The sequence below is a fragment of the Nocardia sp. bgisy118 genome (assembly GCF_057708605.1).
Genome location: NZ_JBYISM010000005.1, coordinates 115344 through 230097, shown reverse-complemented (window position 1 = coordinate 230097; position 114754 = coordinate 115344). Strand labels below are relative to the sequence as shown.

Below are 114754 nucleotides of genomic sequence, written 5' to 3'. Positions count from 1 at the left end.
CACCGTGGCCCGCCGAGCACGGCGACGCGATCAAGACGATGCGCCGCCGCCACGACCGGATCTTCCGCAGGGTCGTCGACGAAGGCGTCGACTCCGGCGAATTCGACTGCCCCGACCCGTCGGTGGCGCTGCACTGCCTGCACGGCATCCTCAACCACGCCTCCATCTGGCTGCGCCCGGACGCCGATCCCGACGGCCGCACTCGCGACGCCGTCGTCGACGAAGCCATCCGCCTGTTCGCGCGAGCCTGACCGGCTCCCGCGCCGTTTCGCTGCGCGCTCGCGGCTTTCGCTGCGGCGGCGCGCAATAGCTTCTCACGCCTTCGCGACGTCCTCCTTCTCGCGCTTTCGCAACGCCCTCTTCTCACGCCTTCGCGACGCGCTCCTTCTCGCGCCTTCGCGACGGTCTCTTTCTCGCGCTTTCTCGACGCTTGCCTCCGTGCACGTTCCGCGGCCATCCGCCGCTCTTCCCATGACCGTGCGCGACGACAGAGGCCCCGCGCAGGAAGCGCCGAGCCCGCCCTTCTGGTCACCGCCTGACGCCGAACCGCCGTTCGATCCCCACGCTCAATCAACCCATCGGGGCATTTCTCGACCCAAGGGTTGAAAAATAGATCGCTAGGTCGGTACCGTGTCGAACGAGACGAGACCGGCGAGAGGAAGAGCATGGATCTCAACGACAAGGTCACGGTGGTCACCGGGGCGGCATCCGGCATCGGCCGCGCCATCGCCCTCCGCATGGCCGAAGCGGGCGCGGTGGTCGCGGCGGTCGATCGCGACAGCGCGAGACTCGCCGCCACGACCGAAGCGACCGCGGGCCGTGCCACCGCTCACCGCGCCGATCTGTCCGATCCGCAAGCCATTCGCGCCGTGCGCGACGACATCGTGGCCGCGCACGGCGCTCCGGACGTGCTCGTCAACGCGGCCGGGTTCGACCGGGTCGAGCCGTTCATGGACAACGACGACGACCTGTGGAGATCGCTGGTCGCCGTGAACTTCCTCGGACCCGTGCGGCTCACGCACGCCTTCCTGGAAACGATCCTCGCCGGGCGACGAACGGCGAAGATCGTCAACATCGCCAGCGACGCGGGACGGGTCGGCAGCCTCGGTGAGACCGTGTACGCGGGCACCAAGGGCGGCCTCATCGCATTCACCAAATCGCTCGCCAGGGAAATGGCCCGGCACCGGATCAACGTCAACTGCGTCTGCCCTGGCCCCACCGACACGCCGCTGTTCGCCACTCTTCCCGAGAAGGTCCGGGACGGGCTGATCCGCGCGATACCGTTCCGCCGACTCGCCACGCCCGAGGAGATCGCCGACGCGGTGCTGTTCTTCGCGAGCGACTACTCCGCGTTCGTCACCGGCCAGGTGCTCAGCGTCAGCGGCGGCTTGACCATGGCCGACTGAATTCCCCCGCGTCCCTTACCCATACCGACACGAATCAGAAGCGAGGTAGCACCGGTGTCCGAAATTCTGCACGACCGAGCGAGCTGGACGGTGACCGCCCGGATCGCCCGAATCACCCCGATCCGCGGCGCGGGCAACGCCCTCGACATGGCCGCGGCCAAGGGCCTCCGCGAGGCGGCCGATCGGGTGACGCACGGCGCGGTCGACGGGTCCGTCCGCGTCGCGGTGATCGCCGCCGAGGGACCGACCTTCTGCGTCGGCGGCGACCTGCGGGAATTCGCCACCGCCCCCGACCGCGGACCCCATGTCGCCACCGTCGCCGCCGAACTGCACCAGGCGATCCTGACTTTCACCCGAGCCCCGATTCCGGTTGTCAGCGTCGTGCACGGAACCGTGGCGGGCGGCGGCATCGGGCTCGCCCTCGCCGCCGACATCGTCCTGATGGCGACGACGCGGCCATGCGCCTGGCCTACACCGCCGTCGGCCTCACTCCGGACTGCGGCTCGACATGGGCGCTCGCCCACCGCCTCGGCCCCGCCCGCGCGCTGGACCTGGCGCTCACCAACCGCACCCTCACCGGAACCGAAGCCGCGGCATGGGGATTGATCAGCCGCGCGGTGCCGGCCGCCGAGCTCGCCGACGTCGCCGCACAGGTCGTGGCCATCCTGCGGTCGGGATCGCCCATCGCCTTCGCGGAGACGAAACGACTCGTCACCGCGGCCGCCGGTCGCGACCTTCCGGCGCAGCTCGACGACGAGGCGGCCACCATCGCACAGGTGATCGACAGGCCCGACGGCCTCGCGGGCATCCAAGCCTTCCTCGACAAGCGCACACCGTCGTTCGGGTGATCGGGTACTGAATCAGACCCGAGCGGCGACCGCTCAGTCCCCGGCGGAATCTGTGACGGCGCGGACGACCGATTCGAGGGCGTCCGCGGTCTGATCGAGCGCGTCGGTGCTGCGCTGGGCCCGGCACATCGCGACGGTTCCCTCCAGCGCGGCGACGATCAGGGTGGCGGTCTGCTGGGCGGCGCTCTCGGTCGCGCCGTGCGCGCGCAGCGAATCCGACAGCAACCCGGTCCACCGATCGAAGGCCTCGGCGGCCGCGCGGCGGGGTGCGTCGTCCTCGTCGGGCTGGTCCTCCACCGAGACCGCCACGACCGGGCACCCGGCCCGGAAGTCGCTGTCCAGCACAACCTTTCGCCACATGTCCACGAATGCCCGCAGGCCGGCGACCGGCCCCGCGGGCAGTTCCTTGGCCAGTTTGCGCGCGGTGAGGGCATCGGCGAAGCGGACCGCCTCGGCGGCCAGCTGCGCCTTGCCGCCGGGGAAATAGTGATAGGTCGAGCCGAGCGGGGCGCCGGAGTGCTTGGCGAGCTCCCGCACGCTGGTCGCGTTCAGGCCACGCCGCCGAAGCATGTCGGCCGCACCCGCCACCATCCGATCCCGCGCCTCCGACTGCGCCATCACACACCTCTCTTGCCCATAACGACTGTCATAGCGTACCGTCCCCGCTTATAACAGTCGTTATAACGGAGGTGTTGTCATGCCGATGATCCAGCTCACCCTGCCCAGCGGCGTCCTGTCCGCCGAGGCCCGCAGCGGGTTGCCGAAGACCCTCGCCGCCACGCTGCTGCACTGGGAAGGCGCGCCCGACACGGCGTTCTTCCGCGCGCAGGCCTGGTGCCGGATCGACGAGACGCCCGAGGGCGCGTTCGTCAACGCGGAGGACGACTTGCCGCGCTTCCGGGTGGACGTCACCGTGCCCGAAGGCGCGTTGTCCGATCGCCGCAAACAGGGCCTGATCGAGCAGGTGACCGCGGAGGTGCTCGCCGCCGCCGGACTCGACCAGAGCGCGGCATTGCGGGTGTGGGTGCTCATCCACGAGCAGCCCGAAGGCACCTGGGGCGCAGCGGGAAACATCGTGCGCTTCGCCGAACTGAAGGCCATGGCGCAGGGGCAGCGCGGCTGATGCGGGAGCTGCAATTCATCCGTGCTCACCACCTCGAATGGCGGGAACGGCCCGACCCAGTGCTGCAAGGGCCGCGGGACGCGATCGTTCGCCCGTTCGTCGCGGGCCGCTGCGACGGGGACACCATGCCCATCCACCGGCACGTCTCCCGCGCCATGCAGCTCGGCATTCGCGTCGGCATGGTCGACCCGGTGGTCGCGACCATCTGCGGATCGGTCCCGTTCCAGGGACCGTTCGGCATCGGCCACGAATGCATCGCCGAGGTACTCGAGGTCGGCCCGGACGTCACCGGCCTCACACGCGGCGATTTCGTCGTCGTGCCGTGGGCCGTGTCGTGCGGCGACTGCCTCGAATGCCGCCGCGGACTCACCGCCAAGTGCGCCACCACCCGCACCAGCACCCTCGCCGCGTTCGGATTCGGACCGGCGAGCGGCCCGTGGGGCGGTATGGTCGCCGACCGCTTGCGCATCCCCTACGCCGACCACATGCTCGTGCGCCTGCCCGACAGCCTCGATCCGCTGCGGGTGGCCGCCGCCAGCGACAATCTCGCCGACGCGTGGCGCTGCGTCGTCCCAGCACTGGCCGCACGGCAAGGAGGCTCGGTGCTCATCCTCGGCGGCGCGGCGCAGAGCATCGGGCTCTACGCCGCCGGACTGGCCGTCGCGCACGGCGCTGAGGTCGTCGACTACGTCGACCACCGCCCCGAGCGCCTGTCGATCGCCGAAAAGCTCGGCGCCCGAGCACATCCGGTCGCCAAGGGCAAACTCCGCCGAGCGGACCTGCCCGCGCGCCGCTACGACATCGTCGTGGAAGGCACCTCCACCGGCGCCGGTGTCGACCTCGCGCTACGCGCCCTGCAGCCCGGCGGAATCTGCGCACCGGTCGGCTACTACCTGCCGCCCGGGACGAAGGTGCCGCTGATGCACATGTACGCGAACGACGCGACGCTCAGAATCGGTATCTCGCACGTACGTCCGGTCCTGCCCGACCTGCTCGACTTCGTCGCCCGCACGGACTTCGCCGCCGAGGAGGTCACCACCCTGCTCGCCGACTGGGAAGACGCGCCCGAGGCGTATCGAGCGCACACCACCAAACTCGTGCTGCACAGGCCACCGCTCGGCGCCTGACCTTCTCGGCTTCCCGGCTCTCGGCGATGTGCGCGCCGAGAGCCGGGATGCTCCCGCACGTATTCGCCCTCCGCTGGCGGCATCGACGACGTATCCTCTGAATGCTCGGAACACATTGTGCCACTACACCTTTCATGATCAAGTCGGTTCCGCGTGCGCGCTGCGGCGCGGACCCGGCGGTACGAAACCAGCCGTGGAGTTCTCATGCATCCCGCCCCCACCCCCATTCAGAATCTGATCGTTCTCGGCGACAGCCTGTCCGACATCGGCATCAAGCGGACAGCGCCGGCCGGCCGGTTCGCCCGCGCCGCAGGACTGATGCGCACCAACGAGATCGGCCGCTACAGCGACGGCAGGAACTGGACCGACTTTCTAGTCGAATGGATGGGCGGAACGTCGCTCATCGGCGCGGACAAGGACGAGACCGAATCGCTGACCAAGGTCCATCGCACCCTGACCGCCGTGCAGTCGAACGTCCTCGGCAGCAATGCGGGGAACCTCACGCCGGTGCGGTACGCCAACTACGCCGAAGGCGGCGCCGTCGCGGCCTCCGACTGGAGCCCAGCCGGCCTCGGCTACCTGAAAACGCAAGTGGACGCGTACATCAAGGCGCGCCGCGCACTGTTGGCAGGCGACACCCAGGCGGTGCTGGACGGCACGGCGCACGATCAGTACACCGGCCACACCCTGCACATCCTCTGGATCGGCCTCAACGACCTCATCACCGCCGAACGCCCCTGCCCCGAGAACCCGAAGAAGGCGAAGGCGGGGACCGGAATCGAACCGATGGTGGACGAGATTCGTCGTCTGGTGAACCGCATCCCCAGCTCGTTTCCGACCAATCCCGCCCACGAGCACTTCGTCCTCATCGATCTACCCAGTCCGCTCGTCTCCGTGCGCTATCAGGACAAGGTCGCCGACAAAGGTGCGGACGCGGCGGCCGAGGTGGTGCGCAATGTCGCCGAATTCAATGCCGCCCTGCGCAATCTGGCCACGCGCTGGCCGCCGCCCGGCGAGAACGAAGGGCCCGGTGCGAATCCGGCCAACATCTCGTTCGTACCCATGTCCGACTGGATGGATTTCGTCTCCCAGCACGCGGAGAACTTCGACCTGACCCCGATCGCCCAGGAGCATGGGCCGGTCGTCTACCAGGGCAGGCAAGACATATTGGTGCCGAAGCTCCGCCGCGCCCTCACCACCAGCGATCTCGCCCATCCCACGGAGGCGGTGTATCAGCTCATCGCCCGCAGGATCGTCGATGTCGTGCTGAACGGGTACACGTTGGGCAGATTGAATCCTGCTTCCTGGCAGAATATTCGGCCGTTCCGCACGATCGGGTGAGAGCCGTCGCGTAGCCGGATCGCCTGCGACGCCGCGCATCCCGGCGTCGCAGGCGTCCCGCGGAGGGGGAGGAGTCATGAATGTCCTGGGCAATGCGATTTCCGCGGCCGGTGTCCTGGCAGGCGTCCTGATCGGTGGATGGCTGACGCTGCGCAACCAGAAGCACATGGTGGGGACGGGATTACGAGCGCCACTGGCTCGACATTCGGCTGACGACCTACAACGACTTCGTGGTGGCCTACCGCCAGTTCGTCGCCTACGCCCTCAGCGAGACCGTGAAGGTCGTAGCGATTCCGCATCCACGAATTCCAGGGGAGATGACTCCGCTTTTCGACGAACGCGGCTTGCGCCACAAGGTCCGGCTCGACTCAGCGTGGATGGCGACGAGACTGGTCTGCACGTCCGTCGAGGTCTCCAACGCTTGCCTGGAGGTGGTCACGATCGCCCGGCAGATCGCCGCGGCCCGGGCCGACTGCGCAGCCGACGAAGTACCGCCCGAATTGCTGAATCGTCTCTGGAGTACGCAGTACAAGTTCTTGTCCGCTGTGCGGGAGGAGCTGGGGCTGGACACCATGCCCCCACTGGCGGGCCGGGAGTGATCACGGGGCGAGCCCCTTCCGGCCGACCGCCGCAACGGCTGTCGGCCGAAAGTCGCACCGTTCCGCCTCCACGGTTCGGCCGGACCACGTGACGATAATGGTGTACGTGACGAACGAGGATGCGGTGAGCGGCGGCGACCCCGCAGACCTGGGCGACATCCAGCGTCAGCACTGGCAGTCGACCTATCGAGCCAACCCCGAAATGTACGGCGACGAACCCTCGGCACCCGCGATACAGGCCGCGCAGATCTTCGGCGCGGCCGACGTGCGCGCGATTCTCGAACTGGGCGCAGGCCACGGGCGGGACGCCCTGCATTTCGCCCGTGTTGGATTCAGCGTGCACGCAACCGATTTCAGCGACGTCGGACTCCACCAGTTGCGCGAGCGCGCCGACAGCGAAGCCGTCGAGGGGCTGACCACCGGGATCATCGACGTCCGTGCGCCACTGCCACTCCCCGACGCGTCGTTCGACGCGGTGTACGCCCACATGCTGCTGTGCATGGCACTGTCGAGCGAGGAGATCGTCGCCCTCGTCCGCGAGATTCACCGTGTGCTACGTCCGCGGGGTACCTTCTTCTACACGGTGCGCCACACCGGCGACCCGCACTACGGCGCCGGCATCGATCACGGTGACGACATCTTCGAACACGGCGGGTTCGCGGTGCACTTCTTTTCACGCGCTTTCGTCGACGAACTCGCCGAAGGCTGGGACCTGCGGCAGATCGATGAGTTCGAAGAAGGAGCCTTGCCGCGGAGGTTGTGGAGCGTGGTTCAGACCCGACGCTGAGCCTTTTCGCCACCGAGGCCAGCTCGATCACCGATGCGCCCGACCGGACGTCTTACACCACAGGATGCTCGTCCGGCCGGGTCGGCGACGCGCCGAACGCCAGGTCGCTCCCCCGGCTCGCGATGGTGATATTGCCGCCGACGCTCGCCTGATTGATCAGGACGTCGGCGGTAGTGTTCGGCGCCTCGTCGGCCCGGGTGAGGAAGGCTGCCAGCACGCGCCCGACCGGGTACAGGTGCGGGATGGTCAGAAGCAGAAGCACCAACCGCACCAGGGCGCTGATGGATTCACCCAGCTCGTAGAAGGGCAAGGTGGGCACCAGAACACTGAGCAGGACATACGTCAGCAATGGGCGAACGTGGGATACGTCTTCGCGATCAGCGGTCCTACCCTTCGGATTCAGTTCGACATCGCCCTCGTCGTTGTGGCCGAAGAGCTGCGGCGCCGACGCCGTCGGACCCGCGACGAGGAAACCGAAGCTCACCGACTGGCGACGCTCCAGATGCGCCACAACCCAACGCTGATCACCGACCGTCTGACCGGCGAGCGGCGCCTCTTCGATCCCGTACTCCAGCGGCGGATCACCGAGTACGTAAGCCTCCAGAATCTGGCAGCGCGCGGGATAGCTGAACCTCAGGTACTCGTCTTTCACGACCAGATGGCCGGTGTTCTCGACCCGGCACGTGACCTCGTAGACCTGGCCTTCCACCGGCAAGCCGCCGAACTGTACGGATACCTTCTGCGCCAGCTTCTGCGGGACGTCGGCCATCGTCGAACCGACGTTCATGCTGTAGGTCAGGCGCTTGACCTTCTTGCGATCGCGAAGCTGATCCGCGACTTCCTTGAGTACGAATCCGACGATCACAGCCACCACGGCGATGATGGCGCGCCACCAATTGTCGCTCAGGACAACCTCATCGGCTGCGATTATCACTGTGTCTCCCCGGTGCAGATGTTCCCGATCGATGTGGTGACGATCTCAGGTGTACATCATTGCCAGTCGGAGCGCCGTTCGAGCACGTTTCCGAATTCGAATTGCCCCCTGCCGCAAACCTCCTGGCAGCGTTGCCTGGTTCGACCGGTCCACCGCCGCCACCCGACGGTCCCGCGACGGTGGTCGTGATGACGTAGTCACGGACGTGGCCGGTAGGGTTCCCACAGGAACGGCGAGAGGGGAGTCGACATATGAGCTATCCATATGGGCCGCATCGGTGTGCTGTGGTCGATCGGCGGCTTGCTACTGATGTCTCGCAAATCCGCGGGCCGCATCATGCTCATCTTGCTGGCCTGCATCGGCGGCGTCAGCAGCCTGTACTCCGGCATTGCCAGTCTCGATTCCCAAGTGCCCGCGGCCGCGATCGGCAGTTTCATCGGTCTGGGGGTGGCGGCCCTCGTCCTCGGACTCACGATGGCCAGTTCCACCACCCGCTGGCTGGCGACAGCACCTGGACGTCTCAGGCCGTACGGTCCGCCCGCTCCATATGGCCAACCCCCGTACGGTCAACCGGGTCCACCGCCGGTGTACCCCGGCCCGCCCCACGGTCAGCCGCAATACCCGCCGCATTACTGATCTCGCCGTAGCGGGTTGAAAGTGCCGGTAATTCGGTGGCCTGCCGCACCGATGCCGCCGGTAATTGCCTGAAATCACCACACCCGTTTTCGGCCGGACGCTGGCCGCGCAATGTCAACGGATCACGCGGGCACGTCCAGCGAGGGGCAGGCGGCCTTGTATTCGATTGTCGGCGATACCCACTCGTCCCATTCGGCTCGGCTCATGTTGGTGGTGAGCCTGTTGCACAGTTCGTCGCGCCATCTGCTTGGGCCGGGCCAAAGCCTCCACCCGTCGTCTCCGCGGGACACGATATGGTTGCCGTCAGCGGTGAACTCCAAACTGGTTACCAGACCCGTGTGGCCGAACATTGGGCTGCCGACGGGCCGGCCGGTCTTGGCTTCGCGCAGCTGTATTGCTGATGTACGCCTGCCTGCCGAAACGACGTAGGTGCCGTCGGGGCTGAACGCGACGCGACTTTCATTTCCACTGCCTGCGATGTCGATCCACGGTTCGCCGACCGGCCGCCCGGTGGCCACATCGTGCAGGCGCAGCTCTCCAGTCGTACGGACCAGGATGCGTTGGCCGTCCGAGCTGATCGCGGCGGCGGAGATCGGCAGTTCGTCTTCGCCTTCCATTAGGTCCACCAAGCGGCCGCCGCGTCCGGTAACGGGTGGGCCGGCAGGCGCGCCGGTGTCGGTGTCCCATACCCGGACAGCGGACGATGTCAATTCGTATGAGCTGGCGAAGATATTGCCTGTCTCCATTATCGTGCTGTCGTCGCCGGAGGCGGTATGCACTGGCGCCACGGTGATCAGCCGGTGCTCGTCGGCGCTGAATCCCACGGCGGCCACGAAGTCTTCTTCGCCGTGCAGCGCTTTGCCGTGTGGTGAGCTCGTTGCGACATCCCAGAGCCAGGGATCGAAGCCAATGGAAGCGATGTGCTGCCCGTCCGGGCTGAAGAACAGACCTGGGATGGTGTCGGTGGGGCCGGTGAGGGGCGGGCCATATGGCTCACCGGTCTGCGCATCCCAGATCCGGACCGTATTGACCTTACCGTCGGCGGACGCGATCGCCCGCCCATCCGGTCTCCATGCCAGGGCGGAGACAGGTCCGACGTGGCCGGTCGAAATCGTTCGGATGAGCGCGCGGGTGTCAATCCGCCACAACGCGATGTCGGATTCGTTGTCCGCGTCACGTGTCGCGGCGATGCGCCCGTCGGGACTGACCACCGCGGGCACGGACCGGACAAAGGCGAGGCCTGGCAATCGCTTTCCGATGGGTTGATCGGGCTCGGCTGCCCACACGTGGATCGCATTGCCGCCGCCGCTGATGATCCGCGTGCCATCGCCGCTGTAGACCACCTTCACGGCGTCGGTGTCACCGCTCAATGGTGGCCCGACCGCCGCCCCGGTGTCGGCGTCGCGCACGACGATTTTGCCATCGGAGGTCCCGATGGCGACGCGTCGCCCGTCGGGGCTGAACGCCAAGTCGCGTCCCGCATAGCCGAATTCGGTCAGCCCGTCGACGACCGGCCTGCCCGTGGCCGCGTCGGTGATGCGCAGCTGCGACGCGTCCACAGGTGTGCCGGTGCCCTTGGCTGAGGGCTCCGAATCCGCCGGGTTGCTCGCGACCAAAGAGCTCATCGAGGCGACGCGCCGGCCGTCGGGGCTGAAGTCCACAAAGACGGCCGGGCCCTTGTGCGAAGGCAGCGGCGGGTCCGCCGACTGGTGGCTGTCGACATGCCACAGTCGGACCACACCGTCTGCCCCGCCCGTGGCCAGCTGGGATCCGTCCGGGCTGAAGGCGACCGCAGATACCCAGCCGTCGTGTCCGCGGATCGGCTCGCCCATCCGCTCGCCGGTCGCCACGTTCCACAGCCGGGCTGTGCCATCACGGTTCCCCGTGGCGAGCAGGGCACCATCGCGGCTGAAGGCCACACTCAAGGCGTCGTCGAGTCGACCGGTTAGCACGTGCACGGCTGCACCGGTATTCGCGTCCCAAATGCGCACGGTCTTGTCCTCCCCGGCCGAAACGATCCAGCGCCCGTCCCTGCTGTACTGGGCGGCCCAAACCTTCCCCGTGTGCCCGGCCGGCGGATCTCCGACCGGCTTGCCGGATTCGAGGTCCCACCTGCGGATGAGGCCGTCATCCCCGGCCGAAAGGATTTGTCGGCCATCGGGACTGATCGCGATACTGGTGACGTCCGACGGTGTCGCAATGATCTTCTCCAAACGTCGGGCATCGATCAGCGTGTTCAGCAGGGCATCCGGGTCTGATCGGGGAGTCAGCGCCTCGGCGGCGAGCATCTGCTGGATCGCGCGCCGATCGCCGCCGAGCCGGGTTCCATCGAGCATCGCCCGCGACTCCACGACGAGCTTGGCCGCGATCGCCCGCTGGGCTTCCTGGCGGGCACCCTGCTCGGCGTCCCTCGCTTGTTCGAAGCTGATGCCGGCAACGACCGCGACGAGGACGATCACGGCCAGCAGCGCCGCCAGCACTTGCGAGCGGCGCCGCAGCGAGCGCGCGTGCGCTTCCGCCGCCGACTTCGCGTCTTCCAGCTTGCGATTCGCGCGCCGCCGCGAGTTGAGCAGGAACTCACCGGCGGAGTTGAGGCGCGCCCCGAATCCTGGACGCGCACTGAGCGTTTCGGCCCCATCCAAGCGCGCGCCGTCGAGCAGCCAGTCGTCGTGGCGGCCGCTTCGCACCCACGCGACGACGGCCCGCTCGACCGCGTCGGCGTCGCGGAGGTCCGACGCTTCGGTCCGTAACCAGTTCTCCAGCTCCTCCCACTGATGCAGCAGACTCTCCAACGCCACTTCGACGACGACCTGGCCGTCACGCTCGCCCTTGACCATGAGCCGCCGACCGACGAAAGCGTTCAGCAGCGCATGACTGTCCTCCGGTAGATCGGCCCAGCGCGCGATACGGCGCATCGGTTGATCGGTGTCCGAATTCACCGTCGCCAGCCAGGGAACGAAGGCATCGTGCAACCGGTCCAGCTGCTCGCGGCGCTCCGATGGATCCGCCGACAGCAGGTTGTCGATTTCGTTCTGCACTACTCGCCGCATGCCGCCGGTCGCCTCGTAGCGGTCGACGGTGACGGCATCACCGCTGCCGGCGTAGTCCTCGTAGAGCCGCGACAGGATCAACGCCAACAGCGGCAACGTGTCGGCGCCGCCGGAGGATTCCTGGGCTAGCCGGTCGACGAGCTCCGGGGAAAGCGTGAAGCTGGATCCCGACTCGGCAGCACGCCGGGCGGGCCCACAAATGATCTCGGTGAACTGAGCCTGCGGCATCGCTTTCAACCGGTCGAACAGGTGACTCTGGACGGTCGACAGCTGCGGTGCGGTCTGCAGCAGCTCGTATTGATCCGAGCGAATCGTGGCGACCACGATCATGTCCAAATCGGAGTCGCTCAGCAGTCGGCCGAGCAGCGCCAGAAACGTCGGCCCCTCTTCTCCCGCGTCGACTCCGAACAACTCCTCGGCCTGGTCGACCGGGAGTACGAGTGTCGGGGACCGTTCCGACGCCGGCATTTCGAGCAATCGGTCGTGCGCGGCCGCAACGGCTTCGACCAGCCACCCCCGCACCCTTTCCGAATCCGATATCGCGTTCTTGACGTCGCCGAAGCTCGGCACCTGCAGACCGACGTCGACTCGCAGGCGGTGAATCGCGCGAGCCAGACCGGTGTCGCCGGTCAGTGCGCGACGTTCCGGGCGCACCACGCCCAATGTCAGGAAACGTCGGTCGTCGCGTCGCATACGGGGCAACAGTCCCGCCCGCAGAAAGGATGATTTCCCGACCCCGGACGGGCCCAGGATGACAAACATCTGTTCCTGACCGGCGCCGCGCATATCACGAAGTTCATCGAGAGCATGCGCGATCTGCGCGTCACGTCCGAAATAGACCGCCGCATCGACTGACTCCAGCGGCTGCCAACCCCGGTACGGTGAGCGGTCCGCATCCCCCGGCGGCGGCCAGGCGAAGCTGAATGCACCGACTCCGACATCTCTCAGCCCGGCCAGCAGCCGACGCAGGCCGTCACTGGCCAACCGCACCGGCGGTTCCTCGTCGACCGGTATCTCTGTCCACGGACCCGCCCCGAAGAGGTCACAGCTTTGCCAGGCGCGGGTCACATCCCTTTCGTCGAGTTCCTCGAGTCGGGCGCAGAAGACGGGTTTGCCCATGCCTTCGGCCTGACGGAACTCGGCGTGGCATTCCTTCGACGCCACCCAACCTTTCGACACCAGGCAGATCACCGCCTCGCAGCGCGCGTTCACCTGCCACAGCGCTTCCGTCCAGCGCCTCCCCGTACGGATACCGGTTTCGGGATCCAGATCGAGATAAATCTCGCCGGCCAACCCCGGCTCGGCTTGCTCGAGCCAACGCTTCAACGCGATCGCATGGCGATTGTCCCGGCTCGAATGACTTAGAAAGACGCGCGACATCTGGTCACACAACGTTCAGACCCGATGAGCCCACGAGCCACTATCGCCAACCCCGCGGTCGCATCTGGCTTCCGACACACCGTCGGTGTGGCCATATCGCCTCCTTGCGGAACGAAGGAACCTGGTGCCGGGCAGTAACTTCCATTTTGGGCCGACACACCACTCGATGAACGAGTAGTCCCATACTCGTTTCTGCGAGCGGCCATCCGGGCTGGCACTTCTACCTGGTAGATATGGCGCTGCCCAGCAGCAACGTGCGCTGAGGCGCACTGCTCGTAGGATGACCTGACCGCATCCGCGACCGGCCGCTGCTCTCAACTTCGTCGGTCGACCCGATACGGCGTCCCTGGGCGTGCAGCTCGAGGCGCATCGCCACACGCCTTGTCGTCGGGGGTAGGCGGCGAACGCCGCCGCGCATACCCTTACCGCTTGGAAGAGCGCTGTTCTAGATCGAAACTCTCGTGAAAAACAAAAACCTGCTGGTCAGCGGGGGTTTGTGGGGCGGGCGGGGCTCGAACCCGCGACCAATGGATTATGAGTCCACGGCTCTAACCGACTGAGCTACCGCCCCGCATGCGCGGTGGAACCGCGACTGTCAGGGATGCTACCGGGCGTGGCGGGGCGGGCACCAGTTGACTCCCCGGCGGCTGGGCAGGTAGACGCTCACACGCGGGGTTTCGTGCGGCGTTCCGCTGCCGGCGTCCACTAGTGTGGGCCGAAACCGAAACTTACTGGAGGGTCAGATATGGCCAGTGTGTTCGCGAATGTGCTGCGGGTTCATCAGTGGGTGTACGAGAACAGCGGTGGGCTGGTCGGCCACAAGCTGCTGTTCGGCAATCCGACCCTGCTGTTGCGGACGGTGGGGCGGAAGTCCGGTCAGGAACGGATCTCGGCGTTGACCTACGGGCGGGACGGCGAGGCGTACTTGGTGACCGCATCGAACGGCGGCTCGCCGCGCCCGCCGGGGTGGCTGGCGAATGTGAAGGCGACGCCCGAGTGTGAGATTCAAGTCGGGCGGCGCCGGGTGAAAGTGGTTGCACAAGCGACGTATCCGGATGATGCGGACTACGCACGACGGTGGGCGATCGTCGACAAAGTGAACAAGGGCCGCTACAGCGCCTATCAAAAGATGACCAAACGGCCCATCGCAGTGGTGGTTTTGACGCAGACCAAGTGAACCGTCAGTCGCCGCCGTCTCCCCACTGACCCTTGTCCACCGGCACGCGGTCGTCCCATCGGCTCTCCATTGTCGGTGGGCGACTTGCGAATTGGACAACGGCGAAAACGAGGAAGAGGACGACGGCGACAACACCGATAACGATCAGAGTTTGCACGGCAGGCACATTAGCGCTGTCTCAGACCGATCGCACACAATGCCGGACAAGTCACAATGTGAGCAGCGTTCGTCCGAGAGATTTCCTGGATTCGATTGCGGCATGGGCGCTGTCGGCGTCTTCGAGGGAGAAGGTCTGACCGATCACGACCTCGATGTCACCGGCGACGACGGCCGCCTGGATGCGGCGCGAGAGCGCGTTCCAGTCGATGTCGGCGCCGGTGAGGTCGAACAGGCCGAGCACGGCGATATCGCGCGCGGCCAGCGCGTCGCGGTCCAGTGCGGCGAAATCGCCTGCCGCGGCGCCATATCCGAGGAATCGGCCGTGATCGGCGATGGTCTCGGCGGCCGCCGCGCCGAGCTCACCGCCCGCGCCGTCGAGCACGATGTTCACCCCGGCTCCGTCGGTCGCGGCGCGCGCCTTGGCGGTCCAGTCCGGTTCGGAATAGTCGACGGCGGCGTGCGCGCCCAGCCGCTCGGCGAGCTCGAGTTTGGCGTGCCCGCAGGCCGCCGCGACGACGTATGCGCCTGCGGCGCGGGCCAATTGGATGAGCAGCGTGCCGAGGCCGCCGCCCGCCGCGGTGACGAGGACCCACTCCCCCGGCTGGATGGCGGCGCGGTCGAACACGGCGAGCGCGGTCCGGCCGTCGTGGGTGAGCGCGACGGCCTGCGTCAGCGAAAGCCCTTCCGGCACTTCGATGAGAGTCTCCGCCTTGGCGAGCGCCTTCTCGGCATAGCCGCCGATGGGCTGTCCGCCGCCGATTCCGCTCGCGGCGGTGCTGGTGGCGACGCGCTTGCCGAGCCACGACGGATCGACGTCCGCGCCCACCTCCACGACCACGCCGGAGATCGCCCCGCCCGGCACGTAAGGGGTTTCGATCTCGAAGTACTCGCTTCCCCAACCCGAGCGCAGCCGGGTGTCGAGGAACATCACGTCGGCCGCCGCGACTCGGACGACCACCTGCCCGGAACCTGGGGTGGGATCGGGTACTTCGCGCACCGCGAGTACCTCCGGTCCACCGAATTCCCTTGCCTGCACAGCTCGCATCACTGACCTCCTGATCACATCTGGTCGAACAGCGCCAAGCATGAAACCTGAAGTCCAGTCGAGGTCAAGAGCCGGGGAGTCAGATCACTCGCGCGGCCGGTAGTGCATGACGCGTGGTTCAGGAGCCACCGCCGCAACTGCTGCCACCGCCGCAGCTGCTGCTACTCCCTCCGCCGCAGCTGCTGCTTCCCCCACCACAGCTGCTGCTTCCCCCGCCGCAACTGCCCCCGCCGCACCCGCTGTCGCCGCCGCTGCCGCCCGAACAGCTACTCCCCGAGTCGCCGCCACCGCACCCGCTCCCGTGCCTGCGGTGTCCCATCCCGGCGCCGCCCGCGAACCAGGGCCCCTGGCTGCGGTTCGGCGGCCACCCCGGCTGCCGCGGGGGCGTGCTGACCGCCTTGACCAGCGCCACCACGAACACCACGACGGCACACACAATCAGCAGGGTCAGGATGAGACTCAGGACAATGAGCGCAGCCGTCATGACGGAATGGTAGCGGCGCGCGGCCGTACAGTGAATCGTGCAGTTTTTCCGTTCCCGACAGCGCCTCCGCCGCCAGGTCGACCTGCGCGACGTCGAGCAGGCCGTGGCCGAGCTGGAACTCTCCGAGGCCGTCTTCAAGACGTGCCCGTGGCAGCCGCGCGAGCTGGTGGAGACCGGTCTGCGTCAGTGGCTGCGCTGCTGCGGCGCGGCGATGCGCGACGGCCAGGTCATCGGCATGCCCTCGCACGCGGTGGACGAGGCCTGGCACGGCCTGATTCTGTGCACGGAGCGCTACGCCGCGTTCTGCACGGCCGCTTACGGCCGCTTCCTGCACCACTATCCGGACGGTGACGCGCCGCCGCGCAAGCTCGTGGCGCACGGCTCGATGGCCGAACAGCTGGGCCGCACGGTGGTGGCCTGGTCGATGGTCGCGCGACCGGACGAGACCTGCGTGCTGTGGGATCTCGACAGCAAGGTCGGGGTCGCCCACCCGTGGGGCATCGACGCCCGGCGCGTCGCGGCGATCGAGGCCGAACTGCACCGGGCGTCGACGGACCCTAGGTGAGCTTCACCCGCGCCGCGAGGAACCGCACCACCGCGGGCGCGAAGCGGTTGAACTGGTACTGCAACCGCGCCTCCAGGGTGACCGGCACGATGCTGCGGTCGCGCCGGACGGCACGCACGATCTGATCGGCGACCTTGTCCGGCGTGTAGCGGCGCATCCGGTACAGGTTGTCGTACTTGGCCTGCTTGCGCTTCTCCTCCTCGGCGCTGAGGCCTGAAAAGGTGGTGGTGGCAACGATATTGGTGTGCACGATGCCCGGGCAGATGGTGTGCACCGAGATACCGCGGCCCGCCAGCTCGGCGCGCAGGCAGTCGGAGAACATGAACACCGCCGACTTGCTGGTCGAGTACGCGCTGAACCCCTGCTGCGGGCTGTAGGCGGCCATGCTGGACAGATTGACGATGTGTCCGCCGAGGCCGCGCTCGGCCATGGCGGCGCCGAAGGCGCGACAGCCGTTCACCACGCCGCCGAGGTTGATCCGCAGCACACGATCGAACTCCGCCGAGGGCGTGTCGAAGAACCCGCCCGCCTGGCCGATGCCCGCGTTGTTGATCAAGATGTCGGGCACGCCGTGCGCGGCGATCACCTCGGCCGCGTGCGAGGTCACCGCGGCCTCGTCGGAGACGTCGAGCCGATAGGCGTGCGCCACAACGTTTTCCGCGGCGATCAGCTCGGCGGTCTGCTTCGCCGCGTCCAGATTGATGTCCGACAGCACGATCTCGGCGCCGAGCCGGGCGAACGCCAGCGCCGTCTCCCGGCCGATCCCGCTGCCGCCGCCGGTGATCACCACCAGCTGGTCATCGAACTCTTTTCGGGTCCGGTCGGTTTCGGCGCGGCGCAGACCGCGCGGCGCCGCGCCGCCGTCGAGGGTGTCGATCAGCTCGGTGGTGGCGGTGGCCAGCAATTCGGGGTGCGAGAACGGCATCCAGTGCCCGGCGGGCACGTCCCGTCGCCACAGTCGCGAGACCCACTTGCGTTCGTCGTCGTAACCCGCGGGGCGCACCGCCACATCGCGGCCCGCCACGATCAGCTGAACCGGCACCTCGGTGCGCCGCTCGCGCGGGGCGAGCATCCGCTGCACGATATTCGCGCGATAGATGAGCAGACCGTCGACGATGTCGCGCCGGAAGGTCGGGGCGAGGGTGACGGTCGACGTGGGCGTGTCGTTCATCAGGGAAACCGCACGCTGCCAACGCTCTTCGGTACCGAATGCGCCGAAGGCGGCCCGCGGCAATCCCGGAGTCATGAAGAAGGCCGTGTACGCCGAGGAAAGCAGCTGGGTGAACGGCTGCCACACGTTGCGCGGGGTGGGCCGGGAGAGCCTGGCACGCACCCACTTTCCGATGTGGTCGAGATTCGGGCCGGACACGGAGGTGAACGACGCGATCCGGGCGGTGGCGCGCGGTTCGCACACCGCCTCCCACACCTGGACCGAACCCCAGTCGTGGGCGAGCACGTGCACCGGCGCGTCCGGGCTCACCGCGTCGGCGACGGCGAAGAAGTCGGCTGCGAGCGCGTCCAGCCGGAAGTCGGCGGTCCGCCGGGTACGGGTGGACCGGCCGTGCCCGCGGGTGTCGTAGGTGACGACGTGGAACCGCCGCGCCAGCAGCGGCACCACGGCGCTCCAGAGGTGGTGGGTGTCCGGCCAGCCGTGCACGAGCACCACGGTCGGGGCCGCGGGATCGCCGTATTCGTAGACGGCGAGCTCGAATTCACCGTTGCGCACGATCCGTTCGGTCACTTCCGAGTCGATATCCGTAGTCATCGACGTCTCCTGTTCTGGTCGGAGGGGTCTTCACTACAGGTCGAGCACGAGACGCCCTCGATCGCAGCGCGATACGCAGGCCAGCATCTCGCCGTCCGCGCGCTCGTCCTCGGTGAGCACGGTGTCGCGATGGTCCGGCTCACCGGCCAGTACGCGCACCTTGCAGGTTCGGCAGAAACCCTGCCGACACGAATACGGTTGATCAGGACGGGATTTCAGGAGGGTGGCCAGCGCCGACTCGTCGGCGGGCACCTGGAGCACCTCCCCGGTGGAGGCGAGCTGGATCTCGAACGGCCGCCCGTTCACCACGGGCGGCGGCGAGAAACGCTCGGAATGCAGTTCCACGCCGCGCATCCAGCGCACCGCGTCGGCGACGGTGTCGGTCATCGGCACCGGGCCGCAGCAGTAGACCGCGGTGCCCGTGGTGACGCCGGGCAGCAGCGCGGCCGCGTCCGGCAGTCCGTGTTCGTCGTCGGTGCGCACGGTGACGCGGTCGCCGAACGTCTCGATCTCGTCGAGGAACGGGATGGTCTCGCGACTGCGGCCGACGTACACCATGGACCAGTCGAGTCCGAGCCGCACGGCCAGCCGCGCCATCGGCAGGATCGGGGTGATTCCGATGCCGCCGGCGACGAAGTGCAGATGCACCGCGGGCGAACCGTAGCCGGGCACCGCGAACGGGAAGGCGTTGCGCGGACCGCGCACCACGATCGGGCTACCGACAGGCAAGGCGTCGTGCACCTCGACCGAACCGCCGCCACCATCCGGGATGCGGCGCACCGCGACCCGATAGGCACGAGTGTCCGCCGGGTCGCCGCACAGCGAGTACTGCCGCAGCTTGCCGGAGGGCAACTCGAGATCCAGGTGCGCGCCAGGCCGCCACGCGGGCAGTTCGCGCCCGTCCGGCGCCTCGAGCCGCAGGCTCACCACGTCCTGGTCGTGCGCCTCGACCCGGCGCTCGGTGACGACCAGCGCGAGCCTGCGGTCGTCGACCTTCGGGCTCAGATCCCGCCGGTTGACCAGCGTGGCCCAGCGCAACCGGGCCGTCGCCAGCGCGTCGAACACCCGCACCGCGCGGTCCCGATCACGCTTGCCGAACAGATCGGCGGGTAGCCGCTCCGGGATGACCCGCGGGCTCACGAGGCGACCGCGCGCGCCGCGGGCGACGTGGCCAGGTACGCCACCGCCTGGGCGGTGGAGCCGACCGTCTCCGGGTTGTAGCCGGGCTTGAACGTGGACAGCGCACTCCACAGCAGCGAGGGTACGCCGGGCAGTGAGCCGCGCCACATGGCGCCGAAAACGCGCTTGATCAGCCGCGGGTATCCGAGATCGGGCAGCGCGGGGTCCTGCTGGACCATGAACTTGGTGCCGCGGACGACCAGCGAGACGAAGATCGGGAACACCAGCACCATCAGTGCCGACCTGCGGACGTATCCCGCGCCGAAGTACACCGCCACGTCGTGGGCGACATGCCGGTGCTCCACTTCCTCCGCGCCGTGCCACCGGAACAGGTCGGCCACCCGCGGGTCCGCGCCGAACTTCTCCAGGTCGGCGTTGAGCACCCAGTCGCCGAGGAAGGCGAAGAAGTGCTCGAGGCAGGCGATGAAGGCCAGCCGCTCGACCATGATCTGGCGCTGCGCGATGCCCTCGACGTCCGTGGGCCCGAGCGTCTTGCGGAACAGGTATTCGGCCTGGCGCACATAGGGCTCCGGGTCGATGCCGTTCGCCGAGAGCACTTCGTGCAGCACCTTGTCGTGAGTCTCGGCGTGCATCGATTCCTGGCCGATGAAGCCGAGCATCGCCTCGCGGAGCTTCTCGTCCTTGACGTAGGGCAAGGCCTCGGCGTAGGCGGCGCAGAACATGCGCTCGCCCTCGGGGAGCAGCAGGTTCAGCGAATTGATCAGGTGCGAGGCGATCGGCTCCTCCGGCATCCAGTGCAGCGGAGTGTCGGCCCAATCGAACTGGACATTGCGCGCGTTGAGCGCCACCTCGCCCGGATCGGTGTCCGGCCGCCGGTGAGCCCTGCGAAGTAGCTTCATCGGTACTCCCTCGATCCTCATACGTGCACCTCGGCAGCGAATCGGCATGGGTCGGCGCCGGTTCCTGCGCGGGTGTAGCAACGATCATACACGTATATGGAACTAGCGGTAACACACATAGGGAGCGTCAATCGAGCCCGAAATTAGAACACGTTCTAGTAGACTTCGGCTATGGAACGATTGACCGGATTGGATGCCAGTTTCCTCTATCTCGAGACCGGGACCCAGCATCTACACGTCTGCGCGCTGCTCATCCTGGACCCGACGGCCGACGGCGCGCGCTACTCCTTCGACTCCTTCAAGGCCGAGCTGGGCCGCCGAGTACCCCTGATCCCGCAGATGCGGCGGCGACTACACGAAGTGCCGTTCAACCTGGACCATCCGGTCTGGGTGGAGGACCCCGACTTCGATCTCGACTACCACATCCGGCGCATCGGCATCCCGAGTCCGGGCGGCAGGAGCGAGCTGGCCGAACTGGTCGGCGACATCGCCAGCAGGCCGATGGACCGCGACCGGCCGCTGTGGCAGATGAACGTGGTCGAAGGCGTCGACGGCGACAAGGTCGCGGTGATCTGCAAGTACCACCACGCCGCCGTGGACGGCATCACCGGCACGAACATGATGATGCACCTGTGCGACATGGAACCGGGCGTGACCCGACCGGAGCCGACGGAGGAATGGCGGCCCGAGTCCGCGCCGAACGACTTGAAGCTGTTCGCGGAGGCGGCTGTTCGACTGCCGGGCAAGATGGGCATCGTCGGCATGGTGCCCAAGACCGTCGGCATGCTCGCCGGTTTCGCGCAACGGCGGCGAAACAACCAGGCGGGCATGGCGATTCCGCTCACCGCGCCGCGCACCCCGTTCAACAAGGCGATCACCCCGCACCGCGCGGTGGCCTTCGCCGAAGCGGATCTGGCCGACATCAAGGAGATCAAGACCGCCTTCGACGTGAAGGTCAACGACGTTGTGCTGACCGTCGTCGGCGGCGTGCTGCGCGCCTATCTGGACAAGCACGACGAGCTGCCCGATCGCTCGCTCATCGCCTCGGTGCCGGTCTCGGTGCACGAATCCTCGCGGCACACCGAGGGAATCAACAAAGTCTCCTCGCTCTTCTCCGAGCTCGGCACCGACATCGCCGACCCGGTCGAGCGGCTGCACGCGGTGGCCGCGGCGAATCGGAACGCCAAGGACGAACACGATCTGATCGGCGCCGACTTCCTCCAGGATTGGTCGAAGTACGCCCCGCCCAACACCTTCCAGCTCGCCGCGCGGGTGTACTCGTCGCTGAAGCTGGCCGAGCATCATCCGGTGGTGCACAACCTCGTGGTGTCGAACGTGCCGGGCCCGCCGATGCCGCTGTACTTCTTGGGCATCAAGGTGGACGCGATGTATCCGTTCGGGCCGGTCTTCCACGGGGCAGGGCTCACCGTCACGGTGCTGTCCAACAACGGCGATCTCGACATCGGGTTCATCGCTTGCAAGGAGCTCGTGCCCGATCTCGCCACGATGGCCGACGCGGTGCCGGGCATCATCGACGAATTGCGCACCGCGGCACGCGAAGTGGTGTAATCCCCATGCCGCCCTGTTCGCCACCGACGCCGAACAGGGTCTCCCGCAGCGATTTTCGCCGGGTCACTGCCGCGCGGCAACGGCAGCGCAGCCGTCGAGCAGCGCGGGAACGAAACGCTCCGCGCCGAAGACACAGCCCGTATGTCCCGTCCCGGCCAGGTGAATGGTCGCGCCGGGAATCATCGTCGCCATCTCCAGCTGCCGATACACCGGAATCGCCCGGTCGCGGGTCGTGATGACCACCGCCGTCGGCGCCGAAATCGCGCCGAGCCAGGCCGACGCGTCGAACCGTCCCACCTCCGCGATCACCTGAGCCAGCGCCCAGCCGCTCGTGCTGCGGAATTCCTCCAGCGCCCAGCGCTCGAAACCGCCTGGCGGCCAGGTATGTTCCGGCAGTTCGGACAACCTGCTCGCGAATGCGTCGAGGCGCCGCAGCGAATACGGGCCGATGGCATCGGCGAAAGCGCCGAACACCTGATGGAACGCCCGCTCGCGCCACTTCTCCCGGAATCGATACGGCGTCGCGCACAGCACCAGCCCGCCCACGCGGTCCGGATGACGGTGGGCCGCCGTCAACGCGACCACGCCGCCGAGCGAATAGCCTGCGCAGAGGGGCCGCTCGACGTTCATGGCGTCGGCGACCGCCAGCACGTCGTCGGCGCAGTCGCGCACCGAGAAGTGCGGGGACTTGATGCCGCGCCCGTGCCAGCGCTGGTCGAACAGGATCACCCGGTAGCGCTCGGCTAGCGCAGCCAGCGCGGGAAACCAGGTGAGGTAGGCGGTGCTCGCGGTGCCGTGCAGCAGGATCACGGTCGGCGCGCCCTCTGGCCCCGGGATGTCGACCACGTAGGTGCGTCCCCTGCCCGCCAACTCGACCACGCGGCCGCCGGGCACCTCGGCGATGTCGGGAACGCCCGCGCGGCGGATCCACCGTCGGATCCGGTCGGGATTCGCCATCCTCGGACCTCCTCCGGGCGACAATACTGGAACACGTTCCATTCGATGATGCCACAGCGTTACGGACCGGTCTGTGCTGCGCGGCGGATTCTTCGCCTCGCGGACCCGCTGAACTATGCGGATGTTATGTAACGTGTTCACGTCGGCTACCGCCGACGCTGTTTCCGCGACGGACGGAGGTACCGCAATGGGGCGGCTGACCGGCAAGGTGGCCTTGATCAGCGGTGGAGCCCGCGGCATGGGCGCCGCGCACGCCAAGAAGTTCGTGGCCGAGGACGCGCGCGTCGTGCTCGGAGACATCCTCGACGACGAGGGCAAGGCGCTGGCCGAGGAACTCGGCGACCACGCCGTCTATGTGCACCTCGACGTCCGGGAGAAGGCGGACTGGCAGGCCGCCGCCGCCGAAGCCGTGCAGCGGTTCGGCGCGCTGAACGTCCTGGTGAACAATGCCGGGATCGTCAACGGGAACCTGCTGGTGGACTTCGCGCTGGAGGAATGGCAGCGCATTATCGACATCAACCTGACCGGCACCTTCCTCGGCATGCAGGCGGCGACTCCCGCGATGATCGAGGCGGGCGGCGGCTCCATCGTCAACATCTCCTCCGTGGAGGGCATGCGCGGCAGCCCCGGCCTGCACGGTTACACCGCGACCAAGTTCGCCGTCCGGGGTCTGACGAAATCGACCGCGCTGGAGTTGGCGCAGCACGGGATTCGGGTGAACTCGGTGCATCCAGGCTTGATCAGCACGCCGATGACCGAGGGCATTCCGGCGGATTTCCTCCAGATCCCACTGGGGCGGGCGGCGGATCCGGAGGAGGTGTCGAATTTGGTGACATATCTGGCGAGTGATGAATCGTCGTATTCGACGGGGGCCGAGTTCGTCATCGATGGGGGGTTGACGGTGGGGGTTCCGCACAAGACGTTCTAGTCGAAGCGCCTGGTCGGGTCCTCAGCGGGACCGGTCGGGTGGCCGCGTTCCCGTTGTCGCCCGTTGGCACCTCGGCAGCGGTCATACCGGCCATCACCTATCAGCGGCGCCCTCGGGCGGCACGCGACGACGTGGCACCGGGCACCGGGCACACACCGGCAATCACCCCTCGGCCGCGTCCGCCAGCGGCCCCGGCGACCCACACCCGGGACAGTTACGCCTCAGCGGGGGCGATGATCTCGAGCAGGATCCGTTGGCGGCCACGCACCCGCAGTCACCCAGCGACGGCAACCGCCAACGGCCCGCACCCGGAGGTAGTCACGAGATCTCCTGTCCTGTCGCGCTTCCCACGCACCTCAGCTGGAGAGCAGCAGTCCCGCAGCTAGGGCGAACATCACCAGCGCGATCGCCGCATCCAGTACTCGCCAAGCCGTCGGGCGGGTGAACAGCGGTCCCAGGAGGCGGGCGCCGAAGCCGAGTGTGACGAACCACAGGATGCTGGCGAGCATCGCGCCAGCGCCGAGGAACCAGCGGTCGGGCGGTGCGTAGGTGTTGGCGAAGGAGCCGAGCAGCAGGACCGTGTCCAGGTAGACGTGCGGATTCAGCCAGGTCAGCGCCAGGCAGGTGAGGCGCGATCACCGATCGAGACAGTACCCACCGCTGTGGTGCACGCAAACCTGTGTCTTTCGGCGCTCGAACGCGGCGGCTGCGCGACGGTCGCCTGGTAGCCGCGTCCACTCAGACGATCTTGTCGGCCACCAGGATGACCTTGCCCGCCGCCTTGCCGTCGCGCAGGTGGTTCATCGCATCCGGTGTCGCGGTGAGCGGCAGCATGCGGTCGAGCAGGATATGGGCGCCGTCATCGATCTTCCGCACCACCGCCGCGAGACGTCCCGCAGCCGAAGTATGGAAAACGAACTCCGCACGCAGACCACGTGCCACGGCGCGTTCGACATCGGGCGGTACCGGCAGCGCCACAAGCAATCCACCGGGTCGCAGCGCCTCGAGCGATCGCGCTTCGTTCTCGCCGCCCACGGTATCCAGCACGACGTCCACCCCGGAGATCGACTCGGTGAAATCGGCAACCTTGTAGTCGACAACCTCGTGCGCCCCGAGCTTCAGTGCGATATCGACACCGGCACCCGACGCGGTGGCGATCACGCGGGCACCGATATCCCGGGCGAACTGAACCGCGAAGCTGCCGACACCGCCCGCCCCGCCGTGCACGAGCACGGTCTGGCCCGTCCGCAGGCTCGCCACCTCGGTAAGTGCCTGCCACGCGGTACCCGCGGCGGTCACAATGCCAGCCGAAAGCGGAAGGGATACCGACGCGGGAGCCTTGGCCAGTTGGTCGGCCGGAACCGTAGTGAATTCGGCGGCGGCGCCGCCCTGGGTGGGATCGAGCCTGGCGACCACCCGATCCTCCACCGACCATCCGGCGACCTCGGCGCCTACCTCGGCGATGGTCCCCGACACATCGGTGCCCAGCGTGTACGGGAACTGCACCGGGAAGAATCCTTGGACGGAGCCCGAGGCGATCTTCAGGTCGAGCGGATTCAGTGCGACACCTGATACGCGGACGAGAACCTCGCGCGGTCCGACCGCCGGATCGTCGATGTCCACCGCCTCGGCCTGCCCGCCATAAGCTCGAATCTGTACTGCCTTCATGACCTACGCTTCTTCCTTTTCCTTCTCGGCCGACCATGCGCCGACCTGCTGGAACCAGCCGAACCAGTCCTCGAGGTGCCAGGTCCGGACGATGCGCCCCGCAGCGATCTCGTGGAATTCGTGGATAGGGATGTGGACTTCCCGTCCGGATCCCGGGACGCCGAACCATTCGCCGCGATGCGTGCCGCAGATCTCGCCCCGGACACCGACGAGCCCGTCGCCGTTGTCGTCCCGCCCGTCGACGATGGCGTGGATGACGACCTTCACCTCCGCAAAGGCCTGGGAGAATGCCGCGATGAGGGGTTTGATCCCGTCGCGCCCCGGCGCCTGCCCGGGTGCGAGCGGAATATCCTCCCAGTCGGGCGTCAGAACGGTGTCGAGCAGATCCACCTCGCCGCTGAAGGCCCGATAGAAGGTCGCCAGCAGTTCATCCGGCGGGCTGGCCATCATGTTGTCTCCGTTCATCATTGGTAGCCGGGATCGCGACTTTCGCCGATACCCCGGTTCGAACTCCTCTGAGTGTCGTCGGCTCGAGGAACGGCATCCAGGTGGCGCCTGCACCGGGGTCGGCAGCCCCACCGTCAGGCAAACCGGCCAGATTCTCTTCGGTCACGCGCCATTCGGCAGCCGCGACATTCGCCCTCAGCAGGGCGAAACTGATTCGGCCGCCGCAGCTTTCGTTGCGGATCTGATCGCCCGCAGCGGCAGCCAGGGAATCGTGTTGGCAGACCGGGGATCCCGCCCCACGGGAGAACACCACCTGGTTGGCATGGCGGCACCGAGCGACGGTGGAGATCGCGCAGTCGATCACATCCACCGAACCCATAGGTCGTTCGGCCGATGCGGCCGAGACAGCGCTTTCTAGATCATCTTGGGCACACGAGGTCGGGGATCACCCCGTCGATGGAAGGAGAATTCATGGTCAGCGCGGCTGCGACGGTCGGCGTGGGGTGCATCGAGCCCGCCGAGGTACATCTGGACGATCTCGACTTCATGGGGAACCTGCACAACGGCCGGTATGCGCTGCTGATCGAGCGGGCACTGGTCGCGGTGTGGGCACGCGCGGGATACTCCATCATCGACGGGGTACCAACACATCCCGATGTCGTACATGTCGTGTTGGAGCAGACGATCAGGTACCGCAGTCCCGTTCGCGGTGTCGGGCGGATTGCGGTTCGGTTCTGGCTGAAGCACCTGGGCAAGAGCAGCATGGTCTTCGATTTCCAGGTGGCTTCCACCGACGGGCACACCGTGCACGCCGAAGGCACGCGCACCGAGGTGAACATCGATCTCGCCTCGCTGCGTTCGGCGCCGTGGGCCGATGCGACTCGCGAGCTGGCCGATTCGCTCTTCGAGCGTTCACCGATCGCGGAGCAGCCCGCCGCTTCCGAGATCAACGACCGGTGAGGCGAAATCCGCTGTGCCGCAGCATAACAACGATAGCCGTACTGGAGAATATATGACTCGCACGACCGAACCGAATCCCGCTCCCGCGGCGGACACCGGACCGCGGCAGCGGGCCGACGCCTGGCTCCGCGATTTCGAATCGGCGCTCGCCGCAGGCGACGCGCACACCGCGGCCGCGATGTTCACCGTCGATGGCCTCTGGCGCGATCTGGTGGCATTCACCTGGAACATCAAGACGCTCGAGGGCCGTGTCGAAATCGCCGATATGGTGCGGACCCAGGTCGCCGACATCCGCCCGCGCGGCTTCCACACGACCGATGCGGCAACCGAATCCGAAGGCGTGATCACGGCGTCGATCGGATTCGACACCGCCGTCGGCAGCGGGATCGGACTGCTCCGCCTCACCGACGCCGGGGCCTTCACATTACTCACGACATTGCACGAACTTCACGGCCGCCCAGAGCCGGTCGGCGCGCAGCGGCCGAAAGGTGTAACGCACGAGGCGATTCGACACCGGATCGGCGCCGAAGATCGCGAACAGGAGGACCTGGAACTCGGCCGCAGCCGCCAGCCCTATGTGGTGGTGGTCGGCGGCGGGCAGGCCGGTATCGTGCTCGGCGCGCGGCTGCGTCAGCTGGGCGTGCCCGCCCTCGTCATCGACGAGAACGACCGCCCAGGCGATCGATGGCGCGCCCGCTACAAGTCACTGGCCCTGCACGATCCGGTGTGGTACGACCACCTGCCCTATCTGCCGTTCCCCGACAACTGGCCGGTATTCACCCCGAAGGACAAACTCGCCGACTGGCTGGAGTTCTACACCCGCGTCATGGAGGTGCCGTACTGGTCGAAGACCACCTGCGTACGCGCCTCCTATGACGAACGGCATCGGCAATGGGGCGTGCACGTGCGGCGCGACGGGGAATCGCTGGTACTCACACCGCGACACCTGGTGCTGGCCACCGGCATGTCCGGCAAGCCGAATGTGCCGAATATTCCTGGTGCGAATCGGTTTCGCGGCGAGCAACAGCATTCGAGCCGCCACCCCGGACCGGACGCCTACGCGGGCAAGCGCGCGGTGGTGATCGGCTCGGGCAACTCCGCCCACGACATCGGCGCCGCACTGTGGGAGGCCGGGGCCCGGGTCACCATGGTGCAGCGCTCCTCGACGCATGTCGTGAGATCGGAGTCGGCCATGGAGCTCGCGCTCGGCGAGCTGTACTCCGAACAGGCCGTCGCGAACGGGATCACCACCGAGAAGGCGGACTTGATCTTCGCCTCGCTTCCCTATCGACTGCTGCCGAGCCTCCAGGTTCCGATCTACTCCGCCATCCGGGAACGCGATGCCGAGTTCTATGCCCGGCTGAAGCGGGCCGGATTCCAATTGGATTGGGGTGACGACGATTCCGGGCTGTTCATGAAGTATCTGCGTGGCGGGTCCGGCTACTATATCGACACCGGCGCCTCGGAACTGATCACCAACGGCGACATCCGACTCGCCCACGGGGAGGTGCGTGAACTCACCGAGGACGCCGTCGTCCTCGGTGACGGCACCGCGCTACTCGCCGATCTCGTCGTCTACGCCACCGGCTACGCACCGATGCACCATTGGGTCACCGACCTCATCGGCCCGGGGACGGCCGAGACCGTCGGCAGATGCTGGGGCTACGGTTCGGGCACGACCAAGGACCCCGGCCCCTGGGAAGGCGAGCTGCGCAATATGTGGAAGCCCACCGCGCAGGATGGACTCTGGTTCCATGGAGGCAACCTGCACCAAACGCGCTTCTACTCGCGATATCTCGCAGTGCAGCTCGCCGCGCACTACGCGAACATTCCCACCCCGGTGTACGGGCTGCAGCAGGTCCATCACCGAACCTGACCGACAGGAGCACTGACAGGATGCGGTGGCAAGTATCGGTACTGGGACCGGTCGAGGCGCGTGCCGGTTCGACCGTGATCGCAATTCCCCAACCGAAGAGTCAGGCACTACTGGCAATGATCGCGATGTCCGGACGAACCGTATCGATCCCCGAGCTGATCGACGGGATCTGGGGCGCGAACAGTCCGGATTCGGCGATCGGCGCGGTCCGCAATCTCGTGTGGTCGGTGCGGCGGCACCTCGCCGTCCGCACCGACTCCACCGATATCGTGGCGTCGGTGCCCGGTGGATATCACCTGGCCATTCCCGTCGGCACCGATGCGGTGATCGCGGAGGGGCATCGTGATGCCGCCGAGTCTGCCTGCACCGCTGGTAGATACACCGAGGCAAAAGCGGAAGTCGATGCGGCGCTGCGACTGTGGCGCGGTGACCCACTGACGGGAGTGCCCGGGCCGTGGGCGGAGAGCCAGCGATCCCGGCTCCGCAGGCTGCATCGGGCACTGCGGGAGCAGTCGATCGAGGTCGCCCTCGCACTCCGCGATCATGACCGCGCCATTGCCGAGGCCGAATCGCTACGGGCATCCGATCCGCACTGCGAGCGGCTCTGCGCGCTACAGATGACCGCGCTTCACTTCGCGGGCCGTCGTGCCGAGGCGCTGACCGTCTACCAGCACACCAGGCAGCGGCTCGTCGACGATCTCGGCCTCGAACCGGGACCGGCGCTGACCGAACTGCATCGACGGATCCTCACCGAGAGCAAGGTGACGCTGCCGGCCGCGAGCACGAGGGATGTGCCGGCAGTACAGCGGTTGCCAGCCCAATTACCCACGGACACCGCCGATTTCACCGGCCGCACCGACGAGGCGGCGGCACTGGAAGCCGATCTCACCCCCGCCGGGACGGTGGTCGTCGCCGGTGTGACGGGCATGCCAGGAGTGGGCAAGTCGGCTTTGGCCGTGCACATCTCGCACCGAGTCCGTGATCGTTTTCCCGACGGTCAGTTTCACTTCGACCTGCGGGGTAGTCGTCCCGATCCGGTTCAGCCGGGCGATGCGCTCGCCGCGTTCCTGCGCGCGCTCGGCGTACCCGATACCGGCATCCCGCCGGAGTCGAATCAACGCGGCGCCCTGTGGCGGTCGATGATCGACGGTCGCCGAATGCTGGTCGTGCTGGACGACGCGTACGACGCCGAGCAGGTGGCGCCCCTGCTGCCGGGCGGCCCGGGTAGCGCCGTCCTGATCACCGGTCGCCGCCCGATCGTCCTGCCTGGCATCCGATCCCGGCGTCTCGCCGTGCTCGATACGGTCGCCGGTGTGACGCTGCTCGGCCGGATCGTGGGACACGACCGCGTCGCCGCCGAGCCACGGGCCGCTCGCGACCTCGTACACCTGTGCGGGCATCTGCCGCTGGCGATCCGGCTCGCCGGAGGACGGATCGCCATGCGGCCCGAATGGACCCTCCACTCGGCGGCCGATCGGATCACCGCACGGCACGCAGGGCCCGACGCATTCGAATTCGGCGGTGTCACCGTGGAGTCGGCCTTCCAGTCGGGTTATGCACGGCTGGATTCCGCAGCCGCACAGGCCTTCCGGCTGCTCGCCCGGGTCGACACCTCGGTACTCACACTGCCGGTGATCGCGGGCGTGCTGGAGCGCGACGATCGTGCTGCCGAACGATTGTGCGAGGACCTGGTCGACCACGGCATGCTGGAGCCGATCAGACATGGCCAGTACCGATTTCACGAGCTGCTGCGCAGCTTCGCGCGCGCGGAGCTAAGGCAACAGGCCGTGCTCCATGGCAAAGACCGCGACACCGGCCCGGGTTCGCCGTCCGGTCTTGTTGTAGATGTGCGCAAGGTGGTGGCCCACGGTCCGGTCCGAAATCCGCAGCCGCTCAGCGATTTCCCGATTGCGTAGGCCGCGGGCGGCCAGACAGAGCACCTCCACTTCCCGTTCGGTCAGGCCTGCGGGCAGCCCCTGACGCGGCCGGGGCTGGCCCGCGGCCTCGATGACCAGCGCGCAGGACTGCCGGTCGAGCGTACCGTCGTCGGCCTCCTTCATCAGCAGCTCGGCCGCGGCCTGCGGATCGAACGCCGCACGGTGCGCACGGGGTTCGGTGAGCGCGGCGAAGGTGTCGGCGGCGGCCAAGATGCGGGCGGCCAACGGCAACTGCGTGGACGAATCGCCGCGGTGGTAGCCGGTGCCGTCGGCCCGCTCGTGATGGGCAGACGCGATCGGCGCGAGATGCGCCAGCGCGGGCACCCGATCGAGCACCCGCTGCGTCCAGTAGGTGTGCATCCGGACCCGTTCCATCTCGGCGATCCCCAGCGGACCGGGCCGATCCCAGATACTGCTCGGCACGCCGACCCGGCCGAGATCGTGCAGCAGAGCGGCGCACCGCAATTCGACGACCGCGGCAGCATCCAGACCGGCCAGCCTGCCCGCACCCGCGGCCAAGGCGGCGACATGCTCGCTGTGGCCGAGCAACCACTGGCTCTACAGATCCACCAGCCGGGCCAGCACCGCACACAGCCGCGGCAGCGCGTCGAAGGCGACCGTGATGTGCGGTACCGGTTCCGCCGCGAGCACGGCCGCGATCGCGTCCGGGTGCTCCAGCGGGGCCAACGCCGCACCCGGATCGGCGCAGAACACCTCGACCAGATGCGGATCGAGATGCCGGCCGCCCCGGCGTCGGATCTCGGACACCGCGCCGGTCACTCCACCCACCGCATGGGCGAGGACCGCCTGCTCGGCGAGGTGGATCACCCGCGTGGCCAGCGAAAGATCGTCGCCCGCACGACCGTCCGGAATGCCGCGGCCGTCCCAGCGCTCGTACACATCGTCGAGGGCACGGATCGAATCCGGCCGCAGGCCGAGCCCGCCACCGAGTGCCCGGCCTGCCTCGCACCCGCTGCGCATCGCTTCGACACCGACCGTCGGGAGCACTTCGACAAGAGTCCGTGCGAGCCGCGGGGCATCGGCTCCGGCCCAGTGGCCGAAGTCGCGCAGCTGCGCGGCGAACATCGCCTCGTCACCGGGATCCAGGGTTTTGAGCGCCGCCTGGAACGCAACATCGTCACCGAAGATCGCCGCCAGCTCCGGCGCGAACGACGTACAGCCGATCGAGCGCAACAGCGCGGTCTCGAATACCACCCGAAGGGTCACCGGATCGGCGCCGAGCATGGACTCTGCGAATACCGTGGCGACCACACATGTGCGCAGCCCCTTCTCGAACGGCACACCCGCCGCGAGATCGGTCGTGAGCGACAGCGCCGCAAGCATTTCCGCTATTCGTACCGATCGCATCCGCCCGACACTAACATCGCGTGACCCCGGCGGCGGACTTCGGCCGCAGGGCAGACCGGCCCCGATCCGGGACCGGTCTGGTCGTCGCACCCGCGCGGGGTCACGACATCGCGGCAACCATGGTGTGAGTATCCGCGATCGTCTCGAACTCCACCGGTACCCGGCCCTCCATCCGCCACACGTGCACGAACCGGGCGCGCATCGCCTTACCCGTCTCCCGGCGCTGCCCGACGTAGTGGCCGAGCGCGAGCACCACGTCCCGCACACCGAACAGTTCGTCCGGGATCACCGCGAAGTCCACCCACTCGGTGGTGAATCGGGCGAACACATTGCCCGCCACCGCGTCGGGGCCGACGTAGGTGCCGCCGTAGGGCAGACCAGCGGTGACGGTCCACCTGATCTGCGGGCTCAGCGTCGCCAGCACAGCCTCGCCGTTCCCCTCGGCGAGATCGCTGTACATTCCGGCCACCACGGCCTCGTTGGCCGTCTGCCGCAGTTCCGCAATCCGACTGTCGCTCATGATGTTCGCCTTTCTTTTCGGACACTGGCGCCCATCCTCTCGACATCCGCCCCCGGCACGCATCGGCCGAACGACCTACGAGATCTCCGCAGCCAGGGGTCCGCAGCCCCTGGCCTCCGTCGGCCGTGCCCGACAAGAATGGCCAGGTGGACCTGCCTGAACTCGGAGCTTTCCTGCAATCGCGCCGCGCGCGGATCACGCCCACCGAGGTCGGTCTGCCCACGGGTTCGCGCCGCCGCGTCCCCGGCCTGCGGCGCGACGAGGTCGCGCAGCTGGCGGGCGCGTCCGTGGACTACTACATCGAACTCGAACGCGCCCGTGGCGCGCAGCCGTCGCCCCAGATGCTCGCCGCCCTTGCCCGCGCCCTGCGGCTGGACTCCGACGAACGCGACCACCTGTTCCGGCTCGCCGGACGCGAGCCCGCAACGGAGAGCGGCACCGCCGCACACGTCCAACCGGCCCTGCTGGCACTGCTCGACGAGCTGCACGGCACCCCCGCGCAGATCATCACCGACCTGCACGAAACCGTGGTGCAGAACCGGCTGGCCGTGGCGCTGCTCGGCTCGCCGGTCCCGGCCGAAGGTCACGCGACGAGCTTCGTCTACCGCTGGTTCACCGACCCGGCCAGCCGAACCGTGTATCCGGAGGCCGACCATCCGCACCATGCCAAGGTGATGGTGTCCGACCTGCGCGCCGCTGTCGCCCGCCGCGACCAGGACGCGCGCTCCAGAGCTATGGTCGCGCGCCTGCGCCGGGCCAGCGCCGAGTTCGCCGAACTCTGGGATACCGGCGACGTGGCTGTCCGTCGCGGCGACCGCAAACGCATCAACCACCCCACGCTCGGCGTGCTGGATGTCAACTGCCAGAACCTGTTCAGCGAGGACGGGCGTCAACGGCTCCAATTCTTCACGGCTCCGCCGGGGAGTCCCGCGGTCGAACAATTGCGACTGCTCGCCGTCATCGGTACCCAGGACCTCACCGACGAGAGCCTCGATACCACGAATCGGACAACCCACGCTCCCTGATCCGCAAGCGAAATGTCCTCAACTGCCGCGTTGCGCGGCAGGAATCCCGGACCGGCCGTAGAACTCGCCCCACTATGCTGGGCGCCGTGACACCGAAAGCCGAGCAGGAGCCAGTGCTGCGGGCCGACGCCGCGCGAAATCGTTCCCGGGTGTTACAGGTCGCCCGCGAGCAACTGGCCGCCGGTGACGACTCGCTCCAGCTGAACGTCATCGCCAGGCTCGCCGGAGTGGGCGTGGGAACCGTATACCGGCACTTTCCCACCCGCCATGCGTTGCGGGAGGCGCTGTTGGCGGAGCGCTTCCAAGAGCTCGTCGGCGAGGCGCAAGCCGCGGCCGCCGACGCGGATGCACTGGTGGGTCTGCACCGCTTGCTGCGGTTCGCTCTCGAACGCGCATTGGACGACGCCGGGTTCGCGGCCGTGCTCGAGTCGCCGAACGACGCCGAGACTCGGACCTCAGCGATGAAGGCCGAACTCGACAGCGCCGTCGCGACTCTTCTCGACCGTGCGCGGGTGACCGGCGCCATCCGACGCGACATCGAGGCGGACGATGTGCGCCGCCTGCTGTGCGGCATCGAGCATGCCCTGCGCTCCGGCGACAGCGACTCGACACGCACCCAGACCTACCTCGACGTCCTCCTCGAGGGCCTGCGGCCCGCGCGCTGACCGACCGTCTCATCCCGAACTCAAATAAGCGGATATCTATCCGTTCTGCTAAGTTGCCGAAGGAACCGGATAGCTATCCGATTTGATGGAAGCGTAGCGAGGGCGGGCCTGTGGAACAACGAGCAGTGGTAACGGCGGGGACCGGCGGAATCGGTCTCGAGACGGCGATAGGTCTAGCGGCGCGCGGCTTCGCCGTCACCGTGGTCGGCCGCAACGTCGAGCGCGGCGCCCGCGCGGTCGAGCGGATCGCAGCGGCCGCCACCGGAGCCGAGCCACGTTTTGTGGCAACCGATCTCGCATCGCTCGGCAACGTGCGCGCGCTCGCCACACAGCTGGCGGCCGAGGGACCGCTGAAGGTTCTGGTCAACAATGTCGGCGCGATGTTCGCAGACCGGCAGCAGACCGTCGACGACATCGAGGCGACGTTCGCCGTCAACCACCTCTCGCCGTACCTCCTGACCGAACTGCTGCTCGATCAGCTCCGAGCCGGCGCACCGAGCAGAATCGTGAATGTCAGCTCCGGTGCGATCCGGGTGGCCAAGCACACCTTCGACGCCGTCGAACCACCGGGCGGCTACTACGGCTTCCACTGGTATGGCCGAGCCAAGCTCGCCAACCTTGCCTATGCACTGGACTTGGCCGAGCGCCTACGTGACTCAGGTGTCTCGGTATTCGCGGCCGACCCCGGCGGCGCCGCGACGGACATGACCGACGGCACCATGCGATCACCGAAGATCGTCTCTCCGGGACTGCGCCTGATGTGGCCGTTGGTTCGTCGAACCTTCGAACACGCCACCGCAGGCCCCGCGTCGGTAGCCGCCCGGCCGTCGATCTTCGCCGCGACCGACTCCTCTCTGGACGGGCAGACCGGCCTGCTCATCGGCCCCAAGGCCCACCCCGTCCCCGCCTTCCGTGGAAGCACCGATACCCGGACGGTCGAAAACGTCCTCAGGCTCAGTCGGCAGCTGGCGCCCCTCACCGAGCGTCAGTGAGTCCTGCGAAGTCCACCAATCGGAGGTTTCCGCCCCGCTTCCGGGAGCGAGGTCCGGAACTCAGCCGAAGTGGCAGACGTAATGCACGGTGTCGAGAACCTCGATCTGGAACGAGCTGTCGCCGGGCACGTTGAACGACTCGCCGCCCTTGTAGGTGACGGCCTCGGTCGCACCGGCGAGGGTGACCTTGCACTCCCCCTCGATGAGTTCCATGATCTCCGGCGCGCCCGTGGTGAAGGTCAGGGTCGAGGGCAGGATGACGCCCACCGACTTGGCGGTGCCGTCGGCCAGCTCGATGCTGTGGCTGACGCACTTCCCGTCGAAGTAGACGTTGGCCTTCTTCGTGACACTGACATTCTCGAACTGCGACATGGTCTCTTTCCCGTGGTCGAGTGGAGTTGTCAGCCTACTGCAATGACGCCGCGGCGCCCGCGCCTACCTGGGAGAACCCGAGCCGCGCGGTCGCCGTCGACGCGGGTCGAGCCGCCGGTGTGGTTTCGGCGTCTGCGCGGCGCTACATCACCCGGTCGGTCAGTCGATCGCCTCCGGGAACAACTCCGCCCACCGCGCCGACCACTCCCACACCGGACGCAGCGACTCCCCGAGTTCCCTTCCGGCCGTGGTCAATTCGTACGACTTGTCGGACTTCTTGACGATCAACCCCGCAACCTGAAGGTGCTGCAATCGCACCGACAGCATGCTCGACGAGCACTGCCCCATCCGTCGCCGCAGCTCGAGAAAGCCCAGCGTGCCAGGCTCCAGCTCCCACACGATGCGCAGCATCCACCGCTGGCCGAGCAGTTCCATGGTGGCCAGCATCGGTTCGTTCGCGGGGTCGGCCTCACCCCGCGACGGCTTGGCACCGCTTGCGCTTCTCATTTCGAACCACCATAGTGATTCTAATTTAGAAGCATTGGAGCGGGCGGCGGTCCGCGGAAGAAGGGAACGTGGTGCACGAACGGGACAGCTCGACCGACCGGCGAATCGCCCTCATCACCGGCGCCTCCCGCGGCATCGGCGCCGACACCGCCCGCATCCTCGCGGCCCGCGGTGACCACGTGATCGTCAACTACCGCGAGAAGCGCCGCCGCGCCCAGACCATCGCCGACGAGATCGCGGCGAGCGGCGGAAGCGCATCGATCGCGGGCGCGGACGTCTCCGACGAAACCGCCGCACGGACCATGATCGCCGACATCGGCGCCGGTTTCGGCCGCCTGGATGTCTTGGTACTCAACGCATCCGGCGGCCTCGAACGCGACGCGTCACCGGACTACGCCATGTCCATCAACCGCGACGCCCAATTGCGCCTGACCCGGCTTGCCTTGCCGCTCATGCCATCCGGAGCCCGCATCGTCTTCGTCACCAGCCACCAGGCCCATTTCCACGGCCGCAAGCCCGTTCCCGCCGACTACGAACCCATCGCCGCCAGCAAACGCGCGGGCGAGGATGCCCTGCGCGCGCTCATCCCCGAACTCGCCACTCGCGGCATCACTCTCACCGTCGTCTCCGGCGACATGATCGACGGCACCATCATCGTCCGCCTCCTCGAACGCCGAGACCCCGACGCAGTCACCACCCGACGCGACCACGGCCCGCTCCCCACCATCGAAGAATTCGCCACCGCCATCGCCGACGCCACCACGACCCCCACCGAATCCGGCCACACCGTCTACATCGGCGGCAACGACTACCTCGCGGGGACGTCGATCAGCTAGCGGCATACCGCTGACGGTGTTCGAACTTTGTTGGATGGGAGGTGATGCGCGCCCGGCCTGGACTGTGATTTATCCCGTATCTCCGGTTCGATGACGCGTTCCGCGTCGATACCGCTTAACGTCGCGACGGCACAACAGTTGGTTTGGAAGGTGGCAGCGAGCGTGGCAGATACCCGGGCGAAGATCGATGAACTGGTCAAGATCCTGACGATCGCTACGGAACCCGCAGGTGAGGCCGGTGTCGCCAAGCGGGAGAAGAAGGGTATTCCGAGCGTTCGCCAGCGTGTGGACATGCTGCTCGACCGCGGGACGTTCATCGAGACCGGTGCGTTGGCTCGTCAGCCCGGCCAACCGGATGCTCTCTACGGTGACGGGCTGGTCACCGGTCGCGGGCTGATCGGGGGCCGTCCGGTGGTGGTGATCGCCCACGACCAGACCGTGTACGGCGGGTCGGTCGGTATCACGTCCGCCCGCAAGTTCATGCGGGCGCTGCAACTCGCGTTCGACACCGCGTGCCCGGTGGTGACGATCAATGATTCCGGCGGTGCGCGCATCCAGGACGCGGTGGGTTCGATCGCTTCGTTCGGTGATATCTCCCGGGTGCTGGAGAAACTGTCCGGGTATGTGCCGCAGGTGTCGATCATTCTCGGCAAGTGCGCCGCGGGTTCGGTGTACGGGCCGATCAACACCGACGTGCTCATCGGCACCAAGGATTCCTACATGTTCGTCACCGGGCCGGAGGTGATCAAAGCCGTCAACGGTGAGGACATCAGCGCCGAGGACCTCGGTGGCGCCAAAGTACAGGCCGAACGCGGCACCCTGCATCACGTGGCCGACACCGAGCAGGAAGCCTACGACTGGGCCCGCAACTACCTGAGCTACATGCCGACGAGCTGCCTCGAGCAACCGCCGATCGTCAACCCCGGCCTGGAGCCGGAGATCACCGCTTCCGATCGGGAGCTCGACAAGATCATCCCGGATTCCGATCGCTCCGGTTATGACATGCACGAGATCCTGCTACGAATTTTCGACGACGGTGAATTCCACGAAGTCCGCGCCGCGTTCGCCCCGAATCTGATCACCGGGTTTGCCCGGGTCGACGGATATCCGGTCGGCGTGATCGCCAACCAGCCGTTGGTATTGGGTGGTTCCATCGACGCCGCCTGCTCGGACAAGTCGACCTATTTCATCCGGCTCTGCGACGCGTTCAATATCCCGCTGGTGTTCGTCGCCGACACCCCGGGCGTGCTGCCGGGGCTCGAGCAGGAAGCCAATGGTGTGATCATCCGCGGCGGCCGGGTCCCGCGGGCGATCATCGAAGCGACGGTCCCGATCATCAACCTGGTCGTGCGCAAGTCCTACGGTGGCGCCTACGGCATGATGGCGGCCCGGCAGGTGGGTGCCGATATCAGTTTCGCCTGGCCGACGGCCCGGATCGCTGTCATCGGCGCCGACAGCGCGGTCGACCTCATCGGCAGGCGGCAATTGGCGGCGGTGCCGGAGGAGCACCGGGCAGCGGCGCGCGAGTTCATGGTCAACCAGTACAACGAGACGATCGCCACCCCGTGGATCGCCGCCGAACGCGGCTACATCGACGCGGTCATCGAGCCGGCGCGCACCCGTCTGGAGATCCGGAGCGCGCTGCGCTTGTTGCGCGACAAGCCGCCGGTCAAGCCGGAGTTCAACCCGCGCAAGCACCCGGTGTACCCGATGTGATCTTCCCGAACCACTGATCCGCCCGGTCAGTGACAGGATGATCCATCGTGCGGCCATGACGTCCGCCGTTCGCGTTCAACAGGTTTCGGGCCCAGCGCAGCGCACATCCGCTGGCGGGCATGGGCATGGTGCCCGCCGCCGAACAGCACAGTTCGGTGGCGGGCAGCCGAATTCCCCGGCAGGGGTCAGAGCGTGGCGCCGATGCGGGCGCGCAGCCCTTCGGCGAATGTGCGCGCTGCCGCGAGATCGGCCGCGTTCGGTCGTCCCTTCCGGATACCGCCGACGAGCTTGAACGGGAGGTAGGTGTCGAACGCGCGACACGAGAAGGTGTCGACCACCTCGAAGCCCTTCTGCTCGAGAAGCCGCACGAGGGGGCGGGAGAAGCGCTGGAATCCCGCTTCGGGAAATCCACTGGTGGCGAACACGAATGCCTTGCCTCGCCGCCCCACCGGAAGCGACTGAACGAACTCGCGCAAGTCAGCGTGGAACGATCCCAGGAAGATCCCCGAGCCGAACCCCACCAGGTCATAGGTGGCGAGCTCGGCCGCATCGACCTGGCCGGGTTCGACAACACGGGCCTCCAGGGCCTGCCCCATGACGTCGGCGACCCGCTTGGTGTTGCCGTGCGACACCGAGGTGCACACGATGATGGCCTTCATAACTATGTCCCCCTTCACTTTCCGCATTCGAGTCCGGCGCTCGCTGGACCGAGTCACCGGCTCCCATCTGTCCTGCCTCGACCCTAACGGTTGCGGCGGGGCGCGCTGAGCCCAGCAGATCCCATGCATCGCTGAGAATTCGAGCGCGGGCGGCTGAGTCTTCTCGTTCGGCGGAACAGCGCGCTCACGGTTCCGAAATCTCGTCCCGCGATCCCGCGATCCACGCCGCGATCTGTGCCCGCGAGGTGAAATCCAGCTTGGTCAGCAGGTGCTCCACATGCCCCTGGGCGGTTCGCGGTGAGATGACGAGGCGAGTGGCGATCTCCCGATTGGTGAGCCCTTCGGCGACCAGTTCGGCGACTTCCCGTTCCCGTTTCGTCAGCTTGCGACCGGTAACGTCGGCCGGTGCCTGCGCGGTGTGTTCACCCAAGGCATAGGCGATCGCGGCGTCGAAACTGAGCGCAGCGCCTTCCCGCTGGGCGGCGGAGTACCTCCGATTGCTCAGTGCCTGTCGCGTCCGGCGCTCGTACTCTTCTTGGTGGACGCTCAGGTCCGAAAACATCACCGGCACCGTGCCCACCGACCGGCCGATCCGCTCGGCGGCCGCGGTCAACACGACAGCACGCTCCGCATCCTGTCCTTCGGCGGCGATCCACGCCAGCGCTTGCAGGCAAATACCCGCGTTCGCACGATCTTTCAGCATCCGGCTCAGCCGCAGTGCCTCCGCGAGCAACTGAGTCGCCCGCTCGGGATGGCCCTGCCGCCACAGCGCGAAAGCCAGCGACCACAGCACGTAGGACTGGAAAATCGTACCGCCGTGCTCTTCGGTGAGCGCGATCGCGTGCTCGTAGTACTCGACTGCCCTGTCGGTGTCGTCGTGAAACTCGTGGGTGAGACCGAGGAACATCACAGCATCGACCCGGAACGGGACTTCAGCTCGTTCCTCGTACACCCGGATGGCTTTCTCGAAATACGGGCGCGCGGTGGATGGGTCCCCACCGAACAGTGCGAGGACTCCGTCGGCGAAGTCGATGTGTGCGCGAGCCAGTGGATCGGGCGCCTGCTCGACGCGCGCTCGCCCATCACGCACCAGACGCGCCACCGCGGGAAGGTCGCCCTGCACCGCGGCCATCAGCGAGGCGACGTAGATCGCGGCGGCCTGGTCGACGGTGGCTGCTCCGGTGCACCGGGCAAGCAGGCGCTCGAGCCAGCGCCGCCCCTCACCGAGCAAGCCCTGAAAGAACCAGGAGCTGGAAAGAGCTACGGCGAGCCGAATCCCGGCTTCGGGGTTGTCGGACACGCAGAATTCCAGCGCCTGCCGCAGATTCGGTTGCTCCCTGTTCAACCGGGAAATCCATTCGAGCGCTCGGGAACTGGTCATGCCGGCGTTCGCATCGAAAGCAAGCCGTTGATACCAGTCGCGGTGGCGGCGGCAAACCTCGAGATATTCGCCCGACTGGCGCGCCTTTTCCTGGCCGTAGTCGCGCACGGTGTCGAGCATGTGGAACCGCATCGAGCTACCCGACTCCTCCCGGATGAGGATCGACTTGTCGACGAGGAAGGCGATCGTATCCCAAAGGGTCTCTGCCGCAGAATCATTCCCGCAGACGAACTGTGCGGCCTCCAGGTCGAAGCTTCCGGCGAACACCGACAGCTGGGACCACACTCGTTGCTCGGACGGTGTGCAGAGGTCGTAGCTCCAGTCGATACACAGTCGCAAGGTCTGTTGCCGCGCCGGGGCGCCTCTCCTACCACGCGTGAGCAATGCGAACCGATCGGTCAACCGCTGCAAGATCTGCTCGGGTGACATCGCCCGCAACCAGGCCGTCGCCAACTCGATCGGCAACGGCAAGCCGTCCAGCTGACGGCAGATCCGGGCGATGGTGACCGTGTTGTCGTCGGTCAGCTCGAAGCCCGCGACAGCCGCGGCGGCCCGCTCGGCGAACAATCGCATCGCGTCGTTGCGGGACAGGCTCCTCGGTAGCCGATCGGGATCGGGGACCGCAAGCGGGTGTACCGGCAATACCGCTTCTCCGTCGAGGCCGATCGGCTCGCGACTCGTCGCGAGAATCCGCAACCCCGGGCACGCACGAAGCAGCGACTCGGCGAGCTTGGCCACCCCGGCCACCATCTGCTCGCAATTGTCCAGCACGAGAAGCAATTCCCGATCGGCCAGGAACTCGGCGAGCACGTCGAGCAAGGGCCGCACCGACCGGTCCTGCAACCCCAGCGCGGCCGCCACGATGCTCGCCAGCAGCGACTCGTCACGCACCTCGCCGATCTCCACGAAAACCACGCCGTCGGCGAAGTCACGCTGCGCGTCAGTGGCCACCCGCACCGCCAGCCGCGTCTTGCCCACCCCACCCATCCCGGTCAACGTCACCAACCGCGCGGCCGACAACGAGTTCTTCGCTTCGGTCAACTCCGTGCGCCGGCCGACGAAACTGGTCAGCTCCAACGGAACCCTGCCCGGTCGGCCCGAACCCGAAGAAGACTCCGGCGGTCGAGGCTCGCGCGATCCGCGCGAGGGGGACGTTCCCTTTCCGCCTGGCTCGGCCCCATGCTCGGCCGAGGACGGGGTGTGCAAGGCCATCTCGTCGACGGGGAAACCATGGTGGCGTTGCGATGCCTGGAGTTGCTCACCCAGTTCGGCCGCGGAAGGGCGGCTGCGCGGGTCGCTGCCCATGGCTCGTTCGACGATGGCGCTGACATCCGCGGCAATGCCCTGCTCCCGCAGATCCGGGACCGGCTCGGAGGTGATCCGAACGAACTGCGCCACCACCTGCTCACCGCTGCGACGTTCGAAAGCGGCATGACCGGTGATCGCGGCGAACAGCGTCGCGCCCAAGCCATAGACGTCGGTGGCGGGACTCGGTGACTGGCCGGCGACCACTTCCGGCGCGGTGAAAGCCGGCGTACCCGTCACGATGCCGGTGCCGGTGACGAAACCGCCCGCGAAATGGGCGATTCCGAAGTCCACCAGCGTCGGCTCGTCGTAATCGGTGAAAAGGATGTTCGCGGGCTTCACATCGCGATGCAGAACCCCGAAGCGATGCGCCGTCTCCAGCGCTCCAGCCAGCTTCACCCCGAGCCGCAGCACCTCCTGCAACTCCAGCGGCCCGTCGCTGCGGATCCGCGCGTCGAGAGAGCTGCGCGGGTAGTACGGCATCACGAGAAAAGGCCGACCATTGCCGGTCACATCAGCGTGGAGGACATGCACGATATTGGGATGCCCGGTCAATCGACCCGCGGCCCGCTGCTCGCGGAAGAACCGCTCCCGATTGTCCTCGTCGAGATCGGCGGTGAGCACCTTGACCGCCACCACACGATCGAGCTCTGCCTGCGTGCACCGGTAGACGGCACCGAACCCGCCGCGGCCGATCTCCATGGCGTCGTCGAACCCGGCCGCCGCCAGCTCCGCCGCGACCGAACCGGACGCGTCACGTTGCGTCGCGAAGGGATCGGCGTCGGTCATCGACTACACCGATACGTCCGAACCACGCCATGGCAACAGCATCATTGTCCTGCTCGCCTCTCGATGACTACCTCGAGAATATCGCCGGGTGAGGGACCACGGGTCTCGTTGCCGCTCGCGTGCGGGGAACCGGTTCCGCCGGGTCGCCGCCGTGTTGCCGGCGCGGTGCCGCAACGCGACGGCCGAGTCGCAGGCCGGGGGCGGAAAGGAGCCGTGACCAGGATGGACTGCGCGATATCCTGAGCACGGCACGAAGCAGGACCGGCGCATGGGCGAAAACGATTCGTTGAAGACACAGCGCGCCGTGATCCCCGAGATCACGGCGGAGCTGGCGGCGGTCGGATTCGCAGACGCGCACGAGATCGGGCGCGGCGGATTCGGGGTGGTGTATCGGTGCACCCAGGTCGCTTTGGACCGGACGGTGGCGATCAAGGTGCTCACCGCCGACCTGGACGAGGGGAATCAGGAGCGGTTCGTCCGGGAACAGCGGGCGATGGGCAGGCTGACCGGGCACCCCAATATCGCGGAGGTGCTCGAGGTCGGCACCACCGCCACGTCCGGGCTGCCCTATCTGGTGATGCCCTACTACCCGCAGCATTCTCTCGACGCCCGTGTCCGCAGTCACGGTCCCCTGTCGGTCGAGGAGGTGCTTCGTCTGGGGGTCAAGCTCGCCGGGGCTCTCGAGACCGCACATCGGCTCGGCATCCTGCACCGCGACGTCAAACCCGGCAACATCTTGATCACCGATTACGGTGAGCCGGCGCTGACCGATTTCGGCATCGCGCGAATTCCCGACGGGTTCCACACCGCGACCGGCACGGTCGCCGGTTCACCCGCGTTCACCGCACCGGAGGTACTGGGCGGTGCGGCACCCACCCCCGCCGCCGACGTGTACGGACTCGGCGCGACATTGTTCGCCACGCTGACCGGGCACGCGGCGTTCGAGCGACGCAGCGGCGAGCAGGTGGTGGCGCAATTCGTGCGGATCACCACTCAGCCGCTGCCCAACCTGCGCGAGCACGGCATCGATGACGACCTCGCGCAGGTGATCGAACATGCCATGGCCCGCACCTCCGAACAACGGCCCTCCGCGGCGGCATTGGGTGAGCAACTGCAACGACTGCAGGCCGGACGCGGGTTGCCGGTCGACGAGATAGCCGTGCGGGCCGAAGCAGATGGGGGGCGGCCCGAGAGCGCTCCGGTTTCCTTGATTCCGCCGACCACCGGTCGCTCGCCGGTTCTGGGTCCTGTGCCGTCCGCTTCGTCGGTCAGCGCAAAAGCGCCTCATCCACTCGAGCTGACGAGCTTTGTCGGCCGCCGAGTCGAACTGGCCGAGGTCAAGAGTCTGCTGGCACGCTCCCGGCTGGTGACGTTGACCGGGATCGGTGGGGTCGGCAAGACCCGACTGGCGACGCGGGTCGCCACCGGGGCGCAACGGGATTTCGCCGACGGGGTGTGGCTGGTCGAGCTCGCCGAGCTGCACGACGGCGGCCTGCTGCCGGAGGTGATCGCCACGGCTCTGGAATTGCGACCACGCCGACGGCTGGTTCTCGAGGTGCTGGTCGACCACCTGGCGTCACGGCGGCTGCTGCTGGTGCTGGACAACTGCGAACAAATCGTCGATGCCGCGGCGAAGGTTGCCGAGACCTTGCTGCGGGCGTGCCCGGCACTGCGGATCCTCACCACCAGCCGCGAGCCCCTTGGCATCGGCGGGGAGTCCGTCCTACGCGTGCGACCGCTGACCGTTCCCGATCCGGATCGGCGGCCGACACTGCGCGGTGCGCCTCGCTACGACGCGGTCACCCTGTTCGTCGCGCGGGCCGCCGCGGCCGTGCCAGGCTTCGCCCTCACCGAGGACAACCTCGCGACGGTGACCGAGATCTGCCGCCGCCTCGACGGGCTGCCCTTGGCGATCGAGCTGGCCGCAGCCCGGCTGCGAGCGTTGTCACCCGAGCAGATCCGGCAACGCCTCACCGATCGATATGCGCTGTTGACCCGCGGCAGCCGCACCGCGCCGAGCCGTCAGCAGACCCTGCGGTGGTGCATCGACTGGAGTTACTCGCTGTGCACCAAGGCCGAACAAGCGGTGTGGGCCCAGCTCTCGGTGTTCGCAGGCAGCTTCGAACTCGACGCGGCCGAACAGGTCTGCCGAGACGACCTCGGCGACGAGAACCTGCTCGACGTGCTGACCGCCCTGGTCGACAAATCCATCCTGATCAGGGAGGAGTCGGGTCCGGCGGTGCGGTTCCGGCTGCTCGAGACGGTACGCGAATACGGCCGCGACAAACTCGACGAAACTGGTGAATACACGAAACTCCGACGCCGACATACGGATTGGTACCGGCAACTGGCCGAAGACGCCGAGGCAGATTGGATCAGCCCCCGCCAGCTCGACTGGATCGCCCGCCTCGACCGCGAGCAACCCAACCTGCGCGAGGCGTTGGCCTTCTGCCTCGACGACACCGAAGCGAAATCCGAGGCCGCGCTGTCGTTCGCGGCGGCCCTGCAGCTGTTCTGGCTCCCCCGCGGCCAGCTCGGTGAGGAGCGGCGCTGGCTCGACCGCGCCCTTGCCACCGGTCCCGCTGCCGCCACTCCGCTACGCGCCAAGGCACTGTGGCGCGCTGCGCTGGTCACTGCGGCCCAAGACGATTCCCGTGCGCTGTCCGCCCTGCTCGTGCAGGCGCAGAGGCTCGCCGAACAGACCGAGCACCCGATCGTGCACGCCTTCGCGGAGCTCACCCAAGCCATCCGCGCGGTCAGCAGCGGCGGCCCTCCGCCCGTACGCGCCCCTCTCGAAGCCGCCCTCGGATCGTTCACCGCGCAGGGTGACGTCTACGGACAGATATGGACCCTCATCGCGCTCTGCTGGACGCAGGAACTGCAGAGAGATGGCGCGGCACCTCGTCCGTACCACGAGAAGGCGCTGGCGATCGCCGAATCTCACGGCGATTCCCTCCATCGTTCCTATGTCCTGTGGGGCGCGGCCGTGGCCGCGTGGCGCCAGGCCGACCGCGATCGTGCGCTGGCGCTGCTACGGCAGGAATTGCAGCTGACCAGGCAGCAAAAAGATCAATTGATGGGCGGCATAGCCCTGGAGATACTCGCGTGGGTTGTGGGAAGCCAGGGCAGTGTGCGGCGCGCCGCCGTGCTGCTGGGCGCTGCGACAGCACAGTCTCGGTCGACCGGCATCGCCACCGTGCCGTTTGCGACCCTGATGGTCCACCACGACGAGTGCGAACGAGTGGCGCGTCACGAGCTCGGTCGGCGAGCATTCGAGACCGCCTTCCGTGAAGGGGCCGCGCTGGACCTCGACGCCGCGATCGGCTACGCCCTGGGAGAGCAACCGCAGGCAACGGCTGCCGGCCCCTCGGCGGAGCTGACCGCCCGGGAACAGGAGGTGGCAGGCCTGATCGCCGACGGCCTCACCAACAAGGCCATCGCCACCCGCCTGAGCATCTCCCTGCGCACCGCGCAGGGACACGTCGAACACATCCTGACCAAACTCGGATTCACCTCACGCGCCCAGATCGCCGCCTGGGTCGCCGAGCGGAGCTAGCCGGTCATCGGCGAACCGTCTACGTCCAGGTCTGCGCGATCGGCTCATTCCATCGCGGCCTTGGCCTTCGGCCAGATGCGGACCAGATCGATCAGGTGCGCGAGTTCGGCGTCGAAATCGTGCGCGACCACCGGCAATGACGATGGCGCCCCGGTGCCGGCGGGCGGTAGGCCCGCCTTTCTGGCCTGCGCCGCCCGTATCAGCCGATGGGCGTAATCGGTGAGCTCTCGGTCCGATTCGGGCTCTCGCACGGTATTGCGTTGCGTTTCACCGGTTTCGGCCGGGAGGTAAGCGCCTAGGTGGAGCATTGCGTCGCGGATCTCCACGGTCATCCGCAGTAGGCGGGTGGCTGGATCCGAGCCGTGCCGCGCATCGACGGGCATGACGATCTCCGGGACCGCCGCGGTGAGATCACGCCACAGCGGCAACAGTCGACGGCAGGTTCTGGTGGCGCGATCCATACCCGCGCGCAGCACCAGCTCCGCGATCAGCGGTATCGCGTGCAGTGTCGCATTGATCGCGACCCACAGGGCGAACGCGGCATGGACCAGCGACAGTTGCGGTCCGCCGGGCCATCCGGTGGCCAGCTGGGAAAGCGAGAGTGCCAGCGCGCCCCAGAGAACGACATTGCTGGCGATCAGGACGCCACACACGATCCGCGCCGCGCGCGGGGTATCGACATCGCGGAGTACGCCGAGACACGCGCGAGTGAGCACGACCGTGTTGTACGTGACGGCGAAGGCGCAACCGATGACCAGTCCAACCCCCGCGAGGCGCAGGTCGACCGATCGTCCCGAGTATCTCGCCGATGCCACGGCAAGGACTGTCGAGGCCGTCACGGCCGAGGCGAGCAGAGCGGCGTTGCGCTGGTGGCGCCATACGGCATCCGGCTCGGCATCGGCGCTGACGATCCGACCGATGCTGTACTGGTATGTGGTGATCATGAGAACGCCGCCCAGGGCAAGCTGATTCGCCGGGTCGTCGATGGTCGGCGTCGATGCGCACCGGTATACCAGCAGGGTCGCGATGCTCCACAGGCCCGTGTGGTTCACGAGCCGATCCATAACAGCGCCGCCGCCGCCGAGCCATAACCGAACCGACAGGAGAACCGTGACGTAGCCGATCACCGCCCAGGCCAGGACTCCCGGTATCGGTGACGACATCGACGCATCCTCTTGGTCCGGCGGAACTCGTGCCCGGTCGGAGGATACTGCCGCCTCGGGTGCACAACCACGCGGCGCCGGATCACCTATACCCGGCAACCATTGACCTGTCTTGGATTTCATCCGATCGACGGTGCTCGGCGGTTGCGATCGCTCGGATACTTGCGGGCAGTGCGCCACTCGGTGGCCTTCGACACGGCAGCCGAGGTCGAAGCGGAGGTGCGGACGCATGTTGCGGCACGCCGATCCGGCGATGACTCAGCGCAAGTACATGGCTCGCGGGCGGGTGCACCATGACGCTGCGGTGGTGATCCACAGTGCGGTCATGGGCGGGCTCGGTCACCGTGAGCAGGACAGCGACGGTGCAGGACAGATTTCGACTTTTGAGAGACTTTCCGGCGCTATTCGCGGTCTGGAAACGAATTCGGCCCCCGACCGTGTACGCTAAGCGCTGGTCAGGGGCCGTTCTCGGCTCCCCCATCTGGACTCGAACCAGAAACCTGCCGATTAACAGTCGGCTGCTCTGCCAATTGAGCTATAGGGGACTATTCTGGGCGGCTCTCCCGTACTGGGCGGGCCGAGGTGAAACTTTAGCGTATTGCCGGGCGGGTTCCCAAATCGCGCGCCTACCTGGGGTGATGCCGGGGTGCGTGTGGGGCGGGTGGGGTATCAGGTGTCTCGTGGGTAACTCGGTGCCGGATCGACAGGCGGACCGGGCGTCGGGCAGGATGGTAGCCGCGCACAGGCGATTGGGAGGAGCTCGAGGAATGCTGCGGTTGATCATCGGCGTCGCGGCCGGTTACGTGCTCGGCAGTAAGGCCGGGCGGGCTCGCTACGAACAGATCAGCGCGGCCACACGCGCGGTCACCTCGAGTCCGGTGACCCGAAAGCTGGTGCAGGTGGGGCGGCAGCGACTGTCGGACAAGTTGAGCACCCGTCCGCAGCTGGAGCCGATGGTGCCGTTGGACGAGCGCACCACCGTGCTCGTGCCGCACGATCAGCTGCGGCGCCGCTGAGCGACGCGAGCGTAGAGCGAACAGACGCCGCCGACCACGACTGCGATCGGGTCGGCGGTCATCGTCCCGAGCCCAGCCATACTCATCAGCGCCCCGAGCCGCGCTCGTCGATCAGCGGGCAACAGTAGGGCCGCCACCTCGGGAGCGTCTAGCTCTGAGTGACAGACCCGCGATCACCCAGCGGCGAAATCGTCGGAGTTACCCATCGCCTGAGCTTCCAGGCTCTTTCGGTACTGCTCCAGCGCGACAAGATCACCGAACAGCGCCATGTAGGCGTCGGTCTGTTCGGTGGCGGACAGCCGTTGCAGCTTGGATTTCAGCGTCGCGATCTGACGGCCGACCCACGCCTCCTGGGCGCGGGCGAGCACGCCGGTGATGAAGCGCGGGATGTCGTCGACGGTCTTCACCGGCAGCGGCTCGTTGGCGAGTTCGGAGACCAGGGCGCGCAGGGTGAGGTCGTCGGTGGCGTCGGTGACGGCGTTGACCCATTCCGCGCCGCTCAGTCCGGCGGACGCGCCACCCGCTTCGGCGACCATGGTGCGGACCGCGACGTAGGCGGGGTGGGTGAACGCCTCGGTCTCCAGCGCGTCGAACACCGTGCCCGCGATCGCCGGGTATTGCAAAGCGGCGCAGAGGACTTGGCGTTGCGGCAGCAGCACCGGGTCGTTCGGGTTGGGGCGGGCGGCAGGGTGCTCGGTGACCTTGGCGGTCGGCGCGGGGGCTTCAGCGCGGCGCGGCCCACCGAGACGATTGCGCTTGGCTTCCTCGCCGACGCGGCGCACCACGGTCTGGATGTCGTCCCAGCCGACCCAGCCCGCGAGGCGGGTGGCGTAGGCCTTGCGGGTGGCGTTGTCCTTGATCTGCGCGACCACGGGGACGGCGCGGCGTAGCGCTTCCACCTGGCCTTCGACCGCGTCCAGGTTGTGTTCGGCGAGCAGGCCGCGAATCACGAACTCGTACAGCGGGGTTCGCCGCGCGATCAGGTCGCGGACCGCGCCGTCGCCGGAGCGCTGGCGTAGCTCGCACGGGTCCTGCCCGTCGGGCGCGACGGCGATGTAGGTCTGGCCCGCCAGCTTCTGATCGCCCGCGAAGGCCTTCAGCGCGGCCGCCTGACCCGCCGCGTCGCCGTCGAAGGTGTAGATGATCTCGCCGCGCCAGAAGTTGTCGTCCATCAGCAGGCGGCGCAGGATCGCCATGTGCTCGTCGCCGAAGGCGGTGCCGCAGGAGGCGACGGCGGTTTTCACGCCGGCGAGGTGCATGGCCATCACGTCGGTGTAGCCCTCGACCACGACGGCCTGGCGGCCCTTGGCGATCTCGCGCTTGGCGTGATCGAGGCCGAACAGCACCTGAGACTTCTTGTACAGCAACGTTTCCGGCGTGTTCACGTACTTGCCGGGCATGGTGTCGTCGTCGAAGAGCTTGCGGGCGCCGAAGCCGATGACCTCGCCGCCGAGATTGCGGATCGGCCACAGCAGGCGGCGGTGGAAGCGGTCGATGGGGCCGCGTTTGCCCTGCTTGGACAGGCCCGCGGCCTCCAACTCCTTGAAATCGAAGCCCTTGCGGAGCAGGTACTTGGTGAGCGCGTCCCAGCCGTCCGGGGCGTAGCCGCAGCCGAACTGGAGGGCCGCGTTGCCGTCGAAGTTGCGGTCGGTGAGGTATTTGCGCGCCGCCTCGGCCTCCGGCTCGCGCAGCCGGGCCATGTAGAACTCGTGCGCGGCGGCGTTGGCGGCGACCAGGCGGGCACGGGTGCCTCGATCGCGCTGCACCGAGGTGCCGCCGCCCTCGTAGTTGATCTGGTAGCCGATCCGGTCGGCCATCTGCTCGACGGCCTCGACGAAGCCGATGTGCTCGATCTTCTGCAGGAACTTGTAGACGTCCCCGCCCTCGCCGCACCCGAAGCAGTGGAAAAGGCCGTGATTGGGCCGCACGTGGAACGACGGCGACTTCTCGTCGTGGAACGGACAAAGCCCCTTCATGGAGTCCGCGCCCGCACGCTTCAACGCGACGTACTCCCCCACCACGTCTTCGATCCGGACGCGTTCGCGTATTGCCGCGATATCGCGATCAGGGAGTCGTCCGGCCACGCGACGAGTCTAGCCAGTCCGGCGACTACCGAGGCAGCGGCACCGGTTCTCCGGAACGGCGCGCTTCAGGGGTCGATCACACGGACGTCGAACTGCGACCGAACCCCGGCGCGGACCAGCGAGGCAATGACGTAATGACGCAATGATTACGTCAACAGCCGAAATAGTCGGCGAGGCGTTCGAAGCGGCTTTCGGTGTAGGAGGCGATCTGGTCGACGATGACGCGGATCTCGGCGGTCGGGGTGGTGGCGGCGTGCCACCACGGGAGGAGTTGGGGGTCGAGGTGGCGGGGGGCTTCGGTGTGCAGGCGGGCGGCTACGGCGAGGATGCGTTCACGCTGGGCGGCTTGGCGGCGCCGGTGGTCGGGGTCGGACATGACGTAGCGAAGGGCGACGGTTTTGAGCATGGCCACTTCGGCGGCGGCGACCGGCGGGATCTCGAGGTCGGCGGCGTAGCGGGACAGCGGTTGGGGGCCCGCGACGGCGCGGGTGGCCATGATGGCGGCCGTGGCGAAACGGCCGACGAGCTCGCTGGTGAGTCGTTTCAGGGCGACCGAGGCGGTGAGGGTGCCGTCGTAGCGGAAGACCGCGGCGACCACCGGCAGTTCCGACAGACGCTGGGCGGCCTGGATCAGCTCGTCGGTGGTGAGGCTGCCGTGCTGGGCGTGGCCCATGCGGGCGAGCTCGCACTGTTCGGACGGGTCGGCGAGGGCGCGCAGGTCGATACGGCCCGCGATGATGCCGTCCTCGACGTCGTGCACCGAGTAGGCGACGTCGTCGGACCAGTCCATGATCTGGCATTCCAGGCTGCGCCTGCGATCCGGCGCGCCCTTGCGTATCCACGCCAGCCGGTCCAGGTCGATATCGTAGGCGCCGAACTTCGTGCCGGATCCCGTTCTGCCCCACGGGTATTTGATCGCCGCGTCGAGGGCGGCGCGGGTCAGGTTGAGCCCGGCGCTCGCGCCGTCGGAGGTGAGCACCTTGGGTTCGAGGCGGGTCAGGATGCGCAGGTTCTGCGCGTTGCCCTCGAATCCGCCGTGCGCGTCGGCGAATTGATCGAGGGCCATCTCGCCGTTGTGGCCGTAGGGCGGGTGGCCGATGTCGTGTGCGAGCCCGGCCAGGTCGACCAGGTCGGGATCGCAGCGCAGACCGTCGGCGATGCTGCGGCCGATCTGGGCGACCTCCAGCGAGTGGGTGAGCCTGGTGCGCGGGGTGTCGCCGTCGCGCGGGCCCATCACCTGGGTCTTGTCCGCGAGCCTGCGCAGCGCCGCGGAGTGCAGGACACGGGCGCGATCGCGGGCGAACTCGGTGCGGTGGCCGTTCTCGAACTCGCTGCGGGGCGGGGCGAGGCCGGCGGTCTTGGCGCCCTCGGCGGCCATCCGTTCCCGGTCGTGGTCGGTGTAGCTGTCCATCGAGTCACTGACCCGCGGTGTAGGGGAAGTCGGCGGAGAAATGCGTCAGCTGGTACCACAGCAGCGCGAAGGTCTCCCTGGCGATGCCGTGCGCCTGGGATTCGCGGGTGTAGACGGCGGGACCGGTGCGGGTGGGCGCGGTCCACGCGTGCAGCCCGGCATCGCGCGCCATGGTGCGGGTGCGCAGCGAATGCCACGGGTCGCTGACCAGCACGGCGGAGGACATGTCGCGCGCCTTCATGGCCAGGGCGACGGCCTCGACGCTGCGCAGCGTGTCCGAGCCGGTCTCGACGGCGAGGATGCGGTCGGCCGGTACGCCGCGCCGCTGGAGATAGTTCTTGCCGGAGGCGGCCTCGGTGTAGAGATCGCCCTCCTGCTTACCGCCGACGGTGATCACCCATGGCGCGATACCCGCCTCGAACAGTTGATACGCCTGGTCCAGGCGAGCCTCGAACACCGAGGACGGTGTGCCCGAATACTGTGCGGCGCCGAGTACGACGATCGCGTCGGCCTTGGTGTAGTCGTCGATCCGCGCGACCTGCCAGACCCGAAAAGCGGTGCCGCCGACCAACACCAGGCTCATCAGCACCGCGGCGATCAGGATCCGCCGGGTCCAGCGCACCACCCCGGCTCCGGCCCCGCGCACGAGGCCGGATTCGTGCGCCGAGGCCGGCGTGCTGCGCTGAGGTGCCGAAATCACTTCACCAAGTCTGCCAGGTCACCCCGACTCCTCGCCGACCTGCGCACGGGGTGTGGCCGCATCGATACGCGAAGGAATCCGCCCGGCGGCCCGCATCCGGCGCGGCTGCGCCGACCGGGAAACGAAGCCGCCCGACCAGGCCACCGCGAATCGCGCTGCCGCCCGGACGAATCCGCACTCACCTGCCGACACGAGGCGAACGACAGCGTCGTCCCGCAGGTGACAGTCCTCACTTCGTCCGGTCGACGAGATCGATGAGAGCGGGCCGTTCGGCCGGCTCGAGCAGTTCGCCGATGGCGTGCAGCGTGCGCCGCGCCGCCGGCGTGGTCGCCTGGTCGAGCAGCGCGCCGACCACGGAGCCGTCGCCCTTGCTCAACCGGTCGGCGATCGAGCGTAAGTGACGCTCGTCCACCTCGGACAACACGGTGAGCAGCTCGACCACCGCTTCGTCCCGGGTCCCCACGGTGAGCAACCGGTCCAGGCCCGCCTCGTCGAGATCGTCGAGGAACTCGGCGCCGAGCTCGCGGCGCAGCTCCGGCTCCAGCCGGGACAGCACCGAGATCCCGGCGATCAGAGTCTCGTCCGAGCCGGCCGACGCGGCCCGGACGATGGCGCCGCGACGCGCCGGGGGCAGCACCCGGACGACGTCCTCGAGCCGATCGGCCGACGGTGTCAGCGCGGCGGTGCGCAGCAACCCTTCGTCGTCGGCGATGCCGCGCTCGAAGCCGCGGATCAGTTCGTCGGTGGCGTGCTCGAGGAACCGCGACGCGGTGACGTAGTCGCGCCTGCGCAGCAGCTCGTTGGCGGTGGGCACCAGCACCGCCGCGGGCACCCGAGGGGCGAGCACCGGAATGACCCGCGGATCCAGATAGGGCGCCGCGTCGGCGAGGTACTCCGGTGTGAGTTCGCCGAGCATCCCCGCCGCCCGGTCGGGATGGTCGAGCCCGAGCGCTCCCCCGGCCCTGCCGCCGACCTCGGCGGGCACCGCTTGGAGCGCCACCTTGGCGGCCAGCGCGTTGGGCATCAGCGGTGCGAGCTTGCTCACCCTGGCGAAGGTGGCCGCGTGCGCGTCGAAGAGCCGGTCGGAGATGCGCTCCCGCAGTTCGCGCAGGTTCTGTGCGCCGAGGCGGGTCAGCGCGGCGAGGTCGGCGGCGTCGGCGTTCAGCGTCTGGGCCAGCATGTCCAGCTGGCCACGCGTCAGCAGATCGGTCATCGTCGCCTACCTTCCGAACAGAATCTTGCGCGCCGGGATGCGCACGAGCCGGGGCAGCACGTCGAAGGCCGCGTCGATGGCCGCGTCGAGGCTGTGCCGCTGCTGTTGTTCGGCGCGGCGCAACAGGGTCAGCAGGGTCGTCGCCTCCTCGTCGGTGAGCTGGTCGAGAATTTCGCGCGGCTCGGCCAGTTCGGCGAGCAACTCGCTTTTCGGGTCGGTCATCCCGGTACGGGCTCCTGAGTGTCGGAAAAGAGTTGGCTGATCGGGTATTCGGAGTCAGGCGCTGCGGCGTTCGGTCCGCTGCCACAGCGTGCGATCGAGAAACCCGCCGATCTCCGCGACGGCGTGGGCGGCTTCCGGCACGATCGAGGCGGCCGCCTGGAAAACGTGCACCTGTCCAGGCCAGATGTGCAGTTCGCAGGGCACGCCGTGCTCGGCGAGGCGAGCGGCCATGAGTTCTGCGTCGGGGTAGACGAATTCGCTGGAACTGGCCTGAATCAGGGTGGGCGGCAGCCCGGCCAGATCGGCGTGCGCGGGCGACACCAAAGGCGTTGCGCCACGGGTGCGCTCGGCGAGTATGCCGAGCATCGGCACCGCGCGGACCGGGAAGACCGCGCAGACGCCACCGGTGGGCGCCGCGAGCTTGGCGGTGTGGTCCCAGTCGGTCATCGGGGACATGGCGACGATCGCGGCGGGCATCGGCAGACCCTGGTCGCGAATCTCCAGCGCGGTCACGAAAACGAGGTAGCCGCCTGCGGAATCGCCCATCAACGTGATGTTCTCCGGCGCGACGCCCATCTCGAGTGCGTGCCGGTATCCGTCGACGCAATCCGAAACCGCCTCGGCAATCCCGTATTTGGGCATCTTGCGATAACCGACCGCGAGGATTCGAGCCGAGAGCAGGTCGGCGAAGCGGCCGATCATCTGATGGTGCAGCGCCCGGTTCCCGATGAGGAACGCACCGCCGTGCAGGTAGAGCACGAAGCGGGAGTCGTCGACGACGCGCGGAGTGGTGAGTTCGGCCGCGCAGTGCGGCAGGGCGATACGCTGCCGGACCAGTCCGGGCGTGGTGCGCAACACGCGCCCGAGGTGGTCGACCGCATCGTACGGCCACGGCAGATCGGGGTAGCGCGACCAGAGCGCGAGGAAAGGGCGCACGGAGTACCGGATGACCGCGTCGAGCAGCCGGGAGCGGCGACTACCGCCCGGAAAATCGGTGCGCAGCGGATTCGGTTGGGGGCGTTGGGCGGAACGGTCCACGTCGACCGAGTTCATGGTGACAGCCCTTCTCGTACGTTGTGATCGTGTCACAAGTATCGGCAACCGTCTGAGTCGGTGTCACTGCATTGATACGAGAATACGACCCGCCGCATTAGTCACGCGGAACGAACCGCCGTCAATTCGAGTCGATGGTCGCACTCGCGGCGGGCGGGTAGAGCCGGTAGACCATCAACGCCGCGGACAACAGCCTGGATTCGCTGGGATCGGAGGGATCGAAGCCGGTCAGCTCGGCGACGCGGCGCAGGCGATAACTGAAGCTGTTGGGGTGCAGATGCACGTCGGCCGCCGCCGCCTTGCGATCGGAACCGTGCCGGATGTGCGCGTCGAGCGCCTCGAGCAGGTGGGGATACGGCTCGAGCGGAACGATGCGTTGCGCCAGTCGATCTCGCGACCGTCCCGGACGGGTCAGCTGGTATTCCAGCATCAGGTCGTCGAGCACGTAGCTGCCCGTCGGGAGACCGAGGGCCCTGGCGAGATCGCCGAGTTCGGCGGCCTCGCCCGCTGCGGCCGCCAGCTCGCTGCGCGGCACCGATCCGGCGTCGATCACGACGACGGCGTCGCCGAGGCGGGTCGCCAGCCCCGCGCCCAGCTCCGCGTACGGAGCGTTGATCGAAGGGTCGGCGGCCGTCGGGAGCAGCGCGATACCGGTCGTGCCGTCGAAGGTGTTCAGCGCGGTGGTTCCGGCGAGCGTGTCGAGTGTCTGCTGCACCAGCCGGATTCGGCGGCGGGCCATCACGGCGTCCACCATCGGACCCGCCTGACTGAACGCGACGACCTGGATCGCGAGGATGTCGTAGCGATCGGCCAGGGTGATGTCGGCGCGCGCGGCCAGTTCGGCCGTCTCGACACCGCGCAGCAAGGCGGCGCACAGCAGCCTGCGGGCCTCCCGTTCGCTGCCGTAGATGGACTGCTCCACGTCGCTGTGCGTCTCGGTGATCGACACGGTCAGATTGGCCAGCAGGTCCAGCAGCAGGTCGGAGAAGGCCAACAGATCGGACAGGTCGTCCGGCTCGGCGAGCGACCCTGCCTTCGCCCAGAGGTGCCGCATACCTCCGAACAACGCCAAGAGCAAGGCCCGCAACGGAATTCGGTCTTCGGCGTGCCTCCGCACCACCGGAACGACAAGCTCGGCGACTTCCTCGGGAGTGCAGGACCGTCCCTCGTCGAGCGCTTCGAGGAACAGCCCGGCGCCCGCGACGATCGCGGGAATCACCTCGTCGGTGAAATGCCCGTCGGGCAACCCCTCGGCGCCCGGGATCGCCGCGATCCCGGCATCGAGCAACTCGGTGAACAGATCGGTGAGACGCGGGAGAAGCCGGTTGATGATCGGAGCATCGACCGACAGGCGGGGCTGCACGGCGGACATGGCGGCATTGTGACCGCGCGGGCTGGCTGCGGCAAGATATGTCGCCGCGCCGGAAGCCCTGGGCCGCGGTGCTAGAGCGCCGCGTAGACCGCGGCGATCAGGTCGTAGGCGCGGCGGTCGCCCGCGAGGCCTTCGCGGCGCAGGTTCGGGATGAACGCCAGTGCGAGGTCGTGTTCCAGGTCGCCGAAGCCGACCGAGCCGCCCGCGCCGGGATGGCCGAACGCGGTCGCCCGTGCGCTCTTCGGGAGCAGGAAGTTCAGCGACGGACGCATGTAGCCGAGCCCGAAAGCGCTGTCCAGGGACAGGACTTCGTCCGCGCCGCGCACCCGTTCGCGCACGGCGTCGCGCAGCGTCTCGGCGCGCAGCAGGTCGCCGCGGATCAGGTCGCGGTAGAAACGGGCCAGCGCGCGCGGTGTGGTCACCATGCCGGATCCGGGCCAGCCGCCCGCGAGCACGGTCGGATCGTTGTAGGAGCCGGTGGGGTTCGTCGACCCGCGCATCAGCAGCGAGTCGGGATCCCGATACGACTCGGCCAGTCGCCGGACCGCGGTGTTGTCGGGCAGATCCTCTGTCCGCCACTCCATTTCAGTGGCAGGTGGAAAGCCGAGGCGGGCGGCGTTCGCGATCTCGCCCTGGCCCGCCCAGAGTTCCGCGCCGAAATGCTCCCTCACGAACTCCGGGACGGTCCGGCCGGTGCGCCTGCGCACCAACTCGCCGACCAGCCAGCCGAAGGTGAGCGCGTGATAGCCGTGCTTGGCGCCGGGCTCCCACACCGGGATCTGCCCCGCGAGTTCGGCGGCCATGGCGGCGGGATCGGCCGCATCGAACTTCGTCAGCGGCCGTTCGAAGGCGGGCAGGCCCGCGCGATGGGTCAGCAGGTCCTCGACGGTGACCGCGTGCTTGCCGTGCGCGGCGAATTCCGGCCACCAGCGGCGCACCGGCTGCTCCGGTCCGGTCCCCTCGCGCTCCATGACCAGCAGCGCGGCCGTGGCGGTGACCGCTTTGGTGCAGGAGAAAGCGACGCACGGCGTGTCCGCCAGCCAAGGGCGCCCGCTGCGCTCGTCGGCCACCCCGCCCCACAGATCCACCACCGGCCGTCCGCCCGCGAACACCGCCACCGCCGCGCCCCGGTTCTGCCCGTCGGCGAAGCTCGCCGCGAACACCTCCCCCACCTCGCGAAAGGCGGGGTCGCAGGTCCCGGCGATGGAATCCGTCACTCAGGAATTAGAACATGTTTCAGTTCGACTGTCACCAGCCGCGTTCGCGCCACTCCCCTAGATGCGGGCGCTCCGCGCCGAGGGTGGTGTCGTCGCCGTGGCCGGGGTAGACGACGGTGTCGTCGTCGTAGCGGTCGAAGAGCTTGGTGGTGACGTCGGTGTAGAGGGAGGTGAAAGCTTCGGGGCTGTTGGTCTTTCCGACGCCGCCGGGGAAGAGGCTGTCGCCGGTGAAGAGGTGGATGCGGCCGGGTTCCTCGGGGAGGGCGAGGGCGATGGAGCCCGGGGTGTGGCCGCTGAGGTGGATGGCGGCGAGGATGAGGTCGCCGATCTCGACGATGTCGCCATCGGCGAGGAGGCGGTCGGGGGTGACGGGCAGCGGGTCGGCGTCGAGCCGATGAGCTGCGGTGGGGACGTCGAGTTCGGCGGCGACCTCCTTCAGCGCCCACCAGTGATCGGGATGCTGGTGGGTGGTGACGATCAGGCGGACCTTGCCGGGCGCTTCCTGGGCGATGAGCTCCAGGATGCGGTCGGGTTCGTTGGCGGCGTCGATGAGGAGCGCGGCGCCGGTGGCGGCACACTGCACGAGGTAGACGTTGTTGTCCATCGCACCGACGGACATTTTGATGACGCGCGCGCCGTCGAGGTCGCGCTGCTGCGGGTTCGATCCCGCGGACACGTGTCCGGTGTAGGGGCGGTCGATCGTGATCACGCCACGATGCTATCCACTGATTCGGCGGTAACCGGGGATAGATTCGTGGAATGCCGTCGCAGCCGAATCGTCGCGCCCGCCGGACCGCCCCGGTGGTGGCCTGCCTCCTGCTGCTGGTCACGGCGCTGCTCGGCGCGCCGACCGCGGCGGCGGAGCCGCCGAGCCGCATGGACACCTACGTCGTCGACAGCGCGGGCGCGTTGGACAGTGCTCAGCTGGACAGCGTGCGGGCCGCGGTGGACCGTCTCTACGACGACCGGCAGATCCGGCTGTGGATCGCCTACGCCCGCGATTTCGACGGGCTCGGCCCGGAGGCGTGGGCCGAAAGGACCGCCGCCGCATCGGGATTCGGCACCCGAGATCTGCTGCTGGCAGTCGCCACCGCCTCGCGCGACTACTGGTTCTACGGCGAGCTGCCGGTCGGGGTCAGCGACAGCGAGCTCGAGGAACTGCTGACTCGCAGGGTCGAGCCCGCACTGCGCGACAGCGACTGGGCCGCCGCGGGGATCGCGACCGCCGACGGCCTGAACTCGGCGATGAGCGCGGGCGGGGTCGGCTTCCGCACGCTGCTGATCCTGGCGCTCGTCGTCGCGGTCGCGGTGGGCGCGCTGCTGCTGTACACGCGCACACGCCGCCGCGATCGGCAGCGGGCCGAGCTGGACACCGCGCGGCGGGTGGACCCCGGCGACAGCACCGCCCTCGCCGCGCTTCCGCTGGAGGCGCTGCACGCGCGTTCCCGTGAGGTGCTCGTCGAGATCGACAACGCGGTACGTACCAGCGGCGAGGAATTGGAGTTGGCCGTCGGCGAATTCGGCGCGACGGCCGCGGCGCCGTTCACCACCGCGCTGAACGACGCGAAGGCCGCGGCCGCCAGGGCGTTCACCCTCCGTCAGCGGCTCGACGACGACATTCCGGAGACCGCCGACGAGCAGCGCCGTCTGCTGATCGAGCTGATCGGCGCCGTGGGCCGCGCGGATCGCGAACTCGACGGGCGAGTCGCCGAATTCGACGCGATGCGCGACCTGCTGATCGACGCGCCGGGCCGGTTGGACGCGCTGACCAGGGGCCTGGTCGACCTCACCGGCCGGGTGCCCGCGTCGGAGGCGGAACTGGCCCGGCTGAGCGCCGCGCATCCGGCGAGCGTGCTCGCCCCCATTCGGGACAACACGGCGATGGCGCGCGAACGTATCTCGTTCGCCGAACAGAACATCGACGCCGGACGCGAAGCCATGGCGCTGCCGGTCGGCAAGCAGGGCGGCGCGGTCGGCGCGATCAGGGCCGCCGAGGGGGCCATCGGTCAGGCGCGCACGCTGCTGGACGCGGTCGACAACGCGGCGACCGACATCCAGCAGGCCCGCGACGGCCTGCCCGCGGTGCTGGACGAACTGCGCAAGGACATCGCCACCGCCACCGAACTCGCCGCGTTCGGCGGCCCGGAACTGGCCACCGCGACCGCCTCGGCGCGGCAGGCTCTCGACAAGGCATCCGCCATGGCCGACGCCGATCCGCTGGACGCCTTTCACGGCGCGGTGGCCGCAGACGGCGATCTGGATCGGGCCATCGCCGCCGCCACCGATCGCAAGCTTGCCGCCGAGGATCTGCGCCGCCGCCTCGACCAGGCGCTCACCGATGCGGGCGCCAGGGTGCGCGCGGCGGGTGAGTTCGTCACCACGCGCCGCGGCGGCATCGACGCCACCGCACGCACCCGGCTCTCCGAGGCGCAGCGGAATCTCGATGCGGCGCAACGGCTCGCGGCCACCGACCCCGGTCAGGCGCTGCGGCACGCGCAGGCGGCGGCCGAGCTGGCGGGTCGCGCGCTCCAAGAGGCGCAGGCCAGCGTGCGCGCCTGGGAGTCGAACAGGCCGCCCTCGGGCGGTGCGCAGGCGGGCGCGGTGCTCGGCGGCATCCTGCTGGAGGGCTTGCTGCGCGGCGCGGCGGGCGGGATGCGGCACGGCTCGGGCGGCGGGTATCGGCCCGGCTCCTACGGTGGGTCCAGCGGGTCGCGGCGGGTCAGCCGGGGCGGGCGGTTCTGAATACCGCGCGCGGCGCTTGACCCTGACACCGTGTGAGGCCGTAAACCGGAGGCGTCATGTTCAGTATCGGAGATTTCGCCAGACACGGACGGGTGTCGGTGCGCATGCTGCGCCACTACGACGGCATCGGGCTGCTGCGGCCCGACGTGGTCGACCCGGCAACCGGCTATCGGTCCTACGCGGCGGGCCAGCTCGCCCGGCTCAACCGGATCGTCGCGCTGAAGGAGCTCGGCTTCACCTTGGAACAGGTGCGCCGGATCCTCGACGACGAGGTGGGCGGCGCGGAACTGCGCGGCATGCTCACGCTGCGCCGCGCGGAACTGGAGCAGCGCATCGCGACGGACCGGGACCGGCTCGTCCAGGTCGAGGCGAGACTCCGCGTCATCGAGAAGGAGGGCGCCATGCCCGTGCACGATGTGGTCGTCAAGTCCGTCCCTGCCGTCCGGGTCGCCGAATTGACCGGCGAGGCGGGCGATTTCGAGCCGCGGTCGATCGGTCCCGTGGTGGGCCCACTGTTCGAGGAGTTGTGCGCACGGCTGGAGCGCGCGGGGGTCGAACCCGTCGGGCCCGGCATCGCCTATTACGACGAGCGCCCCGACGGTTCGGTGCTGGTGCACGCCGCGCTGCCGGTCGCCACGGAACCCGGTGCGGGACACGACTTCTCGATCGTCGATCTGCCCGCGATCGATCGGGCCGCGACCGTGGTGCACCGCGGCAGCATGAACGAAGTGCTGGAACCCTGGCAGGCGCTCGGCCGGTGGATCGACGCCAACGGTTACCGTTCGCACGGCCCTGCGCGCGAGGTGACCCTGGAGTTCACCGAGGACCCGAGCGGGTGGGTCACGGAGTTGCAGGAGCCGATCGCGCGCCGGTGAAGCGCACCCGGAGCCGCTGCGGTGCAAGCGCTTTCGAGCCGAATCCAGCGGCGTGAACAGCTTGGGCGCCTGTCGACAGGACCCGTCCCCGCTCCGCGCGACCCTCAGATCTGCATCGCGCGGCGCTGGGACCGGTCGGCCGGCTAGCAGCGGAAGCCACCCCCGCTCGGCGTGACGCTCGCTCAGACCTGCACGGTGACGGTGTGAATGCCGGTGGGTCCCGCGGGGAACGGCGCGCGGGTGGCGCTTTCCTGTACCTGTCCGGAGCGGCTGATGGTGCGGGCGCGCAGCGTGTGCGTGCCGGGTGGGAGCTCGAGGGTGGTGCGCCAGCGGCGCCAGGCGGCGGGGGCCAGTTCGGTGCCGAGATCGACCGGGCGCCATGTGCTGTCGTCGACGCTGAGCTCCACCGCCGCCACGCCGTGCGGCGGGGCCCAGGCGACGCCCGCGACGGTGAGCGTGCCCGAGATCGTGCGTCCCGGGGCGGCGGTGTCGATGCGGGCGTGTGGCTCGACCCACAGCAGATCGGTCGGCCAACCGCGCCGTACCCAGTAATCGGTGTGGCTGTCGTCGGCGAGCTCCAGCTCGGACAGCCATTTCGCGCCGGTGTACTGGCCGTAGAGTCCGGGCACGAAGACGCGGGCCGGGAAGCCGTGCTCGGGCGGCAGCGGCGCACCGTTCATGCCGATCACCAGGTAGCCGGGCAGCTCTCCGGTGCGCAACGGCTCGACCGGCAGCGAGATGGTGTAGCCGTCCACGGCGCGGGTCACCAGGCGGGTGGCGGCGGGCTCCGGAATGGCGTGCTTCAGCAGGTGCGCCAGCGGCACGCCGAACCAGCGCGCGTTGCCCGCCCTGCCCTGCCCGGCCCGGTTGTGCACGCAGACCATGACCGCGTCGAATTCCACCGCGTCGGCGGCCAATTCGGCCAGCGAAAGCCGCAGCGGGTGGGCGACCATGCCGGTCACGGCCAGCCGCCACCGGTCCGGATCGATGCGCGGCGGGCGCAGGTTCACGTCGGCGACGTAGAACCGGCCCGCCGTGGTGATCAGCGAGGAGAGACCTGGCTCGTCGAGGCCGTCGTCCGGCACCAAGCCGATGCCGCCCAGCGGGCCGACGTTTCGAATCGCGCTGTCGCGCACGCGATCACGATCGCGGTGCAGGGTCCGCGCGGCGGCGAGCAATCCCGCGCCCGCCGCCGTCCACGCCAGCGCGCCGAACAACCCGCCCGGCCGCTTGCCCAACCCGGCCGCCAGCACCGCGCCCGCCGCCGACGCGCCTGCGGCCGTGGACGGGGACCGGGTCGATCTGCGCAGCGCCAGCGCCGCCGCACCCGCCCCGAACGCCGCCGCGGCCGGTGTCCGAAGCCGGGGCGGCAGCGCGCCGAGCACAGTGGTCGCGGCGATCGCACCCGCGCCGACTCCGAGCCGGGTGATCTCTTTGTCGTGCCGACCCGACAGCGCGACGGTGGCCTCTACAACCGGCACGGGCGCGGTGTCGATCAGGCCCCGGCCGACGGTGTCGATCAGCGACCCGCCCCCGGCGGCCGCGATCGCCTCCCCCAGCCCCAGCGCGGCCACCCCGACCGCGGCCGCCCCGAGGCCGCTCTTTCCGTTCGTCCGCACTGTCCGAAACACCCGCTTCCGCCGCATCGTCATCGATGTTCTCCCCCAGCATTGTCCACGAAATCGCGGACACGGCCAGCCCGTCGGCCCGCTCGGATCACGCGTCGATCGACACCGCGGCCAACTGGGCGAGTTCGCGGCCGACGGCGTCCGGTAGTCGCGCCGCGAGCTGACCGCCGCCGAGCACGCCGACGCAGAGCCGGTCGGCGAAGGTGTAGACGAGGAACGTGACGGCCGCCGACGGTCCGGCCGACGGGCGCGGGTGGGCGGAGAGGTAGACGATCTCGTAATCGGTGAGTGTGAGTTCCTGCGGGGTGCGGAAGCGGGGCACCCTGCCGGTGTTGGTCACCGCGATGTGCCCGGCGAGCGAGTGAATCGCGGTGGGCCCGAAGAACTCCGGGAAGTGCAGCACCGACTGCTGCACGATGCCCTCGGCCAGGTCGTGGCTCAGCCGCGCCGAAATGCGTTGCGCCAGTTCGACGACGTCCGTGGCGGACGTGATGTCGGCGGCGAACGCGGCCAGGCCCGCCATGTTGGTGCCGTCGGCGGCAGCCACCGGCGGAGTCAGTCGCGAGCGCATGTCGACGGGATACACGCAGCGCAGCGGCAGGGCGTCGCCCGGCCCCGCAACGCGCGCATCCGAATCTCCGGGCACCGAATCGACTGGCCCCGAGGCAGTTTCGGCATACGCCCGCAGCAGTGCGGCCGTGACCAACCCGTTGACGGTGACGCCGTGGCGACGGCTCAGCTCCACGATCCGCGCGGTCGCCTCCGGCCCGAGGATCGTCCGCTCCGGCCGGGCCAGCGAAGCGGGAGCGGGAGTCGCCGGATCGGGCGGCAGGATCGGCGCGTGCGGCAGCGGCCGGGACGCGGCTTCCAGACCCGACACCGCCGACCTGGGAATACCATGCCGTGCGGCGTACCACTCCAGCGGACGCGGAAAGTCTTGCGGCACACTGTCATTCGCCGCGCCGGACACCTCGTCGGTGTAGCGGTCCCACAGCGCGACGAGCAGCGCCACGCAGTGGCCCGCGTCCGCGACGGCGTGGTGCGCGTACAGCGTCACGCGCGCGCGGGCGTCCTCGATCACCACGTCGAGATAGGCGAGCTGAACCGACGGATCGAGCGTCCCGTCCGGCAGCCGGACGGTCGCGGTGTCACCGGCGCGGACCCACACCCCCACCGCGTCGCCCGCCGGGCGCAGCAGATGACCGGTCCCGTCGGCGTCCTCACCGATGCGGCAGGCGAGGATCGGATGGGTGCGCAGCAGTGCGCCGAATGCGCTTCGCAACACGGCGATGTCGAGCTTTCCCTCGACCAGAACGGAGCGACCGGTGTAGGTCGCGTGCCGCACGAAACGCTGCTCGGACGGCGCGAGCACTCGCACCGTGTCGTCCACTGTCCACCACACACGCCCAGCGTGCGGCACCGCCGGGTCCCGCGCAAACCGAACAGTACGGAAGACTGAGAGACATGAGTCTCGCGGCACATCTGGAGGACATCGGTGGCCCGCTGGTCGCGGCGCAGCGCGCGCACCCGACGGTGGCGGGCATCGCCGCGGGCGACCTGCCCGAGCCGGTGTTCCGGTCGTGGCTCGAGCAGGACTACCTGTTCCTGCTCGACTACGTGCGGGTGTTCAGCAGGCTGGCCTGGCAGGCGCCCGCCGCGCATCTCGGCGACTTGGTCGACCTGGCGCACGCCACCTTCCACAACGAACTCGCCCTGCACCGCTCGCTGGCCGCCGAGTTCGGCGCCGATCTCGACGGCGCGGTCAAGGGCGGCCCGTGCGCGAACTACGCCGCTTTTCTGTTGGACTCGGCCGCGAACTACGGCGAAGGTCTGGCCGCGCTCTACCCGTGCATGTGGGGTTACTCCACGCTCGGCGCGCAGCTGGCCGTCGACCCGCCCGCCGAGCCACGTTATCGGCGCTGGGTGGATACCTACGCCGATCCCGGCTTCGCCGCGCTGACCCGCCGCTGCGCCGAGATGCTCGACGAGTCCGGCGTCGATCCCGGGCGCGCCGAGCTCCTCTTCCGCGAAGGCATGCGCCACGAGCTGGCATTCTGGGACGTGCCGCTCGACTGACGGGATCGACCGGGACCGACCAGACCCCTTGCCGCTGAACGCGATTCGAGCGTCGCGGAAACGCGACGACCCGCGACCGGTACACCGGTCGCGGGTCGTCGCGCGGGGAACTCAGACGCCGATGAGGTGCTGGGCCAGGTAGCCCTCGACCTTGTCCAGCGCGATCCGCTCCTGCGCCATCGAGTCGCGCTCGCGGATGGTCACCGCCTGGTCCTCGAGGGTGTCGAAGTCGACGGTGATGCAGAACGGGGTGCCGATCTCGTCCTGGCGACGGTAGCGGCGGCCGATCGCGCCCGCGTCGTCGAACTCCACGTTCCAGTGCTTGCGCAGCTGGGCGGCGAGGTCCTTGGCCTTCGGGGTCAGGTCGGCGTTGCGGGACAGCGGCAGCACGGCGGCCTTCACCGGCGCGAGCCTGCGGTCCAGGCGAAGCACGGTGCGAACGTCCACGCCGCCCTTTGCGTTCGGGGCCTCGTCCTCGGCGTAGGCGTCCACCAGGAACGCCATCAGCGAACGGGTCAGACCCGCGGCCGGCTCGATGACGTACGGGATGTAGCGCTCGTTGCCTGCCTGGTCGTAGTAGCTGAGCTCGGTGCCGGAGTGCTCCGAATGCGTCTTGAGGTCGAAGTCGGTGCGGTTGGCGACGCCCTCCAGCTCACCCCACTCGCTGCCCTGGAAGCGGAAGCGGTACTCGATGTCGACGGTGCGCGTCGAGTAGTGCGACAGCTTGTCCTTCGGGTGCTCGTAGAGCCGCAGGTTCTCCGGGTCGATGCCGAGGTCGGTGTACCAGGCCATGCGGGTGTCGATCCAGTACTGGTGCCACTGCTCGTCTTCGCCCGGCTTGACGAAGAACTCCATCTCCATCTGCTCGAACTCGCGGGTGCGGAAGATGAAGTTGCCCGGCGTGATCTCGTTGCGGAAGCTCTTGCCGATCTGGGCGATGCCGAACGGCGGCTTCTTGCGCGCGGTGGTCTCGACGTTCTTGTAGTTGACGAAGATGCCCTGCGCGGTTTCCGGGCGTAGGTAGTGCAGGCCCTCCTCGTCGTCCACCGGGCCGAGGAAGGTCTTGAGCAGGCCGGAGAAGTTACGCGGCTCGGTCCACTGGCCCGGGTCGCCGGTCTCGGGGTCGCGGATGTCGGCGAGGCCGTTGGCGGGCGGGTGGCCGTGCTTCTCCTCGTAGGCCTCCAGCAGGTGGTCGGCCCGGTAGCGCTTGTGCGTGATGAGCGACTCGACCAGCGGGTCGGTGAAGGTCTCGACGTGGCCGGAGGCCTGCCACACCTGGCGCGGCAGGATCACCGACGAGTCGAGGCCGACGACGTCCTCGCGGCTGGTGACCATGGCCCGCCACCACTGGCGCTTGATGTTCTCCTTCAGCTCGACACCGAGCGGACCGTAGTCCCATGCCGACTTGGTGCCTCCGTAGATCTCACCGCACGGGTACACCAGACCCCGGCGCTTGGCGAGGTTGGCAACGGTGTCCACCTTCGACTTGGGTGCCACGCGAGATTTCTCCATCCACTGCGAGTCGGATTTGCATTCACTGCATCGAATTTTTTTTCATTTGATGCGATCGATGACCTCCAGCCTATCGGCATCACGCAACCGGGTTTGCACCGCCAGCCACCTGTGCCGTATCGCGTGCGAGGCGTCTGCTCGCCCCGAGCGTCCGCCGCGGCGGCCACGGCCCCGGGACGCACGCCCGTCCGACGGGTGCGATCATGTTCCGACGGACCGCCGGGAATGCCCCGGCGCCAACGTTTTTGCCGAAGACGGCCGGGGCGGGGTGGGGCGCTGAGCCTTGAACGAGTCGGCATGTAGCACTAGGGGTGGGCCCGTGGCCGATCTGCCACCGGATCTGTTCGATGCCGACTGGGCGCGCGAGGCCGAGCGCCGCGCGCTGCGCGACCACCGGCGCGCGACCAGGGCGCGCAAGGCTCGCGGGCTGACCGGGCCGAGCCGCGGCGCGCTGCTCACGGCGCTCTCGTTCAGCGCCGTGGTGGCGCTGGCGTGGGCGGGCTTCGCCTTCCTGGACGGGACCGCGCCGACGGCGAGCGCACCGCCGACGAGCGCCGCGAGCACCTCGACCGCGCCGCTGCGCGCGCACGCGGAGGTCGATCTGACCCGGCCGTTCGCCGACACCCCCGCCGCCATGTGGCGCGAGGGCGCGGGCGGCATCGAACCGCCGCCCGCGCATCCCGTCGGCCCGTACTCGACCGAGCAGGTCGGGCAGTTCATGGAGCGCGTGCGACGGCTGATCAGCACCGCGCGGCTGGATCGCACGGTGCTGGAGACCCGCGATCCGAGCCTGGTGCTCGACCAGCTGGCGCCCGCGCTGGTCGAGAAACTCCGGCCGGAGCTGGCGCCCGGCAAAGAGAAGGAATCGTGGTACGTGGCCGAGCGCATCGCGGCGGGGGCCCGGCTGCTTCCCGTGCAGCCGCGCGTCACCGGGTGGATGACGCCGACCGTCAACGAACACGGCGAGCTGACGATCCGGACCAACTATCTGGTCGCCTACGCCTTCGACGTCCCCGATCCGACGAAGATCGACGGCCCGATGGACATCGTGGCGGTGGTCAGGCACGAGATCGAGTACCGCTGGATCGATGATTCGAAGTACGCTGCCGACGCACGGGGCGTCTGGTTCGGCGAGGCGCGCGGCTTCAGCTACTCGGTCGACTGCGCGCAATCCGAACACGGCTTCCTCGCGCCGGACTACAACAGCCCTCGGGAGACCGCCGCTGCCGCCGGGCACCACCGGCGCAGCGAGGAATACTTCGACCCCAACATCCCGATGCCGACCGAGGACGGTTGCCGGTGATCAGCGGTCTGCCCGCTCACCCGGCGCGCCGCGTTTGACATGCGCAACTATGCATATCAAAATGGGATCGCTTTCCAATAAGGAGTTGGTTCCGATGACCGCCGAGACGGCCGCCGCGCACTCGCACACACCCTATCGATCCCCCGGGCCCGCGCCGGTGCCCGCGCGCACCGTCTTGGAGGACGCGGGTGAGCTGCTGCGCGCGCTCGCCGCTCCCGTGCGCATCGCCATCGTGCTCCAGCTACGCGAATCGCCGCGCTGCGTGCACGAGCTGGTCGACGCGCTCGGCGTGACCCAGCCGTTGGTGAGCCAGCACCTGCGCATCTTGAAGTCCGCGGGCGTCGTGCACGGCGAGCGATCCGGCCGCGAGGTGCTCTACGAATTGGTCGACGACCACCTGGCGCACATCGTCGTCGACGCCGTCGCGCACGCCGAGGAAGGGTGATCGTGCAGGAGAAGACGTTGGATCCACAGAAGCCGGTCGGGATACGCAGCACGCGCCAGCGCAGTGCGATCGCCGCGCTGCTCGGTGACATCGACGAATTCCGCTCCGCGCAGGAACTGCACGACGAACTGCGCAAGCGCGGCGAGGGCATCGGGCTCACCACGGTCTACCGGACACTCCAGTCGCTGGCCGACGCGGGCTTCGTCGACGTGCTGCGCACCGACTCCGGCGAGTCGGTCTATCGGCAGTGCTCCACCGGCCACCATCACCATCTGGTCTGCAGGCGCTGCGGCCGCACCGTCGAGGTCGAGGGCCCGACGGTGGAGGCGTGGGCCGAGGCGATCGCGAGCCAACACGGCTTCACCGAGGTGAGCCACACCATCGAGGTCTTCGGCACCTGCCGGACCTGCGCCAAGACTCCCCGCGACTGACCGATTCACGACCGAAGGCCACCCACTCCCCCAGGAAGCGGGTGGCCTTCGGCATTGCCGGATCAGACCGCCGGAGCGGGTTCGACTGTCGGCGCGGCAACCTGCTCGGCGTCGGCCCCGCGTCCGCGCAGTGCGGCCACGCCGAGCAGAACGAGCGCCGTCGCGGCCCACACCGCAAGCACCACAAGAGGTTTCGTGGCTCCGGCACCGTCGAAGAAGGCGACCGAGCGGAGCAGCGAAGCCGCCGCGCCCGGGGGCAGCAGCTGGCCGATGGCCCCCCACGGCTGCGGCAGCAGCTCCGGCGCGGAGGTGGCAGCCGAGAACGGATTGCCGATCAGCAGCAAGGTCAGCGCCGCCACACCAATGCCCGCGCGGCCGATCACCGCGGCCAGCCCGGTCACGGCGCCCGCGACCGTGAAGGACACCAGCCCGGCGACGGCCGCCAGCGTGAGGTAGTTGCCGGGCAGCACCGACAGCCAGCCCTGCACGATCGCGATGCTCAGCAGCCCGCCGAACAGGCCGAAGCTCACCAGGCCTGCCACCTTCGCGCCTGCCGTCGGGATCACCAGGCTCAGCAGGACGCCCGCCGCGAGACCCGCCATCACCAGCGGCAGGACCATCGCGCCGAAGGCGGCGCCGCGCGGGTCGTCCGGATCGGCGGCGACCACGTCCTCGACCGCGGCCGCCGGCGCGCCGGACAGCTGCTGGGCGATGGCGGTGAGCTGCTGGGCCACCGCCGGGCTCGCGCCGGAGGCGACGAGCACCGCGGGCGCTCCCCCTCCGGTGACGATCGCGCCGTAGACCTCGCGGTTCTCGATGGCGGCGCGCGCGGCCGCGGCGTCGGACGCGGTGGTGATCTCGAAGGCCTCGGGGTCGTGCTGCCCGAGTCGTTCGGCGACGACGGCCGCCTGCGGGCCCGCGACGGCGATGGGCAGGTCACGCGGCGCGATATTGGCCGCGGGCCATGCGAAGGCGATCAGCATCAGCGCCTGGAGCAGGGCCGCGCCCAGGCCGAGGGCGACCGCTCGCTGCATGGTTTTCATGACGTACTCCCACTAAATCGAATGCTCGTTCTCTTTCGATGTCACCACAGTCGCACGAGGCAAGTAGGTTGTCAAGAACGGATATTCGTTTTACTTTGGGCTCATGCCACGAGTCAGCGAAGAGCACCTGGAACGCCGCAGACAGCAGATCCTCGACGCCGCGCAGCTGTGCTTCGCTCGCAAGGGTTTCTTCGAGACCTCGATGCAGGACGTGTTCACCGAATCGGGGCTCTCGGCCGGTGCGGTCTACCGCTACTTCAAGAGCAAGAACGAGATCATCGCGGCGTTGGCGACCCAGACCACCGTGAGCTTGCGGATGGCGATGGCCGAGGCGGTGCGCTCCGACCCGCTGCCGACGCCGGCGGAACTGGTGCGCGGCATCGCCGAGGAAGTCGTCCGCCGCAGCGGGCCCGACGGACCGGTCCGCTTGGCTCCGCAGGCGTGGGCGCTGGCACTGGTGCACGACGGAGCTGCTCAACCCGTGCGCGAAACCATGCACGCGATGCGCGACCTCTGGCGCGACTACGCCGTGCGCATGCGCGAGGAAGGCTGGCTACCGCCCGACGCCGACACCGACGCGGTGGCCAAGGCGATCATCGGTTTCCTGCCCGGCTTCATCCTGCAGCACCTGATCTTGGGCGACCTCGACCCCGAGACCCTCGCCCGCGGCGTCGACCTGCTCATCCCGACGGGCAAGCCCGCCGCACGCTGAGGGCGGTCGGTCAGGGCAGCAAGCCCTGGCGTGCTCGGCCCGCGCCGGAGAGGACGAGCAGCAGCATGGTGGTGAGCGCCTGGTCGTCCAGCCCCGCGGCCGGGAAGGTGTAGCGCAGGATGACGTCGGCCAGCTTGCCGTGACCGATCACGGTGAGCGAGCCGAACTGCAAGTTGTTGTTGCGCTCCGCTACTCGCTTGTGCAGCTGCGGTTTCAGCGGACGGTCCCAGGCCAGCACGCAGGTCATGGACACCACGTCGAGGCCCGGCGCCAGATTCACCGCACGCAGCGAGCACAGCGCGCCCTCGTACTGAAAGCCGAGCGAACCCTCCGGGTCGACGCGCACGTCGACGTCGTACTGGGACAAGCAGGCCCCCGCCCGCGCCTGGAGTTCCTGGTCGGGGGTGACCGCTGCGTCCATGTTCGTGCCGCCGTTCACTTCGTGCCGCCGAAGCGGCGGTCACGCGAAGCGTACTGGAGGCAGGCCTCCCACAGGTTGCGCCTGTCGAAATCAGGGAACAGCGTGTCCTGGTACACGTATTCGGCGTAGGCCGACTGCCAGATGAGGAAGTTCGAGCTGCGGAATTCGCCCGAGGGCCGCAGGAACAGGTCGACGTCCGGCATGTCCGGCTCGTCGAGGAACCGCGCGACGGTGGCCTCGGTGACCTTCTCCGGATCGATCTCGCCCGCCGCCACCCGCCGCGCGATTTCCCGTGCCGCGTCGGCGATTTCGGCGCGACCGCCGTAGTTGACGCACATGGTCAGCGTCATCACCGTGTTGTCCCTGGTCAGCTCCTCGGCGATCTCCAGCTCGTTGATCACGCTGCGCCACAGGCGCGGTCGCCGTCCGGCCCAGCGCACCCGCACACCCATCTCGTGCATCTCGTCACGGCGGCGGCGGATCACGTCGCGGTTGAAGCCCATCAGGAAGCGCACCTCGTCCGGGCTGCGCCGCCAGTTCTCGGTGGAGAACGCGTAGGCCGAGAGCCACTTCACGCCGATCTCGATGCAGCCTTCGACGGTGTCCATCAGCACCGCCTCGCCGCGCTCGTGTCCCGCGGTGCGCGGCAACCCGCGCTCCTGGGCCCACCGGCCGTTGCCGTCCATGACCAGCGCCACGTGGTTGGGCACCAGTTCCGGCGGCAGCTGCGGCGGCCGCGCGCCCGAGGGATGCGGCGACGGCGGGCGAACGGCGCGGCCCGCGCTGCTCGCCTTGGTCGCGGTGGAGGAGTCTCGACGGAGGATCACGGCTTCCATCCTGCCTGATCGGGCTCGCGGGGTGGGACGACCTCCGCAGATCGACCCACCGACCGAACGGTCGCGCCGTCGCTGTGCCCGCGATCAGGCCGCCGACCAGCGGGAATTCTCAGCCGACGCGGCCCGCGGGCGTCGGCGTCCTGCTGCGCTCGACCAAGGGCAACGTCCGCAGCTGACGTTCCAGATGCCATTGCAGATGGGCGGCGACCAGTCCGCTGGCCTGGCGGCGGACCGAATCGGGCACCGTCGCGATGTAGTCCCACTCCCCCTTCAGCAGGGCGACGAGCAGATCCAGGACGCCCGGCGCGGGAGTGGCCGCGCCCGGCGGGCGGCAGTGCACGCACACCGCTCCGCCCGCCGCCACGTGGAAGGCGCGGTGCGGACCGGGAGTCGCGCACTTGGCGCATTCGTCCAGCGCGGGCGCCCACCCCGCGAAACCCATGGCGCGCAACAGGAATGCGTCCAGGATGAGTTCGTGCGGGCGCTGCTTGGCGGCGATGGCCCGCAGCGCGCTCGCGGTCAGCGCGTGCAGTCGCGGCGCGGGCGCGCGTTCCTCGCCCGCGAGGCGTTCGGCGGTCTCCAGCACCGCGCAGGCGGTGGTGTAGCGGCCGTAGTCGTCGATGATGTCGGCGGCGAAGGATTCGACGGTGTGCACCTGGGTGACGACGTCCAGCGTGCGGCCGGGATGCAGTTGCACGTCGATGTAGGAGAACGGCTCCAATCGGGCGCCGAACCGGGACTTGGTCCGCCGCACCCCCTTGGCCACCGCACGGACCAGGCCGTGCCGGCGCGTCAGCAGCGTGACGATGCGGTCCGCCTCACCCAGCTTGTGCTGGCGCACCACGACCGCCTCATCCCGATACAAACGCACACGGTCATCCTCCCACGAACCGGCGACAGGCCACGGGCGCCTCGCGTGTGCGAATCCGCACGTCCGCTCGGGCCCTGCGCGATCGTCGTCGAGCTGCGCCGGTTCTGCGTACCTCCGCTTCCGCTCCGGTCGTGCGCGTCTTCCGGAGTACTTCGTCGGGCCGCGCGCCTACGTGCGCAGCAGACCCGCGACCAGCAGCAGCAGTGATTGCTGCGTCTGGGCTCGCGCGGCGTCCTTGTCGGTGGCGTGCGCGACGATCAGCCCCGCCTCGGCCACGGCGCTGAGCAGCAGCCGGGCCAGGATCTCGACAGGCGCGTCGGCGATCAGCTCGGCGGCGCGTGCGCGTTCGAGCTCGGTGATGATCAAGCCGAGCCCGTGCCTGGCTTCGAAGGCGCGCCATTCCTCCCAGCCGAGCACAGCGGGCGCGTCGTAGAGCGCGATTTGGATCATCTCGGGGCGCTGGCAGATGTCGAGGAAGGCGTTCAGGCCGACCGCCATCGAGGCGATGATGTCGCCGGGATCGACGGCGGCGATGGCTCTTCCGATCTCCGCGGTGATGTCCGACTCGAGCTGTTCGAGCACCGCCAGGAACAGCCCGCGCTTGTCGCCGTAGTGGTGATGCAGGGCGCCGCGGGTGACCCCCGCCTCGGTCACCAACTGCTCGGCGGAGGTGCCCGCGAAGCCGCGCTCGGCGAACAGGCGGCGCCCTGCCTCTTCCAGGGCGGCCCTTGTCGTACGGGAACGGTCCTCCTGGCTACGGCGTGGCATGCAGCCGAGTGAACTCCAGAATCCGCTGCGCGAGCAACTCGGGCTGATCCTCGGGCAGGAAAGTGTAGGAGTCGTCGATCAGCTCCAGGGTCGTGTCGGGGAACTCGCGCGCCAGCCGCTCGGCGTAGGCGACGGGGAACAGCTTGTCCTCGCGCGCCCAGACGATCAGCACCGGAAGGCGGACGTCACCGAACCGGGTCGAGGCGTCCAGCGTGTAGCGGCGGTGCGCGGATTTCAGGAAGCGCCGCAGGTCTTTTCGGATGGCGCCGGACCGGCGGCTCGGCAGCAGGTACGAGTCGACGTACTCGTCCGGCACCGGCCGCTTGCTCACCCAGCCGAACGCCAGCGGCAGCCGGTGCAGCGCGCGCAGGCGCAGCGTCTCGGCGAGCGGACGTATCGATCCGGGAATGCGCGCGAGCAGCGGCAGCAGCGTGAACGGCTGGGGCAGGAACTTCTCGTGGCTGTCGACGGAGGCGAGCACCACGCGGCCGATGCGGTCGGTGTTGCGGGCCAGCAGTACCTGGGTGATGGCGCCGCCGGTGTCGTTGGCGACCAGCGTGACGTCGGTCAGGCCGAGCCGCTCCAGGAAGGCGGCGATGAGGTCCGCGACCCCGGTCGGCGTCAGGTCCGCCTCCGGCACCGGGATCGAGTGCGAGCCGAGCGGCCAGTCCGGCGTCAGGCAGCGGTACCCCGCGGCGGCGACGGCGGGAACCACCCCGCGCCAGAGATCGGCGTTGACGAGCAGGCCGTGCACGAAGACGACCGGCGCGCCGGTCCCCGTCTCGTGGTAGCGGATGCGGCCGCCGGGCAGGGCGATCTCGTGCGCGGGACCGAGTGACGGGCTGATTCCCATGGCTTCCTCCAGATGTCGGGCGTCCCGTACACCTTTACATACATACCGTATGTATGTCTAGAGTTCGTGGCGCGACAGCGGAGTTCGCGACGGACGGGCATAACGAACGGCCATCGAAAACCCGGTACTGATGCACTTGGGCGCAGCTCGGCGATAACCCACGTGGACGGTCGTCCAGGACAGCGCTACGGTTCACACCGGACGATCGAAGAGAGGGAGCTCACATGACCGTGCCGAACCCAGCGCTCAGGCCTGCCGCCGAACCGGACCCCGCCGACGGCGCGCTGCCGACGGGCGATCACGGCCTCGCCGGCCTGGCCGACGCGCTCGCGGCGGGCACCGTCAGCTCCGCCGCGGCCGTTGCGGCGGCGCTCGACCGGATCGAGGCGAGCCAGCCGACGCTCAACGCCTTCCGGGTGGTCCGCAGGGACCGGGCACTGGCCGAGGCCGCCGACGCCGACCGGCGACTTGCGGCGGGCGAGCGCCTGCCGCTGCTCGGCGTGCCGATCGCCGTCAAGGACGACACCGACATCGCGGGCGAGCTGACGGCCTTCGGCTGCGGCGGCGACTTCACGCCGAAAACCGAAGATGCCGAGGCGGTTCGGCGGCTACGCGCGGCGGGCGCGGTGATCGTCGGCAAGACCAACACCTGCGAGCTCGGCCAGTTGCCGTTCACCAGCGGCGCGGCCTTCGGCCACACCCGCAATCCGTGGCACCGCGAGCACACGCCGGGTGGTTCCTCCGGCGGCTCCTCGGCCGCCGTCGCCGCCGGATTGGTGCCCGCCGCACTGGGTTCCGACGGCGCGGGCTCGGTCCGGATCCCCGCCGCGTGGACCAACCTCGTCGGCATCAAGCCGCAGCGCGGACGCATCTCGACCTGGCCGGAAGCCGAGGCGTTCCAGGGACTCACGGTGAACGGGCCGCTGGCGCGCACCGTCGCCGACGCGGCGCTGCTGCTGGACGCGGCGGCGGGCCCGCACCCCGGCGACCGGCACACCCCCGAGCCGATTCGTGCCTCCGACGCCGTCGGGCGCGACCCGGGACGCCTGAAGATCGCACTCTCCCTGCGCATTCCGTTCACCGCGACCAAGACGACGCTGCACCCCGAGGTCAGGGCCGCGGTGCGCGGGATCGCCTCGACGCTGCGCAAGCTCGGCCACTCGGTCACCGTCGCCGACCTGCACTACGGATTGCTGATGGGCGCCTCGTTCCTGCCGCGCTCGATGGCGGGCATCCGCGCCGTGCACGACCGGATGCCCGGCGCCGAGGTGGACCCGCGCACCCGCGCCAACGTTCGCTTCGGCCGGGTGCTCGGCGGACCGGCGCTCTTCGCCGCGCGCCAGGCGGAACCGTTGCTGCACAAGCGCATCGGCACCTTCTTCACCGACTACGATCTGGTGCTCGCGCCCACCACCGCCACTCCACCGCCGCGCGCCGAGGAGATCGACGGCATCGGCGTCAACGCCACCAACAACCTCATCACCGCCGCCTGCCCGTACACCTGGCCGTGGAACGTGCTCGGCTGGCCCAGCGTGAACGTCCCCGCCGGCTTCACCAAGGCGGGCTTGCCGGTCGGCGCCCAGCTGATGGGCAGCGCATCCTCCGAGTCGGTGCTGGTTTCCGTTGCGGCGCAACTGGAGTCGGAGCTGCGCTGGGATCGGCACCGCCCCGAACCGTGGTGGTGATTCAGCGCCGCGGCGACGACCAGTCCTCCAGCGCGCTCTTGGTGCCCGAGGGACAGCCGTCCCCCGCGTCGGGACGCGGCGACATCACCAGACACTCCTGCGGGCCCGGCTGGCCGACGCCCGCCGTGACCAGCACCGCGATCGACGAGCCGTCGGCGACCCTGCTGGTCGAGAAGCCCAGGGTGCCGGTGACGCCCCGGTAGTCCGTCTCGCGCAACTGCATCGCGATGGCGGTGCGGTTCAGCGAGCCGTCGGCCTGCTGCGGGCCGGTACGCACCGCGCGCAGGAACAGGCCGACCACGTCGTAGGCCAATCCGGTCCGGTCGCCGGGCCAGGACGGCTGATAGTCGGCCATCTGCGGGTAGACGCGCAGATCGCCGATCAGGGCCGCCAGTTCCGCGCACAACTGCTGGTAGTCGAACGCGACCGGTTCGTCGCCGAGTTCGCCGTTGCCGCGGACGCATTCGGCGCCGCCGAGCATCACCGGCGCGCCCTTGGCGACGTAGCGCACCGACAGATTGGCGGGCAACGCCGCCATCGCCTTCTGATCGGTGATCAGCCGGGTCACCGTGTCGTTGCCCAGGATGGCGGGCGACTCCCCGGTCAAGCAGCCGCGACTTACCGACTTGGCGAAGGTCGCGAAATCGTCGTTGCGGCCCGCGAAGAACAACAGGGTGCCGCGGTCGAAACCCGTTGTCTCGCAAGGGGCGGCAAAGCGATTGAGCTCCTGCTGTTCGGTCCACTCCATGCGGCGGTACGGCACGCCGCGGCCTTCCAGTTCGGTGCGCAGATCCTCGACCAGGGTCTCGACGTAGATGTCGCCGTCGGCCTTCGGGTGGTAGATGGCGACCTGGTTGTAGCGCGGCTGTCCGGCGCGCGGCGAGCCGGCCGGATGGCGGGCGCCCTGCACGTAGTCCGCGATCAACTTCGCTTGCGTCGCATTGCTCGGCGCCGCTTGGAAGTACAGCGGCGATGCCTTCTCCAGGCCGTCGGCCGAGAGCGTCGTCGCGACCACCGGCACGCCGAGTTCGCCGAGTCTTCCTATGGCGCGCCGGGTTTCGGCGTTGCTGCGGTCCATACCGACCACCCCGAGGATGCCCGGCTCGTCGGCAAGCAGGCCGCGCAGCTGATGGTCCACCACCCAGGTCGCGTGCTGCATACTGGAGCCGCCGTTGGCGACGACGACGCGCAACAGCGGTTCGGACTCGTCGGAAGCGAGCAGCGCGCGGCGCTGCTGCACCGCGAGCCCCGCGAGCTCCTCCACCTGGGCATGCGGGTAGCGCACATTGGCGTCCACGTAGCTGAGCCCGGAGAAGTAGATCAGTGTGACGACCGGGCGGCGCGGGTTGCCGCGGCGCGCGTCCGCGGCGGAGACGTTGAGCCGGAAGACTTCCCGCTGGATCGCCGACAGCTCCGGATCATCGGTGAAGACCTGGTCGGCGTTGTCGCTGTACCCGACGCACTCGCCGTCGCGCTGCTGCACCGAGATGCCCGCGGTCCACGGCCAGTGCGCGCAGGGCGCGCCGCGCAATGGCGGGATATACACGAGCGCGGCGGCCACCAGCAGCGCGACCGGAACCAGCACGCACAATGCGACGAACCACTTGCGGGCTGCCAGCGGGGGCGCGGGCGGCACCGCGAGGTGGGCCAGGGCGGGGTCGCGGACGCGGCCGTTCAGCGGATCGGGCAGCCGCACGCGCAACGGCAGGAACCACGCGTCGCTCGCCCGGTTGGTGCGCATGTTGTCGATATCGCGCAGCCAGCGTTGCAGCGGGTCCGGTTGCTGCCCGGAATACGGGCGGTCGACCAGGCTTTCCAAGGTGTCGAGGTGCTGGAGGTCGCCGATCCGGGCCAGCTTGTCCGTCGACGACACGGCGGTCTCGTCGGCAAGGCCGGGGTCGTAGTCCAGGCAGGCGAATATCACCAGTGGATCGGAATGCCCTGTCTCGTTGCGGATGTCGTTGATCCAGCCGATCAGGCGCTTCGCCGCGCCGTCGCGCTCGACACCGCCGAGCAACGCCACCGGATACGCGGTGCGCCGCCAGCTCGACGGCCGCCACAGCCGCTTGCGGTAGGCGTCGCGCAGATCCTCGAGGAAGGCGTGCACCAGCAGCTTGGCGACCTGCTCCTCGTTCTCGTCGCCGCGCCGCGAGGCGGTCAGCCGGGTCGCGAAACCCAGAAAACTGTCGGAGTATTCGGGCGCCAGGTAACGCTGGTGCATGAACCAGCGGGTGACCTTGGACATGCCGGGGATGCGACCGCTGATCCACAGCCACAGCCGCAGTACCGGCCACAGTGCGAGCACACCGAACACCAGCCGGGAGATGGTGTCGCCGCTGACGCCCTCGGCGGTGTCGGAACGGTCGGCGGGCGAACCGCTGCGCAGCAGGCGCGGCAGCCGCGACCGCAGCTCCACCGTGGCCTCGGTCTCGTCGCTCGTGACGCGCTGGCGGGTCAGCCAATCGGCGGTGCGGTAGCGCGGGAACTTGATCGGCCCCATCGCCGTGTCGTCGGTGGAGAAACCCTCGACCAGCCGCTGCACGATGGGCAGGCAGTGGCCCTGGATCTCCTCGCCCGTCGCGTTCGGATCGGGCGTCAGCGCGTCGGGCGGCAGGTCCGCCGCCTGCAGATCCACCCGCGCCCGCGGCGTCGCCCGCCTGCCGCCGGATTCGCCGAGCCAGCGGTAGATCTCGACGAGCAATGCACCGCCCGTGCCCGCGCCGACCAAGCCGACGATCGGGCGCGGCAGCGGGCGCCTGCGCCGCAGCAGCGTGCGGAACACGCGTGGCTTCGTGTCCGGCACCTCGAGCGCGCGTAGCAGTTCCAGCAGTTTGGGGACATCGTTGGCGGTATCGGGCAATTCGACGGCCTCCCCAGTGCGATGCATGGCTGCGACGCACACCCCGGGCGTCATCGGGGACTGTACCGGTACAAATCCGGCTCAGGCACCTTGTTCGCTCGAGTTCGCGACCCGCGAACGGGCCGATCGCTCAGAAGCCCAGCTTGCCAAGCTGTTTCGGATCGCGCTGCCAGTCCTTGGCGACCTTGACGTGCAGGTGCAGATAGATCCGCACGCCGAGAATGTGCTCGATCTGCTTGCGCGCGTTGGTGCCGACCTCCTTGAGGCGGCTGCCGCCCTTGCCGATGACAATGGCCTTCTGGCTGGGGCGTTCGACGTAGAGCAGCGCGTGCACGTCGAGCATCTCTTCGTTCTCCTCGCGCGGGAGAACCTCCTCGATCACCACGGCCAGCGAGTGCGGCAGCTCGTCGCGCACGCCCTCCAGCGCGGCCTCGCGGATGAGCTCGGCCATGAGGGTTTCCTCGGGCTCGTCGGTGAGCTCGCCGTCGGGGTAGAAGGCCGGGCCCTCCGGCATTTTCGAAGCGATCACGTCGACGAGCACCTCGACCTGCTCGCCCTTGACCGCCGACACCGGCACCACCTCGGCCTCGGGGCCGAGCAGTTCGGAGACGGCGAGCAACTGCGCGGCGATCTGCTCGCGACCCACCTTGTCGATCTTGGTGACCACGCCGAGCAGGGTGGTCTTGGGCGCCATCTGCTTGATCTGCTGCACGATCCAGCGGTCGCCCGGCCCGATCTTCTCGTCGGCCGGGATGCAGATCGCGATGACATCGACCTCGGAATAGGTGTCGCGCACCAGATCGTTGAGCCGCTGGCCGAGCAGGGTCCGCGGGCGGTGCAGACCCGGCGTGTCGACCAGGATCAGCTGCGCGTGCTCGCGGTGCACGATGCCGCGAATGGTGTGGCGGGTGGTCTGCGGTCGCGAGGAGGTGATGGCGATCTTCGCGCCGACCAACGCGTTGGTCAGCGTCGACTTGCCGGTGTTCGGCCTGCCGACGAAACAGACGAAACCGGAACGGAATTCGGCGGACCCGGACTTGTCAGCCACCCTGCACCTCGGTGCTCGCCGCGTCGTCCACGATGTCGAACACCGCGCCCGCGCGGTCGGTGAAGATGATCCGCGCCGCGCCGGACACCTCGCGCACCGCGGCGACCCCGGCGTCGGAGAACCGGCCGCCGACCACCACGGCCGCCTCGAAACCCTCCGCACCGCTGGAGATCGCGGCCGCGACGGCGGCCTGCAGCGCGGTGAGCCGCAGCGCCTGCAGGTCCACCTCGCCCGCCGCGTAGGTGCGGCCATCGGTGTCGCGGATCGCCGCGCCCCCCGTTCCTCCGGTGCGGCCCATCGCGCCGCGCGCCAGGGTCAGCAGCTTGGTGTCCTCGGCGTCCAGTTCAGTCATCGGTTGCTCCGTCCTCGTCCTCGTTGTCATTGCGCTTGCCGCCGTTGGATTTTGCGCCGTCGGCAACCGCCGCGCCCGCTTTCCCGGATTTCTCCGGCGCCTTGCGCACCAAGACCGTGTTGACCCGCATCCGGCCGCGCTGATCCGGACCGCCCTCGGCACGCAGCACCAGCCCGTGCACCACGATCTTCGATCCGGGCAGCGGCACCCTGCCGAGCTCGTGGGCGAGCAGACCGCCCACCGTGTCGACGTCCTCGTCCTCGATGTCCATCCCGTACAGCTCGCCGAGATCCTTCACCGACAGCCGGGCCGAGACCCGGAAGCGGCCCTCGCCGAGCTCCTCCACCGGCGGGGTCTCGCCGATGTCGTACTCGTCGGCGATCTCGCCGACGATCTCCTCGAGCACGTCCTCGATGGTCACCAGGCCCGCGATGCCGCCGTATTCGTCGACGAGCAGCGCCATGTGGTTGCGGCGGCGCTGCATCTCGTCGAGCAGTTTGTCCAGCGGCTTGGAGTCGGGCATGAACACCGCGGGGCGCATCACGTCGTGCACCCGGACCTTGCGGCTGCGATCGGCGTACGGCACCAGGTCTTTCAGGTACACCACGCCGCGGATGTCGTCGACGTTCTCGCCGACCACCGGGATCCGCGAATGGCCACTGCGCACCGCGAGCGACATGGCCTGCGAGGCCGACTTGTCCGCCTCGATCCACACCATCTCGGTGCGCGGCACCATCACCGCGCGGGCCGCGGTGTCGCCGAGCTCGAACACCGACTGGATCATGCGGCGCTCGTCGTCGTCCACCACGCCGCGCTCGCCCGCCATCTCGACCACCTCGCGCAGTTCGATCTCCGAGGCGAAGGGACCGTTGCGGAACCCCTTACCCGGGGTGATGGCGTTACCGATCAGGATCAGCAGCCTGCTCACCGGGCCGAGCAGCGCGCCGATGAACTGCAACGGCAGCGCGGCGGCCAAGGCGAGCGAATAGGCGTGCTGGCGGCCGAGGGTGCGCGGACCGACACCGATCACCACGTAGTCGACGAGCACCATCACCGCGGCGGTGAGCAGCAGCGCCCAGTTGTCGTCCCAGAGATCGATGAGCGCCGCGGCGAGCAGCACCGTTGCGCCGATCTCGCACAGCACGCGCAGTAGCACCATCAGGTTCACGTAGCGGGCGCGGTCGGCCACGATGCGGCTCAACCGCGCGGCGCCCGGGCGATCGGCGCGCACCATGTCGCCGAGACGCGCCAGGGAGATCGTGTTCAGCGCCGCGTCCACACCGGCGAACAATCCACCCGCGGGCACGAGCAGGACAGCCAGCAGGATGAGGGTCAGAGAGCTCACGCCGGGCCCAGCGCGTCACCGGGTCCGGTGAAGCCCGCCTTACCGAGCAGGCGAGCGTCGCGCTCGGCGAGTTCGGCGCGCCGCCTGGCCTCGCGCAGGCTCTCGTACCACTCCTCGAGCAGCCGGGCCTGGAGGGCGAACATCTCCTTCTCCTCCTCCGGCTCGGCGTGGTCGTAGCCGAGCAGGTGCAGCACGCCGTGCACGGTGAGCAACGCGAGCTCGTGCTCCAGCGAATGCCCCGCCTTGCGCGCCTGCGCCGCCGCGAACTCCGGGCACAGCACGATGTCGCCGAGCATCGAGGGGCCGGGCTCGGGACTGTCCGGACGCCCGCCCGGCTCGAGCTCGTCCATCGGGAAGGACATCACATCGGTGGGACCGGGCAGGTCCATCCAGCGCATGTGCAGGTCGGCCATGGTGTCGAGATCGACGAGCACCATCGACAGTTCGGCCGCCGGATGCACGTCCATCCGGGCGATCACGAACCGCGCAACACTGACCAGGTCTTCTTCGGGTACGTCGATACCCGACTCGTTGGCGATCTCGATGCTCACCTGAACAGCCTATTCGACGCAGTCGGACGCAGTCCGTCCGCAGCCCTGCGCCGGGCCGAGCGAAGGCGAGGCAGCCGCCTATTCGACGCAGTCGGACGCAGTCCGTCCGCAGCCCTGCGCCGGGCCGAGCGAAGGCGAGGCAGCCGCCTATTCGACGCAGTCCGCGCCGGGCCGGGTGAAGGGAGAAGCAGCCACGGAGTAGACGCGGTGAGGCGGTCGTCCGCGACTCCCCGCGGCCACACAACGGCGAGCAGCCGCCTACTGGACGCAGCCGGGCGTCGTCCGACCGCAGCTCGCGCCAGGTCGAGTGACGGCGAGGCGACCGCATCTCGACAGACGACCGGCCGCCGACGAGACGTCGGCGGCCGGTGGATTCGCTGTGTGCCGGACGCGGTCCGAGGTGGTGCGCCTAACGCCGGTCGCGACCTGCGGCGCGGCGCTGGGCGCGATTGCCCGGATAGTGCGGGGTGACCTGGGGCCGGGTGGACTCCCAGCGGTCGTAGGCGTCGACGATGTCCGAGACCAAGCGGTGGCGGACGACGTCGCTGCTGGTGAGCTCCGCGAAGTGGATGTCCTCGATCTCGGTGAGGATCTCCGCGGCGGCGCGCAGGCCGGAGCGCGCGCCGGTGGGCAGGTCGACCTGGGTGACGTCGCCGGTGACCACGATCTTGGAGCCGAAGCCGAGACGCGTCAGGAACATCTTCATCTGCTCGGCCGTGGTGTTCTGCGCCTCGTCGAGAATGATGAAGGAGTCGTTGAGCGTCCGGCCGCGCATGTACGCCAGCGGCGCGACCTCGATGACGCCCGCGGCCATCAGCTTCGGGATCGCCTCCGGGTCCATCATGTCGTGCAGCGCGTCGTAGAGCGGACGCAGGTACGGGTCGATCTTCTCGTTGAGCGTGCCGGGCAGGAAGCCGAGCCGCTCGCCCGCCTCGACGGCGGGGCGGGTGAGGATGATCCGGTTGACCTGCTTGGTCTGCAGCGCCTGCACGGCCTTGGCCATGGCCAGGTAGGTCTTGCCGGTGCCCGCGGGTCCGATGCCGAACACGATGGTGTTGGCGTCGATCGCGTCGACGTAGCGCTTCTGGTTCAGCGTCTTGGGCCGAATGGTCTTGCCGCGCCGGGACAGGATGTCCAGGCTCAGCACTTCCGCGGGGGAGTCCGAGGACCCTTCGGTCAGCATCGACACCGTGTGCCGCACCGCCTCCGGCGTCACCACCCTGTTGCGGCCGGTCAGCGCGATGAGCTGTTCGATGACGCGCTCGGCGAGGGCGACATCGGCCGCCTTGCCGGTAAGGGTCACGGAATTGCCGCGAACGTGGATGTCCGCGTCGAGCAGCTGCTCGAGCTGACGCAGATTCTGGTCGGCCGAACCGAGGAAGGGGAACACGGATTCGGGAGCGAGTTCGATGCTGGAGCGCACGGTGCGTGCCGCGGGGCCCGAGCCGTTGTCGCGGGTGCCAATGCCTGCTGTGGGGTTGGTCGGGTCGCCGATCTCGCCTTGTGTTCGCAAAAGTGGTTACAGCCTGCTTTCCGGTCTCGACAGCCGTGGTGAATGACAAAAGTTTAACGCGCCCCACCGACACCGCACAGTGAATAAACGGCTACCGATGCGGCGGCCATTCCCGCCGTGTGCTGGATATTCCCCCGTGCCGGTCGGACCAATCCTCGGCGAAGTCACGGAACCGTTTCACCGCGTCCGACGGCGCGGCCGCGGCCGACCAGATCAGTCCCACCTCCCGTGACGCGCCCTCGTCCGCCAACGGCACCAGGACGGGCCCGGAGCGCGCCACGGCCGGGGCCGGATCCTCCAGCGGGAGCACCGCGACCCCGAGTCCCGCCGCCACCAGCCCGGTGCTGGTGACCAGGTCGGTGGGCTCGAAGGCGATGTGCGGGCGGATGTCCGCCGCCGCGCACAGTTCGTCGAAGATGCGCCGCATCCCGAACCCGGGCGGCATGGATACGAACTCGTCGCCGCCCAGTTCGGCCATGCTCACCTGCCTGCGCCCGGCCAGCCGGTGCTCCGCGGGCACGGCGAGCACCAGCGGCTGACGCAGCAGTCCGCGCCACCCGACACCAGGCGCCGTCGGGCGTGGGGAGACGACGGCGAGGTCGGCCGCGCCGTCGAGCACCTGTCCGGTGATCTTCTCCGCGCCGCCTTGGCGCAACGTCACGGTGACCCGGCCCGCGTTGCGCCGGAAACCGGCGATCAGCTGCGGCACCAGCCAGCCGCCGAAAGAATGCAGGAACGACAGCCGCACCACTCCGCGCGCGGGATTGGCGAGATCGGCGACGGCTTGGCCCGCCGCGTCGAGTTCGGCCTGCGCGCGGCGCGCGTGTTCGTAATAGACGCGCCCGAATTCGTTGAGCGCGATGCGTTTTCCCTTCCGGTCGAACAATTCCGCGCCGAGCTTGCGTTCCAGCCGGGCCAGCATCCTGGACAGCGTCGGCTGCGCGATGTGCAGGCGTTCGGCGGCCGCGCTCATCCGCTCCAGTTCGGCGAGTGTCGTGAACCACCGCAGATCCTCACCGAGCACCTCACTACCTCCCTATATGTCACAGAGGCATCAACTCGATAATCATTATTCATTTCCTTTCGGAACGTGCGGCGACAATCCTGAAATCAGGAGGTAGCCATGACCGGCACAACGGCGCGACCGTCGACGAACGTCAGCACGCAGAGCCCGTCCGCCGATGTGGCGCACAACCGCAGAATCACCCTCGCGCTGTTCGCGGCGGGCCTGACCACCTTCGCGTCCATGTACAACGCGCAGGCGCTGCTGCCGAGCCTGTCCGAGGCGTTCGGCGCGACGCCCGCCCGCGCGGCCCTCGCGGTCTCGCTCACCACCGGCTGCCTCGCGCTGGCCATCGTGCCGGTGAGCGCGCTGTCCAACCGGATCGGCCGCACCAGAGTGATGATCGGATCGGCGGTGGCCGCCGCGATCATCGGGCTGCTGCTGCCGTTCAGTCCCTCGCTCGACGCGCTGCTGGCGGGGCGGGCGCTGCAAGGCATCGCGCTGGCCGGGGTGCCCGCGGTGGCGATGGCGTATCTGGCGGAGGAGATCGGGACCGAGGGCCTCGGCGCGGCGATGGGCGTGTACGTGGCAGGTACCACGATCGGCGGTCTCGCCGGACGCCTGATTCCCTCGTTCACCCTCGACGTTGCGTCTTGGCGCTGGGCCGCGGCGGCAGTCGGCGTGGCCGTGGCGGCGGGCACGGTGTGGTTCGTCCAGCTGTTGCCGCCCTCGCGGGGGTTCGTGGCCCGGCCCGCCGGATTGCGCACCGTACTCGGCGATCTCGGCGCGCAGCTGCGCCACCGTCAGCTGCTCGCGCTGTTCGGCCTGGCCTTCGTGTTGATGGGCGGCTTCGTCTCGGTCTACAACTTCCTCGGCTACCGGCTCACCCAGCGCCCCTTCGAATTGCCCGCGGCGGTGGCGGGTTCGGTGTTCCTGCTGTATCTGGCGGGCACCCTGGCGTCGGCCTGGGGCGGCAGGCTCGCCGACCGCGTCGGCAGGCACCGGATGCTCACCGCGTCGATGGTGCTGATGGGCGTCGGGCTGGCGCTGAGCCTGCCGGACAGGTTGGGCTGCGTGGCCGGCGGCGTCTTGCTCTACACCGCGGGCTTCTTCGCCGCGCACACGGTCGCGAGCGCCTGGGTCGGCACGCTGGCCCACGGCAATCGCGGGGCCGCTTCCTCGCTGTATTTGTTCTTCTACTACCTCGGCAGCGCGGTCGTCGGCGGCCTGTCGGGTGTGGCCTTCGCGCACGCGGGCTGGCTCGGGCTGACGGGCACCGTCGCCGCGCTGCTCGCCGCGGGAGCGATCCTCTTCGCCGTCTCGATGATCCGCGCCCAGTCCGGCGTGGCGTCGCGGCCGCGGCCCACGTCCAAGGGTTTCCAGTAGACCCGAAGCCTCTCCGCGACGACCGATTCGGCGACCGGGATGCCGCGACGAGCCCCGCCGAACGATTGGGGCTACGGGTGAGCCCGCCGAGCGAGCGCTGTGAACATCACCAACGCGGCGTCAACGCGCCCAGCGCCCCGAGCGCGACCGCGGCCGCCGTCGAGGTGCGCAGCACGGTCGGCCCGAGTAGCACGACGTCCGCTCCGGCCGCGGCGAGTTCGGTGAGCTCGGCTTCGTCCAGCCCGCCTTCCGGACCGACGATCAGCACTACCTCCCGCACCTCCCGGACGGGGAGCTCGGCGAAACGACCCCGGCCGGATTCGTGCAGCGCAGCCACGATCGCGCCCTCGGCCTTGGCCTTTCGGACCAGCTCGAGCAGGTCGCGGGTGCGGTGCAGGTCGGCGACCTCGGGGATGTAGGCGCGCCGGGACTGGCGGGCGGCCGAGCGCGCCGCGGCACGCCACTTGTCGACGGCCTTGGCGGCCTTGCCCTCCCAGTTGGCGACGCAGCGCGCCGCCTGCCACGGCACGATCGCGTCCGCACCCGCCTCGGTCATCAGCTCGACGGCCAGCTCCGAGCGGTCCGATTTCGGCAGCGCCTGCACCACCGTGACGCGCGGCGAGACCGGCTGCGCCACGGTCTTGTTCAGCACTTTCAGGTCGAGCCGGTCGCGCTGGGTGGCGACGACCTCCGATTCGGCGAGCACACCGCGTCCGTCGGACAGAGTGATCGGTTCGCCGACCCGGGTGCGCCGCACGGTCGCCGCGTGCCGCCCCTCGGGGCCGTCGAGCACCGCGACCGCGCCGGGCTCGGGAATGTCGTCGAGATAGAAGACCGTGGCGGCCAACGGCTCAGCGCCCGCTGAACGAGGCGCGCAACCGGGCGAACAGACCGCTGTTGTGCTCGGACTGCGTCGACATCACCTCGGCGCGGTCACGTTCGCGCATGCCCTTGTACTTGCGCAGCAGGTCGGTCTGCTTGCCGTCCAGCTTGGTGGGCACCACGATGTCCAGGTGCGCGATCAGGTCACCACGCGCGCCGGAGCGCAGCTTGGGCATGCCGTGCCCGCGCAGCACCGACACCTCGTTGGGCTGAGTGCCCGGCGCGATGGTCAGTTCGGTCGGACCGTCCAGGATCGTGTCGATGACGACAGTGGTGCCGAGCGCGGCGTCCACCATCGGGACCCGAATGGTGCAGTGCAGGTCGTCACCGTCGCGGACGAACACGTCGTGCGGCTGCTCCACGATCTCCACGTACAGATCGCCCGCGTGGCCACCGCCGTGGCCGACCTCGCCCTGGGCGGCCAGCCGGACGCGCATGCCGTTCGCGACACCTGCCGGAATGGGCGCGGCGATCTCGCGACGGGCGCGGACCCGGCCGTCGCCGCCGCACTTGTGACAGGGATCCGGGATGGTCTCGCCTGCGCCGCGGCAGGTCGGGCACGGCCGCGAGGTGAGCACCTGACCCAGGAACGACCGCTGCACGGACTGGACTTCGCCTGCGCCGCCACAGGTTTCGCAGCGCACCGGCTTGGAGTTGCCGTTGGTGCCCGCGCCGTGGCAGCTGTCACAGAGGATGGCGGTGTCGACGGTCAGGTGCTTGGTGACGCCGACCGCGCATTCGGCGAGGCTGAGACGGGTGCGCAGCAGCGAGTCGGCGCCCGGCTGCACCCGGCCGCGCGGCTTGCGCTGGCCGCCGCCCGCGCCGCTCATGCCGCCGAAGAACGCCTCGAAAACGTCGCCGAGACCGCCGAAGCCCGCGCCGGTGAAGCCCGCGCCGCCCCCGCCGGACTCGAGCGGATCGCCGCCCACGTCGACGATCCGGCGCTTCTCCGGATCGGAGAGCACCTCGTAGGCCGCCGACACGTCCTTGAACTTGGCCTGGGCGGCCTCGTCGGGGTTGACGTCCGGGTGGAGTTCGCGGGCCAGCTTGCGGTAAGCGCGCTTGATCTCCTGGTCGGTCGCGTTCTTCGCGACGCCGAGCAGTCCGTAGTAGTCCCGTGCCACTTGAGTTCTCTAGTCCTTGGTCGCTGTGACTCGCCTGTGCCGCTCCAACCGAATGCCGACGTCGTCGGCATTAGTCGGATGCACTCAACTTTATCCGGCCAGAGGTTCGAGGGTAGCAGCGCCGTGAGCACGGTTCGGCGTCAGCGCTCGGCCAGCACCTCGCCGATATAGCGCGCCACGGCCGCGACCGAGGCGATGGTGCCCGGGTAATCCATCCGAGTGGGGCCGAGCACGCCCATGCCGCCGAGCACCGCGCCCTCGACGCCGTAGCCGGTCGACACCACCGACGTGCTGCGCATCTGCTCGACCTGGGTCTCCTCGCCGATCCGCACGGTCACCGTGCCGGGGTGCTGCGCGGCGGCGAGCAGCTTGAGCACGATCACCTGCTCCTCCAGCGCCTCCAGCACCTGTCGCAGCGACCCCGGCAAGCCGAAATCGGCTGCGTTGCGGGTGAGATTCGCGGTGCCGCCGAGCACGAGACGTTCCTCCGGATGCTCGACCAACGTCTCCACCAGCACCGTGGACACCCGGATCAGCACATCGCGCAGCTGACGCGGGGCGCGCTCGGGGAGTTCGGCGACCGCGGCCGAGGCGGAGGCCAGGCGCTTGCCGTCCATCGCGCCGCCGAGCATGGCGCGCAGCGCGGCCAGGTCCTCGTCGTCGATCACCGCGCCGAGCTCCACGAGACGCTGGTCGACCCGGCCGGTGTCGGTGATCACCACGAGCAGCAGGCGCGCCGGATTCAACGCGACCACCTCGATGTGGCGCACCGTCGACGCCGAGACGGTCGGGTACTGCACCACCGCGACCTGTCTGGTCAGCTGGGCCAGCAGTCGCACGCCGCGGCGCAGCACGTCGTCGAGATCCACGCCGGATTCCAGGAACTCCATGATCGCGCGCCTTTCGGCGGGCGAGAGCGGCTTCACCTCGGAGATCCGGTCGACGAACTGCCGGTAGCCCTTGTCGGTGGGGATGCGACCGGAGCTGGTGTGCGGCTGGGCGATGTAGCCCTCGGCCTCCAGCACCGCCATGTCGTTACGGACCGTCGCGCTGGAGACACCCAAATTGTGCCGCTCCACCAGGGTTTTCGACCCGATGGGCTCCTTGGTGGCGACATAGTCCGCGACGATCGCGCGTAGGACCTCGAAGCGCCGATCCTCGGTGCTCGACATCGGCCCCACCTCCTCGCTTTCTCGTTACGCCGCAGGCCGCCGACGCATTCGGGAGCGCGCGAAACACCGCGGCCGCCCGGTCGTCTGAGTATCCAGTTTAGTTGCCGACCTGCCAATCGACCGGTCCCGCGTAGTGCGTGACCCGGGCGACCGTGGCATTCTCGGCGACGTTGTCGCGAACCGCAACGGGGATGGTGATGCCGACCTACGACGGCGCCCACCGCCGTCTACGCGCGCGCACGGCCGTCGCGCCGACCACCGGCGGAGCGGTCGGCGCAACAGCCGCAGCCGCTTCCCCATCGCGTGGACGGCATTCGGAACCGTGCCGTGTCCTCGCGGTGTCGACCGGGATCCTGCGGCTGCTGGTACCCGACTCTCAGCGGCTGTCGAAACCCTTGGCGCGCTTGCCCGCCTGAGCGTCGAGGCCGAGCATGGCGAGCAGGGACTGGCAGTCGGCGGCGTCGTGGGCGTATCCGGCAACTGTGCGGGCCGCTATCGCGCTCTTGCGCGCGTGCTCCGCCTTCTCGGCGGCCCTGGCCTCGGCGAATTCGCCGGGGCTCTGAACGAGATCGATGGGTCGGTCCTGGGGCATGGGACTCCTCCGTGTCGAGCCGGAGCCTACGCGGGTTCCCCCGGCTGCGATAGAGCTCACACCAGGACGTTCGCGGACACTTGTCACACCTCGGGTCGCCGCGTCGTCCTCCGGGCGTAGGTATCGACTCGAAGGAGTACCGAATGCGAATCGCAGTGGTGGGCGCCAGCGGGCGGATCGGCCGCGAGGTGATCGACGTGCTGAAGAACCAGGGCCACGAGATCGTGGCGATCACCCGGGCCACGGGCGTCGACGTCTACACCGGCGCGGGGCTGGCGGACGCGCTGGCCGGGGTGGACATCGTGGTGGACGCGGTGAATGCCGCCACCACCGACACGGCGGCGGTGACCGACTATTTCGGCACCATCGCGCGCACCGTGCAGCGGGAAGCGGCCGCGGCGGGCGTGCGGCGCATCGCGGTCGTCTCGATCATCGGCATCGATCCGTTCACCGCGGGGCACTACGCCGGAAAGCTGGCGCACGAGGCGGGCTACCGCGAGGGCCCGGTGCCGGTGCGAGTGCTGCGGGCGGCCCAGTTCCACGAGTTCACCGAGATGATGCTCGAATGGACGACCCGGGACGACACGGCCTACGTGCCGAAATTCCGTACCCAGCTCGTCGCCGCCCGCACCACCGCCGAAGAACTGGCCGCGCTCGCCCTCGCCGAGGAGGCCGCCGACGTGGTCGAGATCGCGGGCCCGGAGGAGCTGAACCTCGCCGTGGCCGTCGCGAAACTCGCTGCGCGCCGGGGTGATCCGGCCCGCGTCGAGGAGATCGTCGATGCCGAGGACCCGAACCAGGAACTCCAAGCCGCGGGCGCGCTGCTGCCCGGACCGGACGCGATCCTGGCGGGGCCGACCTTCGACGAGTGGCTGGACCACAAGTACCCCGCGCGGTAGTCGTCGCGAAAGGCGCTGCGGCCGTGGGGGTCGGTCGGACGAGCGGCACAAGCAGCCTATGCCATGCGAAAAATGTTGCGGCCGTTGGGAATCAGTCGAGCAGGCGACGGACGACGCCGTCGGCGAGCAGACGGCCCCGGTCGGTGAGGACGAGATGGCCGTCGGAGCGGAATGCCAAGCCGTCGGCGATGATCCGGTCCACGGCCGGGGTGGCGGAGGCGGCGAGGTCCGTGAGGGGGAGGCCGGTGCGGAGCCGCACGGTCAGCATGACGCGTTCGAAATAGCGCTCGTCGTCGTTGAGCGATTCCCAGCCTGCGGCGGGCAGACCGCCGCGGGCGACGCGCTCGGCGTAGCGCGCCGGATGCTTGACGTTCCACCAGCGCACGCCGCCGAGGTGGCTGTGCGCGCCGGGGCCTGCGCCGAGCCAGTCGCCGCCGTCCCAGTACCCGAGGTTGTGCCTGCACCGGGCGGAATCGTTTGCCGCCCAATTGGATACCTCGTACCAGGTGAGGCCCGCAGCGGCGAGGCGAGTGTCGATGCGTTCGTAGCGGGCGGCGAGCACGTCGTCGTCGGGGGCGGGCAGTTCGCCGCGACGCACCTTGCGCGCCAACGCGGTTCCGTCCTCGACGATGAGCGAATACGCGGAGACGTGATCGACACCGGCGTCGAGCACCGCGTCCAGGCTGGCGTCGAGATCGGCGTCGCGCTCACCCGGCGTGCCGTAGATCAGGTCCAGGTTCACGTGCTCGAATCCCGCGGCCCGCGCTTCCCGCGCGGCGGCGACCGCACGGCCAGGGGTGTGGGTGCGGTCGAGCACCGCGAGCACATGCCGGGCGGCCGACTGCATGCCCAGCGAGACGCGGGTGTACCCCGCCGCCCTGATGCGGTCGAAGAACTCCGGCGAGGTGGATTCCGGATTCGACTCGGTGGTCACCTCGGCGTCCGGCGCGAGCGTGAATGCCGATCGGACGGCGTCGAGCACCTCGGCGAGACCGTCCCCGCCGAGCAGCGACGGCGTGCCGCCGCCGACGAAGATCGTCGAGACCTCGGGCGTGGCCGACGGCAGACCCGCGAACCGATCGGCGGCCGCGGCCAGTTCACCGCGCAACGCCGCGAGCCACGACTGCGGCGATGCAGAGCTGCCGAGCTCGCCCGCGGTGTAGGTGTTGAAGTCGCAGTACCCGCAGCGCGTCGCGCAGAAGGGCACGTGCACGTACACGCCGAACGGCCCGCCGCCGAAGTCGCGCAGCACGGGCGCGGCGGCGTCGATCTCCGAGAGGGGTACGGCGGAACTCACCTGTCCAGTGTGCCCGCCGAACAGTGCGACCTTTCGCCCGGGGACCGTCCCACCACCGGGGACGTGCCGACCGTCACTTCCACGCGTGAACCCGTGGGCGATGTCGCAGCGGGGACTCGGCGGCGCGCACCAGGACGAGCAGGCCGCCTGCGCCGGCGATCGAAAAGGCCGCGGCCGCGACGACCCGCGCGGCCGCGCCCATGAACTCAGTCCGCGACGATCGGCGTGTTCTGGTTCGCGGTGAGCAACCAGCGGCCGTCCTCCTTGGCCATCACGTACATCGGGGTGCCCTCGCCCTCCAGGACCCCTTCGTTGGTGAAGTACCGCTGACGCACCTTCACCGCGGCCACGTCGGGGCGGATGAACAGCACGTGCTCGAGCTCGTAGGTCGCCTTGCCGTGCGTGGTCGCGCCGGGCAGCAAGGCAGCGGTGAACTCGGCGATGGCGTCGCGGCCGAACAGGCGCTTGCCGTGGCCCGTGGTCCAGATGGCGTCGGCGCGGAACAGCGCGACGAATTCGTCGACGAGCTCGTGCTGCTGCACGTGCTCGACGGTGGCGACGATCTGGCGGATGGCTTCGATTTCGACGTCGGTGTCGACGGGTGCGGTACTCATGGGATACACACTCGTACCTCGAGATAACTCGAGGTCAACGGAGCGTGCCACGGTTCACATCGGACACTTCGGACGAATCACCAGCCGCGTTCGCGCGGGAAAATATGACGACCATCACAAATAGACCTCCCGGTCCAGGGAATTTCCCCCTATTTCGCGGGAAATACCGGCATGACGGTCGGAACGCCCATCCTGACATGGCACAATAGGCCCCATGCGCGCATCGGGAGTACGACTTGTGGCACGTCGCCACGTCGACTACAAGCGCGTCTGTAGCGCCTGCTGTCTGCCCGGTTCTCACCGGTAGCTCAGCGGCGCCCTTTCCGGGTCTCCCGGCGACTCCCATCGCATCGGTCCGCTGACACCGCGGGTGTGAGCCAGCCCCTCACGCCTTCAGCACGGATGTACCACCCACCCAGCAGGAGCGACCTCATGACGTCGAGTACCGACGCCGGTCCCAGCGATCAGCCGACCCCGAGGCAGGCGCGTCCCGAACGCCCGGCCTCCGAGCGCCGTGTACGACCGGACCGCCCGCGGCCCGAGGCGTCGACGGCGCCGCGCGCCCGCACCGGCAAGCCCGTGCGCCGCAAGTCCGAGGGCCAGTGGGCCCTCGGCTACCGGGAACCGCTCAACCCGAACGAGCAGAGCAAGAAGGACGACAACCCGCTCAACGTCCGCGCCCGTATCGAGAACATCTACGCCAAGGGCGGCTTCGACAGCATCGACAAGGCCGATCTGCGCGGCCGGTTCCGCTGGTGGGGTCTCTACACCCAGCGCGAGCAGGGCTACGACGGCACCTGGACCGGCGACGAGAACATCGACATTCTCGAGGCCAAGTACTTCATGATGCGGGTGCGCTGCGACGGCGGCGCGCTGAACGTCGCGCAGCTGCGCACGCTCGGCCAGATCTCCACCGAGTTCGGCCGTGACACCGCGGACCTGTCCGACCGCGAGAACGTCCAGTACCACTGGATCGAGATCGAGAATGTTCCGGAGATCTGGCGCCGCCTCGAAGAGGTCGGCCTGCAGACCACCGAGGCGTGCGGCGACTGCCCCCGTGTCGTGCTCGGCTCGCCGCTGGCCGGTGAATCGCTGGACGAGATCATCGATCCCACCCCGGCGATCCAGGAGATCGTGCGCCGCTACATCGGCGACAAGCGGTACTCGAACCTGCCGCGCAAGTTCAAGACCGCGATCTCGGGTCAGCAGGACGTGGTGCACGAGATCAACGACGTCGCGTTCGTCGGCGTGGAGCACCCCGAGCACGGCCCCGGTCTCGACCTGTGGGTCGGCGGTGGCCTGTCCACCAACCCGATGCTCGCGCAGCGCGTCGGCGCCTGGGTCCCGCTGGACGAGGTGCCGGACGTATGGGAGGCCGTGGTCTCCCTGTACCGCGACTACGGCTACCGCCGCCTGCGCACCAAGGCGCGGCTGAAGTTCCTGATCAAGGATTGGGGCATCGAGAAGTTCCGCGAGGTGCTCGAGGAGAAGTACCTGAAGCGCAAGCTGATCGACGGCCCCGCGCCCGAGCAGCCCGCCAAGCCGATCGATCATGTGGGCATCCAGCGGCTGCGCAACGGCCTCAACGCCGTGGGCTTCTCCCCCATCGCGGGCCGCGTCTCCGGCACCGTCCTCACCAAGGTGGCCGACGCGGTCGAGAAGATCGGCGCCGACCGGATCCGCTTCACCCCGTACCAGAAGCTGATCGTGCTCGACGTCGCCGACGACAAGGTCGAGCAGCTCATCACCGAACTGGAACCGCTCGGGTTGCAGGCCCGTCCGTCGATCTGGCGGCGTAACCTGCTGGCCTGCAGTGGCATCGAGTTCTGCAAACTCTCCTTCGTCGAGACCCGCAAGCGCTCCCAGGTGCTCGCGCCGGAGCTCGAGCAGCGCCTCGCCGACGTCAACGCCCAGCTCGACGTACCGATCACGGTGAACATCAACGGTTGCCCGAACTCCTGCGGCCGGTCCCAGATCGCCGACATCGGCTTCAAGGGCCAGCTGGTGGACGACGGCGACGGGAATCAAGTCGAGGGTTTCCAGGTTCATCTCGGCGGCAGCCTCGGACTCGACAGCGGTTTCGGCCGAAAGCTGCGCCAGCACAAGGTGACCAGCGCCGAACTCGGCGACTACATCGAGCGCGTGGTGCGCAACTTCGTCAAGAACCGGAACGCGGACGAGCGGTTCGCCCAGTGGGCGGTCCGCGCCGACGAGGCCGACCTGCGATGAGCATCGAATCGTGACTCGGCTGACGGGAGATCAACTGTGACAACCAAACTCGCCGACAAGCTCGCCGAAGACGAGCTGCGGGCGATCGCCGAACGCGGCGCGGCCGAACTCGGCCCCGACGCCTCGGCGCTCGACCTGCTGCGCTGGACCGAGGAGACCTTCGGCTCCGGCTACATCGTCGCCTCCAACATGCAGGACGGCGTGCTGGTCCACCTCGCGGCGCAGGTCCGCTCCGGTGTCGACGTGCTGTTCCTGGACACGGGCTATCACTTCGCCGAGACCATCGGCACCCGCGACGCGGTCGAGGCCGTGTACGGGGTCAACGTGGTCAACGTCCGCCCGGAGCACACCGTCGCCGAACAGGACGAACTGCTCGGCAAGGATCTGTTCGCGCGCGACGCGGGCGAGTGCTGCAGGCTGCGCAAGGTTGTGCCGCTGAAGAAGTCGCTGTCGGGCTACAACGCCTGGGTCACCGGCATCCGCCGGGTCGAGGCCCCCACCCGCGCCAACGCACCGCTGATCTCCTACGACGAAGCCTTCGGCCTGGTGAAGATCAACCCGATCGCACCGTGGTCCGACGACGAGATGCAGGCCTACATCGAACAGCACGGCATCCTCGTCAATCCCCTGGTGGAGGAGGGATATCCGTCCATCGGCTGCGCTCCGTGCACACGGAAGCCGGAGCCGGGATCCGATCCGCGAAGCGGCCGTTGGGCCGGCCTCGCCAAGACCGAATGCGGGTTGCATCAATCATGACCGAGACCATCAGAAGTGAACGCTCTCTTGGCATCACCGACTTCGACACCCTCGCGGCGTTGGAGTCGGAGGCCATCCACATCTTCCGCGAGGTGGCGGGCGAGTTCGAGCGGCCGGTGATCCTGTTCTCCGGCGGCAAGGACTCCACCGTGCTGCTGCACCTGGCGCTCAAGGCGTTCTGGCCCGCGCCGTTGCCCTTCGCGCTGCTGCACGTGGACACCGGCCACAACCTGCCCGAGGTGCTGGAGTTCCGCGACAAGGTGGTCGAGAAGTACGGGCTGCGCCTGCACGTCGCCAGCGTCGAGGACTACCTGGCCGATGGCAGGCTGACCGAGCGCCCGGACGGCATCCGCAACCCGCTGCAGACCGTGCCGCTGCTGGACGCCATCTCCGAGAACCGCTTCGACGCGGTGTTCGGCGGCGGCCGCCGCGACGAGGAGCGCTCCCGCGCCAAGGAGCGCATCTTCTCGCTGCGCAACGCCTTCGGCCAGTGGGACCCGAAGCGGCAGCGCCCCGAGCTGTGGAACCTGTACAACGGGCGGCACGCGCCGGGCGAGCACGTGCGCGTGTTCCCGCTGAGCAACTGGACCGAGCTCGACATCTGGCGCTACATCGCCAGGGAGAATGTCGAACTCGCGACCATCTACTACGCGCACGAGCGCCCGGTGTACCAGCGCGACGGCATGTGGATGACGCCGGGCGTGTGGGGCGGCCCGCGCGAAGGCGAGGTGCTGGAGACCCGCTCGGTGCGTTACCGCACCGTCGGCGACGGATCCACCACCGGCGCCATCATTTCCGACGCGGCCGACAACGAGGCGATCCTCGCCGAAGTGGCCGCGTCCCGACTGACCGAACGTGGTGCGACCCGTGGCGACGACCGGGTGTCCGAGGCCGCGATGGAAGACCGCAAGCGAGAGGGTTATTTCTGACATGTCCGACCTATTGAGGCTGGCCACCGCCGGTTCTGTCGACGACGGTAAGTCCACCCTGGTCGGACGGCTGCTCTACGACACGAAATCCGTACTGGCCGACCAGATCGACGCCGTCACCCGCGCGTCGGTGGACAAGGGTCTGGCCACCCCGGATCTCTCGCTGCTCGTGGACGGGCTGCGCGCGGAGCGGGAACAGGGCATCACCATCGATGTCGCCTACCGCTACTTCGCCACGCCCAAGCGGTCTTTCGTGCTCGCGGACACCCCCGGGCACGTGCAGTACACCCGCAACACCGTGTCCGGCGCGTCCACCGCGCAGCTGGTGATCCTGCTGGTCGACGCGCGCAAGGGCGTGATCGAGCAGACCCGCAGGCACGCTGCGGTGCTCGCGCTGCTCGGCGTGCCGAAGCTGGTGCTCGCCGTGAACAAGATCGACCTCGTGGACGACGCCGCCACGGTGTTCGCCGAGATCTCGGCCGAGTTCACCAAGCTCACCGGCACCCTCGGCTGGGCGCCGGAGGACGTGCTGGAGATCCCGGTCTCGGCGCTGCACGGCGACAACATCGCCAGCCGGTCCTCGAACACCCCGTACTACGACGGGCCTTCGCTCATCGAGCACCTGGAATCGGTGCCGGTCGACGCCGACAACACCGGCGCGCACACGCTGGGTCTGCGCTTCCCCGTGCAGTACGTGATTCGCCCGCGCACCGCCGAATACCCGGACTACCGTGGCTACGCGGGTCAGATCGCGGCCGGTTCGGTGGCGCCCGGCGACGAGATCGTGGTGCTGCCGTCCGGCGTGCGCACGACCGTGGAGCGGATCGACACCCCGGACGGCGAGCTCGCCGTCGCGCAGGCCGGGCGCAGCGTGACGCTGATCCTGACCGACGAGGTCGACATCTCGCGCGGTGACATCATCGCCGCGGTGTCCGACGCGCCGGAACCGATCGACAGCTTCGACGCGACGGTCTGCTGGCTGGGCGACAAGCCGCTGCGCCCCGGCGCCCGGCTGCTGCTCAAGCACGGCACCCGCACCACCCAGGCCATCGTCGGCGCGCTCATCGAGCGCTTCGACGAGCAGCGGCTCGCCGCGGACCCGAACCCGGAAGCGCTGGAGCTCAACGACATCGGGCGCATCTCGGTGCGCGTCGCCGAGCCGCTCGCGGCCGACGACTACCGGGCCAACCGGCACACCGGCAGCTTCCTGCTGATCGACCCGGCCGGCGGCAACACGCTCGGCGCGGGCCTGGTCGGCGATGTGCTGACCGCGGTCGAGGTCGGCACCGAGGCCTGAGATGACCGACGTGTTCGCCTCCCGCGGCATCGGCGCGCAGCCGATGCCGCCTGGCGACCGTCGATTCTCCGCGCCCGCGTTGATCGCGGTCGCGCACGGCAGCCGCGATCCGCGTTCGGCGGCCACCATGTCGGCCGTGGTCGCCGAGATCGCCGCCGCCCGGCCCGATCTCGACGTCCGCCTCGCTTTCCTCGATCTGAGCGCGCCCTCGGTCGAGCAGGTGGTGGACGCCGTTGCGGGTCAAGGGCATACGCATGCCGTCGTGGCGCCCCTTCTGCTGGGCAGCGCCTTTCATGCACGCGTCGACCTGCCGGGGCTGCTGGACGAGTGCCGCGCCCGGCATCCTCGTCTGCGGCTCACGCAAGCGGACGTACTCGGCCCCGACCCGCGCCTGATCGACGCGCTGCGGGACCGTGCGCTCGATGCCCTAGGGACTTCCACGACCGTCCCGGCGGACCGCATCGGCGTAGCGGTGGCTGCCGTCGGCTCGTCGTCTTCCGCGGCGAACGCCCGCACCGCCGCGGTGGCTCGCCGCCTGGCCGCCCGCACCGGCTGGCACACCGAGATCTGCTTCGCCACCACGGAACCCACGGTGCACGAGGCGGTTTCCCGCCTGCGCGCATGCGGCGCGGACCGCGTCCTCGTCGCGCCGTGGTTCCTCGCCCCCGGCTTGCTCACCGACCGGTTGACGGCCGCAGCCCCGGAACTGACGCACGCCGACGTCCTCGGCGTCCATCGCGCCATGGCCGAGATCGTCTGGGACCGCTACGACGCGGCGTGGGCCGCGGCTCTGCCGCTGTCCGCCTGACTGGCGGCACGGCACGCGCAGCGCCACCGATGGTCTTCGACCGCCCACCCACCACGGTGCCGTCGCCCTGAAGAGCCTCCCCTGACTGGTCGACTTCACCTCGACGTTCCGCTCGATCGCGTCGGCGACGACACCGCGCGCAGGACACCTGCCGCCCGTAGTTCGTTCGCGGGCCATGTACCGCGGTCGCCGACCTCCCGACGGCCCCAGCCCGGCAAGTCGCACGAGAATCGCCGCCGATCCGGCCGAACCCGAAATGCCGAGTCCGTCAGCGTCTCTCACCCAGCCGTTCAACCCGTCGAGTTCCGGAATCGCCACCACCGAATGGCGCCGGCACCGCGTTCTGACCGGTCACCGGTCGTTGGACCTCGAACCGCCATCACGACCCGAACTGCCGCCGCTCGAATCCCTGCGGCGGGGTGCTGATGGCGGATTATCTGATGGCCCTGTGGCTCGCGGGCCGGTCCACGCTGGCCGACGCGGTCGCGGGCATGTCGCGTCTGCACGCCCCCATCAGGGTCGGCCTGGCAGGGCTCGTCGTGAGCGGCTGCTTTCTCGAACCGAATCTCGGCTCCGGATCGACCCGCACGAAGATGGTGCTGATTCTGCTGCTGACCCTCAACGGATTACAGGCCACCATCCTGAGCAGGCGCCTGGCCCACCAGGTTTCGGTCAGACCGCCGACGAAGTTGCTCCTGTGGGGCGCCGCCTCCGGAACGATCTCCCAGGTGTGCTGGTGGGGCGCGATCGCCATCGGATTCTGGAACGGGCAACACTGACCGGCCGACATCCCACCGGTTCAGCTACGCCGAAGCCGCACGCCCCGTAGCTCTTTCACGACAGCAGCCGGTCGATGATCCGTCGCGCCGTCTGCACCTTGGTCTCGTCGCCGAGTTGCCGCGCTGTGCTGACCGCGCTCATGAGCGCGTCCAATTCGAAGGCGAGCGCGTCCGCGTCCCGGTCGGCCAGTTCGCCCTGATCCTGGGCTTTGCGAATCTCTTTGGTCAGGAAAGAGAGCCAGTCCTCGCGGTCGGCGGCGATCGCGTCGTGCACCGGGCCCGGCCTGCTGTCGAATTCGACCAGGGTCGCGGTGCGGAAGCAGCCGCCGGGAAAGACCGGTTCGGTCACGTGCGCGAACCAGCGATCGACCAGCGCGCGCAGTCGCGGCACACCGCGCGGCACACCGACGGTCGGCTCGATCACCTGCGCCACGAACACCTCCCTGGCCGCCTCCACCGCCGCGAGCTGGAGAGATTCCTTCGAGCCGAAGAGTGTGGCGATACCGCTCTTGCTGATCCCGAGGTCGGCGGCCAATCGCCCGATGCTCACACCGTTCAGCCCTTCGACGGACGCCACGTCGGCGGCGTGCCGGGCGATCGACGCCCGGGAGCGAGCGCCCTTGACCAGGCGCTGATCGGTTGTCGTCTCGGCCATGCCCCCATTCTTCCACCGAACGCTTGCAAATACGAACGATCGGTCGTACTTTGATTGTACGAACGGTCGTACGTTTTGTTCTCGACTTCCGAAGGATCTCCCATGACCGAGGTGTCCGCACGGACCACCGCCAGTCCCCCCGCCATGAGCGCCACCGCCACGCTGCTGATCGCGTGCGGCGCGGCGTTCATCGCCTTCCTCGACCTGTCCGTGGTCAACATCGCCTTCCCGGCCATCGCCCGCGACTACTCCGATACCGCGACGACGACGTTGACTTGGGTGGTCAGCGGTTACGCCGTCGCGTTCGCCGCCCTGCTCACGCCCGGCGGCCGGTTCGCCGACGCGCTCGGGCGGCGCAGGCTGTTCCTGATCGCGCTGGCCGGTTTCGCGCTCACGTCATTGCTGTGCGGGCTCGCGCCGAACGCGGCCTGGCTCATCGCGGGCCGGGTGCTCCAGGGCGCGACGGCCGCGCTCATGGTGCCCGCGGCACTGGGGCTGGTGCTCGGCGTGACACCGCGCGAACGGATCGGTGCGGCCATCGCCGCCTGGTCGGCCGCGGGCGGATTCGCCGCGGTGGTCGGACCGGCGATCGGCGGCGGTCTGGTGGAGGCGTTCGGCTGGCGGTCGGTCTTCGTGATCAACGTGCCGGTCGCGCTCGGGCTCATCCTGCCCGGCTTGCGAATTCCGGTGACCGACCCGCGGCCGGCAGGCACCGCGCTGCCGGATCCGGTCGGCACGGCGGCCGTCGCGCTCGGGTTCGGCGGTGTGGTCGCCGGAGTCACCGAGGGGCAGCGCTGGGGGTGGACCTCGCCGGGCACGCTGGCCGTCCTCGGCGGCGGCGCCGCGCTGTTGGCCATCGCTCTGGTGCGCTCGGCGCGGCACCACAATCCGGCCATCGCGGTGGAGTTGTGGCAGAGCAGGCCGTACGCGCTGGCCAACGCCGCGTCGTTCGTCTTCGGTGCGGCGATGTTCGCCTGGCTGCTGTCCGGACCGCTGTTCCTGGACGCGATCTGGGGTTATTCGGTGCTCGGCTCGGCCGCCGCGCTCACCGTCGGCGCGGTGGCATCGATGGTGAGCGCCACCCTGGCGGGACGGGCCGCCACCCCCGCCGCGCGCCGCTGGGTCGGGGTGCTCGGCGCGCTGATGTTCACCGGAACCCTCGTCTGGATGAGCACCGACGCGTTCGGGCCGACACCCGCGCTGTGGTCGGCCTGGATTCCCGCCGGGGTGCTCGGCGGCGGCGGTGTCGGCATCGTGGTGACGGTGCTCGGCACGGCCGCGGCGAGTTCGCTTCCGCCACAACAGTTCGCGGCGGGCATCGGCATGAACCTCACGGCGCGTCAGGTCGGCGGCGCGCTGGGCGTCGCCGTGCTGGCCGCGGTGTTCGCCGCCCACCCCGGCGACGCGCTCGCCGGCTTCCACACCCTGTTCGCGGTCTGCGCGGGCATCGCCGCGGGGGCGGCCTGCCTGTGCGCCATACCGACGCGGCAGCTCGATCCGGCCGCGACCGCCGTCACCGACTAGGAGTCACCATGACGCACAACGACATTCACACCGAAGCCGACGACCCGATGCTGCTGGCGCCCGACGCGGCCCTGGAACTGCTGGCGGGCGCGCCCTGGCGGCGCTTCGCCGTCCTGGGCGACTCCATCGCCCGTGGCGTCGGCGACCCGAGCCCCGGATACGAGACGGCCGGGTGGGCCGATCGCCTCGCCGCCCTGCTGACCTCGGTGCGGCCCGGCCTCGCCTACCTCAACACCGGACGTATCGGGGCGACGACCGCGCAGGTGCGCGACGAACAACTCCAGCGGGTGCTGGAGTTCGAACCCGACCTGGTGCACGTGAGCTGCGGCGGAAACGATCTGTTCCTGCCCGGCGGCGACGTCGACCAGGTGCGTGCCAACCTCGACGGACTGTTCGCCGCGGTGAGCCGCGGTGGCGCACAGGTCATGACGTTCACGGTGGCCGATGTCTGGGAGGTCGAGCGCATGGCGCCGATGCGGCCGATGCGCGACCGCATGGCGGTACTCAACGACATCGTCCGGGACCTGGCCCACCGCTACGACGCGGTGCTCGTCGATTTCTGGGACCACCCGCTGCGGCTGCGGCCCCAGGTCATGAGCGCCGATCTCATCCACTTCACGACCAGCGGGCACGCGGTGGTGGCCACGGAAATGGTGCGGGCGCTGAGCGCACGAATCCTCGCCGACACCGCCGCCAACTGAGCCTCGAGGCCGTCGGCAACGAGCTCGGCCGTGTCCCAGGGCTTTTCACCCCGGGGCACGGCCCGGTTCACACAGTTCTCGCGAGACCGCGTTCAGCTCGCGATCAGGGCAGCGTCTGCGGCACCAGCTCCGGCATGACGACGCCGACGAGTATGCCGACGAGCGCACCGACTACCGCGCCGTTGATCGCTCCCACGATGGCGCACGGCACCGCCATGACGATGAAGCCGGGCAGGCACGACACCGCGCTCATCACACCCGACCCCGTCGCGCCGACGACCGCGCCCGCGGCCGCGCCGTTGGTCAGCGGATCGGAGTTCATCGCCTCCGGATTCGTCGCGATCCTGTCGAGCGGAAGGCTCGCGCCGACCTGCAAAGGCTCGGCGACCTGCTGCACGATCGGCGCAGGCGCCTGCACCGGAGCCGCCTGCACCGGGGCGGCCCCGACGAACGCGAGAGCGGCCGCCACCGGCAGCGCACCCGCGATCAGCTTGCGAACCGCGTTCTCGAAGGTCCTACGGACCATGATGCTTCCCGCCTCTCATCGACCCGTTGTGCATGGAATGTCCTTGCAGTACATGACCGCTCCCCTCCCGGATGCTGGGTCCGGACGATCGGCCGGTCATCGCCTTCGCTCCCGATCGAAAATCGGGCGTCGCGGCTCAGAACACGAATTGCTGCCCATAGCCCGTCGTCTGCACGATGCCGTTGCGGGCGTCGGCGCGGACGGTGATGAACGGCATGGCCGATGCCGGGGTGAGGCATCCGTTGATGTTCAGCGCGGTATTGGAGTGCGCGAAGGTGAAGGGGAACAACGAATCCTCGTCCAGCGTCGACTCGGCGATCACCGCCGCTGTCACGCTGCCCGGGTTGATGGACACGGTGATCTCACCACCGAGTTCGCTGAAGACGCCGAAGGTGACATCCCCGCCGAGATCGATGCCGAGATTCCCGCCGAAATCGACAGCGACCTGGTCGCCGACGGTGACACCGAACGGAACATTGAGACTCAGCCCGAGAAGTCCGGTCGTGACATCGACATTGCCGCCCACGGCGGCCGCGATGCTGACGTCGATGCCATCGGAGATGTCCACCGCGCAGCCGATCAGATATCCGGCGATGAGCTTCCCCCTGCGCAGCGCCGAGGCTCCATCGAGGGAGGTCGAGAAGTTCCCGGACACCTTGGCCGAGTGCGAGAACGGGACCCCCAACGCGAGATCACCGGTGGACTTGACAAAGTTGGCATCCACCGACGCGACCAGGTGCATCCCGCCGGAGTCGACCTCCCCCGGCTCGGCGCGGGCCGCGCTCTGAACACCGACGGCGCCGGCGACGACTACCAACACTGTGGTGATCGCGGCCAGAACAGGTGAATGCTTGCGATTCATAACGCTCCAGTCGAATCTGATCGAAACGAAACTTTCACAAACGAACTCGCACGCCGACCGTCGTCGCTGATCCTCTTCGGCGGGTGCGGACGGGCATTCCAAATATCGCTGTAGCTCAGCGCTGGTAACCGTACAGCAACGGCGAGTCGCCGACGAAACCGGCGCGCGGTCGGAGCGGGGAAATGGAATGGGCGTCGAGCGCACGGGCCCGGCGAACTCGGACAAACCGGAGAACCGTGGTCGCAGGATCGTTTTCGGTCATTCGGCGGTCCCGTACCGTCGCACCAGTTCCGCGCCCAGCCGCGCGAGTTCCTCGCACACCTCCGGCGGTCCGAGCACCTCGATCTCCGCGCCCCACCCCGCCAGCTGCTGAGCGATCATCCGCGGCGTCGGCGCGGTGATCCGGACCTGGACCCGGCCGTCGGCGACCGGGCCGTCCACCTCGCAGTGCCTGCCCTGCTGATCGCGCAGCACCGGGAGCAAACCGGGGGCGATGCGGGCGGTGGCCGACGTGGCCGCGCGGCGCCGCTCCATCGCGCCGACCACTTCGTCCCAGGCCGCCGACAACTCGAAATCGTCTGGGCGGCGAAAGGTTTCGTCGGACAGCTGGGCGTCGGCGATCCGGTCCACCCGGAAGGTCCTGCTCCCCTTCTCGGTGCCCGCGATCAGATACCAGATGGCGTCCTTGTCGACCAATCCCCACGGGTCGACCATCCGCGTCGTCTTGGCGCCCGCCCGCTCGTACTCCAGCCCCACCCGTCGCCGCTGCACGACCGCGCGCTGCAACAAGTCCACCACGCCGGGCCGGTTCCGGTCGCGCTGACCCCAGCGCGCCGGATCGATGATCACGGCGTCGGCGGCCGCCTGGGCGTCCGCGCGGAACGTCTGCGGCAGCGCCCGAACCAGTTTGCGCAGTGCCGATTTCACCTCCGGGTTCGCGCTCGCGGACGCGCCTGCCAGCAGGAACAGCGCCCTGGCCTCGGGTTCGGACAAACCGCTCAAATCCGTCCGAGCCCCGCCGACGAGGGACCAACCGCCGCCGCGGCCCTGCTGCGCATACACCGGAATGCCCGCCGCGGAGAGCGCCTCCAGATCACGCCGCGCCGTGGCCACGGAGACCTCCAGTTCCGCGGCGACCTCCGCGGCGGTCACCCTGCCGCGGGCCTGCATCAGCAGCAATGTGGCCACCAGACGATCCGCTCTCATACGAGAAATTCTGCCGCACAAAGTGCTCAGTTGGTGAGCACTTTACGCGCGAAGATGGTTCCACCAGCACGAACCGATCATCGAAGGAGCACCGACATGCTGCGCGGAATGGCCACGGTCACCTATTACGCCGACGACCTCGAAGCCGCCAAGGACTGGTACGCCGAATTCCTCGGCGTCGCGCCCTACTACCACGTGCCGAACGGGTACTACGAGTTCCGCATCGGCGACTACCAGCACGAGCTGGGCATCGTGAACCGCGCCTACGCGCCGAGCGGTGCGCGCAACGAGCCGGGCGGGGGCGGCGTCATGTTCTGGCACGTCGACGACCTGGCGGCCACCTTCCAGCGACTGCTCGACCTCGGCGCCACCGAGTACGAACCGATCACCCCGCGCGGCAACGGCGAAGGTTTCGTCACCGCCGCGGTGGTGGACCCGTTCGGCAATGTCCTCGGGATCATGTCCAACCCGCACTACCTGGAGGTCGTCGGCAAGACCGGCGGCGTGTAGGTCAGCGGCCGAACCAACGCTCCAGCACCGTGGCGACGCCGTCGGCGTCGACGTCGCCGGTCACCTCGTCGGCCAAGCCGCGGACGTCGTCGGGCGCGTTGGCCATGGCCACCGAATACCCGGCCCAGCGCAGCATTTCGCGGTCGTTGTAGCCGTCGCCGATGGCCAGGGTCGCGGCGCGGGGAATGCCGAGCGACAGGCGCAGACGCTCCAGCGCCCAGCCCTTGGACACCCCGCGCCGCGACACGGTCAGCCACGGGCCGAACTCGCCGTGCACCCAGCTGGCGCCGGGCACGGCGAAGGTCCGCAACAGCGTGAGCATCTCATCCAGCGTCCCCTCCGGCCACCAGCCGTTGAGGCGCGGCGTCGGCTCGCTGCTCAGCGCGCCGTGATCGACGAGAAGGTATTCGCCGATGGAGAATTCGCCGGGACTGGCGCCCGTCGCCCAGGTACCGATGCCGACCTTCTCCACCGCGAAGATCATCTCCGGGAACAGGGCGCGCAGCGCGGTGACCGCGGGCGCCGGGTCGAACGCCTGCACCGCCACCGGCACGCCCCTGGCCACGTCGATGTGCACCGCGCCGTTGGAACACAGCGCATGCCCCTCGACCAGCCCGAGTTCCGTGAGCACCGGACGCGTCGTCAGCAGCGTGCGCCCGGTCGTCACCACCACGTGCGCCCCTGCCGCGACAGCCGCCGCCACCGCGGCGGTGACCCGCACACTGACCGGCGATCCCGTCTCGAGCAGCGTGCCGTCCACATCCAAGGCGATCAGCCGCGGCCCTCCCCCAAGCGCTTTCACCAATCCATTGTGCCCCGCGGCTCGATGACTCGTCTTCGATTCAGCGCCGGGCGCCACCGACTCCGCCGCCGGCCGAGCCGCCACCGACCTTGCCGCCACCGCCCATACCGCCGCCACCCATACCGCCGCCGGAGCCACCCGCACCGCCGCCGCCGAACTTCGAGTCCGACCTGCCGCTGCCGCCGGAAGACGCACCGCCGGAGGAGGTTCCGCCGGAAGACGATCCGCCCGGCGAGGACGCTCCACCGCCGGAGTACGCACCACCACCGGACGACGCACCGCCATGTGAAGACGCTTCGCCGCCGCCGGACGACGCACCACCGCCGGAGGACGTTCCGCCACCGGAAGATTCACCACCGGACGACGCGCCACCACCCGAGGATGCGCCACCACCGGAAGATTCACCACCCGAGGACGCGCCACCACCCGAGGATGCGCCACCACCAGAAGACGCACCACCACTCGAAGAATCACCACCGGACGAAGCGCCACCACCCGAGGCCGTTCCGCCGCCGGACGAATCACCCCCTGACGATTCACCGCCGGACGATGCGCTCCCGCCAGAAGACGTACCGCCCCCGGACGCGCCACCGCCGGAGGACGTTCCACCGCCGGATGAAGCGCCCCCACCAGAAGACGCACCACCACTCGAAGAATCACCACCGGACGAAGCGCCACCGCCCGACGAGGCACCGCCACCCGTAGAACCACCGTCCGTGCCCGGCCCGGACGCCGCGCCGGAACCATCCCCGGCCGCGCCGCCGGAAGTCGTTCCCCCCGAGGATGTCCCACCGGCATTGCCCCCACCCGCCACAGGGTCTCCGGTCGTACCACCCGAAGCGGCGCCGTCAGTGCTCGTTCCTCCAGGCGAGGCGGCGCCCCCACCGGAAGCCGGTGATCCGGGAGAAGTCGGCGTGCCCGGCTCGGGTTGGGTGTTGCCGGGGGCCGAAGGGTTCGGGGCCGAGGGATTCGGGGCCGGTTGGGTGTTGGGCCAGGAGGGCAGACCGACGCTCGGGATCGTCGGGTTCATGCCTTCCCACCCGGGCAGGCTCACCCGCGGCGTCCGCTGGAAGGGCAGCGGATTGACGAACTGGGCGGGGTTGGCGTACTGCGGTCCCGCGTATCGGCCATTGCCGCAGCAGATTCGGGGATCGTTGTGCGGCCCGGGGCGGGACTCGCCGATCGAGGGCCCGAAAGTCGTACTGCGCGCGATGGACGAGACGCGCCGGTCGTAGCCGTTTCCGTCGAAGAAGGCGTGCTGCGCCAGCGTCGCCGGGATGCCCTGCCGGACGGCCTGGTCCAAGGCGGTGTCGCCGTTGGGTTCGTAGAGCAGCGTGTCGGCGGGGACCGGAGCGGCGGCCGGTAACCGGTCGAGTACCGGGAGCGGACCCGATCCGCCGGAGCCGCCGAAGATCGTCGCGGCCGACATGGCCAGCGCGGAAGCCACTGCGGCACTGGAGAACACGGCGACGCGTGGCGCGGGCCGTTCCCCGGTACTCGCGGGCGCGAAGGTCCTGGCCGCGAACCGCGCCGCGCCCACGGCCACGATATGGCCGGGATCGGCCGAAACCACCACCGGGCGGCCGAGTTCGGCCAGCGCACCCGCCACCTCGGCGGGCCGGGACGCACCACCGACGAGCAGGACGCGACCGATATCGGAGAAGCTGAGCCCGGTGGAGCGCAGGCAGGCGCGCACCACGTCGAAGGAGTCCCTGATGTGCTCGGTGCGCAGGCCGTCGACGTCGACGATGGACGTCATCGACACCGTGGCCCCGGGCACGCCGGTGCGCCCGTAGCGCGCGATCATGTCCCCCAGCGGGCGACCGCCGAAGTCGTAGGAGCGCTGCGGCTTTCCGACGATCGGATGGTTCTCCCAGTCCGGCCCGACGCGCACGACGGACACGTCGAGGCTGGTGCCGCCGAGGTCGTAGACGAGGACGAAGCCGGTCTCCAGCGGGCCGTGTTCGTATTCCAGCCATTCGGCGGCGACCACCGGTTCGGGCACCAGCATGACGTGCCGCGCGCCGTTCAGGTCGAGCGCCTGACGTAGTAGGGCGAGCTGTTTGTCGGTGTAGACCGCCGGGTAGGTCGCCACCGCGCCCGCGCTCGGCTCGGCCGCCTCCAGCAGACCGGTGACCACCGCGGCGACGAGGTTTGCCGGGGAGTACAGCCGCCCGCCGACCAGCAGTGATTCCGGGTCACGCGCCAGATCGGCGAAATCGGTGATGGCCGAGCTGAATTGAGGAATGCCGCCGATGCGGGCTCCGCCCGCCGAGTCGAAGCTGAGTGCCGTGCGCTTGGTGCGCACAGTGGGTCGAATCAGACCATCGGTGACCGAAGCCGCTATGGAGTTCACTGAACCGATGCTGAAACCCAGACATGTAGTCATTCGCTATCCCGTCAACGCACCGTGACCACGTCCAGCACACAGTCGAGCCATGTGGCCGCGGTCGTCTTCCAAACAGCCCCCACAGGTTAGCTGTTCGCAAACTTTCCAGATGCCGAATTGATATGAAACGTTTGGCTTCCGGCAACAATCGGTCGAATGCCCAGGTAAACAGGGTCGAATGAAAGGTTCAGCCCCCTCGACACACCGCAAAAGGGCTGCGACGGACCCGATTCCGCTATCACGCAGCGACTGTTCGTCACGATCGGCAGGGGATAAAACAAACCACCGGACGCCCGTGGCAAACCTGTCGGCACACACCGACTGGTCGGTAACCGACATTTAGCCATGATTATTTCTCCGACCATCCGGGCGTGTCGCCGACCAATAGATGACACATCAAATGCCGCGTCCGATTACCGCCAGCGATGCCGCCCCGCGCTCGGTTGACTGATTACGGCGGCACCGTCCGCCACAGCGAAAGAGCAAGCACGGGAAGGAAAGTGGACACGAATGTCGACACGGTTCGCGGAGCAGGTCGCGGTCATCACCGGCGCCACCTCGGGCATCGGCAAGGCGGTGGCGCTACGGCTGGCCGCCGAGGGCGCGGCGGTGGTTCTCGGTGCGCGCGGCAAGGACGCCGGTGATCAGGTCGCCGAGGAGATTCGCGCTGCGGGTGGCCGGGCGCTGTTCGTCCCGACGGATGTGACGGTGGAGGCCGACGTGGCCCGGCTGACCGAGACCGCCGTCGGCGAGTTCGGCCGTCTGGACGTGGCGTTCAACAATGCGGGCGCGGTGCGGGCGTTCGGACCGATCGCCGAGATCGACGAGGCGGGCTGGCGCGCCGACCTCGAACTCAATCTGACGGCCGTGTTCTACGGCCTGCGTCATCAGGTGCCTGCGCTCGTCGCGTCGGGCGGCGGCGCGATCCTGAACAATGCGTCGAACCTGGGCGTGGTCGGCATGGGCTCGGTCGCGCCGTACGTCGCCGCCAAGCACGGCGTCGTCGGGCTGACCAAGGCCGTCGCGCTGGAATCCGCCGATCAGGGTGTGCGGGTCAACGCGCTGGTGTCGGGTGCGGTGGACACCCCCGCGTTCCGCGACTCGATGGGCGCGACGCCCGAGGGCGAGGCGGCGATCGCGGCGCTGCACCCGCTCGGCCGGATCGCCGCGCCGGACGAGATCGCCTCGTTCTGCGCCTATCTGCTCAGCAGGGAGGCGAGCTTCGTCACCGGCGCGGCCCTCGCGATCGACGGCGGATTCACCGCGCGCTGAGCGCCGAACGCCCAGCGGCCGAACGCCGAACGCCGAACGCCGAACGCCGAACGCCGAACGCCACGACGATGCACGTATCGTCGTGGCGTTCGGCGGAACAGCGGCTCGGCAGACCTCATCGCACCACCGAGCTCGCGGGCACACCCCGGGTTCAGACCCGGGCGAGCAGCTTGCGCAGCGGCTTCACCAACGGCGCCGCCGCGGCACCGCCCGTGACGACCTCGGGCCTGCGGTCGCGCACCAGCCGATCGAAATCGGCCGCGCTGTGCGCGGGTTCGGGCAGGCGACCGGCGTTGTAGTCGTCGGCCAGCTGCCGCACGGTCTGCTGTGCGCAGGACTTGTTGGTGCCGATGAAGCCGGTGGGGCCGCGCTTGATCCAGCCGGTGACATAGGCGCCGGGCAGCACCGCGCCGCCCGCTTCGCCGAGCACCCTGCCCTCCGCGTTCGGGATCACGCCCGCCTGCTCGTCGAAGGGCAGACCGCGCAGCGGCACACCGCGATAGCCGACCGAGGTGAGCACGAGCCCGGCCTCGATGCGCTCGGTCTCGCCGGTGGCGACGGCCTTGGTGCGTCCGTCGGCCTCGGTGACCAGCTCGTTGCGGCCGATCTCCAGACCGGTCACCCGGTCCTCGCCGAGCACGGCGGTCGGCGCGGCCAGGTAGCGGAAGACGATCCGCTTGCGCTCGCCGGACGGCCGCTCGGCGACCTTGTGCAGCAGGCGCAGCTTCTGCTCGATCTTGTACGGCAGGTCGGCGGTGATCTCCGGCAGCTCGCCCTCGACCGCGATGTCCACGTCGGAGCCGAGCAGACCCACGAATTCGGGCACGGTGAAAGCGGATTCGGCCGGACCGCGGCGGCCGAGCACGACCACCTCTTCGATCTTGCTCTCGCGCAACGCCCGCAGCGCGTACGGCGCGATGTCGGTGCCGGCGAGCGTGGCCGGATCGGAGGCCAGGATGCGCGCGACGTCCAGCGCGACATTGCCGTTGCCGACGATCACCGCGCGCCGCTGCGACAGATCGAATCGAGCGTCCGCGTGGTCGGGGTGCCCGTTGTACCAGGCCACGAAGTCGGTGGCCGACACATTGCCGGGCAGGCCCTCCCCGGGGATGCCGAGCTTGCGGTCCGAGGACGCGCCGACGGCGTAGATCACCGCGTGGAAGTGGTCGAACAACTCCTCGTGCGCGACGTGCGCGCCGACCTCGACGTTCAGGTACGAACCGAAGCCGGGCTGCGCCGAGATCACGTCGAAGAGCTCGCTGACCTGCCTGGTCTTGGCGTGGTCCGGCGCGACGCCGTGCCGGGCCAGGCCGTAGGGCACCGGCAGCCGGTCGAACACGGTCACCGAGACGTTCGGCTGGGTCAGCAGCTCGTCCGCGGCATACATCGCCGACGGACCCGAGCCGACGATCGCCACCCGCAATGGCGCCCGCTCGGCACGGATCTCCGCCGCGGGCACCGGCCGGGCCAGCAGCGGACGCGGCCGGGACTGCCGGTAGAAGTCGGCGTTGATCTCGATGAAGGGCTTCTGCTCCTCGGTCAGCCGCTTCGACGAGGTGATGGCGTCGACGGGGCAGGCCGTGGCGCACGCGCCGCAGTCCACGCAGGCCTTCGGATCGACGTACAGCATCTCCGCCGTGCGGAAGTCCGGCTCGTCGGGCGTGGGATGGATGCAGTTGACCGGGCAGGCGTACACGCAAGACGCGTCGCTGCAACAGGATTGGGTGACGACGTAGGGCATGGTCGACCGCCGCTCAGCCCGCGTGCACGACGCGCAGTGGCTCCGAGCGGTAGCGGCTCATCGGGCCGTCGATGCCGAGCAGCTTCCACACCCGCTTGGAGATCGGGTTGATCAGGCCGAGTTCCTTGGCCAGGGCGCGCACGTCGACGAAGTAGTCGGCGAAGACCTGCTCGGCCTCCTTGGAGCCGTAGAACAGCTCCTTGCGCACCTTCGCCGGGATGTCGAACTCCTCGAAGAACTTCCTCGGCGGGGTCGCGATGGAACGGCCGAGGATCCACATGACGATCGGCATCGCGATCGACAGCACGAACCGGTTGGCGGCGCTCCGCTCGGGCACGTGGTTCTTCAGGAACTCGTGCGCGAACGAGATGTGGCGGGCCTCCTCGGCGACGTGGATCGCCATCACGCCGAGCATGATCGGGTGGACCTCGTCGCCGGAGCGCAGGATGTCCTTCTGGATGTGGTCGATCGGCTCCTCGCCCGCGAGCACGGCCATGAAGAACAGGTTCGGGAATTTGGCGGCGACCGGCGCGGCCAGGTACTTGAACTTGCTCACCAAGGGACCCATGCCGGGCACATCCAGACCGATCCGGTTCACCATCTCCTGGAACATCAGGGTGTGGTTGTGCTCCTCGATCATCTCGTGGGAGCAGTAGCGGAACTCGGGCGAGCCGTTGGGCAGGCCGAAGTTGTGAATCACCATGCCGCTGATGAGGATCGACTCGAATTGCAGACCGACCTTGGCGACGTTGGCCTGGCGGTACTTGCCCAGCGCGATCTGCTTGTCCTTGGGCAGGGCCAGGTACCAGGGGTGGCGGCCGAGCGGGTCGGCCGACTGCGGCAGGATCCAGCGCTCCTCGCCCGCGTCGGCGGCGTAATCCGGGTTGTCCCAGTCGATGTCCTCGAACGGGTCGAAGTGCTTGTTCACCGAGCCCTCGGACAGCAGCAGCAGCTTGGCGGCGTATTTCTGCGCCTGCTCGAGATCGGGATCGATAGCGTGCTTCTCGGCTGTCGACATCGTCGTCACTGCCTTCCTCGGGGGACGTTTACCTGTACCCCATAGTTACACCTACGGCCGGTGACGTCAACTCTCCGCACAGCGGAGCACGGTCCGGGCCCGCGCCGCACGCGGAAGCGCCGGCAGACGAGTCGGCGGCGGCCGGGTGTGTTCACCCGACCGCCGCCGTTGTGACCAGGATCAGACCAGTCCGAACGGTGCCGATCCCGCGACCACGCCGTCTGCGGGCAGCGTGAAAGCGAGGACGACACCGCAGGCGGACGCAGCCGCGGCCGATGACATCCTGGTCAGCTTGCGCCGCGCGCGCCGCAGGCCCTTCCCCCTGCGATGCGCACCCGCGGCCGTTTCCTCGGCGGACGCCGCCGTCTGCCGCGCGACCAGCGCCGCGCCGTCCGCGATCGTGCGTTCCGGATCGGGCGCGACGACCACAGGTCGCGCCAGTTCCTCGGCGAGCACGCCGGACACCTCCGTCGGCCTGGCCGCGCCGCCGACCGCGAGGACGCAGTCGACGTCGGCCATGGTCACGTCGGCCCGCCGCAGGCAGCGGTAGACCAGTTCCAGCGAGGCGCGCACATGCTCGGCGCGTAGTTCGTCGGCGACCGAACCGTCCAGCGCGCCTGCCGCCGAGGATCCGCCGCCCCGCGCCGCGACCAGCGCGCCGAACGCGCGCCCGCCGAATTCCACGGAACGCAGCGGGACGCCGGCGATCGGATCGTGCGGCCTGCCCGCGCCGACCCGGACCAGCGCGACGTCGAGGCTCGCGCCGCCCAGGTCGTAGACCAGGGCGAGGCCGGGCATCACCGGACCGTGCGCCGCCTCCAGCCAAGCCGCCGCCGCGACCGGCTCGGCGACCAGCGCGACGTGGTGCAGGCCGATCGCGTCCAGCGCGCCGCGTAGCTCGGCCAGCTCGTCGGCGCCGTAGCCCGCCGGATGGGTCAGCGTGACTTCCGCGCCCACCGCCCTCCGGTCGCTCATCGCCTCGGTGATGAGGCAGTCGGTGACCACGGCGACGAGATCCGCGGGCGCGAGCGTGCGGTTGCCGACCCTGGCCGTCACGACGCCGCGGCGACCGAGATCGGCGAATTCGGTGATCGCCCTGCCGTGCCGGGGCATCAGGCCGACGCGCGCCATCCCGGTGCTGTCGAAGGTCAACGTGGTGCGCCGGGTGACGGACGGTGCGGGTCTGGCGTGCCGCCGGTGGCCGAGCAGACCCGGCGGCGACTTGGCCGATGCCGTGTCCGCCAGCGCGGTCACCGAGTTGACCGTACCGATGCTCAAACCAAGACCAACTGCCATCGTGTTTCACCCGATCGACGAGCCGATGTGCTTCGAACACCACCCACGCAACCACTCGGCGACCGTCGTGCCAACCACCGGACAGCGGGTTGTCCGCACCCCGCCGGTCGCCGTGCGCGAGCCGAACCGATCACCGGCGTAGCATCCGACCTGCCCGATCGACCTTGGGACACACCGGTACTGCGCAACGCGACACGGTGCCTCGTGACTTTCCGATCGCCGGTCCGCATTTGCCGACTGTCAATGCGGCTCTACACAGCACCGACCGCACTTCTGGCGATGTCAGCAATGTCCCAGCAGCCCGACGGGATTCGCCCACACGGCCCCGAAATCGTTCCGGGACAGCGCGTTCCGCGCCAACCGCGGGCACCCGGGGACTCAGCTCGCGGGCAGCTCCGGAATCCGGGTCGCGCGGACGTATACCGTCTCGCCGTCGGAGAGCCGCAGCGCCTCGGCGTCACCGCGGGTGACCTGGGCGGCGAAGTGGTCGCCGGTGGCCGCGTTGCGCAGCTCCACGCGCACCTCGAAGCCGAGGTGCACGACCCGCTCCACCGTCGCGCGGGTGACGCCCGCCGATTCCGCGGTGCCCTCGTCCGAGGCGAGCGCCATGCTCGCATCGCGGCCGACGCGAATGTCGTGCGGGCGCACCAGATGTCCGTTCAGCCG

General features: G+C 69.0%; 104 protein-coding genes, 2 tRNA genes and 2 pseudogenes (2 of these 108 only partly in view). 45 read left to right on the top strand and 63 right to left on the bottom strand.

What is annotated here, in order from left to right; genetic code table 11:
* The 3 genes and pseudogenes from AC3EO7_RS08645 to AC3EO7_RS08635 form a co-directional block, all read left to right on the top strand.
* A protein-coding gene (locus AC3EO7_RS08645; RefSeq protein WP_431963038.1) for a TetR/AcrR family transcriptional regulator crosses the window boundary here: on the top strand, window positions 1–251 show its 3' end. Its footprint begins 379 nt before the window's first position; only the last 251 of its 630 coding nucleotides appear in the window; the start codon falls outside the window, past its left edge; the stop codon is at window positions 249–251.
* 414 nt (window positions 252–665) lie between these two features.
* Window positions 666–1406 (top strand): SDR family NAD(P)-dependent oxidoreductase, encoded by a 741-nt coding sequence (locus AC3EO7_RS08640; protein ID WP_435590926.1) that lies wholly within the window; start codon window positions 666–668, stop codon window positions 1404–1406.
* 54 nt (window positions 1407–1460) lie between these two features.
* Window positions 1461–2254 (top strand): annotated as a pseudogene (locus AC3EO7_RS08635) (enoyl-CoA hydratase/isomerase family protein).
* Window positions 2255–2287: 33 nt separating this feature from the next.
* On the opposite strand, the gene AC3EO7_RS08630 reads toward AC3EO7_RS08635, so the two are convergent.
* The gene (locus AC3EO7_RS08630) at window positions 2288–2872 is read right to left on the bottom strand and encodes a TetR/AcrR family transcriptional regulator (RefSeq protein WP_431963032.1); all 585 of its coding nucleotides are present in this window, start codon (window positions 2870–2872) and stop codon (window positions 2288–2290) included.
* A 79-nt stretch (window positions 2873–2951) separates the two neighbouring features.
* Between AC3EO7_RS08630 and AC3EO7_RS08625 the strand changes: the two genes are divergently transcribed.
* From AC3EO7_RS08625 to AC3EO7_RS08605, 5 genes are all read left to right on the top strand, one after another.
* Window positions 2952–3377 (top strand): tautomerase family protein, encoded by a 426-nt coding sequence (locus AC3EO7_RS08625; RefSeq protein ID WP_431963030.1) that lies wholly within the window; start codon window positions 2952–2954, stop codon window positions 3375–3377.
* Window positions 3377–4504 (top strand): zinc-dependent alcohol dehydrogenase, encoded by a 1128-nt coding sequence (locus AC3EO7_RS08620; RefSeq protein ID WP_435590923.1) that lies wholly within the window; start codon window positions 3377–3379, stop codon window positions 4502–4504. Before AC3EO7_RS08625 ends, AC3EO7_RS08620 begins: the two co-directional genes overlap by 1 nt.
* Window positions 4505–4708: 204 nt before the next feature.
* Window positions 4709–5845: an SGNH/GDSL hydrolase family protein gene (locus AC3EO7_RS08615; RefSeq protein WP_431963026.1), complete on the top strand. Its 1137-nt coding sequence runs from the start codon at window positions 4709–4711 to the stop codon at window positions 5843–5845.
* A 230-nt stretch (window positions 5846–6075) separates the two neighbouring features.
* Window positions 6076–6444 (top strand): hypothetical protein, encoded by a 369-nt coding sequence (locus tag AC3EO7_RS08610; RefSeq protein WP_435590922.1) that lies wholly within the window; start codon window positions 6076–6078, stop codon window positions 6442–6444.
* A 106-nt stretch (window positions 6445–6550) separates the two neighbouring features.
* Entirely contained in the window at window positions 6551–7231 is a 681-nt protein-coding gene (locus AC3EO7_RS08605) for a class I SAM-dependent methyltransferase (protein WP_431963022.1), read from the top strand.
* A gap of 52 nt (window positions 7232–7283) precedes the next feature.
* Here the strand turns inward: AC3EO7_RS08605 and AC3EO7_RS08600 are convergent, their stop codons facing one another.
* Window positions 7284–8165, bottom strand: coding sequence for a hypothetical protein (locus tag AC3EO7_RS08600; protein WP_435590921.1), 882 nt, complete (start codon window positions 8163–8165; stop codon window positions 7284–7286).
* Between the two features lie 264 nt (window positions 8166–8429).
* On the opposite strand from AC3EO7_RS08600, the gene AC3EO7_RS08595 reads away from it, so the two are divergent.
* On the top strand, window positions 8430–8801 hold the full coding sequence (locus AC3EO7_RS08595; RefSeq protein WP_435590920.1) for a hypothetical protein: 372 nt from the start codon (window positions 8430–8432) through the stop codon (window positions 8799–8801).
* A gap of 122 nt (window positions 8802–8923) precedes the next feature.
* On the opposite strand, the gene AC3EO7_RS08590 is transcribed toward AC3EO7_RS08595, so the two are convergent.
* Together AC3EO7_RS08590 and AC3EO7_RS08585 are read right to left on the bottom strand one after the other, a co-directional pair.
* A complete protein-coding gene (locus AC3EO7_RS08590; RefSeq protein ID WP_435590919.1) occupies window positions 8924–13231 on the bottom strand; it encodes an nSTAND1 domain-containing NTPase in 4308 nt (1435 codons plus the stop codon).
* 497 nt (window positions 13232–13728) lie between these two features.
* Window positions 13729–13802, bottom strand: a tRNA-Ile gene (locus AC3EO7_RS08585).
* A gap of 174 nt (window positions 13803–13976) precedes the next feature.
* Here AC3EO7_RS08585 and AC3EO7_RS08580 point away from each other — a divergent pair.
* Entirely contained in the window at window positions 13977–14408 is a 432-nt protein-coding gene (locus AC3EO7_RS08580; protein WP_431963014.1) for a nitroreductase/quinone reductase family protein, read from the top strand.
* A gap of 208 nt (window positions 14409–14616) precedes the next feature.
* On the opposite strand, the gene AC3EO7_RS08575 is transcribed toward AC3EO7_RS08580, so the two are convergent.
* Window positions 14617–15612 carry a zinc-binding dehydrogenase gene (locus AC3EO7_RS08575; protein ID WP_435590918.1) on the bottom strand — a complete coding sequence of 332 codons (996 nt, stop codon included), beginning with the start codon at window positions 15610–15612 and terminating at the stop codon, window positions 14617–14619.
* Between the two features lie 521 nt (window positions 15613–16133).
* On the opposite strand from AC3EO7_RS08575, the gene AC3EO7_RS08570 reads away from it, so the two are divergent.
* Window positions 16134–16661: a glycine-rich domain-containing protein gene (locus AC3EO7_RS08570; protein WP_431963010.1), complete on the top strand. Its 528-nt coding sequence runs from the start codon at window positions 16134–16136 to the stop codon at window positions 16659–16661.
* Here the strand turns inward: AC3EO7_RS08570 and AC3EO7_RS08565 are convergent.
* Genes AC3EO7_RS08565 through AC3EO7_RS08555 form a run of 3 tightly spaced genes read right to left on the bottom strand, consistent with a single transcriptional unit; the run spans window position 16654 to window position 20465 of the window.
* Window positions 16654–18426: an SDR family oxidoreductase gene (locus tag AC3EO7_RS08565; protein WP_435590917.1), complete on the bottom strand. Its 1773-nt coding sequence runs from the start codon at window positions 18424–18426 to the stop codon at window positions 16654–16656. The two genes, AC3EO7_RS08570 and AC3EO7_RS08565, sit on opposite strands and share 8 nt — an antisense overlap.
* 33 nt (window positions 18427–18459) lie before the next feature.
* Window positions 18460–19566 carry a PDR/VanB family oxidoreductase gene (locus tag AC3EO7_RS08560; RefSeq protein ID WP_435590916.1) on the bottom strand — a complete coding sequence of 369 codons (1107 nt, stop codon included), beginning with the start codon at window positions 19564–19566 and terminating at the stop codon, window positions 18460–18462.
* On the bottom strand, window positions 19563–20465 hold the full coding sequence (locus AC3EO7_RS08555; protein WP_431963004.1) for a metal-dependent hydrolase: 903 nt from the start codon (window positions 20463–20465) through the stop codon (window positions 19563–19565). Before AC3EO7_RS08555 ends, AC3EO7_RS08560 begins: the two co-directional genes overlap by 4 nt.
* Before the next feature lie 171 nt (window positions 20466–20636).
* Between AC3EO7_RS08555 and AC3EO7_RS08550 the strand changes: the two genes are divergently transcribed.
* Complete coding sequence (locus AC3EO7_RS08550; protein ID WP_435590915.1) at window positions 20637–22034, top strand: WS/DGAT/MGAT family O-acyltransferase; 1398 nt, start codon at window positions 20637–20639, stop codon at window positions 22032–22034.
* 63 nt (window positions 22035–22097) lie between these two features.
* Here the strand turns inward: AC3EO7_RS08550 and AC3EO7_RS08545 are convergent, their stop codons facing one another.
* On the bottom strand, window positions 22098–22991 hold the full coding sequence (locus AC3EO7_RS08545) for an alpha/beta fold hydrolase (RefSeq protein WP_435590914.1): 894 nt from the start codon (window positions 22989–22991) through the stop codon (window positions 22098–22100).
* A gap of 187 nt (window positions 22992–23178) precedes the next feature.
* Here AC3EO7_RS08545 and AC3EO7_RS08540 point away from each other — a divergent pair, with 187 nt between their 5' ends.
* Window positions 23179–23919, top strand: a complete 741-nt coding sequence (locus AC3EO7_RS08540; protein WP_435590913.1) for a glucose 1-dehydrogenase — start codon at window positions 23179–23181, stop codon at window positions 23917–23919.
* A gap of 356 nt (window positions 23920–24275) precedes the next feature.
* Here AC3EO7_RS08540 and AC3EO7_RS08535 read toward each other — a convergent pair whose 3' ends face one another.
* From AC3EO7_RS08535 to AC3EO7_RS08520, 4 genes are all read right to left on the bottom strand, one after another.
* A complete protein-coding gene (locus AC3EO7_RS08535) occupies window positions 24276–24539 on the bottom strand; it encodes a LysE/ArgO family amino acid transporter (protein ID WP_435590983.1) in 264 nt (87 codons plus the stop codon).
* A 118-nt stretch (window positions 24540–24657) separates the two neighbouring features.
* On the bottom strand, window positions 24658–25587 hold the full coding sequence (locus tag AC3EO7_RS08530; RefSeq protein WP_435590912.1) for an NADP-dependent oxidoreductase: 930 nt from the start codon (window positions 25585–25587) through the stop codon (window positions 24658–24660).
* A gap of 3 nt (window positions 25588–25590) precedes the next feature.
* Window positions 25591–26037, bottom strand: a complete 447-nt coding sequence (locus tag AC3EO7_RS08525; protein ID WP_435590911.1) for an ester cyclase — start codon at window positions 26035–26037, stop codon at window positions 25591–25593.
* Window positions 26015–26404 carry a hypothetical protein gene (locus AC3EO7_RS08520; RefSeq protein ID WP_435590910.1) on the bottom strand — a complete coding sequence of 130 codons (390 nt, stop codon included), beginning with the start codon at window positions 26402–26404 and terminating at the stop codon, window positions 26015–26017. Before AC3EO7_RS08520 ends, AC3EO7_RS08525 begins: the two co-directional genes overlap by 23 nt.
* 101 nt (window positions 26405–26505) lie before the next feature.
* On the opposite strand from AC3EO7_RS08520, the gene AC3EO7_RS08515 reads away from it, so the two are divergent.
* The 3 genes and pseudogenes from AC3EO7_RS08515 to AC3EO7_RS08505 form a co-directional block, all read left to right on the top strand.
* The gene (locus tag AC3EO7_RS08515; RefSeq protein WP_435590909.1) at window positions 26506–26994 is read left to right on the top strand and encodes an acyl-CoA thioesterase; all 489 of its coding nucleotides are present in this window, start codon (window positions 26506–26508) and stop codon (window positions 26992–26994) included.
* 52 nt (window positions 26995–27046) lie between these two features.
* On the top strand, window positions 27047–28870 hold the full coding sequence (locus tag AC3EO7_RS08510; RefSeq protein WP_435590908.1) for a flavin-containing monooxygenase: 1824 nt from the start codon (window positions 27047–27049) through the stop codon (window positions 28868–28870).
* A 20-nt stretch (window positions 28871–28890) separates the two neighbouring features.
* Window positions 28891–30111 (top strand): annotated as a pseudogene (locus AC3EO7_RS08505) (AfsR/SARP family transcriptional regulator); the annotation flags it as partial.
* A gap of 531 nt (window positions 30112–30642) precedes the next feature.
* On the opposite strand, the gene AC3EO7_RS08500 reads toward AC3EO7_RS08505, so the two are convergent.
* From AC3EO7_RS08500 to AC3EO7_RS08490, 3 genes are all read right to left on the bottom strand, one after another.
* Window positions 30643–31356 (bottom strand): HD domain-containing phosphohydrolase, encoded by a 714-nt coding sequence (locus AC3EO7_RS08500; protein WP_435590907.1) that lies wholly within the window; start codon window positions 31354–31356, stop codon window positions 30643–30645.
* Window positions 31357–31365: 9 nt separating this feature from the next.
* Window positions 31366–32175: a hypothetical protein gene (locus AC3EO7_RS08495; RefSeq protein WP_435590906.1), complete on the bottom strand. Its 810-nt coding sequence runs from the start codon at window positions 32173–32175 to the stop codon at window positions 31366–31368.
* A gap of 100 nt (window positions 32176–32275) precedes the next feature.
* Entirely contained in the window at window positions 32276–32695 is a 420-nt protein-coding gene (locus tag AC3EO7_RS08490) for a nuclear transport factor 2 family protein (RefSeq protein WP_435590905.1), read from the bottom strand.
* Window positions 32696–32841: 146 nt separating this feature from the next.
* Here AC3EO7_RS08490 and AC3EO7_RS08485 point away from each other — a divergent pair, with 146 nt between their 5' ends.
* The 3 genes from AC3EO7_RS08485 (at window position 32842) to AC3EO7_RS08475 (ending at window position 35377) form a co-directional block, all read left to right on the top strand.
* The gene (locus AC3EO7_RS08485) at window positions 32842–33720 is read left to right on the top strand and encodes an MmyB family transcriptional regulator (protein WP_435590904.1); all 879 of its coding nucleotides are present in this window, start codon (window positions 32842–32844) and stop codon (window positions 33718–33720) included.
* Window positions 33721–33806: 86 nt separating this feature from the next.
* A complete protein-coding gene (locus AC3EO7_RS08480; protein ID WP_435590903.1) occupies window positions 33807–34385 on the top strand; it encodes a TetR/AcrR family transcriptional regulator in 579 nt (192 codons plus the stop codon).
* 125 nt (window positions 34386–34510) lie between these two features.
* Window positions 34511–35377 (top strand): SDR family NAD(P)-dependent oxidoreductase, encoded by an 867-nt coding sequence (locus tag AC3EO7_RS08475; RefSeq protein ID WP_435590902.1) that lies wholly within the window; start codon window positions 34511–34513, stop codon window positions 35375–35377.
* A 60-nt stretch (window positions 35378–35437) separates the two neighbouring features.
* Here the strand turns inward: AC3EO7_RS08475 and ppnP are convergent, their stop codons facing one another.
* Both ppnP and AC3EO7_RS08465 read right to left on the bottom strand, forming a co-directional pair.
* Entirely contained in the window at window positions 35438–35749 is a 312-nt protein-coding gene (ppnP, locus tag AC3EO7_RS08470) for a pyrimidine/purine nucleoside phosphorylase (protein WP_435590901.1), read from the bottom strand.
* A 159-nt stretch (window positions 35750–35908) separates the two neighbouring features.
* Window positions 35909–36256 carry a winged helix-turn-helix transcriptional regulator gene (locus tag AC3EO7_RS08465; RefSeq protein WP_435590900.1) on the bottom strand — a complete coding sequence of 116 codons (348 nt, stop codon included), beginning with the start codon at window positions 36254–36256 and terminating at the stop codon, window positions 35909–35911.
* A gap of 68 nt (window positions 36257–36324) precedes the next feature.
* Between AC3EO7_RS08465 and AC3EO7_RS08460 the strand changes: the two genes are divergently transcribed.
* Both AC3EO7_RS08460 and AC3EO7_RS08455 read left to right on the top strand, forming a co-directional pair.
* The gene (locus AC3EO7_RS08460) at window positions 36325–37092 is read left to right on the top strand and encodes an SDR family oxidoreductase (protein ID WP_435590899.1); all 768 of its coding nucleotides are present in this window, start codon (window positions 36325–36327) and stop codon (window positions 37090–37092) included.
* Between the two features lie 162 nt (window positions 37093–37254).
* Window positions 37255–38808 carry an acyl-CoA carboxylase subunit beta gene (locus AC3EO7_RS08455; RefSeq protein ID WP_435590982.1) on the top strand — a complete coding sequence of 518 codons (1554 nt, stop codon included), beginning with the start codon at window positions 37255–37257 and terminating at the stop codon, window positions 38806–38808.
* Window positions 38809–38993: 185 nt separating this feature from the next.
* Here AC3EO7_RS08455 and AC3EO7_RS08450 read toward each other — a convergent pair whose 3' ends face one another.
* Window positions 38994–39467, bottom strand: coding sequence for a flavodoxin family protein (locus tag AC3EO7_RS08450; RefSeq protein ID WP_431962958.1), 474 nt, complete (start codon window positions 39465–39467; stop codon window positions 38994–38996).
* Window positions 39468–39651: 184 nt separating this feature from the next.
* Entirely contained in the window at window positions 39652–42942 is a 3291-nt protein-coding gene (locus AC3EO7_RS08445) for a protein kinase domain-containing protein (protein ID WP_435590898.1), read from the bottom strand.
* Between the two features lie 268 nt (window positions 42943–43210).
* On the opposite strand from AC3EO7_RS08445, the gene AC3EO7_RS08440 reads away from it, so the two are divergent.
* On the top strand, window positions 43211–46498 hold the full coding sequence (locus AC3EO7_RS08440) for a protein kinase domain-containing protein (RefSeq protein WP_435590897.1): 3288 nt from the start codon (window positions 43211–43213) through the stop codon (window positions 46496–46498).
* A gap of 44 nt (window positions 46499–46542) precedes the next feature.
* On the opposite strand, the gene AC3EO7_RS08435 is transcribed toward AC3EO7_RS08440, so the two are convergent.
* Window positions 46543–47661 carry an MAB_1171c family putative transporter gene (locus tag AC3EO7_RS08435; protein WP_435590896.1) on the bottom strand — a complete coding sequence of 373 codons (1119 nt, stop codon included), beginning with the start codon at window positions 47659–47661 and terminating at the stop codon, window positions 46543–46545.
* Window positions 47662–47890: 229 nt separating this feature from the next.
* On the opposite strand from AC3EO7_RS08435, the gene AC3EO7_RS08430 reads away from it, so the two are divergent.
* Window positions 47891–48109 (top strand): hypothetical protein, encoded by a 219-nt coding sequence (locus tag AC3EO7_RS08430; RefSeq protein ID WP_431962951.1) that lies wholly within the window; start codon window positions 47891–47893, stop codon window positions 48107–48109.
* A gap of 24 nt (window positions 48110–48133) precedes the next feature.
* Here the strand turns inward: AC3EO7_RS08430 and AC3EO7_RS08425 are convergent.
* Window positions 48134–48206, bottom strand: a tRNA-Asn gene (locus tag AC3EO7_RS08425).
* Window positions 48207–48428: 222 nt separating this feature from the next.
* Here AC3EO7_RS08425 and AC3EO7_RS08420 point away from each other — a divergent pair.
* On the top strand, window positions 48429–48677 hold the full coding sequence (locus AC3EO7_RS08420; protein ID WP_431962949.1) for a hypothetical protein: 249 nt from the start codon (window positions 48429–48431) through the stop codon (window positions 48675–48677).
* Window positions 48678–48850: 173 nt separating this feature from the next.
* Here the strand turns inward: AC3EO7_RS08420 and dnaG are convergent, their stop codons facing one another.
* The 9 genes from dnaG to AC3EO7_RS08375 form a co-directional block, all read right to left on the bottom strand.
* Entirely contained in the window at window positions 48851–50761 is a 1911-nt protein-coding gene (gene dnaG / locus AC3EO7_RS08415; RefSeq protein ID WP_431962947.1) for a DNA primase, read from the bottom strand.
* Window positions 50762–50912: 151 nt separating this feature from the next.
* Window positions 50913–52172 carry a deoxyguanosinetriphosphate triphosphohydrolase gene (locus tag AC3EO7_RS08410; RefSeq protein WP_431962945.1) on the bottom strand — a complete coding sequence of 420 codons (1260 nt, stop codon included), beginning with the start codon at window positions 52170–52172 and terminating at the stop codon, window positions 50913–50915.
* A gap of 4 nt (window positions 52173–52176) precedes the next feature.
* Window positions 52177–52872, bottom strand: coding sequence for a YdcF family protein (locus tag AC3EO7_RS08405; protein ID WP_431962943.1), 696 nt, complete (start codon window positions 52870–52872; stop codon window positions 52177–52179).
* A 229-nt stretch (window positions 52873–53101) separates the two neighbouring features.
* Window positions 53102–54085, bottom strand: a complete 984-nt coding sequence (locus AC3EO7_RS08400; RefSeq protein ID WP_435590895.1) for a hypothetical protein — start codon at window positions 54083–54085, stop codon at window positions 53102–53104.
* Window positions 54086–54091: 6 nt separating this feature from the next.
* Window positions 54092–54307 carry a hypothetical protein gene (locus AC3EO7_RS08395; RefSeq protein ID WP_435590894.1) on the bottom strand — a complete coding sequence of 72 codons (216 nt, stop codon included), beginning with the start codon at window positions 54305–54307 and terminating at the stop codon, window positions 54092–54094.
* A gap of 54 nt (window positions 54308–54361) precedes the next feature.
* The gene (locus tag AC3EO7_RS08390; RefSeq protein WP_431962937.1) at window positions 54362–55360 is read right to left on the bottom strand and encodes an alpha/beta hydrolase; all 999 of its coding nucleotides are present in this window, start codon (window positions 55358–55360) and stop codon (window positions 54362–54364) included.
* A 121-nt stretch (window positions 55361–55481) separates the two neighbouring features.
* The gene (locus AC3EO7_RS08385; protein WP_435590893.1) at window positions 55482–56732 is read right to left on the bottom strand and encodes a PucR family transcriptional regulator; all 1251 of its coding nucleotides are present in this window, start codon (window positions 56730–56732) and stop codon (window positions 55482–55484) included.
* A gap of 71 nt (window positions 56733–56803) precedes the next feature.
* A complete protein-coding gene (locus tag AC3EO7_RS08380; RefSeq protein ID WP_431962933.1) occupies window positions 56804–57949 on the bottom strand; it encodes a serine hydrolase domain-containing protein in 1146 nt (381 codons plus the stop codon).
* Window positions 57950–57980: 31 nt separating this feature from the next.
* The gene (locus AC3EO7_RS08375) at window positions 57981–58658 is read right to left on the bottom strand and encodes an MBL fold metallo-hydrolase (RefSeq protein ID WP_431962931.1); all 678 of its coding nucleotides are present in this window, start codon (window positions 58656–58658) and stop codon (window positions 57981–57983) included.
* A gap of 50 nt (window positions 58659–58708) precedes the next feature.
* Here AC3EO7_RS08375 and AC3EO7_RS08370 point away from each other — a divergent pair, with 50 nt between their 5' ends.
* On the top strand, window positions 58709–60691 hold the full coding sequence (locus AC3EO7_RS08370; RefSeq protein ID WP_435590892.1) for a TPM domain-containing protein: 1983 nt from the start codon (window positions 58709–58711) through the stop codon (window positions 60689–60691).
* Between the two features lie 56 nt (window positions 60692–60747).
* The gene (locus AC3EO7_RS08365; RefSeq protein ID WP_435590891.1) at window positions 60748–61566 is read left to right on the top strand and encodes a MerR family transcriptional regulator; all 819 of its coding nucleotides are present in this window, start codon (window positions 60748–60750) and stop codon (window positions 61564–61566) included.
* 182 nt (window positions 61567–61748) lie between these two features.
* On the opposite strand, the gene AC3EO7_RS08360 is transcribed toward AC3EO7_RS08365, so the two are convergent.
* Together AC3EO7_RS08360 and AC3EO7_RS08355 are read right to left on the bottom strand one after the other, a co-directional pair.
* Complete coding sequence (locus AC3EO7_RS08360; RefSeq protein WP_431962925.1) at window positions 61749–63218, bottom strand: molybdopterin-dependent oxidoreductase; 1470 nt, start codon at window positions 63216–63218, stop codon at window positions 61749–61751.
* 64 nt (window positions 63219–63282) lie between these two features.
* Entirely contained in the window at window positions 63283–64596 is a 1314-nt protein-coding gene (locus AC3EO7_RS08355) for a phthiocerol/phthiodiolone dimycocerosyl transferase family protein (RefSeq protein ID WP_431962923.1), read from the bottom strand.
* Between the two features lie 62 nt (window positions 64597–64658).
* On the opposite strand from AC3EO7_RS08355, the gene AC3EO7_RS08350 reads away from it, so the two are divergent.
* A complete protein-coding gene (locus tag AC3EO7_RS08350; protein ID WP_431962921.1) occupies window positions 64659–65270 on the top strand; it encodes a TenA family protein in 612 nt (203 codons plus the stop codon).
* Between the two features lie 111 nt (window positions 65271–65381).
* On the opposite strand, the gene AC3EO7_RS08345 is transcribed toward AC3EO7_RS08350, so the two are convergent.
* The gene (locus AC3EO7_RS08345) at window positions 65382–66782 is read right to left on the bottom strand and encodes a glycine--tRNA ligase (RefSeq protein ID WP_435590890.1); all 1401 of its coding nucleotides are present in this window, start codon (window positions 66780–66782) and stop codon (window positions 65382–65384) included.
* Window positions 66783–67101: 319 nt separating this feature from the next.
* Here AC3EO7_RS08345 and AC3EO7_RS08340 point away from each other — a divergent pair, with 319 nt between their 5' ends.
* The 3 genes from AC3EO7_RS08340 (at window position 67102) to AC3EO7_RS08330 (ending at window position 68961) form a co-directional block, all read left to right on the top strand.
* The gene (locus AC3EO7_RS08340; protein ID WP_435590889.1) at window positions 67102–68085 is read left to right on the top strand and encodes a hypothetical protein; all 984 of its coding nucleotides are present in this window, start codon (window positions 67102–67104) and stop codon (window positions 68083–68085) included.
* A gap of 94 nt (window positions 68086–68179) precedes the next feature.
* On the top strand, window positions 68180–68530 hold the full coding sequence (locus AC3EO7_RS08335; RefSeq protein WP_067787209.1) for an ArsR/SmtB family transcription factor: 351 nt from the start codon (window positions 68180–68182) through the stop codon (window positions 68528–68530).
* Window positions 68531–68532: 2 nt separating this feature from the next.
* On the top strand, window positions 68533–68961 hold the full coding sequence (locus tag AC3EO7_RS08330; protein ID WP_431962915.1) for a Fur family transcriptional regulator: 429 nt from the start codon (window positions 68533–68535) through the stop codon (window positions 68959–68961).
* Between the two features lie 62 nt (window positions 68962–69023).
* Here the strand turns inward: AC3EO7_RS08330 and AC3EO7_RS08325 are convergent, their stop codons facing one another.
* Entirely contained in the window at window positions 69024–70004 is a 981-nt protein-coding gene (locus tag AC3EO7_RS08325) for a hypothetical protein (protein ID WP_435590888.1), read from the bottom strand.
* A 103-nt stretch (window positions 70005–70107) separates the two neighbouring features.
* Here AC3EO7_RS08325 and AC3EO7_RS08320 point away from each other — a divergent pair, with 103 nt between their 5' ends.
* The gene (locus AC3EO7_RS08320; protein WP_431962911.1) at window positions 70108–70716 is read left to right on the top strand and encodes a TetR/AcrR family transcriptional regulator; all 609 of its coding nucleotides are present in this window, start codon (window positions 70108–70110) and stop codon (window positions 70714–70716) included.
* A gap of 10 nt (window positions 70717–70726) precedes the next feature.
* On the opposite strand, the gene AC3EO7_RS08315 is transcribed toward AC3EO7_RS08320, so the two are convergent.
* The 5 genes from AC3EO7_RS08315 to AC3EO7_RS08295 all read right to left on the bottom strand — a co-directional run bounded on the left by AC3EO7_RS08315 (window position 70727) and on the right by AC3EO7_RS08295 (window position 74465).
* Window positions 70727–71137: a YbjN domain-containing protein gene (locus AC3EO7_RS08315; protein ID WP_431962909.1), complete on the bottom strand. Its 411-nt coding sequence runs from the start codon at window positions 71135–71137 to the stop codon at window positions 70727–70729.
* Window positions 71138–71151: 14 nt separating this feature from the next.
* Window positions 71152–71973, bottom strand: coding sequence for an isoprenyl transferase (locus tag AC3EO7_RS08310; protein WP_431962907.1), 822 nt, complete (start codon window positions 71971–71973; stop codon window positions 71152–71154).
* 109 nt (window positions 71974–72082) lie between these two features.
* The gene (gene recO, locus AC3EO7_RS08305) at window positions 72083–72844 is read right to left on the bottom strand and encodes a DNA repair protein RecO (RefSeq protein WP_431962905.1); all 762 of its coding nucleotides are present in this window, start codon (window positions 72842–72844) and stop codon (window positions 72083–72085) included.
* Between the two features lie 168 nt (window positions 72845–73012).
* Window positions 73013–73612 carry a TetR/AcrR family transcriptional regulator gene (locus AC3EO7_RS08300; RefSeq protein WP_435590887.1) on the bottom strand — a complete coding sequence of 200 codons (600 nt, stop codon included), beginning with the start codon at window positions 73610–73612 and terminating at the stop codon, window positions 73013–73015.
* The gene (locus tag AC3EO7_RS08295; protein ID WP_435590886.1) at window positions 73599–74465 is read right to left on the bottom strand and encodes an alpha/beta fold hydrolase; all 867 of its coding nucleotides are present in this window, start codon (window positions 74463–74465) and stop codon (window positions 73599–73601) included. The genes AC3EO7_RS08300 and AC3EO7_RS08295 overlap by 14 nt, the downstream gene beginning before the upstream one ends.
* 224 nt (window positions 74466–74689) lie before the next feature.
* Between AC3EO7_RS08295 and AC3EO7_RS08290 the strand changes: the two genes are divergently transcribed.
* Complete coding sequence (locus tag AC3EO7_RS08290) at window positions 74690–76150, top strand: amidase (RefSeq protein WP_431962899.1); 1461 nt, start codon at window positions 74690–74692, stop codon at window positions 76148–76150.
* 1 nt (window position 76151) lies between these two features.
* On the opposite strand, the gene AC3EO7_RS08285 is transcribed toward AC3EO7_RS08290, so the two are convergent.
* The 7 genes from AC3EO7_RS08285 to AC3EO7_RS08255 form a co-directional block, all read right to left on the bottom strand.
* Window positions 76152–79037, bottom strand: coding sequence for a type 1 periplasmic-binding domain-containing protein (locus AC3EO7_RS08285; protein ID WP_435590885.1), 2886 nt, complete (start codon window positions 79035–79037; stop codon window positions 76152–76154).
* A 103-nt stretch (window positions 79038–79140) separates the two neighbouring features.
* Complete coding sequence (gene era, locus AC3EO7_RS08280; RefSeq protein WP_431962895.1) at window positions 79141–80058, bottom strand: GTPase Era; 918 nt, start codon at window positions 80056–80058, stop codon at window positions 79141–79143.
* Window positions 80051–80410, bottom strand: a complete 360-nt coding sequence (locus tag AC3EO7_RS08275; RefSeq protein WP_431962893.1) for a cytidine deaminase — start codon at window positions 80408–80410, stop codon at window positions 80051–80053. The genes era and AC3EO7_RS08275 overlap by 8 nt, the downstream gene beginning before the upstream one ends.
* Window positions 80403–81755 (bottom strand): hemolysin family protein, encoded by a 1353-nt coding sequence (locus tag AC3EO7_RS08270; protein ID WP_431962891.1) that lies wholly within the window; start codon window positions 81753–81755, stop codon window positions 80403–80405. The genes AC3EO7_RS08275 and AC3EO7_RS08270 overlap by 8 nt, the downstream gene beginning before the upstream one ends.
* Window positions 81752–82306 carry an rRNA maturation RNase YbeY gene (ybeY, locus tag AC3EO7_RS08265; protein WP_067787232.1) on the bottom strand — a complete coding sequence of 185 codons (555 nt, stop codon included), beginning with the start codon at window positions 82304–82306 and terminating at the stop codon, window positions 81752–81754. The genes AC3EO7_RS08270 and ybeY overlap by 4 nt, the downstream gene beginning before the upstream one ends.
* Window positions 82307–82715: 409 nt before the next feature.
* A complete protein-coding gene (locus AC3EO7_RS08260) occupies window positions 82716–83771 on the bottom strand; it encodes a PhoH family protein (protein WP_431963575.1) in 1056 nt (351 codons plus the stop codon).
* Between the two features lie 139 nt (window positions 83772–83910).
* A complete protein-coding gene (locus AC3EO7_RS08255; protein WP_431962888.1) occupies window positions 83911–84843 on the bottom strand; it encodes a LysR family transcriptional regulator in 933 nt (310 codons plus the stop codon).
* Window positions 84844–84942: 99 nt separating this feature from the next.
* Here AC3EO7_RS08255 and AC3EO7_RS08250 point away from each other — a divergent pair, with 99 nt between their 5' ends.
* Window positions 84943–86208 carry an MFS transporter gene (locus AC3EO7_RS08250; RefSeq protein ID WP_435590884.1) on the top strand — a complete coding sequence of 422 codons (1266 nt, stop codon included), beginning with the start codon at window positions 84943–84945 and terminating at the stop codon, window positions 86206–86208.
* A gap of 106 nt (window positions 86209–86314) precedes the next feature.
* On the opposite strand, the gene AC3EO7_RS08245 is transcribed toward AC3EO7_RS08250, so the two are convergent.
* From AC3EO7_RS08245 to AC3EO7_RS08230, 4 genes are all read right to left on the bottom strand, one after another.
* The gene (locus AC3EO7_RS08245) at window positions 86315–87055 is read right to left on the bottom strand and encodes a 16S rRNA (uracil(1498)-N(3))-methyltransferase (RefSeq protein ID WP_431962884.1); all 741 of its coding nucleotides are present in this window, start codon (window positions 87053–87055) and stop codon (window positions 86315–86317) included.
* 4 nt (window positions 87056–87059) lie between these two features.
* Window positions 87060–88214 carry a molecular chaperone DnaJ gene (dnaJ, locus tag AC3EO7_RS08240; protein ID WP_431962882.1) on the bottom strand — a complete coding sequence of 385 codons (1155 nt, stop codon included), beginning with the start codon at window positions 88212–88214 and terminating at the stop codon, window positions 87060–87062.
* Window positions 88215–88354: 140 nt separating this feature from the next.
* Window positions 88355–89386: a heat-inducible transcriptional repressor HrcA gene (gene hrcA, locus AC3EO7_RS08235; protein WP_431962880.1), complete on the bottom strand. Its 1032-nt coding sequence runs from the start codon at window positions 89384–89386 to the stop codon at window positions 88355–88357.
* Window positions 89387–89762: 376 nt separating this feature from the next.
* On the bottom strand, window positions 89763–89978 hold the full coding sequence (locus AC3EO7_RS08230; RefSeq protein WP_431962878.1) for a hypothetical protein: 216 nt from the start codon (window positions 89976–89978) through the stop codon (window positions 89763–89765).
* 143 nt (window positions 89979–90121) lie between these two features.
* Between AC3EO7_RS08230 and AC3EO7_RS08225 the strand changes: the two genes are divergently transcribed.
* Window positions 90122–90877, top strand: a complete 756-nt coding sequence (locus AC3EO7_RS08225) for an SDR family oxidoreductase (RefSeq protein ID WP_435590883.1) — start codon at window positions 90122–90124, stop codon at window positions 90875–90877.
* Between the two features lie 91 nt (window positions 90878–90968).
* On the opposite strand, the gene hemW is transcribed toward AC3EO7_RS08225, so the two are convergent.
* Entirely contained in the window at window positions 90969–92174 is a 1206-nt protein-coding gene (gene hemW / locus AC3EO7_RS08220) for a radical SAM family heme chaperone HemW (protein WP_431962874.1), read from the bottom strand.
* Window positions 92175–92380: 206 nt separating this feature from the next.
* Window positions 92381–92788 carry an SgcJ/EcaC family oxidoreductase gene (locus tag AC3EO7_RS08215; RefSeq protein ID WP_431962872.1) on the bottom strand — a complete coding sequence of 136 codons (408 nt, stop codon included), beginning with the start codon at window positions 92786–92788 and terminating at the stop codon, window positions 92381–92383.
* Between the two features lie 214 nt (window positions 92789–93002).
* Here AC3EO7_RS08215 and AC3EO7_RS08210 point away from each other — a divergent pair, with 214 nt between their 5' ends.
* The 7 genes from AC3EO7_RS08210 (at window position 93003) to AC3EO7_RS08180 (ending at window position 99586) form a co-directional block, all read left to right on the top strand.
* A complete protein-coding gene (locus AC3EO7_RS08210; RefSeq protein WP_355000761.1) occupies window positions 93003–93095 on the top strand; it encodes an Ms4527A family Cys-rich leader peptide in 93 nt (30 codons plus the stop codon).
* A 125-nt stretch (window positions 93096–93220) separates the two neighbouring features.
* The gene (locus tag AC3EO7_RS08205) at window positions 93221–95017 is read left to right on the top strand and encodes a nitrite/sulfite reductase (protein WP_435590882.1); all 1797 of its coding nucleotides are present in this window, start codon (window positions 93221–93223) and stop codon (window positions 95015–95017) included.
* Window positions 95018–95053: 36 nt separating this feature from the next.
* Window positions 95054–95773 (top strand): phosphoadenylyl-sulfate reductase, encoded by a 720-nt coding sequence (locus AC3EO7_RS08200; RefSeq protein ID WP_431962868.1) that lies wholly within the window; start codon window positions 95054–95056, stop codon window positions 95771–95773.
* A complete protein-coding gene (gene cysD, locus AC3EO7_RS08195) occupies window positions 95770–96702 on the top strand; it encodes a sulfate adenylyltransferase subunit CysD (protein ID WP_141812355.1) in 933 nt (310 codons plus the stop codon). Before AC3EO7_RS08200 ends, cysD begins: the two co-directional genes overlap by 4 nt.
* A gap of 1 nt (window position 96703) precedes the next feature.
* Window positions 96704–97999 carry a sulfate adenylyltransferase subunit 1 gene (locus AC3EO7_RS08190; protein WP_431962865.1) on the top strand — a complete coding sequence of 432 codons (1296 nt, stop codon included), beginning with the start codon at window positions 96704–96706 and terminating at the stop codon, window positions 97997–97999.
* A gap of 43 nt (window positions 98000–98042) precedes the next feature.
* The gene (locus tag AC3EO7_RS08185; protein WP_435590981.1) at window positions 98043–98807 is read left to right on the top strand and encodes a sirohydrochlorin chelatase; all 765 of its coding nucleotides are present in this window, start codon (window positions 98043–98045) and stop codon (window positions 98805–98807) included.
* A 425-nt stretch (window positions 98808–99232) separates the two neighbouring features.
* Window positions 99233–99586, top strand: a complete 354-nt coding sequence (locus AC3EO7_RS08180; RefSeq protein ID WP_435590881.1) for a hypothetical protein — start codon at window positions 99233–99235, stop codon at window positions 99584–99586.
* 55 nt (window positions 99587–99641) lie between these two features.
* On the opposite strand, the gene AC3EO7_RS08175 is transcribed toward AC3EO7_RS08180, so the two are convergent.
* Window positions 99642–100241, bottom strand: a complete 600-nt coding sequence (locus AC3EO7_RS08175; protein WP_431962861.1) for a TetR/AcrR family transcriptional regulator — start codon at window positions 100239–100241, stop codon at window positions 99642–99644.
* 102 nt (window positions 100242–100343) lie between these two features.
* Between AC3EO7_RS08175 and AC3EO7_RS08170 the strand changes: the two genes are divergently transcribed.
* Together AC3EO7_RS08170 and AC3EO7_RS08165 are read left to right on the top strand one after the other, a co-directional pair.
* On the top strand, window positions 100344–101765 hold the full coding sequence (locus AC3EO7_RS08170; RefSeq protein ID WP_435590880.1) for an MFS transporter: 1422 nt from the start codon (window positions 100344–100346) through the stop codon (window positions 101763–101765).
* Window positions 101766–101773: 8 nt separating this feature from the next.
* Complete coding sequence (locus AC3EO7_RS08165; protein ID WP_431962857.1) at window positions 101774–102466, top strand: SGNH/GDSL hydrolase family protein; 693 nt, start codon at window positions 101774–101776, stop codon at window positions 102464–102466.
* Window positions 102467–102569: 103 nt separating this feature from the next.
* Here AC3EO7_RS08165 and AC3EO7_RS08160 read toward each other — a convergent pair whose 3' ends face one another.
* From AC3EO7_RS08160 to AC3EO7_RS08150, 3 genes are all read right to left on the bottom strand, one after another.
* Window positions 102570–102992 carry a hypothetical protein gene (locus AC3EO7_RS08160; RefSeq protein WP_435590879.1) on the bottom strand — a complete coding sequence of 141 codons (423 nt, stop codon included), beginning with the start codon at window positions 102990–102992 and terminating at the stop codon, window positions 102570–102572.
* Between the two features lie 136 nt (window positions 102993–103128).
* Window positions 103129–103854 (bottom strand): MspA family porin, encoded by a 726-nt coding sequence (locus AC3EO7_RS08155; RefSeq protein ID WP_431962853.1) that lies wholly within the window; start codon window positions 103852–103854, stop codon window positions 103129–103131.
* Between the two features lie 258 nt (window positions 103855–104112).
* The gene (locus AC3EO7_RS08150) at window positions 104113–105060 is read right to left on the bottom strand and encodes a helix-turn-helix transcriptional regulator (protein WP_435590878.1); all 948 of its coding nucleotides are present in this window, start codon (window positions 105058–105060) and stop codon (window positions 104113–104115) included.
* Between the two features lie 96 nt (window positions 105061–105156).
* Here AC3EO7_RS08150 and AC3EO7_RS08145 point away from each other — a divergent pair, with 96 nt between their 5' ends.
* Window positions 105157–105570: a VOC family protein gene (locus AC3EO7_RS08145; RefSeq protein WP_431962849.1), complete on the top strand. Its 414-nt coding sequence runs from the start codon at window positions 105157–105159 to the stop codon at window positions 105568–105570.
* Between the two features lies 1 nt (window position 105571).
* Here the strand turns inward: AC3EO7_RS08145 and AC3EO7_RS08140 are convergent, their stop codons facing one another.
* Together AC3EO7_RS08140 and AC3EO7_RS08135 are read right to left on the bottom strand one after the other, a co-directional pair.
* The gene (locus tag AC3EO7_RS08140; protein ID WP_431962847.1) at window positions 105572–106372 is read right to left on the bottom strand and encodes an HAD family hydrolase; all 801 of its coding nucleotides are present in this window, start codon (window positions 106370–106372) and stop codon (window positions 105572–105574) included.
* 40 nt (window positions 106373–106412) lie between these two features.
* Entirely contained in the window at window positions 106413–108728 is a 2316-nt protein-coding gene (locus tag AC3EO7_RS08135) for an Hsp70 family protein (RefSeq protein ID WP_435590877.1), read from the bottom strand.
* 543 nt (window positions 108729–109271) lie between these two features.
* Here AC3EO7_RS08135 and AC3EO7_RS08130 point away from each other — a divergent pair.
* Window positions 109272–110033 (top strand): SDR family NAD(P)-dependent oxidoreductase, encoded by a 762-nt coding sequence (locus AC3EO7_RS08130; protein WP_431962843.1) that lies wholly within the window; start codon window positions 109272–109274, stop codon window positions 110031–110033.
* Window positions 110034–110184: 151 nt separating this feature from the next.
* On the opposite strand, the gene AC3EO7_RS08125 is transcribed toward AC3EO7_RS08130, so the two are convergent.
* The 4 genes from AC3EO7_RS08125 to AC3EO7_RS08110 all read right to left on the bottom strand — a co-directional run.
* Complete coding sequence (locus tag AC3EO7_RS08125; protein ID WP_435590876.1) at window positions 110185–111774, bottom strand: FAD-dependent oxidoreductase; 1590 nt, start codon at window positions 111772–111774, stop codon at window positions 110185–110187.
* A 13-nt stretch (window positions 111775–111787) separates the two neighbouring features.
* Window positions 111788–112792 carry an AurF N-oxygenase family protein gene (locus tag AC3EO7_RS08120; protein WP_431962839.1) on the bottom strand — a complete coding sequence of 335 codons (1005 nt, stop codon included), beginning with the start codon at window positions 112790–112792 and terminating at the stop codon, window positions 111788–111790.
* A 180-nt stretch (window positions 112793–112972) separates the two neighbouring features.
* Window positions 112973–114046: an Hsp70 family protein gene (locus AC3EO7_RS08115; protein WP_435590875.1), complete on the bottom strand. Its 1074-nt coding sequence runs from the start codon at window positions 114044–114046 to the stop codon at window positions 112973–112975.
* A 420-nt stretch (window positions 114047–114466) separates the two neighbouring features.
* A protein-coding gene (locus AC3EO7_RS08110) for a sulfate/molybdate ABC transporter ATP-binding protein (RefSeq protein WP_431962835.1) crosses the window boundary here: on the bottom strand, window positions 114467–114754 show its 3' end. The gene runs 708 nt beyond the window's last position; only the last 288 of its 996 coding nucleotides appear in the window; the start codon falls outside the window, past its right edge; the stop codon is at window positions 114467–114469.

Coding starts and splice junctions, on each gene's coding strand:
- AC3EO7_RS08640 (WP_435590926.1), top strand. CDS start 666: ATGGATCTCAACGACAAGGTCACGGTGGTCACCGGGGCGGCATCCGGC.
- AC3EO7_RS08630 (WP_431963032.1), bottom strand. CDS start 2,872: ATGGCGCAGTCGGAGGCGCGGGATCGGATGGTGGCGGGTGCGGCCGAC.
- AC3EO7_RS08625 (WP_431963030.1), top strand. CDS start 2,952: ATGCCGATGATCCAGCTCACCCTGCCCAGCGGCGTCCTGTCCGCCGAG.
- AC3EO7_RS08620 (WP_435590923.1), top strand. CDS start 3,377: ATGCGGGAGCTGCAATTCATCCGTGCTCACCACCTCGAATGGCGGGAA.
- AC3EO7_RS08615 (WP_431963026.1), top strand. CDS start 4,709: ATGCATCCCGCCCCCACCCCCATTCAGAATCTGATCGTTCTCGGCGAC.
- AC3EO7_RS08595 (WP_435590920.1), top strand. CDS start 8,430: ATGGGCCGCATCGGTGTGCTGTGGTCGATCGGCGGCTTGCTACTGATG.
- AC3EO7_RS08590 (WP_435590919.1), bottom strand. CDS start 13,231: ATGTCGCGCGTCTTTCTAAGTCATTCGAGCCGGGACAATCGCCATGCG.
- AC3EO7_RS08580 (WP_431963014.1), top strand. CDS start 13,977: ATGGCCAGTGTGTTCGCGAATGTGCTGCGGGTTCATCAGTGGGTGTAC.
- AC3EO7_RS08575 (WP_435590918.1), bottom strand. CDS start 15,612: ATGCGAGCTGTGCAGGCAAGGGAATTCGGTGGACCGGAGGTACTCGCG.
- AC3EO7_RS08565 (WP_435590917.1), bottom strand. CDS start 18,426: ATGACTACGGATATCGACTCGGAAGTGACCGAACGGATCGTGCGCAAC.
- AC3EO7_RS08555 (WP_431963004.1), bottom strand. CDS start 20,465: ATGAAGCTACTTCGCAGGGCTCACCGGCGGCCGGACACCGATCCGGGC.
- AC3EO7_RS08550 (WP_435590915.1), top strand. CDS start 20,637: ATGGAACGATTGACCGGATTGGATGCCAGTTTCCTCTATCTCGAGACC.
- AC3EO7_RS08545 (WP_435590914.1), bottom strand. CDS start 22,991: ATGGCGAATCCCGACCGGATCCGACGGTGGATCCGCCGCGCGGGCGTT.
- AC3EO7_RS08540 (WP_435590913.1), top strand. CDS start 23,179: ATGGGGCGGCTGACCGGCAAGGTGGCCTTGATCAGCGGTGGAGCCCGC.
- AC3EO7_RS08530 (WP_435590912.1), bottom strand. CDS start 25,587: ATGAAGGCAGTACAGATTCGAGCTTATGGCGGGCAGGCCGAGGCGGTG.
- AC3EO7_RS08525 (WP_435590911.1), bottom strand. CDS start 26,037: ATGATGGCCAGCCCGCCGGATGAACTGCTGGCGACCTTCTATCGGGCC.
- AC3EO7_RS08515 (WP_435590909.1), top strand. CDS start 26,506: ATGGTCAGCGCGGCTGCGACGGTCGGCGTGGGGTGCATCGAGCCCGCC.
- AC3EO7_RS08510 (WP_435590908.1), top strand. CDS start 27,047: ATGACTCGCACGACCGAACCGAATCCCGCTCCCGCGGCGGACACCGGA.
- AC3EO7_RS08495 (WP_435590906.1), bottom strand. CDS start 32,175: ATGCGATCGGTACGAATAGCGGAAATGCTTGCGGCGCTGTCGCTCACG.
- AC3EO7_RS08490 (WP_435590905.1), bottom strand. CDS start 32,695: ATGAGCGACAGTCGGATTGCGGAACTGCGGCAGACGGCCAACGAGGCC.
- ppnP (WP_435590901.1), bottom strand. CDS start 35,749: ATGTCGCAGTTCGAGAATGTCAGTGTCACGAAGAAGGCCAACGTCTAC.
- AC3EO7_RS08465 (WP_435590900.1), bottom strand. CDS start 36,256: ATGAGAAGCGCAAGCGGTGCCAAGCCGTCGCGGGGTGAGGCCGACCCC.
- AC3EO7_RS08450 (WP_431962958.1), bottom strand. CDS start 39,467: ATGAAGGCCATCATCGTGTGCACCTCGGTGTCGCACGGCAACACCAAG.
- AC3EO7_RS08445 (WP_435590898.1), bottom strand. CDS start 42,942: ATGACCGACGCCGATCCCTTCGCGACGCAACGTGACGCGTCCGGTTCG.
- AC3EO7_RS08440 (WP_435590897.1), top strand. CDS start 43,211: ATGGGCGAAAACGATTCGTTGAAGACACAGCGCGCCGTGATCCCCGAG.
- AC3EO7_RS08435 (WP_435590896.1), bottom strand. CDS start 47,661: ATGTCGTCACCGATACCGGGAGTCCTGGCCTGGGCGGTGATCGGCTAC.
- AC3EO7_RS08430 (WP_431962951.1), top strand. CDS start 47,891: ATGTTGCGGCACGCCGATCCGGCGATGACTCAGCGCAAGTACATGGCT.
- AC3EO7_RS08420 (WP_431962949.1), top strand. CDS start 48,429: ATGCTGCGGTTGATCATCGGCGTCGCGGCCGGTTACGTGCTCGGCAGT.
- AC3EO7_RS08410 (WP_431962945.1), bottom strand. CDS start 52,172: ATGGACAGCTACACCGACCACGACCGGGAACGGATGGCCGCCGAGGGC.
- AC3EO7_RS08400 (WP_435590895.1), bottom strand. CDS start 54,085: ATGACCGATCTGCTGACGCGTGGCCAGCTGGACATGCTGGCCCAGACG.
- AC3EO7_RS08395 (WP_435590894.1), bottom strand. CDS start 54,307: ATGACCGACCCGAAAAGCGAGTTGCTCGCCGAACTGGCCGAGCCGCGC.
- AC3EO7_RS08390 (WP_431962937.1), bottom strand. CDS start 55,360: ATGAACTCGGTCGACGTGGACCGTTCCGCCCAACGCCCCCAACCGAAT.
- AC3EO7_RS08385 (WP_435590893.1), bottom strand. CDS start 56,732: ATGTCCGCCGTGCAGCCCCGCCTGTCGGTCGATGCTCCGATCATCAAC.
- AC3EO7_RS08370 (WP_435590892.1), top strand. CDS start 58,709: ATGCCGTCGCAGCCGAATCGTCGCGCCCGCCGGACCGCCCCGGTGGTG.
- AC3EO7_RS08365 (WP_435590891.1), top strand. CDS start 60,748: ATGTTCAGTATCGGAGATTTCGCCAGACACGGACGGGTGTCGGTGCGC.
- AC3EO7_RS08360 (WP_431962925.1), bottom strand. CDS start 63,218: ATGACGATGCGGCGGAAGCGGGTGTTTCGGACAGTGCGGACGAACGGA.
- AC3EO7_RS08350 (WP_431962921.1), top strand. CDS start 64,659: ATGAGTCTCGCGGCACATCTGGAGGACATCGGTGGCCCGCTGGTCGCG.
- AC3EO7_RS08345 (WP_435590890.1), bottom strand. CDS start 66,782: ATGGAGAAATCTCGCGTGGCACCCAAGTCGAAGGTGGACACCGTTGCC.
- AC3EO7_RS08335 (WP_067787209.1), top strand. CDS start 68,180: ATGACCGCCGAGACGGCCGCCGCGCACTCGCACACACCCTATCGATCC.
- AC3EO7_RS08325 (WP_435590888.1), bottom strand. CDS start 70,004: ATGAAAACCATGCAGCGAGCGGTCGCCCTCGGCCTGGGCGCGGCCCTG.
- AC3EO7_RS08320 (WP_431962911.1), top strand. CDS start 70,108: ATGCCACGAGTCAGCGAAGAGCACCTGGAACGCCGCAGACAGCAGATC.
- AC3EO7_RS08315 (WP_431962909.1), bottom strand. CDS start 71,137: ATGGACGCAGCGGTCACCCCCGACCAGGAACTCCAGGCGCGGGCGGGG.
- AC3EO7_RS08310 (WP_431962907.1), bottom strand. CDS start 71,973: ATGGAAGCCGTGATCCTCCGTCGAGACTCCTCCACCGCGACCAAGGCG.
- AC3EO7_RS08300 (WP_435590887.1), bottom strand. CDS start 73,612: ATGCCACGCCGTAGCCAGGAGGACCGTTCCCGTACGACAAGGGCCGCC.
- AC3EO7_RS08295 (WP_435590886.1), bottom strand. CDS start 74,465: ATGGGAATCAGCCCGTCACTCGGTCCCGCGCACGAGATCGCCCTGCCC.
- AC3EO7_RS08290 (WP_431962899.1), top strand. CDS start 74,690: ATGACCGTGCCGAACCCAGCGCTCAGGCCTGCCGCCGAACCGGACCCC.
- AC3EO7_RS08285 (WP_435590885.1), bottom strand. CDS start 79,037: ATGCATCGCACTGGGGAGGCCGTCGAATTGCCCGATACCGCCAACGAT.
- AC3EO7_RS08275 (WP_431962893.1), bottom strand. CDS start 80,410: ATGACTGAACTGGACGCCGAGGACACCAAGCTGCTGACCCTGGCGCGC.
- AC3EO7_RS08250 (WP_435590884.1), top strand. CDS start 84,943: ATGACCGGCACAACGGCGCGACCGTCGACGAACGTCAGCACGCAGAGC.
- hrcA (WP_431962880.1), bottom strand. CDS start 89,386: ATGTCGAGCACCGAGGATCGGCGCTTCGAGGTCCTACGCGCGATCGTC.
- AC3EO7_RS08230 (WP_431962878.1), bottom strand. CDS start 89,978: ATGCCCCAGGACCGACCCATCGATCTCGTTCAGAGCCCCGGCGAATTC.
- AC3EO7_RS08225 (WP_435590883.1), top strand. CDS start 90,122: ATGCGAATCGCAGTGGTGGGCGCCAGCGGGCGGATCGGCCGCGAGGTG.
- AC3EO7_RS08215 (WP_431962872.1), bottom strand. CDS start 92,788: ATGAGTACCGCACCCGTCGACACCGACGTCGAAATCGAAGCCATCCGC.
- AC3EO7_RS08210 (WP_355000761.1), top strand. CDS start 93,003: ATGCGCGCATCGGGAGTACGACTTGTGGCACGTCGCCACGTCGACTAC.
- AC3EO7_RS08205 (WP_435590882.1), top strand. CDS start 93,221: ATGACGTCGAGTACCGACGCCGGTCCCAGCGATCAGCCGACCCCGAGG.
- cysD (WP_141812355.1), top strand. CDS start 95,770: ATGACCGAGACCATCAGAAGTGAACGCTCTCTTGGCATCACCGACTTC.
- AC3EO7_RS08190 (WP_431962865.1), top strand. CDS start 96,704: ATGTCCGACCTATTGAGGCTGGCCACCGCCGGTTCTGTCGACGACGGT.
- AC3EO7_RS08185 (WP_435590981.1), top strand. CDS start 98,043: ATGCCGCCTGGCGACCGTCGATTCTCCGCGCCCGCGTTGATCGCGGTC.
- AC3EO7_RS08180 (WP_435590881.1), top strand. CDS start 99,233: ATGGCGGATTATCTGATGGCCCTGTGGCTCGCGGGCCGGTCCACGCTG.
- AC3EO7_RS08175 (WP_431962861.1), bottom strand. CDS start 100,241: ATGGCCGAGACGACAACCGATCAGCGCCTGGTCAAGGGCGCTCGCTCC.
- AC3EO7_RS08170 (WP_435590880.1), top strand. CDS start 100,344: ATGACCGAGGTGTCCGCACGGACCACCGCCAGTCCCCCCGCCATGAGC.
- AC3EO7_RS08165 (WP_431962857.1), top strand. CDS start 101,774: ATGACGCACAACGACATTCACACCGAAGCCGACGACCCGATGCTGCTG.
- AC3EO7_RS08160 (WP_435590879.1), bottom strand. CDS start 102,992: ATGGTCCGTAGGACCTTCGAGAACGCGGTTCGCAAGCTGATCGCGGGT.
- AC3EO7_RS08155 (WP_431962853.1), bottom strand. CDS start 103,854: ATGAATCGCAAGCATTCACCTGTTCTGGCCGCGATCACCACAGTGTTG.
- AC3EO7_RS08150 (WP_435590878.1), bottom strand. CDS start 105,060: ATGAGAGCGGATCGTCTGGTGGCCACATTGCTGCTGATGCAGGCCCGC.
- AC3EO7_RS08145 (WP_431962849.1), top strand. CDS start 105,157: ATGCTGCGCGGAATGGCCACGGTCACCTATTACGCCGACGACCTCGAA.
- AC3EO7_RS08130 (WP_431962843.1), top strand. CDS start 109,272: ATGTCGACACGGTTCGCGGAGCAGGTCGCGGTCATCACCGGCGCCACC.
- AC3EO7_RS08125 (WP_435590876.1), bottom strand. CDS start 111,774: ATGCCCTACGTCGTCACCCAATCCTGTTGCAGCGACGCGTCTTGCGTG.
- AC3EO7_RS08120 (WP_431962839.1), bottom strand. CDS start 112,792: ATGTCGACAGCCGAGAAGCACGCTATCGATCCCGATCTCGAGCAGGCG.